Raw genomic sequence first — 111,651 nt, 5'->3', positions numbered from 1 at the left:
CCTGTACCGAGGTCTCCTCCGCACCGGCCGCGATCTGCTGGGAGTTCGCGGACAGCTCTTCCGCAGCGGCCGCGACCGCGTCGGCGGAGCCCGTCACGCTGGAGACGACCTCGTGGATCTGGTTCGCAGCACGGTTGTAGGCCTTCTGCAGGTCGCCCGTGCAGCCGCTGGCGGTCTCGGTCAGCCGCAGCGAGAGGTCGCCGTCGGCGAGACGCTCGACCGCGTCGATGGCCTGGCGCAGCGGCCGGACCAGGCTGCGCGAGATCAGGAACGAGATGCCTCCGAGCAGCGCGAGACCCACGAGGATGGCCAGCACCACCGTGGTCCTGCTGCTCGACTGGAGCGCGTCGAGCTGCTTGCTGGCGCGGTCGGCATCGGCCTGCAGGGAGGCGAACTCCCGGTCCAGGGCCTCATCGACGGCGTCGTTGGCCTTCTGGACCGCCGCGACGTTCGAGCGCGCTGACGTCGGGTCGGCGACGGCGGTGTCGATGTAGCCGTTGATGGTTGTCTCGTAGGTCGCGAACACGCCCTTCAGCTTGGTCACGTCGGCCTTGTCGGTGGCGTCGGGCACGGTGGCGCGCAGCTTGGAGAGCAGGGCGGTCGCGGTGGCGGTGTCGTCGGCGACGTCGTTCTTGTACTGCGCCGGGTTGTCGCCGGCCGCCGCCTTGAGCGCGTCGACCTTCAGCTCGCTGGAGCGGGTGTCGAGCTCGTGGGCGATCGAGACCGCGGCCAGGTGCTTGCGCACGCGGTCGGACTTCGCGGCCTGACTGGCCTGGGCGCTGAGCGCGACGACGCCGACAGCCAAGGTGATGACGGCGGCGATGGTGACGATGACCGCGATCCGGCGGCCCACGGTCCATCTGAAGTTCTTCAACATGGTGGTTTCCTTTGGGTGGGTGGGTGCCGGTCTAAGCGGCGACTGCCCGGTCGACGTCCAGCGCGAGCAGGAGTCGGTCGGGAAGCTTGTAGGCCCCGCGCACCAGGGCGCGGGAGGGTCCGGTCAGGGTGTCGGGCGGCGGCTCGAACTGGTCGTTGTCGACGTCGACGACGGCGCCGATGCTGTCGACGAGCAGGGCCATGGACTCCCCCGCCATCCGCAGCACGACGAGCATCGGGTCGACGTCGGTCGACCGCTGCTCCAGGCCGAGCTGCTCGCGCAGGTCGATCGCGACCAGCACCTGACCTCGCAGGTTGATGAGGCCGGCCAGCGTGTGGGGCGCCAGCGGGATACGGGTGGTCGGCAGCCCGCGCAGCACCTCCTGGACGGTGTCGACGTCGACGCCGTAGCAACGGTCGTCGAGGGTGAAGGTCACCAGCCGGGTGCTCACAAGGCCTCCTGGAGCGCAGTCGGGGCAGAGAGGGTCGCCACGGCCGGGTCGGCCGTCGGGTCGACGTCGAAGAAGTGCGGGTCGCCGGCGAGGATCGCCGAGCGGACGTCGAGCACCTCGACGATCCGGTCTCGGATCACCGCCGAGCCGAGCAGGCCGATGTCGTCGATGTCGCTGCTGACCTGCGTCTCGTCCTCGACGATGTCGACGATCTCGTCCACGACGATCGCGACGCTGCGGTCGTGGGCCGAGTAGACGATGACCACGAGGTCCTCGCTGTCTCGCTCGGCAATGCTGCCGAGGTGCTGGTCGAGGCGCAGCAACGGCAGGATCTGGCCGCGGTACTGGACCACCTCGCGGTGGCCGACGCGCTCGACGGTGCTGGCGGGGATGTGCTCGAGCCGGGTCACCGACGACATCGGGATGCCGACCCGGCGGCCCCCGCCGATGCCGGCGATGACCATGCGCGTCTGCTCGGTCGCCGTGCTGGCGTGCTCCTCGACGGCCGCGGCACGCTCGAGGGTGTCGGCGGACAGGACGCGACGGGCCAGGGCCTGCACGTCGAGGATCAGGGCCACGCGGCCGTCGCCCAGGATCGTGGCGCCGGAGTAGCTGCCCAACGCCTTCAGGCGGCTGCCCAGCGGCTTGACGACGATCTCCTCGGTGGAGAGCACCCGGTCGATGACCAGCCCGAAGCGCTTGCCGTCGGCGTGCAGCACGGCGATCAGGACGTGGCCGTCCTCCCGGTCGGAGGTCACGTCGAGCACCTCGGCCAGCCGCACCAGCGGCAGCAGGGCACCGCGCAGCCGGTAGACCGGCGCACCGTTGACCTCCTCCAGCGCGGTCTTCGCGCGGTCGGCGTCGAGGGCGACGAGCTCGAGCAGGCTGACCTGCGGGATGGCGTAGCGGTCGCCGGCGCACTCCACGGTCAGGGCGGGCACGATGGCCAGCGTCAGCGGGATCCGCAGCCGGCAGGTGGTGCCGACGCCGAGCCCGGACTCGACCTCGATGGTGCCGCCGATGCTCTCGATGTTGGTCTTGACCACGTCCATGCCGACGCCGCGGCCCGACACGTTGGTCACCGCCGCGGCGGTGGAGAACCCGGGGGCGAAGATGAGCTGCAGCAGGTCGCCCGCGGGCATCGCGGCCACCTGGTCGGCGGTGCGCAGGCCCTTCTCGACCGCCTTGGCGGCGATCTTGGCGGGATCGATGCCGGCGCCGTCGTCGCAGACCTCCACGACGACCTGGCCGGACTCGTGGTAGGCGCGCAACGTCAGGGTGCCGGTGGCAGGCTTGCCCGCCGCCACCCGCGCCTCGGGCGTCTCCAGACCGTGGTCGACGGCGTTGCGCACCAGGTGGGTCAGCGGGTCCTTGACCGACTCCAGCAGCGAGCGGTCCAGCTCGGTCTCGCGGCCGACCATGGCCAGGTCGACCTGCTTGCCGCACTGGGCACCGAGGTCGCGCACGACGCGGGGCAGCTTGGACCAGAGGTGGTCGATGGGCTGCATGCGCGTCTTCATGACGCCCTCCTGCAGCTCCGTGGCGATCAGGTTGAGGCGCTGCGAGGCGCGCACGAGGTCGGGCTCGACCAGGTCGGCCGTGGTCTGGCGGACGATCTGGTTGCGGGTGAGCACCAGCTCGCCGACCAGTCGCATCAAGGTGTCGAGCAGGTCGACGTCGACGCGGATGGAGGCGTCGGCCACCGAGCGACGCACGGTGGTCTCCTCCGGCTCGTGCTCGGCCACCGGGGCCGCTGCGGGAGCGGGCGCAGGAGTGGGAGCCGGGACGGGTGCCGGTGCGGCGACCTCCGCGACGGGCTCCGCGACGGGCTCCGCGACGGGCTCGGTCACGGGCTCGGTCACAGGCTCGGTCACGGGCTCGGCCACCTCGGCGACGGGCTCGGCCACCTCGGCGACGGGCTCAGCGACCGGTTCGGCCTCCGGCTCGGCCGGGGCGGCTTCGTCGGTGCCCTCGAGCACCGCGGTGATGGCCACGACGACGTCGTCGACCACCACGGTGCCCTCGGTGCCGTCGATCTCGATGGCGGCCAGCAGTGCACGGACGACGTCGACCATGCGGAGCAGGACGTCGGTGGTGCGCGGGGTCATCACCATGTGGCCGTCGCGCAATCGCGCCAGCAGGTTCTCCCCGACGTGGGTCACCGACTCCAGACGCCCGAAGGCCAAGAAGCCCGAGGTGCCCTTGATCGTGTGGATCGTGCGGAAGATGCTGGCGAGCAGGTCGCGCTCACCCGGGCGCTGCTCGAGCTCGACGAGGTCGCGGTCGAGCTGGTCGAGGTTCTCGTGGCTCTCCACGAGGAACTCCTGGACGATCTCGTCCACCTGCTGCTCCTTCTTCGACAATGGGCTTGATGTCGAAGAGGAAGTCGGCTTTGAGACGCCCGAGTTGAGCCGAACTCCGTAATTGTACGTACCAGCTGGCGGCCCAGGCGGGGCGGCGTAGGCGGCGGCGAAGGTTGCGGTGGAGCCGACGCCGGCGTCAGGAGGAGCGCAGCTGCGCGGCGATGAGCACGGCCTGTGTACGACGCTTGACGCCGAGCTTGGCCAGGATGCGGGTGACGTGGTTGCGCACGGTCTTCTCGGCGATGAACAGCTCGCGGGCGATCTCGCCGTTGCTGTGGCCCCGGCCGACCAGCTCGAGCACACGTCGCTCCTGGCTGGTCAGGTCGCTGACGCCCGGCGGCTCAGGCTCGTCGTCGACCAGGTGGCCGGCGCTGTCGCCGAAGACGGCCTCGCCCTCGGCGATCTGCTCGATCACCTCGTGGAGCTGGGCGACCTGGAGGTCCTTGCTCAAGTAGCCCTTGGCCCCGACCAGCTGCGCCGCCTCCATCTCCTCGGCCCGGGCGGCGCGGCTGAGCACCAAGACGTTCGTGGGCCGGCGCGCGAGGAGCCAGGCCAGCGCGTCGATGGTGGACCGCTCGTGCTCGCGGACGCCGACGATGACCGCGTCGGGGCGGGTCTGCATGACCTGCTCGAAGGCACCGGCCGGTTCCGCGGCCTCGCCCACCACCTCGATGCGGTGGTGCTCCTCTAGGGCCTGGCGCAGCCCCATGCGGAAGATGTCGTGGCTGTCGAGGATGACGACCCGACGATCGCGGGGACCGCCCATAGGTACATTTGTATCCCGAGGCGGTCCAAGCTCGCGTACCGGGGCAGCCGTCACGAATCGTCCCTAGCACCCGTGGTGTTCGTGCCGGTGGCCTCTCCGGTCGCCTCGCCGGTGGCCCTGAGCGGTTGCGGCGCACTCCCGGCATCGCCGGCCGGGGCCGAGAGCGCCAGCGGAGCAGACGCGGGCCCGGCGGACGCGGGCACCACCAGCGTGCGCACCAGGCCGATGGCGACCCAGCACACCGCCAGGCAGATCGCCCACCGGCGCAGCGCGTCGCCGGCCGTCATGGTGCCGTCGTGCAGCATCCACAGCACCGGCGAGGAGAGCACCAGGCTGGCCGGCAGGGCCAGCGACGCGGTTCCGTTCACGGCCTACTCACCTGGCCAGCGCGAGCGGTTCGGGGGTCACGACACCGACCGAGCGGACCTGACCGCCGCCGATGAGCTCGGTGTAGGAGAGCACCGGCAGGTCGGGCATGGTCGGCCGCAGGAAGCGGCGCACCGAGGCTCGGATCTGCGGAGCGCACACCAGCACCGGGTGCACGTTGCTCTCCTGGGCGTCGCGGACCAGCCCGTCGAGGCGGCTGAGCACCTGCTGCGCCGTCTCGGGGTCGAGGGCCAAGATGGCGCCGCCGTCGGTGGGACGCTGGGCCTCGAGCAGCTGGTGCTCCAAGATCGGCTCCAGGCTGATGACGCTCACCGCGCCGTCGCTCATGTGCCGCGCGACGATGGCCGGGCCCAGCGCCGCGCGGGCGGCCTCGACCAGGATGTCGACGTCCTTGGAGGTCTGGGCGCGCAGCGAGAGCGACTCGAAGATCCGGACCAGGTCGCGGATGGACACGCCCTCGTCGAGCAGCGCCTGCAGCACCCGTTGGATCTCACCCAGGCTGAGCTGCGTGGGCGTGAGCTCCTCGACCACGACGGGGTGAGTCTTCTTGACCACGTCGGTGAGCAGCCGCACGTCCTCGCGGCCCAGCAGCCGTGCGGCGTGCTGGCCGACGATCTCGGCCAGGTGCGTGGTGATGACCGAGGAGCGGTCCACGACGGTGGCACCGCTGATCTCGGCCTGGCTGCGCAGCTCCTGGGCGATCCACTTGGCGTCGAGCCCGAAGACCGGCTCGCGGGTCGGGGTGCCGGGCAGTGAGCCGAGGAAGTCCCCGATGGCCAGCACCTGGCCGCGGGGCGCCTCGCCACGTGCGACCTCGACGCCGAAGAGCTTGACCGCGTACGTCTGGCTCGGCAGGTCCAGGTTGTCGCGGGTGCGCAGCGGCGGGATGAGGATGCCGATCTCGCCGGCGATCTTGCGGCGCAGCGCCTTCACCCGGCTGAGCAGGTCCCCGCCGCTGGCGGTGTCGACCAGGTCGACGATGTCGGGCGAGAGGTCGAGGGCCAGCGGGTCGACCTGGATCTCGTGCACCAGGTCCTCCGGCGTCTCCTCCCGTGGCCGCAGCTCGGCGGCGGCCTCGGGCTCGGCGGCCTTCTCGCCGTCGTCGACCCGGGTGGAGGCCAGCAGCATCAATCCGCCGGCGAGGATGAACGGCAGCTTGGGCAGGCCCGGGATCACGCACAGCAGCAGCCCGGCGAACCCGGCCACCCGCAGCGGCATCCGCTGCGCGGTGATCTGCCGCATGATGTCGCTGCCCATGTCGTCCTCGCCGGTGCTGCGGGTGACGACCAGGCCGGTCGCGACAGAGAGCAGCAGGGCGGGGATCTGGGAGACCAGGCCGTCTCCCACGGAGAGCAGGCTGTAGGTCGAGATGGCGTCGCTGAGCGAGAGCCCCTTCTGGGCCATGCCCACCGCGAAGCCGCCGACCAGGTTGACCAGGGTGATGACGATGGCGGCGATCGCGTCGCCCTTGACGAACTTCGACGCACCGTCCATCGCGCCGTAGAAGTCGGCCTCGGCGTGCACTTCGCGGCGGCGCTTGCGGGCCTCGTCCTCATCGATCAGGCCGGAGTTAAGGTCGGCGTCGATGGCCATCTGCTTGCCGGGCATCGCGTCGAGGGTGAACCGGGCGCCGACCTCGGCCACGCGGCCCGCACCGTTGGTGATGACGACGAACTGGATGACCAGCAAGATCGCGAAGACGATGAGGCCGACCACCAGCGAGCCGCCGACCACGAAGTGGCCGAAGGTGTCGATCACGTGGCCGGCGAAGCCGTCGAGCAGCACCAGCCGGGTGGCGCTGACGTTGAGCGCGAGGCGGAACAGCGTCATCACCAGCAGCACGGCGGGGAACGCGGCGAAGTCCAGCGGCCGCCGCACGAACATCGCGGTGAGCAGGATCAGCAGCGCCCCGGTGATGTTGAGCGCGATGAGCAGGTCCAGCAGGAAGGCCGGCAGCGGCACGACCAGCATGACGACGATGAACACGACGCCGACCGGGACGGCGAGCTGGTTGACGCGCTTGAGGGGCACGGAGAGCCTTTCGGACCGAGACGACGAGCTGGTGCGCTGCGCCGTCCTGGCACGGGGTTCGCCCTCCTGGCGATACCCCTCCTATCGACCGGCGAGGACCGGACCTGAGACGTTTCGGCGGCGTCTTCCGGCGGGCAGCACGTCGGGCAGCTCGTGCTCGGGCCGCGGCGAGCGGTGCTCGCCGCCGCGGTGGCCGGCGGTGCGCCGGCTGATGACGAACGCCAGCACGGCCGCGACGGCAGCGAACAGCTCGGCGGGGATGGCCTGGCCGACCGTGGTCGAGGAGTACAGGGCACGCGCGAGGGGCACGTCGCGCACCAGCGGCACCCGCTCCTCCGCGGCCCGCTCGCGGATCCGGGCCGCGATGGCACCGGCCCCGCGGGCCACCACCCGAGGCGCGCCCTTCGCCGGGTCGTAGCGCAGTGCGACGGCCACGTGGGTCGGGTTGACCAGCACGACGTCGGCGTCGGCGATGTCGGCGATCATGCGGTTGCGGCTGGCGGCCAGCTGCCGGGAGCGGATGGCGCCCTTGAGGAGCGGGTCGCCCTCGCTCTGCTTGTGCTCCTGCTTGACCTCCTCCTTCGACATCCGGGTCTGCTTGCCGACCCGGCGGCGCTGCATCGCGTAGTCGCCGGCGGCCAGCGCGAGGCCGACGACCGCCACCGAGCGCATGACGCCGAACGCGCTGTGAGCGAGCTGCTGGATGGTCGCCGCGATCGGCAGCGTGCCGCCGACCAGCGGCATCAGGCCACGGATCGCACCCCACACGACGAAGCCCACCATCGCGCTCTTGATCAGCATCTTCGCGCCCTCCCAGGCCGCGTGCGGGCCGAAGACGCGCTTGGCGCCCTTGAGCAGGTTGAGCTTGCTCAGCGAGGGCTTGACCGATTTGGTGGCCAGGAAGAAGCCGCCCTGGGCCAGGGCCGACGCGACGCCGATCAGCATCACCGCGCTGCCCAGTCCCACGAGCACGACGAAGACGTGGCGCGCACCCAGGTTGAGGATCTGCAGCGCGACCGGGACCGAGGGGTGATCCGCCGCACGCAGCGAGCGCTGCAGCAGCGACCACAACGCCGCGAGCTCGTGCTTCATCAGCGTCGGGAGGACCATCCCGACCAGCAGCACCGTCGCCCAGCCGCCCAGCTCCTGGGTGCGGGGTACCTGGCCCTCCTTGCGGCTCTCCTTGCGCTTCTTGGCGGTGGGCTTCTCGGTCTTCTCCCCCGTCATCAGCCCGCCCCCGACATCACCGACATCGCCTGCGTGGCGAGGTCAGTGAGCTTCTCCATGGCCTCGGGCAGCACCGGGAACGACATGCCCACCAGCAGCAGCGTCAGCCCGATCTTCGCCGGGAACATGACGTTGATGGCGTTCAGCTGCGGCGCCACCTTCGTCAGCAGCGCCAGGCCGAGGTCGGCGAGGAACAGCACGGCGATCATCGGCAGCGCGATCTGCACCGCGGTCACGAAGAACACGCGGAACGCCGTGACGGCCACGGTCGTGCCGTTGCCCAGGTCGGGTGAGGCGCCCACCGGCAGGAAGCGGAAGGTGCTCAGCAGCCCGCCGATCACGATCAGGTGGGCGTTGGTGACGAAGAGCAGCACCATCCCGATCATCTGGTGGAACGTGCCGAAGACCGTGCTGCTGTTGAGGCCGAGCGGGTCGAAGCCCTGGGCCAGCGAGAACCCGCCGAAGACGTCGATGAGGCTGCCCGCCGCGGCGATGGCGGAGAAGAGCAGGAACGTCACCAGACCCATGGAGACCCCGATGGCCACCTGCAGCAGCGTCTCCATGATGAGGGCCGGGGTCGTCGCGGGCAGCGCGATGTGGCTCTTCAGCGCCGGAGCGGCGGCGAAGGCCAGGCCCAGCGAGAGCACGACCTTGGCCGTGTTCGGCACCGCCTTGGAGGAGAACGGCGGCACGACCACCAGCCACGAGACGATCCGCACCGAGGCCAGCAGGTAGCCCATCAGCGCGTCCGCGGGAAGCGCGAGCGTCATCGCAACGTCACCTCAGGGGTCATCTCTGGGTCACCGGATCAGCGAGGGGATGCGCTCGAACAGGTCGGTGGTGAACGTGATCATCGTGTGGAGCATCCAGTTGCCGCTGACCAGCAACGCGATGCCGACCCCGATCACCTTGGGCACGAAGGCCAGGGTGAACTCCTGGATCTGGGTCATCGACTGGAACAGCGAGATCGTGAAGCCGATGACTAGCGAGGTGACCAGGATCGGCGCCGACAGCTGCAGCGCGACCATCATGGTCTGCCGCGCGATCTCGATGAGGGTGACGTCGTCCATCGCTAGCCGCCGCCGTAACTGGCCACCAGGGCCTTGATGATGAGGGCCCAGCCGTCCACCATCACGAACAGCAACAGCTTGAACGGCAGCGACACCATCACCGGCGGCATCATCATCATGCCCAGCGCCATCAACGCACCGCTCACCACGAGGTCGATGACCAGGAACGGTATGAAGATGATGAACCCGATGATGAAGGCCTGCTTGAGCTCGCTGAGCACGAAGGCCGGCACCAGCGTGGCCATCGAGACGTCCTCGCGGTCCTTCGGCACGGGGCGCTTGGCGACGTTGCTCAGCAGCTCGATCTGGTCGTCCTGGGTGTTGTGGAGCATGAACTTCTTCAGCGGCTCCGAGCCGTCGTGCCAGGCCTGCGCCGAGGTCTTGGTGCCGTCCAGGTAGGGCTGCACGCCCTTCTCGTTGATGCCGTGCAGCACCGGGGCCATGATGAACAGGCTCAAGAACAGCGCCAACCCGGCGAGCACCTGGTTCGGCGGCGTCTGCTGCAGGCCCAGCGCGTTGCGGGTCAGGCCCAGCACCACCAGGATCTTGGTGAAGCTGGTGCAGGTCAGCACGATCGCCGGCAGCAGCGACAGCAGCGTCATCGCGACGATGACCGAGACCCCGGTGCTGGGCTTGCCGGTGATGCCCTTGAGGTTGACGTCGACGGAGTTGGCGTCGCTGCTGTCGGTCGAGTCAGCGCTGCTGGTGCCCGTGCTGTCGGTGCTGTCGGTGCTGCTGGTCGAGCCGCTGCTGCCCGAGGGGGCGGTCGGACCCGTAGGACCCACCGGGTCGCTGGGCGCGCGCACCAGCGACGGCGCACCGACGCCCGCGGCCGCGCCGGCCGACACGGAGCTGGTCGCGCTGGTCGCACTGGCCGCGCTGGCCGCACCCGCGAAGAGGCCGAAGCCGATCACGAGTCCCGAGAAGAGCAGCGCCACGAGGGTCGCCGCCCGGCGGACGTGGGTCATGAGGCTCGCCTCTGCGCGGCGGCGAGCGCCTGGCGCCAGGTCTGCGGGGAGAGGATCGAGCCCGCCAGGGCGCCCTGCGACTCCCCGGGCTGCTGAACCGGCTGCTGAACCGGCTGCTGACGGGCGACCTCCTCGGGGCCGACCGCCGGCATCTCGCGACGCCGCTTGCCGGCCACCGTCGCCGGCCGGGGAGCCGGCTCGGAAGCGGCCGGCTCGGCGGCCGGACGGATGCTGGCCAGCGTGTCCATCTCGATCACCTCGGCCTCCCCGTCCTGGTCCGCGTGCCGGTCGTCGTGCTGGTCGTGCTCGCTCAGCTCACCCAGCTCGCCGGGGGCGAGCTCGGTGAGGACGTTGATCTGGTGCTCGGTGGTGCCCAGCACCAGGACCCGCGACCCGATCTCGACGATCGAGACCGACGAGGTCCGGCTCAGGGCCTGGCGGTGCAGCACGCGCACGGCGGCGCCGTGGCGACCGGTGAACCGCCGGCTGCCGACCTTCACCACCAAGAGCAGCAGGCCGACGACGACCGCCAGGGAGAAGACCAGGCGGATGGCGAGCTCGGTCATCCTCAGCCGTTCGCGTCGAGGATCTGCGTGATGCGCAGACCGAAGTCCTCGTCCACCACGACGACCTCGCCGCGGGCGATGAGGCGGCCGTTGACCAGCAGGTCGGCCGGGCTGCCGGCCGCGCGGTCGAGCTCGAGGACGTCGCCGGGGGCGAGGGCGAGCAGGTCGCGCACGGCCATCCGGGTGCGGCCCAGCTCGACGGTGAGCTCCATGTCGACGCCGTGGAGCAGCTCGATGCCGCGGGAGGGACCGTCGTCGGTCACCCGGCGCCGGGGGGCGTCGGCGGGGGTCGGGGTGGGCTCGCGCATCGAGGCGGCGTCACCCGACGCAGAGCCGTGGTCCGCGGCCGGCTCCTCGGCCTGCGCGCCGGACTGACCGGCGGGCTCGAGGGCCACCAGCGACACGGCCGCGGCGGCGGCGAAGCCGGTGCCGATCATCGGCACCACCAGGTGGTCGCCGAGCACGTCGCTCACCGCGTCGGTGGCCACCTCGTCGGCGGCCTCGCAGGAGGCGCCGATGGCGGCGGCGGCGGCGTCCAGCGCGGGCTGCAGTGCTCCGGCGAGCGTGACGCCCGGCGTGGGGCTGGCGGCCAGCGCCTCGGTCAGCTCCTCCCCCACCAGCACCGCGACCCGGCCCGGCCGGCCGACGAGGCCGGCCACGACGGCGCCCTGGAACGCGGCGGCCACGTCGGGCGAGCCGGACTGCACGCCGGCGGCGGTCAGCGGGGTGGCCGAGGGCAGCACCGCCACGACCTGGGCGGCGACCTCGAGCATCGCGCTCTCGGTCTCGGTGGCCTGGACGGTCATCGTTCCTCCTCGGGAGTGCCCACGATCAGGGCGGCGAGCCGGAGACCCTTGGTCCCGGCGGTGGCGTGGGCGAAGGGCGTGTCGTCGGCCGAGATGGCCAGCGGGGCGGTGGCGGGGTGGCTGAGGCGGATGACGTCACCGGGGGCGAGGTCGCTCAGCGTGGTGGGCGTGACGTGGGTGGGGCGGAACCGCACGGCCACCTCGACCGGCACCTCCTCGAACTGCGCCCGCAGCAGCGCCTCGGACTGGCCGCGGATGGCGCGCTCGCGGTCGGAGACGGGGGCCGGGGCAGCGGCAGCGACGAGGTGCGGCAGCAGACCGTGGAAGGGCAGGCAGACCGAGAGCCGGCTGCGGACCTCCTCGACGACCAGGTCGAGGGTCACCACGACGACGACGTCGTTGGCGCCGGCCGCCTGCGCGAACTGGGGGCTGTACTCGACCGTGCGGACCTCGGGCTCCATCGGGATGACGCCGTCGAGCGACCCACGCATCTGGGTCAGCAGCCGGTCGACGAGGCCGGTCACGCCGACGCTCTCGATTTCGGTGAGCGGGCGCAGCGGCTGCTGCGTGCCGCCCGGGCCGCCGAGCATGTGGTCCACGCACACCATCGCGGTGCCCAACGGCATCTCGATGACGCACAGGCCGGCCATGGGCTCGGCGGAGAAGACGGTGAGGTAGCTGGTGGAGCCCAGCGACTCCACGTACTCGGCGTAGGTGTGCTGCTCGATCGAGCCGAGGCTGACCTGGCACACCCGGCGCAGCATCGAGGTGAAGACGGTCATCGCCTGGTGGGCGAAGCTGTCGAAGGCCACCTGCAGGATGCGCGCGTGCTCGCGCGAGAGCTGGATCGGCCGACGGAAGTCGTACGGCGTCACCACACGCTCCGCGGCGGGGCGGCTGGAGGGCGCGGTCAGGCTCACGGCGGTCTGATCGACCGCCGTGGGACCTACCTGAGGAAAAACGGAACGAAGATCCTCACTGAGTCACGAACTCGGTGAAGTACACCCCCATGACCTCTCCCTCGTAGAGCTCCTCCAACCGGTGGGCGAGCTCCTTCTTCAGCGCGCGGCGCTTGGCCGGGTCTGTGACCTCGGCCACCGTCAGGCCGCTGAACTCGTTGATCGTGGCGTCCAGGGCCTTGCTGCCGTCGGCCTCCTTGGTGCCGGCGGTCAGCTGCAGGGCGATGCCGACCCGCAGGTAGTGGTCGCCGGCCAGGTTGACCTGGATGGAGTCGAGCGCCGAGACCGTGCCGGGCTGGGGCTTGCTGGGCCCGGTGGGGCGCAGCACGAACCAGTAGGCGGCCCCACCCACGACGAGCAGCAGGACGAGCACGATGAGGATGAGCTTCTTCTTGCCCTTCTTCGGTGCCTCCTCGCCGGCGGCGGCGCCGGCGGCGGTCTCGGGCATGGCGGTGACGGTCATGGTGTCTCTCCAGAGGTGGCTTGCTGTTCCTTGATCACCTGGGCCATCGCGGCCCGGGTCTCGGGGTCGAGGGTGGAGTCGACGACGATGTCGACCCGCTTGTTGATGCGCTGCGAGCCCGGCTTGGTCGGGTCGACCAGCGGCTTCTCGTCGCCGTACGCCGTCGCCGACATCCGCCCGTTGGCGATGCCGAGCGTGTGCAGGTAGCGCAGGACGCCCACGGCTCGAGCCGCCGAGAGCTCCCAGTTGCTGGCGAAGTACTTGGGCTTGCCCTTGGCCTGGTTGGTGCTGCCGTCGATCGAGAGCGGGTCCTTGAGCGAGGCCAGGACCGGCGCCAGGGTGTCGACGACCTCACGTCCGCGCGGCGAGAGCGTCGCGATGTTGGGCTCGAAGACCACGTGCCGCGAGACCAGGCTGATGACCAGGCCCTGGTCGGTCAGCGTCGTCCGCACGTCGTCTTGCAGGCCCTTGGCCTTGAGCGCCTTGGTGACCTCGGCCTCGATGCCCTTCAGCCGCTTCACCTCGGTCTCGGCGGAGGCCGTACGGCGTCCGGCGGCACGCGCCTCGACCTGCTCGACCTGCTTGGAGACCTCCGCCGACACGGCGGTGGAGTTGCTGGTGCTGGAGTCGGTGGCGAGGTTCGTCGCCCCCACGGCCTCCATGTTCGAGGTGCCCGGCTCGTCGAGGATCGACTGGGCGCCCTGCAGGATCGACGTCGGCTGGCCGAAGCCGGCCGCGAGGCCCTCCTTGAGCATGTTGAACTTCTTCTGGTCCACCTGGCTCATGGCGAACATGACGATGAACAGCACCATGAGCAGGGTCATCATGTCCGCGTAGCTGACCAGCCACCGCTCGTGGTTCTCGTGCTCCTCCTCCTCGTGGCGCTTCTTGCTCATGTCAGGCCGCCTCCGCCTGCTGGCCCGGGAGCAACGAGCGCAGCTTCTGCGCCACGATCCGCGGGTTGGAGCCGGCCTGGATGGCGGCGATGCCCTCGATCGCGACCTCCATGCGCGAGCACTCCAGCTCGCTGAGGCGCTTGAGGCGGTTGCCCAGCGGCAGGAAGATCACGTTGGCCGAGGTGACGCCCCACAGCGTCGCCACGAAGGCGCCGGCGATGAGGTGGCCCAGCTCGGTGGGCTGGGCCAGGTTCTCCAGCACGTGCACCAGGCCCATGACGGTGCCGATGATGCCGATGGTCGGCGAGTAGCCGCCGGCGTCGGCCCAGAACTTGGCCGCCTGCTTGTCGGCGGCCTTCTTGGCGTAGACCTCGGACTCGAGGATCTCGCGGAGCTCCTCGGGGTCGGTGCCGTCGATGGCCATCGTCACCCCGCGTTTGAGGAAGTCGTCGTCGACGTTCTTCACCGAGTCCTCCAGCGCCAGCAGACCGTCGCGGCGGGCCTTCTCGGCCAGCTCGACGACCTGGGGCACCAGATCCTCCGCGGACGGGGCGTCGCCGGTGAAGGCACGCTTGGCCGAGCCCACGGCACCCTTGGCGTCGGCCATGGTGCCGCCGGCGATCGCGACCAGGATGGTCGTACCGAAGACGAGCAGCAGCGGCGCGGGCTCCAGCAGCGCCATGGGGTTGCCACCCTCCATGACGTTCGCGCCGATGATGACGGCGAAGCCGGCTCCGATGCCGATGACGGGTGCGGCGTCCATCAGCGCTCCTCGGAGACGATGGGCGCGACCGCCGTCAGGTGGGCGTGCTCGTGCGGCTCAGGGACGGGCAGCAGCGACTCGGGGCGCAGGTGGTTGCTGAGCGCGATGACCTCGCTGCGGAAGAGCCGCACGGCCGCCACGACATCGTCCAGCGACTCCGCGACGACGTACTTCTTGCCGTCGACGAGAGAGATCACGGTGTCGGGCGTGCTGTCGACACGCTCGATGAGGTCGCAGTTCAGCACAAACGGCTGACCGGCGATCCTGGTCAGGGAAATCACGACGCACCCTCCTAGTGCTCCGAGCGGGCCGTCCGTGGCCCTCGCACCACATCCATCGGCGGACCCGTCGCCCACCTGAGGGAACCGGCACCACCGATCCACCGGGTCGGCCTGGACCAGACCGCTGCGAGGTCCTCGCGCGGGGTCCTCAGGTTGTGCGGGCGCTGACCGATACGTGACGTGTAGCCATTCATTCGAGCGACGGGTAGCCAGATGCCGCACAGCAGCGTGGTCGTGGGCCGTCAGGCCATCGTCGACCGTGACGGTGCGACCCTGGGCTACGAGCTGCTCTTCCGTCAGCCCGCCGCAGCCCTCGTGCCCGTGGCCGGGGTGCCGGTGGGCCCGCTGACCGGCGACCAGATGACGGCCACGGTGATGGTCGGCGCGCTCTCGCTGGGCCTGGACCGGCTGGCCAACGGCCGGCTCCTGTTCTGCAACGCCGACCGCGGCGTGCTCGTCGGCGACACCCCCGTCTCGCTCCCCCCGGCCACCACCGTCATCGAGGTGCTGGAGAGCGTCGAGATCGACGACGAGGTCGTCGAGGGTTGCCGCCGGCTGATCTCGGACGGCTTCGTGCTCGCGCTGGACGACATGGTCTGGCGCGAGGGGATCGAGCGGCTGCTTCCGCTGGTCGACATCGTCAAGATCGACCTGCTCAACACCGACCGTGAGGCCGCGGCGGAGCTGGCCGCCCGGTGCCGGCCCTACGGCGTGCAGCTGCTGGCGGAGAAGGTCGAGACCGACGACGACGTGGCGTGGGCCTGCGCCCAGGGGTTCTCGCTGTTCCAGGGCTACGCCATCGAGCGGCCGCGGCTGATCGAGGGGCGCACCCTCGCCCCCACCGCCACCACCCGGCTGCGGCTGGCCGCGATGGTGCTCGCCGAGGACCTCGAGGTCGTCGAGCTCGAGCGGCTGGTGGCCTCCGAGCCCGGCCTGATGGTGCAGCTGCTGCACCTGGCCGCCGCGGGCGCCGACCACGGCGTACGCCGCACCGTGCGCACCATCCGCGAGGCGCTGGTGCTGGTGGGCAGCACCCGCATCCGCCAGTGGATCAGTCTGCTGCTGCTCACCGACCGCTCCTCGATCTCCCGGCCCTCCCTGGTCACCGTGCTCAGCCGCGCCAAGATGTGCGAGCTGCTAGCCCAGCAACGCGGCGTGACCGACGGTCCCCGGGCCTACGTGGTGGGCATGCTGTCCGGGCTCGACCTGCTGCTGGGCCGCCCCATGTCGGAGATCGAGGACGTGCTGGAGGTCGACCCCGCCCTCATGGCCGCCGTGCGCGGCGAGGGTCCGCTGGGCGAGCTGGTGAGCGAGGTGATCGCCTACCAGGGCGACGTCGCGGGCTCCGGCGACGGCGCCGTCGGCTCCGGCGGTGACCTCTCGCAGCTGCACACGGTGGCCGCCGAGGCGTTCGCCTGGGCCTCCGACCTCGACTCGCTCCTCCCCGAGAAAGTGAACTGACCCGCTCTTGGCTCCTCACGCGACGGGCGGCTTCGCGCTGTCCACCAAGCTCATCATCGCGGCCGCGGCCTGCACCACCGTCGGCATCGGCGGCACCTTCGTGGCCACCTCCCCCGACGTCGGCCCGGTCGACGCCAGCGCCTCGGTCGCCGCCTCGGCCACCCCGACGGCGGCCTCCTCGCTCTCCGGCGTCGGCAACGACACCCCGATCGTGACGGTGACCCCGACCGGGGACCCCAGCACCGGCCCGACCGCCGGACCCGGCACCCCGTCCGGCACCTCCCCCGGTGGGCCCGGGGGCGGGCCCACCGACGCCCCCGCCGGCGTCCCGGCCGCTCGCCAGCTCACCGTGCCGACGAGCCCGAGCACCTCGGCCACCCCGACGGCGACCGCCACCCCCTCGGCCACTGCCACCGCGACCCCCACCACCGCGGCGACCTCGTCGGCCTCCTCGTCGTTCACCTTCGCCACGTTCAACGTGCAGGGCGCCATCCACCGCGGCAAGGTCGCGCACCGGATGGCCCTGGCCGTGGGGCTGCTCAAGCGCTACAACGTCGGCGTCGCCTCGCTGCAGGAGTTCGAGACCCCGCAGCGCAAGCTGTTCGACAGCCTCGCCGGCAGCACGTACGCCCGCTACCCCACCGCGGGCCGGTCGCTGGACGCTGAGAACTCCGTGGTGTGGAACACCGCCCGGTTCAGCTTCGTCCAGGGCCAGACCCGCCCCTACCCGTACTTCCACGGCGCCACCCGCAACATGCCCAGGGTGCTGCTGCGCGACAAGCAGACCGGCGCCTCGTTCTGGGTCACCAGCTACCACAACCCCGCAGACGTGCACGGCAACGCCGCGAAGTTCCGCGCCACGGCCGTCAGCCGGCAGGTCGCCGACAACAACGCGCTGCACCAGACCGGCACGCCCGTGATCGTCGCCGGCGACATGAACGACCGGGCCACCTACTTCTGCGCCATGAGCCAGGGCACCGGCATGCACTCCGCCGACGGCAGCGTCTACTCCAGCGGCTGCCGCACCGCCAAGAGCCCGTGGATCGACTGGATCATGGGCACCCCGGACGTCACCTTCTCCGGCTACCTGCGCGACCGCGGCACGGACGACCGCGCAGCCTCCGACCACCCGATCGTGGTCAGCCAGGTCACGGTCACGGGGTAGGCGCAGGTTTCGAGACGGTCGCGGGCGACCTCCTCAACCAGCGACCCCCAGCGCCTCGGAGACGGTGGTTGAGGAGGTTGCGCAGCAACCGTCTCGAAACCCCCGTCCCTCGGCGCTACGCCAGCGACACCAGGTCGGCGTAGTCGGGGTTCCACAGGTCCTCGACGCCGTCGGGCAGGATCAGCACCCGGTCGGGCTCGAGGGCGTGCACCGCGCCCTCGTCGTGGGTGACCAGGACGATGGCGCCGGCGTAGCTGCGGATCGCGGCCAGCACCTCCTCACGAGAGGCCGGGTCGAGGTTGTTGGTGGGCTCGTCCAGCAGCAGCACGTTGGCCGAGGAGACGACCAGGATGGCCAGCGCCAGCCGGGTCTTCTCCCCGCCGGAGAGCACGCCGGCCGGCTTGTGGACGTCGTCGCCGGTGAACAGGAACGACCCGAGCACCGAGCGCGCCTCGGTGTCGGTGAGCTGCGGGGCGGAGGAGTGCATGTTCTCCAGCACCGACCGGGCCACGTCCAGCGTCTCGTGCTCCTGGGCGTAGTAGCCGATCTTGAGACCGTGGCCGGGGTTGACGGCGCCGGTGTCGGCGGCGGCGACGCCCGCCAGGATCCGCAGCAGGGTGGTCTTGCCGGCACCGTTGAGGCCGAGGATGACCACGCGGCTGCCCTTGTCGACGGCCAGGTCGACGTCGGTGAAGACCTCCAGCGAGCCGTAGGACTTCGACAGCTCCGAGGCGGTCAGCGGCGTCTTGCCGCACGGGGCCGGCGCCGGGAAGGCGATCTTGGCGACCCGGTCGGCCTGGCGCTCCTCCTCCAGTCCGCCGAGCATCTTCTCCGCGCGCTTGAGCATCGACTGCGCGGCCTTGGCCTTGGTGGCCTTGGCCCGCATCCGGTTGGCCTGGTCGAGCAGCACCTGGGCCGACTTCTCGGTGTTGGCGCGCTCGCGGCGGCGGCGCTTCTCGTCGGTCTCGCGCTGGTCGAGGTAGCGCTTCCAGCCCATGTTGTAGACGTCGACGACGCCCCGGTTGGCGTCGAGGTGGAGCACCTTGTTGACCACCACCTCCAGCAGCCCGACGTCGTGGCTGATCACCACCAGGCCACCGGAGAAGGTCTTGAGGAACTCGCGCAGCCACACCACGGAGTCGGCGTCGAGGTGGTTGGTGGGCTCGTCGAGCAGCAGCACCTCGGCGTCGGAGAACAGGATCCGGGCCAGCTCGACGCGGCGCCGCTGGCCGCCCGAGAGCGTCCGCAGCGGCTGGTGCAGCAGCCGCTCCTCGATGCCGAGCGACGCCGCAATCCGGGCGGCCTCGGACTCCGCGGCGTACCCGCCGTTGGCGTGCAGCTCGGCGTCGGCGTTCGTCCACCGCCGCATGGCCTCGTCGGCGACGGCGGGGTCGTCACTGCCCATCTTCGCCTCGGCGTCGCGCAGCCTGGCCACGACGGCGTCGAGACCGCGGGCGCCGAGGATCCGGTCGCGGGCGAGCACCTCGGGGTCGCCGATGCGCGGGTCCTGCGGCAGGTAGCCCACCGAGCCGGTCGAGCTCACCGCACCCGACGCGGGCAGGCCCTCACCGGCCAGGATCTTGGTCAGCGTGGTCTTGCCGGCGCCGTTGCGCCCGACCAGACCGACCCGGTCGCCCGGCCCGACCCGGAAGCTGACGTCCTCCATGAGCAGCCGGGCACCCGCGCGAACCTCGACCTGCTGGGCGGTGATCACCGGGTCACCAGGGCACGCGGGCCGGGTCGTGGACGCGACGCGGGCGCCTGCGGGCGTGCGACGGCCGGGCAGAGGGGCGAGGACATGGCGGAGCGGCTATCGGGCGACGACGGCGCAGCGGGCGTGCGCCTCGTGCGGCGCGCAGCAGCCCAGGTCCCGGTTCACGGGATCTAGTCTACGGACGTGCGATTCAATCCCCGCGCCCGCCTCGACTCCTCCCAGGTCAGCAGCGCGGGTGGTGGTGGCGGGGGCGGCGGCGGGATCGGGCTCCCGCTGGGCGGCGGCATCGGCGGCATCGTCGTGATGATCCTGCTCGTGGTGTTCTTCGGGCCGAGCGTGCTCGGCGGCCAGAGCGGCCCCAGCAGCAGCGGCGGCTCCCCCGGCGACGCCAGCACCTGCACCAGCGGGGAGCAGGCCAACGGGTCATCGGCGGGCGACCGGCTGTGCCGGCTGGTGGCGATCACCGACTCGGTGCAGGCGTTCTGGGCCACCGAGCTGCCGAAGGAGACCGGCAAGCAGTACACGCAGATCGTGACCAGGCCGTTCAGCGGCAGCGTCAGCACCGGCTGCGGCAGCGCGACCTCCGACGCGGGGCCGTTCTACTGCCCCACCGACCAGACCGTCTACCTCGACCTCAGCTTCTTCGACACCCTCTTCACGCAGCTCGGCGGCAAGGACACCGCGTTCACCGAGGCCTACGTCGTGGCGCACGAGTACGGCCACCACATCCAGAACCAGCTCGGCCTGATGGGCAAGGTACGCACCCAGCGCGGCCCCAACAGCGACTCGGTGAAGCTGGAGACCATGGCCGACTGCCTCGCCGGCGTGTGGACCAAGAACGCCACCACCACCCAGGACGCCGACGGCAACGTCCTCATCAGCGACCTCACCGACGCCGACATCGACGAGGGCATCGCCGCGGCCAAGGTCGTCGGCGACGACGCCATCGAGAAGCGCACCTCCGGCCAGGTCGACGAGGAGCAGTGGACGCACGGCTCGTCCGCCCAGCGGGTGGCCGCCTTCAAGGTCGGACTGCAGTACGGCACCATCGACGCGTGCAACTTCTTCGACGCGAGCAACCAGCACTACCCGGCCGCCGGCTGAGCGCGCGCGACCTGGCGCTGGTCGCGGTCTTCGCCGCCCTGGTCGCGGCGCTGGGCCTGTTCCCCGCCATCTCGGTCGGGTCGGCGGTGCCGATCACGTTGCAGTCGATGGGTCCGATGATCTGCGGCGCGGTGCTGGGCCGGCGGCTCGGCGCCGCCAGCCTGCTGCTCTTCTTGGCGCTGGTCGCCCTCGGGCTACCCCTGCTGGCCGGCGGCCACGGGGGTCTGGCGGTCTTCGCGGGGCCGACCGTCGGCTACCTGGTCGGGTGGCCGGTGGCGGCCTACGTCATCGGCTGGCTGACCGAGCGGGGCCCTCGTCCCTACCGGCTCTCGTGGGGTGTGGTCGCCCACGTGATCGGCGGCATCGTCGTGCTCTACGTCTTCGGCATCGCCGGTCTGGTCTGGCAGGCCGGGGTGACGGTCCCCCACGCCGTGGTGATCAACCTGCCCTTCGTACCCGGCGACCTGGCCAAGGCGGTCGTCGCCGCGCTCGTCGCGCGGGGCGTGTTCGCCGGGCTGCCCGATCGTCAGCCGTCGATCTCGCGCGTGCGGTAGCGCCACAGCTCATTGGCACGCACCGTTCCTCCTCGGACGGGATGACCATTGCGACGGGGCTTTGGGATGATCGGCCGGTGCCGCTCATCGAGCTCGACGGCGTCAGCCACGCCTACGGCGAGCGCGCCGTGCTGCGCGACCTCACGCTGCGCCTCGAGGAGCACCGCATCGGCGTCGTCGGCGGCAACGGGTCGGGGAAGTCCACCCTCGCGCGCCTGCTCAACGGCCTGGTGCTGCCGACGGCGGGACGGGTGCGCATCGACGGCCTCGACACCGCCCACGAGGGACACCAGGTGCGCCGCCGCGTGGGATTCGTCTTCACCGACCCCGACGCCCAGATCGTCATGCCCACGGTCGGCGAGGACGTCGCGTTCGGGCTGCGCCGGCTGCCGCGCGCCGAGGCCGACCGACGCAGCCGGGAGTGGCTGGAGCGGTTCGGGCTCGCCGACCTGTGCGACCACCCCGCCCACCTGCTCTCCGGCGGCCAGAAGCAGCTGCTGGCGCTCGCCTCGGTGCTGGTCACCGAGCCCGACCTGCTGGTGATGGACGAGCCGACCACCCTGCTCGACCTCGCCAACGCCCGCCACGTCGCCCACCTCGTGGCCGAGCTGCCGCAGCAGGTGGTGATGGTGACCCACCAGCTCCACCTGCTCGACGGCTTCGACCGCGTCCTGGTCGTCGACGACGGCCGGATCGTGCACGACGGCCCGCCCGCCGACTCGCTCGCCCACTACGAGGCGCTCGTGGGATGAGGTTCCTCTACCGACCGGGCTCCTCGCCGCTGCACCGCTGCCCCGCCGGGGCGAAGCTGCTGCTCCTGGTCGCGGCCGGCGTCGGGCTGGTGCTGCTGCGCGACCCGCTGCCCGCCTCGGCCGCGCTCCTGGCGGCGGTCCTGCTGTACCCGGTCGCGAGCTTCGGGCCGCGGGTGCTCTGGCAGCAGGCCCGGCCCGTGCTGCCGGTGCTGGTCGTCGTCGGTGTGTTGCACGGCCTGAGTGCGTCGTGGCCCGGTGCCTACGTCACCGTCGTCGGCCTGCTCGCTCTCGTGCTGCTGGCCGCCCTGGTCACCCTCACGACCCGCACGACCGCACTGGTCGACGTCGTGGTCCGGGTGCTGCGGCCGCTGCGCATCGTCGGCGTGGACCCCGAACGCGTCGGCCTGCTGCTGGCCCTCGGCGTCCGGTCGGTGCCGGTGGTGCTCGACCTGGCCGCCGAGGTCCGCGAGGCCCAGCACGCCCGCGGCCTGGCGGCCTCCCCCCGCGCCTTCGCCGTGCCCCTGGTCGTGCGGTCCATGCGTCACGCCGACGCGCTCGGCGAGGCGCTGGCGGCGCGGGGTGTGGACGACTGAGCGGCCTCCCGCAATTCACCGCGGGTGCGGGGAATTACAGCAACGACTCCAGCTGCGGGAACAGTCGCTGCAACGACCGGATGTACGGCGCGACGGCGGGGTGCCGGTACTTCCCGGCCAACGCACCGGGACCGGTCGCGACCCGGGCCAACGCCCACTCGGTGCGCGTCAGCGCGGTGTAGCAGGCCATCACGGTGGCGCCGAGACGGGCCTGGTCGGGGTCGCAGCCGGCCGCGTCCACGTAGGCGTCGAGCAGCACGTCGAGGTCCTCGCGCACCGAGAGCGAGAGGTAGCCGACGTCGGAGCCCAGCGGAGCGGCGCCGAAGGCGGCCCAGTCGACGGCGACCACGGACCCGTCGGCTCTGCCCGGGAGGTTGGCGGGGGTCGGGTCGCCGTGGGAGGGCACCTGCGGCAGGTCGGCCACCGCGCGCAGGTGGTGGCCGCGACGCGTCCAGAGACGGTCGCAGACGTCGGCCAGCGTGGTGCGGGCCAACGTCGGCCAGCCGTCGCGGGCCTCGAGCCGCGTACCCAGCACCGCGCGCGCCCACCACGGCTGCACAGTCAGCGGCTGGGCGGCGAGGGTGCCCAGCGCCCGGGCCAGGAACGGCCCCGCGGCCGGCTCGGTCGCGACGCGGCGGCTGAACAGCGTCACCCCGGACTCGTCCTCCTCCACCCGCACCGTCGGCGGGGGCCGCAGGCCGGCGCAGTCCGCCAGCTCGGAGGCAAGCGCGACATCGGCCTCGCGGCGCCAGTACGCCGGGTGGTCCGGGCGCGCGAGCGCGGCGGCATCACCCCGCGCGGGAGCGCTCAGCCGCTTCACCACGACGTCGTCGTCGACGGCCCACACCGAGCCCGCCGGGCCGGAGTGCACCGGCACCCAGCCGGGCTGCGGCTCCCACACCGATGTCACCAAGGGGCCCTCCTCAGGCGTTGGTGACGACAATTCTGACAGAGCAGGCGTCCCGGATGGCGCTTTCGAGCACCGACCGGCGTGGGTCGGGCACCGCCAGCCAGGGCGGCACCACCACCGGAGCGCCCAGCCGGGGGTCGGCGAGCACCTCCTCGACGGCGGCGCGGTCGCCCCCGGTCACCAGGCAGGTCAGCCGGCCCTGGGCGTTGTCGAGCACCGTCGCCGCGTGGTCGGCGGCCGCCTCGAACGCCTGCCGCGCCTGGTTCGCGCGACGCCGCGCGAAGCGTTGCTGGCTCTGGCCGCCCGCCTTCGTCCGCCCCTGCACGTGCCGCTGACCGACCTTGGAGGCCACCGCTTCGCTCCCCCGCAGCCGCGCCACCGCGAAGCCGCCGCGCCTGACCAGCAGCACCCCCCACCGGTCCGGCGGGAGGACACCCGAGAAGAAGCCGTCGACGTCGGGCGGACCTGCGTACCCGCGCCCGAACGGCAGCCGCAGCTCGAACCGGGACCCGTCGGGCGCCTCGCCGAGCAGGGCTCCGTCGTGGGTCGTCAGCCGCGGCTCGCCGTGGGAACCGGCGAAGTTCTCCAGCCACCGCGGCACGCGGGCGACCGACACCAGCACCTCGCCCGACCGCGTCGCCACGGGAGAACCGTAGGCGTGTCGAGGACCGCCGGCCGGCTCCGACGTACCGGTGAGCTGCCATTGGCGAACAGCCGAGCAGGGCAGACTCACCGACGAGAGGAGACCACCGTGAAGTACGTGCTGATGATCCATTCCAACCCCGAACCCTGGGGCCACCCCACCTCGGACTTCCTGCCCGCCTTCCAGTCCCTGCCGCAGGAGCAGCAGGACGAGCGCGGCGCCGCCTTCGACCAGGAGATGGCCGCGATGCAGGAGGCGGGCGAGCTGATCGGCGGCCACGCGCTCGGCGATCCGACGACCGCGCGGCTGCTGCGGTGGGAGGGCGAGCCGATCGCCACCGACGGGCCGTACTCGGAGACCAAGGAGCACCTGGCCGGGTTCTTCCTCATCGACGTCGAGACGCCCGAGCGGGCCGAGGAGATCGCCCGCTCGTTCAGCGGGCCGGGCGAGACCGTCGAGCTGCGACCCGTGATGCAGTGAGCCGGCTGGAGGACGTGTGGCGTCGCGAGGCGCCGCACGTCCTCGGCGCGCTGGTGCGCCGCTACGGGGACTTCGACGCCTGCGAGGACGCGGTGCAGGAGGCGCTGCTGCAGGCCGCCGTGCAGTGGCCGCGCGACGGCGAGCCCCGGCAGCCGCGCGGCTGGCTGCTGCGCACGGCCTCGCGACGCCTGGTCGACGCCCGGCGCAGCGAGGGCAGCCGCCGGCGACGCGAGGAGCGGGTGCAGGCCGAGCCCGAGCCGGGCGCCACGGCGGCCGACGACCAGCTGCAGCTCCTCGTGCTGTGCTGCCACCCCGCCCTCACACCCGCCTCGCAGGTGGCGCTGACGTTGCGGGCGGTGGCCGGACTCACCACGGCCCAGGTCGCGGCGGCGTTCCTGGTGCCCGAGCCCACGATGGCGCAGCGCATCAGCCGGGCGAAGGCGACGCTGCGCGAGGCCGGGGCCCGCTTCGAGCCACCCGCACCGGACGAGCTCGAGGCGCGCCTGCCGGCCGTCCGTCACGTGCTCTACCTGGTGTTCACCGAGGGCCACACCAGCAGCGGCGGCGCCGACCTGGTGCGGCACGACCTCGCCGGCGAGGCGCTCCGGCTGACCCGCGACCTGCACCGACGGCTGCCCGACGATCCCGAGACGGCCGGCCTGCTGGCGCTCATCCTGCTGCTCGTGGCGCGCTTGCCCGCCCGGACCGACGTGGCGGGCGACCTGGTGCCGCTGGCCCAGCAGGACCGCTCGCGCTGGGATACCGCCCTGACCGCTGAGGGCATCGCGCTGATCGAGCGGACGCTGCCCCGCGGTGCCGTCGGCCGCTTCCAGCTCGAGGCCGCGATCGCCGCCGTGCACGCCGAGGCCGCCGACGCCGGCTCCACCGACTGGCCCCAGGTCGTCGTCCTCTACGCGATGCTCGACCAGGTCGCCCCCGGCACCGCCGTGACCCTGGCCCGCGCGGTCGCCCTCGCCGAGGCCGACGGCCCGCAGGCGGGCCTGAGGCTGGTCGACCCCCTGCTGGCCGACCGCCGTACGGCACGGCTGCACCGCGTCCACGCCGTGCGCGCGCACCTGCTCGAGCGCGCCGGACGCCGCGAGGAGGCGGTGGCCGCCTACCGGGAGGCGGCCAGACTGACCACGAGCATCCCGGAGCAGCGGTACCTCAACCGGCGGGCGAAGGCCGCCGGCTGAGCGGCACCGGCGCCGGTGGAGGAGGTCGCCCCGCGACCGTCTCGACACCAAGCCCACCACCCGACGACCTCGCGGGTGTCGAGACGGTTGCTAGCGCAACCTCCTCAACCAGCGAGGTCCGACGTAGGTCTCGACCCGCCGTCGCGGCTTCGCGAGCTCAGACGTTGAAGCCCAGGGCCCGCAGCTGCTCGCGGCCGTCCTCGGTGATCTTGTCCGGGCCCCACGGGGGCATCCAGACCCAGTTGATGGCCACGTCGTTGACCAGGCCCTCCAGGGCCGTGTTGGTCTGGTCCTCGATGACGTCGGTGAGCGGGCAGGCGGCCGAGGTGAGCGTCATGTCGAGCACGCACCGGGTGTCGTCGTCGAGGTGGACGTCGTAGACCAGGCCGAGGTCGACGACGTTGATGCCCAGCTCGGGGTCGACGACGTCCTTCATCGCCTCGGTGACGTCGGCGACGGTGGTGGTCGTCGTGCCGGCGCCGGTGTCGACGTCGGGCAGGTCGCTGGTGTCGGTCATGAGGTCTCCTTCGGGGTTGCCCCTTGCGAGGTGATCCGCGCGGTCGCGTCCTTCCAGGCCATCCAGGACAGCAGCGCGCACTTCACGCGAGCGGGGAACTTGGCGACGCCGGCGAACGCGACGCCGTCCTCGAGCACGTCCTCGTCCGGCTCGACGGTGCCCTTGCCCTGCATCAGCTCCAGGAACGTCTCGTGCAGCTTCAGCGCGTCGGCGACCGACCGGCCGATGACCAGCTCGGTCATCACCGAGGCCGCGGCCTGGCTGATCGAGCAGCCCTCGGCGTCGTAGGAGACGTCCTCGACCACCGTGCCGTCGGCCGAGAGGTGCACGCGCAGGGTGACCTCGTCGCCGCAGGTCGGGTTCACGTGGTGCACCTCGGCCTCGTACGGCTCGCGGAGTCCCTTGTGCTGCGGGTTCTTGTAGTGGTCCAGGATGATCTCCTGGTACATCGCATCCAGGTCGGCCTGCTGCGTCATCGTTCCCTCACACCTTGAAGTAGCTCTTGGTGTACTGCAACGCCTCGATGAACGCCTCGATTTCCTCCGGCGTCGTGTAGAGGTACGACGAGGCCCGGGTGGAGCTCTGCACGCCGAACCGGCGGTGGGCCGGCTTGGCGCAGTGGTGCCCGGCGCGGACGGCCACGCCGCGGCTGTCGAGCAGCTGCGCGACGTCGTGCGGGTGCACCCCGGCCACCTCGAAGGACACCGCTCCCCCGCGCTCGGCGACCTCCGCCGGTCCCAGCACGGTGACGCCCTCGACGCCGGCCAGGCCGTCGAGCAGGTAGCGGGTGATCGCCTGCTCGTGGGCGTGGATGGCGTCCAGCCCGATCTCGGAGAGGTAGGTCAGCGCGGCACCGAGCCCGACCGCCTCGACGATCGGCGGGGTGCCGGCCTCGAACTTGTGCGGCGGGTGGGCGTAGGTCGAAGTCTCCATCGTGACCGTCTCGATCATCTCGCCGCCGCCGAGGAACGGCGGCAGCTGCTCGAGCAGCTCGAGCCGGCCCCAGAGCACGCCGATGCCGGTCGGGCCGACGGTCTTGTGGCCGGTGAAGGCCAGGAAGTCCGCGTCGATCGCCTGCACGTCGATCGGCAGCTGTGGCGCGGCCTGCGAGGCGTCGACGACGACCAGCGCACCCACCTCGTGGGCGCGGCGTGCGATCTCGGCCACCGGGTTGACGGTGCCCAGCATGTTCGAGACCCAGGTGAGCGCGACGACCTTGGTGTTCGGCGTGATCAGCTCGTCGATGCGCGAGAGGTCCAGGTGGCCGTCGTCGGTGAGGCCGAACCAGCGCAGCTCGGCGCCCTTGCGCTGCGTCAGCAGCTGCCACGGCACGATGTTGGAGTGGTGCTCCATCTCGGTGATCACCACGCGGTCGCCGGCGCCCACGCCCAGCGGCGCGTCGGCCCAGGCCAGCGTATTGGCCACCAGGTTGAGCGCCTCGGAGGCGTTCTTGGTGAAGACGACCTCGTCTCGCGAGCGCGCGTGGAGGAAGCCGGCGACGACGTCGCGGGAGTGCTCGAAAGCCTCGGTGGCCTCGGCGCCCAGCGTGTGCATCGCCCGGGCCACGTTGGCGTTGTGGTGCTCGAGGTGGTCGACCATCGCGTCGACCACGCACTGCGGCTTCTGCGAGGTGTTGGCCGAGTCGAGGTAGACCAACGGGCGCCCGTCGGCGACGGTGCGCTCGAGGATCGGGAAGTCCTTGCGGACGATCTCGAGGTCGGGCAGCAGGCCGTCCATGGTCAGGCCGACGCCTTCACGAAGCGGTCGTAGCCCGACGCCTCGAGCTCCTCGGCCAGCTCGGGACCACCCTGCTCGGCGACCTTGCCGTCGACGAAGACGTGGACGAAGTCCGGCGTGATGTAGCGCAGGATCCGGGTGTAGTGGGTGATGAGCAGGACGCCCTTGTCGCCCTCGGCCTTGAACCGGTTGACGCCCTCGCTGACGATCTTGAGCGCGTCGATGTCCAGGCCGGAGTCGGTCTCGTCGAGGATCGCGACCAGCGGGTCGAGCAGCTCGAGCTGCATGATCTCGTGGCGCTTCTTCTCCCCGCCCGAGAAACCCTCGTTGACCGAGCGCTGCGAGAACGCCGGGTCCATCTTGAGCTGCTCCATCGCGGAGTTGACGTCCTTGACCCAGGTGCGCAGCTTGGGGGCCTCGCCGTCGATAGCGGTCTTCGCCGTGCGCAGGAAGTTCGCCACGGACACCCCGGGCACCTCCACCGGGTACTGCATGGCCAAGAACAGCCCGGCGCGGGCGCGCTCGTCGACGCTCATCGCCAGCACGTCGGCCCGACCGTCGGGGCCGTCGAGGGTGACGCTGCCACCGGTGACGGTGTACTTCGGGTGGCCGGCGATGGAGTAGGCCAGCGTCGACTTGCCCGAGCCGTTGGGGCCCATGATCGCGTGGGTCTCGCCCTCGCGGATCGTCAGGTCGACGCCCTTGAGGATCTCCTTGTCGCCGTCCTCCGTGGTGACGGAGACGTGCAGGTCCTTGATGTCGAGCGTTGCCATGTCAGTTCTTCCTCCAGGGATCAAGCTAGGTCGATGAGGACGTCGTCGCCGTCGATGCGGACGGGGAAGACCGGAACGGGTTCGGTGGCCGGCGGGCCGGTGGGCTTGCCGGTGCGCAGGTCGAAGCGCGAGCCGTGCATCCAGCACTCGAGGGTGCATCCCTCGACGTCGCCCTCCGACAGCGCGACGGCGGCGTGGGAGCACTCGTCCTCGATGGCGAAGACCTCCTCGCCCACCATGACCAGGGCGACGTCGAGGCCGTCGACCTCGACGCCGAGCGCCTCGCCGTCGGTGAGCTCGGCCAGCCCGCAGGCGCGCTGGAACGCCACTCAGGTCTCCTTGAGCAGGTTGCGCGCCAGTTCGGCCTCGACGGTGGTGAGCAGCTGCTCCTCCACCGAGGGGATGCCGACGCGGCGGATCAGGTCGTTGAAGAAGCCGTGCACCACCAGCCGCTGCGCCTCGGCCTCGGAGATGCCGCGCGAGCGCAGGTAAAACAGCTGCTCGTCGTCGAAGCGGGCGGTGGCCGAGGCGTGGCCGGCCCCTTCGATCTCGCCGGTCTCGATCTCCAGGTTGGGCACGGAGTCGGCCTGGCAGCCGTCGGTGAGAACGAGGTTGCGGTTCTCCTCGTAGGTCTCGATGCCCTCGGCGACCTTGCGGATCAGCACGTTGCCGATCCACACCGTGTGCGCGCCCTGCCCCTGCAGCGCCCCCTTGTAGGTGACCTTGCTCTTGGTGCGCGGGGCGTTGTGGTCGGCGAAGAGCCTGTGCTCGAGGTGCTGGCCGGCGTCGGCGAAGTAGAGGCCGAGCAGCTCGGCCTCGCCGCCCGGACCGTCGTACTCGACGTTGGCGTGCATGCGCACTAGGTCGCCGCCGAAGCTGATCGAGGTGTGGCGCACCGACGCGTCGCGACCCACGCGGATCGAGTCGCGGCCCAGGTGCACGGCGTCGTCGTACCAGTCCTGCAGGCTCAGGATGCGCACCTGCGCACCGTCGCCGACCAGGAACGACGTCGAGGCGCAGTAGCGCGCGGAGCCGGTGTGGGTGAGGACGATGGTGACGTTGGCGTGCCGACCGACCCGGAACACCAGATGACCCCACACCAGGTCGTCGACCGAGGCGCCGGTGAGCCGGATGGCCAGCGGCTGCTCGCTGTCGAAGTCGTCGGGCACGTCGACCAGCGTCGCGCCGCCGGCGCGGCTGACGGCGAGCGCGGCCGGCAGCTCGTTGGGAGGCAGCTCCCCCAGCCCACGCGCCTCGTCAGCGGTGATGGTGCTCAGCGAGACACCCTCGGGCACCGAGGTGTCCCAGCCCAGCGTCGCGTCGGAGGCCTCGCCGTCGAGGATGCCGCGCAGGCGCTTGAGCGGGGTGAAGCGCCAGACCTCCTCGCGCCCGGTGGGGACCGGGTAGTCCGCGAGGTCGTAGGACGGGGGCGGGTTGAGGTGGGAGACGACCTGGGTGGTCTCGACCGCGTCGGCGACCGCCGTCATCCCACGGCCCCTTCCATCTGCAGCTCGATGAGGCGGTTCAGCTCGAGGGCGTACTCCATCGGCAGCTCCTTGGCGATGGGCTCGACGAAGCCGCGCACGATCATCGCCATCGCCTCGTCCTGCTCCATGCCGCGCGACATCAGGTAGAACAGCTGGTCCTCGGAGACCTTCGAGACGCTCGCCTCGTGGCCCATGGACACGTCGTCCTCGCGGATGTCGACGTAGGGGTAGGTGTCCGAGCGGCTCACCTGGTCGACCAGGAGGGCGTCGCACAGCACGTTGGACTTCGAGCCGTGGGCGCCCTCGTTGACCTGGATGAGGCCGCGGTAGGACGTCCGGCCGCCACCACGGGCCACTGACTTGCTCAGGATCGATGACGAGGTGTTCGGCGCGGCGTGCACCATCTTGGCGCCGGCGTCCTGGTGCTGGCCCTCGCCCGCGAAGGCGATCGAGAGCGTCTCGCCCTTGGCGTGCTCGCCCATCAGGTAGATGGCCGGGTACTTCATCGTCACCTTGGACCCGATGTTGCCGTCGACCCACTCCATCGTGGCGCCGGCCTCGCAGGTGGCGCGCTTGGTGACCAGGTTGTAGACGTTGTTCGACCAGTTCTGGATGGTCGTGTAGCGACAGCGGCCGCCCTTCTTCACGATGATCTCGACGACCGCGGAGTGCAGCGAGTCGGACTGGTAGATCGGTGCGGTGCAGCCCTCGACGTAGTGCACGTAGGCGTCCTCGTCGACGATGATCAGCGTCCGCTCGAACTGGCCCATGTTCTCGGTGTTGATGCGGAAGTAGGCCTGCAGCGGGATGTCGACGTGCACGCCCTTCGGCACGTAGATGAACGAGCCGCCCGACCAGACGCTGGTGTTGAGCGCGGCGAACTTGTTGTCGCCGACCGGGATGACGGTGCCGAAGTACTCCTTGAAGAGCTCCTCGTGCTCGCGCAGGCCGGTGTCGGTGTCGACGAAGATGACGCCCTGCTCCTCGAGGTCCTCGCGGATCGAGTGGTAGACGACCTCGGACTCGTACTGCGCGGCGACGCCGGCCACCAGGCGCTGCTTCTCCGCCTCGGGGATGCCGAGCTTGTCGTAGGTGTTCTTGATGTCCTCGGGCAGCTCCTCCCACGAGGTGGCCTGCTTCTCGCTCGAGCGCACGAAGTACTTGATGTTGTCGAAGTCGATCGCGGAGAGGTCCGAGCCCCAGGTGGGCATCGGCTTGCGGCCGAAGAGCTTGAGGCCCTTCAGGCGCAGGTCGAGCATCCAGTCGGGCTCGCTCTTCTTGCCGGAGATGTCGCGCACGACGGCCTCGTTGAGACCGCGCTGCGCCGAGGCGCCGGCCTCGTCGGAGTCGGCCCAACCGAACTGGTAGCGGCCCAGGCCCTCCAGCTCGGGGTTGCGCTCCTCGATGCTGGGGGTCTGCGACGGAGTCTGGGTGGTCATGACCTGACCTTTCTGTCGACGTCGGGGTGGGCGTTCTCGTGCGCGTTCGCGTGCGTCTGCTCGTGGGTCTTCTCGTGGACGGCGGTGGGGATGCAGGTGGTGCAGACCCCGTCGCCGTGGGCGATGGTGGCCAGCCGCTGCACGTGGCTGCCCAGGACCGCGGCGATGGCCTCGGTCTCGGCCTCGCACAGCTGGGGGAACGCAGTCGCGACGTGGGCCACCGGGCAGTGCTGCTGGCACAGCTGCTCGCCGACCGGACTGGTGCGCGCCGCGGCGGCGTAGCCCTCGTCGGTGAACACCTGGGCGACCGCGGCGACCGGGTCGCCGGTCTGGGCCAGCGCGGCGGGGAACCGCTCCTCGACGAAAGCCACCCGGCGGCGCGCGAACTCGCGGACCGCCTCCTCACCGCCCGTCTCGGCCAGGAACCGCAGCGCCTGGCCGGCCAGGTCGTCGTAGGCCTGGTCGAAGGCGTCGCGGCCGGCGTCGGTGAGCGCGAAGACCTTGGCCGGGCGACCGCGGCCCCGGATCTTCGAGGTGGGCTGGTCGCGGGCCTCGACCGCACCGTCGTCGAGCAGCTGGTCGAGGTGGCGGCGCACGGCCGCCGGGGTCAGGTCGAGCAGCTCGGCCAGCGCGACGGCGGTGGAGGGTCCGTTGACCAGGATGGAGCGGGCCACGCGGCCGCGAGTGCTCCCGTCCATTTCCACAACACCAGTGTGACGATATTGACCGGCGCGGTTCAAGGAAGGTCGCCCTAACCTCACCGTCTCGAGCCGGAGATAGTCTCCACAACATGGTGGGATCCCTGCTCGGCAACGCCGTCCCCCGCGTCGAGGACCCGGACCTGATCACGGGGGCGAGCACGTACGTCGACGACCTGCGCATCCCCGGCACGGTCCACGCGGTGTTCGTACGCAGCCCGTTCGCACACGCGCGCATCACCGGGCTCGACACCACCGAGGCCGCCGCCGCGCCCGGCGTGCTCGCGGTCTACACGACCGCCGAGCTCGGCTCGGACCGCGTGCCCGGGTTCGCCGACGTCCACGAGGGCGTCGGTCACCCGCCGCTGGCGCACGAGGTGGTGCGCTACGTCGGCGATCCCGTCGCACTGGTGGTGGCCGAGACCCGCGCGCAGGCGGTCGACGCCGCCGAGCTGGTCGATGTCGACTACGACGAGCTGCCGGTGGTCGCCGACATGGAGGCCGCCCTGGCCGACGACGCCCCGCTGCAGTTCCCCGACCTCGGCACCAACGTCGTGCAGTCGGTGCGCGCCGAGCACGGCGGCGAGGACCCCTTCGCCGGCGCCGAGGTGATCGTCCGCGCCCGGATCGAGAACCAGCGGCTGGCCACCTCGCCGATCGAGGGCAACGCGGTGCTGGCCGACCCGCGCCCCGAGGGCGACGCCCTCATCACCGTCTACGCCGCCACGCAGCACCCGCACATGTCGCGCGACCTCGTCGCCCGCTGGACCGGGCTGGAGAAGTCGCAGGTGCGCCTGGTGGCGCCGCACGTCGGCGGTGCCTTCGGCGGCAAGGCCGGCATCGCCTACGGCCACGCCGCGGTGATCGCCGCCGCCCGCCGCCTGGAGCGGCCGGTCACCTGGGCCGAGACCCGCAGCGAGGCGATGCTCTCCATGCACGGCCGCGGGCAGGTGCAGTTCGCCGAGATGGGCTTCCGCTCCGACGGCACCGTCACCGGGCTGCGCGCCCGGGTGATCGGCGACTGCGGCGCCTACGCGGGCTTCGGCGGCACGCTGGCCGTCGGACCGACGCACATCATGGCCCAGGGCCCCTATGAGATCCCGGTGGTGCACTACGCCGCCGTCGCGGTGATGACGAACACCGCGCCCAACGGCGCCTTCCGCGGTGCCGGGCGCCCGGAGGCGGCGGCCATGCTGGAGCGGCTGATGGACCTCGGGGCCGCGGAGCTCGGGCTCGCGCCCGAGGAGGTCCGGCGCCGCAACCTGATCGCCAAGGACGCCTTCCCCTACACCACCCGCACCGGCCAGCGCTACGACGTCGGCGACTACGACGTCGCGCTGGGCGAGGCGCTGCGGCTGGCCGACGTCGACGCGCTGCGGGCCGAGCAGCGGCAGCGACGCGACGACGGCGCCGTGCGCCAGCTCGGCGTGGGGGTGTCGACGTACGTCGAGATCACCGGCTTCGGCGGCAAGGAGCTCGGGAGCGTGCGGGTGGAGGCCGACGGCTCGGCCACCGTCATGTCCGGCACGTCGGCCCACGGCCAGGGCCACGCGACGTCGTTCGCGATGATCGTCTCGTCGCGGCTGGGCATCGCGATGGAGCGGATCCGCTACGTGCAGTCCGACACCTTCGCGGTGCGCTCGGGCGGCGGCACCGGCGGGTCGCGCTCCCTGCAGCTGGGCGGCAGCGCCGTCTCCGCGGCCGCCCGCGACGTCTACCACCAGGCCGCGGCGCTGGCCGCGCGCAAGCTCGAGGCCTCGGTCGACGACATCTCCGCGGTCGACGGCGGCCTGGGCGTGGCCGGCGTCCCGGGCTCCCTGGTGACCTGGGAGCAGCTGGTCGGCCTGGCCGACGGCACGCTGCGCGCCGACCTCGACGTCCCGCAGGAGGGCGCCACCTTCCCCTTCGGCGCCCACGTCTCCGTGGTCGAGGTCGACACCGAGACCGGCCTGGTGACGCCGCTGCGCCACGTCGCCGTCGACGACTGCGGCCGCATCCTCAACCCCACGATCGTCAAGGGCCAGCAGCACGGCGGCATCGTGCAGGGCATGTCGCAGGCGCTGTGGGAGGGCTTCGTCTACGACGCCCAGGGCACCCCGCTCACCTCGACCTTCACCGACTACTCGCTGCCCACGGCCGCCGACGCGATCACGATGGAGGCGACCAGCACCGAGACCCCGACCGACATGAACGAGCTCGGCGCCAAGGGCATCGGCGAGTCCGGCACGATCGGCTCCACCCCGGCCGTGCAGAGCGCGGTGGTCGACGCGCTGGCCCACCTCGGCGTCCGCCACGTCGACATCCCCTGCACCCCGGACAAGGTCTGGACCGCCATCGAGCAGGCCAGGGCCGGGACGCTCCCCGACCCCTGGCGCGACCCGCCCAGGGTGTTCGACACCCTCGAGCTCGCCTCCGGGCCTGCCGACGGGGGCGTCGAGGCGTAGGGGTCGGCTGGGGGGTGCGATCGCCAAAGTCGCGCACTTGCGCAGTTGTGGGGCCGACAAATCGGACGATCGAGCCCCAGGTCCACGCAAGTGTGGGGTTTCGGCGGTCGGGGCGCACCTCCCGCCCAGCCCGCACCCAGCCCGGCCACCCAGCCCCCACCCAGCCCGCCCCAGCCCCCACCCAGCCCGCCCCCGCTCCCGCCGACCCGCTACCTAGACTCGTCTGGTGCCCGAACCGGCAGTCGAGATCACCGGCCTGACCATGCGCTACGGCGCCACGGTCGCCGTCGACGATCTCTCGCTGCGGGTCGAGCGGGACAGCGTGACGGCGGTGCTGGGGCCCAACGGGGCCGGCAAGACGACGACGCTCGAGACCTGCGAGGGGTACCGTCGCCCGCAGGCGGGCGTGGTGCGCGTCCTCGGGCTCGACCCGGTGCGCCAGCGACGTGAGCTGCTGCCGCGTATCGGGGTGATGCTGCAGGCCGGCGGGGCCTGGTCGGGCGTGCGGGCCGCGGAGATGCTGGCCCACGTCGCCAGTCTCCACGCGCACCCGCTCGACGTCGGGATGCTGAGCGACCGGCTCGGCCTGGCCGAGTGCGGGCGCACGCCGTACCGGCGGCTGTCCGGCGGGCAGCAGCAGCGGCTGGGGCTGGCCATGGCGGTGGTGGGTCGCCCGGAGCTGGTGTTCGTCGACGAGCCCACCGCCGGCATGGACGTCGGCGCACGGCACGCGACCTGGGAGCTGCTGCGCGAGCTGCGGGAGGCGGGCGTCACCGTGGTGCTCACCACCCACTACCTCGAGGAGGCGGAGCGGCTGGCCGACCGGGTCCACATCATCGACCACGGCCGCCTCATCGCCTCCGGTTCACCGCTGGAGCTCACCCGCGGCGGCTCGCACGCCACGATCCGGCTGGTCGTCACCGAGCCGTTCCCGCCGAGCGCCCCGGAGTCGCTGCGCGCGGCGCTGGGCGCCGGCATCGAGGTGCTCCCGGTCGACGCCTACTCCCTGGTCATCAGCGGACCGGCCGACGCCACCACCCTGGGCAAGGTGTCGCGCTGGTGCGAGGAGAACGGTGTCCTCCCGGAGTCGCTCAACCTCGGGCAGCGCAACCTCGAGGACGTCTTCCTCGAGCTCACCGGCCGTCCGCTGGAGACCGCATGAGCACCCTCACCCTCACCCCCGCCCCGGGCGCCGCTCCCCTGCCGCGGATGGTCCTGGCCCAGGCCCGCATGGAGTCGCGGTTGCTGCTGCGCAACGGCGAGCAGCTGCTCATCGCGATCGTCATCCCCGTCATCGTGCTGATCGGCACCGTGGTGGGCGCCGACCACCTCCACCAGCTGCGCACCGAGCGCCCGATCGACGTCTTCGCCCCCGGCGTGCTCGGCCTCGCGGTGATGTCGACCAGCTTCACCTCGCTGGCCATCGCCACCGGCTTCGAGCGCCGCTACGGCGTCTTGAAGTGGCTCGGCTCGTCACCGCTGCCCCGCTCCGGACTGCTGCTGGGCAAGGTGGGCTCGCTGCTCATGGTCGAGGTGCTGCAGCTGGTGGTGCTCGGCGGTGTCGCGGCGGCCATGGGCTGGCACCCCTCCCTCGACCCGGTCGCGGTGCTCGGCGCGGTGGCGATGCTCGTCCTCGGCACCGCGGCGTTCGCCTCGCTCGGCCTGTTCGTCGCGGGCGCGCTGCGGGCCGAGGCCACCCTGGCCGTCGCCAACCTCGTCTACCTGCTGCTCCTGGCCGGCGGCGGCGTGGTGCTGCCGACGCGGTGGTACGGCGGCTTCGGCCACGTCGCGTGGCTGCTCCCCTCCGGCGCTCTCGGCGAGGGGCTGCGCTCCGCCCTCGACGGCGGCGGTTTCCCGGCGCTGGCGACGCTCGTGCTGGTGGCGTGGACCGCGCTCGGCACGTTCCTCACGGCTCGCACCTTCAGCTGGGAGTGACCGCGTGATCGGCGACCGCTGGGGAGTGAGCGAGGCCGACGTCGCGCGCCGCTACCCCTGCGACGACGTGGTCGCCTCCCCCGCCCTCGAGGCGTGGCGCGGCGTCACCGCTCAGGCCGCGCGCGAGCAGGTGTGGTCGCGGGTGGTGCAGGTGCGGCTGGCGCCCTACTCCTACGACTGGGTCGACAACCTCGGCCGGCGCTCGCCCGCCGCCCTGCAGGGGTTGGCCGACCCGGTGCCGGGCGACCCGTTCACCGCGTCGGCCGGCCGCCCGCTCGGCACGGTGCTCGCGGTCGAGCCGGGGATCGCGCTCACCGCCCGCGTCGTCGGCGCGGTCATGTCCTACGTGCTGGTCGGCGAGGAGCCCACCCGGCTGCTGCTCAAGCTGGTGGTGCCGCGCTCCCCGCTGGCCCGCGTGGTCGCGCCGGCGGTCTGCCTCGGCGACCTGGTGATGGCACGTCGGCAGCTCCTCAACCTGGCCCGGCTGGCGGAGTCCGACCGCCGATGACCGATGATGGTCGGGCCATGCAGACCGTCCTGGAGCGCCCCGGCGCCGACCTCCGCGACCGCTGGGTCCGGCCGCTGGGCTGGGCCTCGCTCGTCGCCAACGTCGTCATCGTCGTCACCGGCGGCGCCGTCCGCCTCACCGACTCCGGCCTGGGCTGCCCCACCTGGCCCCGTTGCACCGATTCCAGCCTGGTGCCGCACGGCGCGTACTCGGTGCACCAGGCCATCGAGTTCGGCAACCGCACGCTGACCTTCGTGCTCACCGCGGTGGCGCTGGCCACCCTGGTGGGCGTGTTCCGCTCCTCGCGGCGCGACCTGCGCGGGCTGAGCGTCGTGCTGGTGCTCGGCATCCCGCTGCAGGCGGTCATCGGCGGCATCAGCGTGCACACCGACCTCAACCCGTGGGTGGTCTCGCTGCACCTGCTGCTCTCGATGGCGCTGGTGGGCGTGGCCACGCTGCTGCTGTGGCGCGAGGCCGTCCCGGCTCCCTCCCATCCCACCGGCCGGGTCGCGACGCTGGCCGCGGCCGGCTTCGTCGTGGCCTGGGCGGTGCTGTACGTCGGCACGGTCGTCACCGGCGCCGGCCCGCACGCCGGCGACCTGCACGCGCCGCGCAACGGGCTGAGCGCGATGGAGATCTCCCGCGTTCACTCCGGCCTGGTCTGGCTGCTGGTGGCGCTCACCGTGGCGCTGCTGGTGCTGCTGCGCGGCACCGTCGCCCGCCGGGCGGTGACGACGCTGCTGTGCGTCGAGCTGGCCCAGGGCGTGGTCGGCTACGTGCAGTACGCGACCGACCTGCCGGTGCCGCTGGTGCTGGTGCACATGCTCGGCGCGGCGGTCACCTCCAGCGTCGTCACCTGGACGCTGCTGGCCGCCCGGCGGGCCGCGACCGATCCGACCCCGACCGGCTGAGCGGGTCTCAGCCGAAGGGGAACGCGCCCCGGTGCCGACCCACCGCCACCGGGACCTCCTCGTCGTGGCGGTGCGAGACGAACCGGTGCTGGGCGTCGTCGAGCGGGTTGGCCGGCGCGCGCAGCTCCAGCACCAGCAGCACCAGGGCCAGCACCCCCAGCAGCACGGCCACCACCACGACCGTCGGCCCGGGCCACCACAGCCCCAGGAAGGTGGCCACCGTGGCCAGCATGACCCAGCCGGCCGGGCCGACGACCATGCCCACGACCAGCGAGAGCAGCGCGTCGCCGAGCCGCAGCACGGTCACCACGAGCAGGCCGGGGGCGGCGACCATGAAGAGGCCGATCGACAGGGCACGGAACGCCGCCGACCCGCCGCCGACCACGGCCACGCACGCGAGGGCGCACAGCAGCAGGACACCGAGCAGCCGCAGCACCGAGACCGGGTTCCTCATGAGCCCACCACCTCCCAGACCGACCCGCCGGACGTGCGGTGGATGAGCTTGAACCGCGGGTCGTGGTCCAGCTCGTCGATGACCTTGGTGAAGGTCGAGGCCGGTGCGTTGCCCGAGAGCTGCGCCATCCGCGCCATCGAGGGCGTGTAGATGACGTAGGCGTGCTTGCGGTTGTGCCCGCGCTTGGCGATGTCGGCCAGCAGCCGGTCGGCGGTGGGGTCCTTCTCCCAGCGCGGGCCCGGCGCCGCCTCCTCGTAGTACATCCACACGTCGTAGGCGTAGCGGTGCCAGTTGCGCGGGGAGTTGGCGTCGATCAGCTCGACGGTCGACTCCTTCGGCGTGTGCTCGAAGAACCAGGAGTACAGGTTCACCTCCGCGGGCCGGAAGCTGTCGCCGCGCTCGTTGCCGTAGCGGGTCAGCACGGTCGTCGAGGCCAGCACGAGCAGCACCACCGCGAGGGCCACCCCGCGCCAGGGGCGCCGGTCGGTCGGACGCCGTCGCGTCGCCGCGTGCAGGAACACCGCGACCAGGAAGCCGACCAGCGGCAGGCTGAACAGGTAGGCGCGGATGAGCATCTCGCCGCCGTAGGTCTGCAGCGGCACCAGCAGGAACGGCATGCCCGCCAGCAGCAGCACCGCCCGCACACGGCGTCGCTCGGAGACCAGTAGCAGCGTGCCGAGCCCCGCCAGCAGCCAGACCGCCAGGGTCTCGACCATGATCGCGTTCACCACCAGGTGGTGCTGCGCGCTGCCGCTCGCCGTGCGACCGCCCAGGTTCTGCGAGGCACCGGAGCTGGTGTTGGTCAGCCCGCCGGTGATCTCCCCGATGTGCCCGGAGACGAACGGCCACGCGGGCACCAGCAGCCAGGCCAGCACCAGGACGCCGGCCCCGAACCACAGCTGCCAGTGCGGCGTGCGCCCCACCAGCCACAGCGCGAAGAGCACCAGGACGAGCATGAACGGCGTCAGCTGGTGACTGGCGATCAGGGCGCTGCCACCCAGCGCCACCACCAGGTGCACCGCACGCCACTGCGCCCGGGAGAGCCGGACGCGGCGACCGGCCTCGCCCACCCACAGCCGGTGGGCGCCGTCGACGCGGGCCGCGGCCTGCTGGGGACGCAGCCGTGCCCGCAACCGCTCGATCGGGCGCAGCCTCGCCGAGGGGCCCTCGTGGTCGGGGTCGTCCCAGCGGCGGATGACGGTCATGACGATGCCGGCGATGCACATCAGCAGCCAGAACGCGAAGGTCTGCGGCGACATGTAGTCCTGGCCGGTCCAGTCGACCACCACGAACACGCCTACCGCCAGCCACTGCACCCGCGACTTGGCGGTGAGCGAGCGCGCGATGAGCAGCGCCGGCGCGACGTAGCCGAGGATCGCCACCGGCGGCGCCCAGCGAGCGATCGCGATCAGGTCCGGCAGCCCCGCCGACTTCTGCAGCATCCCGAGGGCGGCGAAGAGGCCGGGCCAGTTGAAGTAGGCGTCCAGGTGGCGCTGTAGCGTGCCGTTGAGGGCGAAGGAATCGGCGATGCCGATGTGGCGGTAGACGGCCTCGACCCGCGGCGTGCCCTCGATCCACGACGGCGTCGCGTAGAGCACGGCGACGATCACCAGGAGCGAGACCAGCGCCACCGGCCAGCGGAAGCGGGTCGCGCGCAGCGCGCACGTGAAGGCGGCCACCGCGCAGGTGAGTGCGACCCAGAAGAAGCCGTCGGTGGCGCTGACCAGGCCGAGGTCGGTGTAGGAGGTCGGGTCCATGCGCAGGCACGCGAGGACCCAGCTCAGCGTCCCCAGCAGTGAGAGGCCCAGCGCCCAGCGGTTGCCCCGCGAGATGCGCTGGCGGGTCGGGCCCGCAGCCACGACGGAGGGCCGGGGCGTCGACCACGCCGTGGCCGACCGCCTCCGGTCCTCCGCTCCCCCCGCTCCGAACATCTCGCGCAGGCCGTAGCCCGGCTGTCCGGACGTCTCCTCGTCCAGCACCGTCCCCCGAGGCACTGGCTCAGCCCTTCCGGCGTCGACGGCGTGCAGCCACCCCGGCGGTGAGATAGCCGTACGACGTCAGCCCCAGGCCCGCGGCGATCGCCGCCGCCCGCTGCAGCCCGTCGGGACGTCCGCGCAGGCCCTCGCCCACGGCGCGCGCGAACGAGCGCGGCAGCACGCGAGTGGCGTAGGCACGCTCGGTGCCCAGCGGTCGCCGCGAGAGCTCGCGCACCGTGGCCTTCGAGCGGCCCTCGGCGACGCAGCGACGACGGAAGTAGGCCCAGGTGCCGCGGTCGCGGGTGACGCGGTGCTCGACCAGCGCCTCGGGCACGTACCAGACCCGGCCGCCGTCGGCGGTGACCCGCAGGCTGGCCTCGGTCTCCTCGCACCCGGCGCCGGCACCGCCGACGCGGCCCAGCTCCTCGCTGAACCCACCGGCGGCCCGGAGCTCGGCGGTGCGGAAGGACATGTTCGCACCGATCGGGTTGCGGATCTCACCCGCGTCGGGCACGCCGCTGTGGGTGCAGCCGATCACCCAGTCGAAGTCGGCGGGGAACCAGCCCGGCCGCTCGACGTCCCAGGCCGGCTCGAGGCGACCGCCCACCCCGACCACCTCGTGGTCCTCGTAGGCGGCCAGGTGCGCGGCCAGCCAGCCGGTGGTGGCCCGGGCGTCGTCGTCGAGGAACGCCACGACGTCGGAGCTCACCAGCTCCAGGCCGGTGTTGCGTGCGCCCGAGAGGCCCTGGGCATGCCGGTTGGCGACGACGACGACCTGGTCGCCGAGCTCGGCGTAGGCCGGCAGCAGCTCGTCGAGCATCCGCTCGAGGAGGTCGGGGTTGTGGTCGACGACGACCACCACCCGCTCGGGTGCCGGCTCCTGGGAGACCGCCGAGGCGATCGCCAGCCGCACGTCGGCCCACCGGGCGAAGGTGTAGCAGCAGATGACCACGCTCGCGGTCAGGGTCGCCGTGGCCTCGGTGGCCGACGGCGTGCGGGCACCACCCAGCCGCTGCGCCGGGATGCGCAGGACCCTCGCGTCGGTGACGTCGAGGCCCGCCTCGGCCCCGCTCATCGGGCCTTCTCCGACAGCGTGTTCCCGCTGCCCTTCGGGGCGACGTCGTAGCGCAGCGGCTCGGAACCGACGTGGCGCCACCACTCCCGCCCGGGGGCCACCCGCGAGCGGACGATGGTGCGCAGCACCCGGTGGCCGTCCTTGAAGGTGCGCAGGTGCGAGTCGCCGGTCAGCCGGTCGGTCTCGCGGCTGGGCAGCTCGGCGAACCGCAGGCCCGCCAGCTGCGCGTGGGCGACCATCTGCACCTCGATCTCGAAGCCTTCGGCATACAGGCCCAGCCGCGGCAGCACCTCGCGCCGGAAGCCGATGTAGCCGAAGGTGATGTCGGACAGGTTGGTGCCGAACATCAGGTTGTAGATCCCGACCAGGCCGCGGTTGCCCGCCCGCCGCAGCGGCGTGAAGTCCGTCGAGCCACCGCCGACCGCGCCGCGCGAGCCCTTGACCATGTCGTAGCCGTTGCTCAGCAGCGCCAGGAACGCCGGGATCTCGCGGGGGTCCATGCTGCCGTCGGCGTCCATGCAGATGATGTTCTCGGCGGTGGCCACCTCGAGGCCGGCGCGGGTCGCGTTGCCCTTGCCCGACGGCGCCTGCAGCAGCACGGTCGCGTCGGGACGGTAGCGACGGACCACGTCGAGGGTGCCGTCGTCGGAGTTGGCGTCGACGATGATCAGCTGCTCCACGGGCGGCAGCTGCTCGAGGACGTGCCCGATGTTCTTGCCCTCGTTCCAGGTCGGGATGACGACCGTGACCGGCAGCGCCACCGGGCGCCGTCGCTCACGCGCCTGCGGGTACGCCGGCACCGGCGCCGACCGCGCGTGGTGCCGGTCGGACTGGACCGGCAGGCTCATCGGCGCGCTCGGGGCGCTCTGCTCCAGCTCGGCGTGCAGCTCGTCGCTGGAGAGCTCCGCGCCCAGCTCGGCCCGCAGCTCCTGCGCGACCGTCCTGGTCGTGCCGGTGCCGATCTCGCTGTGGCTGCCGGTCTCGCCGCTGGTGCCGATGACTGAGTCCATGTGTGGCCCGTTCCCCCCGGGTCGCGGGTCCGCGTCCCCCCGCGGTCCCTCGTACGCCCACCAGTCTGGCCAGGGCCTCCGACACTCGGAAGACCACGGCACCAAACCTGACCGAACGTACGATTCGATTAGCGGCAAGTATCCGAATCTGTCCGAAAAGTTCTTCGGCGGCGCGCGCCGCTCGCCGGGTCCGTCTCCTCCCGAGCTCTACCGGGCGAGCGGGACCAGCGGCTCCAGCGCGACGGCCACGAAGAGCAGCGAGAGATACATGTTGGACCAGTGGAACAGCCGCATCGGCCGCACCACCGTCAGGTCGTCGCTGGCGCCGGCCCGGGCCAGCATCAGGTGCGCCTCGACCAGGAAGGCCGCACCCAGCACACCGGCCACCACGGGGTAGACGGGGCCGGTGTGCGCCACCGGCCAGTAGAGCAGCGAGACCGCCACCATCACCCACGCGTAGGCCACGATCTGGCGGGCCACGTCGCGCGCGGAGCGGATCACCGGGAGCATCGGCACGTCGACGCGGGCGTAGTCCTCGCGGTAGCGCATCGCCAGCGCCCAGGTGTGCGGCGGCGTCCAGAGGAACACCACGGCGAAGAGCACCACCGGCGCCCAGGCCAGCCGGTCGGTGACTGCCGTCCACCCGATCAGTGCCGGGAAGCAGCCCGCCAGGCCGCCCCACACGACGTTCTGGGCGGTGCGCCGCTTGAGCAGCATCGTGTAGCCGAAGAGGTAGAAGGCGCTGGCCGCCAGGGCCAGCCAGGCCGAGAGCCAGTTGACCAGCGTGCCGAGCACGACGGTGGAGACGACCACCAGCGCCAGCCCGAAGACCAGGGCGGCGCGGGGGGAGACGACGTGACGCGGCAGGGCCCGACGCCGGGTGCGTCGCATGTGCTCGTCGATGTCGCGGTCGTAGACGCAGTTGAGCGCGTTGGCGCTGCCGGCCGACAGCGTGCCGCCGACGACGGTGGCCACGACCAGGCCCAGCGGCGGCACGCCCCGCTGCGCGGCGAACATCACCGGCACCGTGGTGAGCAGCAGCAGCTCGATGACCCGCGGCTTGGTCAGCCCGACGTACGCACCCAGCACGTCCTTGAGAGAGGCCCGCCCCGAGGTCTCGCCCAGCCGTGCTGCCTCAGAGTCCACCAGGGTCACCGACTCACTGTATCGCCGCCCGACGGCTCCCGATCCGCGGGCGCCGGGTCCCGGCGAGCCGATGTCGGCGGTGCTGTCGTTCCGGGCGGTTCCGGGGCGCCGGCGGGCGTGAGTAGCCTGTCGATCAGACGTCGGGAATGCGCGGGACGATCTGTCGTTGTGCCTGACGAGACCACGGTTTGAACGATCAAGACGACGGGAAGGACGCAACGGTGAGCACACCGGCGCTGGAGTGGGACGAGCTGGACGAGAAGGCCGTGGACACGGTCCGCGTGCTGGCCATGGATGCCGTGCAGAAGGTGGGCAACGGCCACCCCGGCACCGCGATGAGCCTGGCACCGGCGGCCTACCTGCTGTTCCAGAAGGTGATGCGCCACAACCCGGCCGATCCGCACTGGCCCGGCCGTGACCGGTTCGTGCTCTCGTGCGGGCACTCCTCGCTCACCCTCTACATCCAGCTGTTCCTGGGTGGCTGGGGCCTGGAGCTGGAGGACCTCAAGACGCTGCGCACCTGGGGCAGCAAGACGCCCGGGCACCCCGAGTACGGCCACACCGCCGGCGTCGAGACCACCACCGGCCCGCTGGGCCAGGGCATCGGCAACGCGGTCGGCATGGCCATGGCCGCCCGCCGCGAGCACGGCCTGCTCGACCCGAACGTCGCGCAGGGCGAGTCGCTGTTCGACCACCAGGTCTACGCGCTGTGCTCCGACGGCGACATCGAGGAGGGCGTGAGCGCCGAGGCCTCGGCGATCGCCGGCGTGCAGGAGTTGGGCAACCTCACGGTCATCTACGACCACAACAAGATCTCGATCGAGGACGACACCGACATCGCGCTGGGCGAGGACGTCGGCGCCCGCTACGAGGCCTACGGCTGGCACGTGCAGCACGTCGACTGGACCAACGACGGCCGCGGCTACTCCGAGGACGTCCCGGCGCTCTACGCCGCCATCGAGGCCGCGAAGGCCGTCACCGACAAGCCGAGCTTCATCGTGCTCCACACGATCATCGCCTGGCCCGCGCCCGACGCGCAGAACACCGGCAAGGCGCACGGCTCGGCGCTCGGCGAGGCCGAGGTCGCCGCGACCAAGAAGGTGCTCGGCTTCGACCCCGACCAGACCTTCGAGGTGCCGCCGGGTGTGCTCGAGCACACCCGCAAGGCCGTCGAGCGCGGCAAGGCCGCGCAGGCCGCCTGGGACCAGGAGTTCCAGCACTGGACCACCAAGCCGTCCGCCGACACCGCGCTGTTCGAGCGGATGCAGACCCGCACCCTGCCCGACGACGCGTTCGCCGACCTTCCGACCTTCCCTGCCGACCCCAAGGGCGTCGCCACCCGCAAGGCCTCCGGCGCGGCGCTCAACGCGATCGCGGCGCAGATGCCGGAGCTGTGGGGCGGCTCGGCCGACCTCGCGGAGTCCAACAACTCCACCATCGAGGGCGTCCCGTCGTTCCTACCCGGCGATCGCGCCACCAAGATGTGGCGCGCCGACCCGCTGGCCGGCCGGGTGCTGCACTTCGGCATCCGCGAGCACGGCATGGGCGCGATCCTCAACGGCATCGCGGTCCACGGCGGCACGCGCGTCTTCGGCGCCACGTTCCTCACCTTCTCCGACTACATGCGCGGATCGGTGCGGCTGGCGGCGCTGATGGGCCTGCCCGTCACCTACATCTGGACCCACGACTCGATCGGCCTGGGCGAGGACGGACCCACCCACCAGCCCATCGAGCACCTGGCCGCGCTGCGCGCCATCCCCGGCCTCGACGTCGTCCGCCCGGCCGACGCCAACGAGACCGCCGAGGCGTGGAAGACGATCCTGCAGCACACCGACCGCCCGGCCGGGCTGATCCTCTCGCGGCAGAACCTGCCGGTCTTCCCGCGTGGCGAGGAGGGCTTCAGCGACACCAGCAACGTCCACCGCGGCGGCTACGTGCTGCTCGACGCCCCCGACCTCGACGGCCGCAACGGCGAGCCCGACGTCGTCCTCGTCGGCACCGGCTCGGAGGTGCAGCTGGCCGTCGAGGCCCGCGACCTCCTCGCCGCGCAGGGCGTGCGCGCCCGCGTGGTCTCCATGCCGTGCCGGGAGTGGTTCGACGCCCAGGACGCCGCCTACCGCGAGACCGTCGTCCCGCCGACGGTGAAGGCCCGCGTCAGCGTCGAGGCCGGCATCGCCCAGGGCTGGCGCGAGATCGTCGGCGACCACGGCCGGATCGTCTCCATCGAGCACTACGGCGCCTCCGCCGACTACCAGCGGATCTACGAGGAGTTCGGCGTCACCGCCCAAGCCGTCGCCGACGCCGCCCAGGACAGCATCCGGGTCTCTGCCTGAGGCCCTCAACCCACCAAGGAGTGCACCATGAGTGACCACCTGCAGGAGCTCTCCGAGTCCGGAGTCTCCATCTGGCTCGACGACCTGTCGCGCGAGCGGCTCGAGACCGGCAACCTGGCCGACCTGGTCAAGGACAGCCACGTCGTCGGCGTCACGACCAACCCCTCGATCTTCGCCGCGGCGCTGGCCGAGGGCGAGCGCTACGACGACCAGGTCCGCGAGCTGGCCGCCGACGGCGCCGACGTCGACCGCACCGTCTTCGAGCTCACCACCACCGACGTGCGCACCGCCTGCGACGTGCTCAAGCCGGTCTGGGACGACACCGACGGCGTCGACGGCCGAGTCTCGATCGAGGTCTCCCCGCTGCTGGCCCACGACGAGAAGGCCACCACCGAGTCGGCCCGCACGCTCTGGTCGACCGTGGACCGGGAGAACCTGCTGATCAAGATCCCGGCCACGACGGAGGGCGCCCCGGCGATCACCACCGTCATCGGCGAGGGCATCAGCGTCAACGTCACCTTGATCTTCGGTCTCGAGCGCTACCAGGGCGTCATGGACGCCTACGTCGCCGGGCTGGAGAAGGCCCAGGAGGCCGGCCACGACCTGTCGAAGATCCACTCGGTGGCCTCGTTCTTCGTCTCCCGCGTCGACACCGAGATCGACCAGCGTCTCGGTGACGGTTCGGACCTGGCCGGCAAGGCCGGCGTGGCCAACGCCCGGCTGGCCTACCGCGAGTACGAGCGGTTCTTCTCCGGCGAGCGCTGGGAGGCCCTCGCGGCCGCCGGCGCGAACAAGCAGCGACCGCTGTGGGCCTCCACCGGGGTCAAGAACCCCGACTACCGCGACACGATGTACGTCGACGACCTGGTCGTGACCAACACTGTCAACACCATGCCGGAGAAGACGCTGGACGCCGTGCGCGACCACTCCGACATCGAGGGCGACCAGGTGACCAACCACTACGCCGACGCCGACCAGGTCATGGCCGACCTGAAGGCGGCCGGCATCGACTACGACGACGTCATCGCCGTGCTCGAGCGTGAGGGCGTGGAGAAGTTCGAGAAGTCCTGGCACGAGCTGCTCGACACCGTGCAGGGCCAGCTCGACCAGGCCTCCGAGAAGTGAGCGGGCCGGTCGACCCGATGACCACGTCGGCGTGGGCCCGGCTCAACGATCTGGCCGAGGACTTCGAGCCGGACCTGCGGGCCTGGTTCGCCGAGGATCCCGATCGGGTCGCGTCGTCGACCCACGACGTCGCCGACCTGCACGTCGACCTCTCCAAGTCACTGCTCCACGGCGAGGTCCTCGACGTGCTGCTGGAGCTGGCCGAGCAGACCGGGCTGGTGGCCCGGCGCGACGCGATGTTCGCCGGTGAGCACATCAACGTCACCGAGGACCGGGCCGTGCTGCACACCGCGCTGCGACTGCCCGAGACGGCGTCGCTGAACGTCGACGGGCAAGACGTCGTGCACGACGTCCACGAGGTGCTGGGCCGGGTCTACGCGTTCGCCGACCAGGTCCGCTCCGGTGAGTGGACCGGCGTCACGGGTGAGCGCATCCGCACGGTGGTCAACATTGGCATCGGCGGCTCCGACCTCGGCCCGGTGATGGCCTACGAGGCGCTGGCGGCCTACCGGCAGGAGGGGCTGGAGTGCCGGTTCATCTCCAACATCGACCCCACCGACGCCGCCACCACCCTGGCCGGGCTCGACCCGGCGAGCACGCTGTTCATCGTCTCCAGCAAGACCTTCGGCACGCTGGAGACGATGACCAACGCCCGGCTCTGCCGCTCCTGGCTGCTGGAGCACCTGCCCGACGACGCCGACCGCGACCAGGCGGTCGCGAAGCACTTCGTGGCCGTCTCCACCGCGCTGGACAAGGTCGCCGACTTCGGCATCGACCCAGCCAACGCCTTCGGGTTCTGGGACTGGGTGGGCGGGCGCTACTCGATGGACTCGGCCATCGGCACCTCGCTGGTGGTGGCCATCGGGCCCGAGCGGTTCGCCGAGCTGCTCGCGGGCTTCCACGCCGTCGACGAGCACTTCCGCCGGGCGCCGCTCGAGCTGAACGTGCCGGTGCTGATGGGGCTGCTCAACGTCTGGTACACCAACTTCCTCGGCGCGCAGACCCACGCGGTGCTGCCCTACTCCCAGCTCCTCCACCGCTTCCCCGCCTACCTGCAGCAGCTGACGATGGAGTCCAACGGCAAGGGCGTGCGCTGGGACGGCGCCGAGGTCACCGCCGACACCGGCGAGGTGTTCTGGGGCGAGCCGGGCACCAACGGCCAGCACGCCTTCTACCAGCTGATCCACCAGGGCACCCGGCTGATCCCGGCCGACTTCATCGCCTTCGCCGAGCCCTCGTTCGAGCTCAAGGACGGCGACACCGACGTCCACGAGCTGTTCCTGGCCAACTTCTTCGCCCAGACCCGGGCGCTGGCGTTCGGCAAGACCGCCGAGGAGGTCCGCGCCGACGGCACCACCGACGAGGTGGTCGTCGCGGCCCGCACCTTCACCGGCAACCGGCCCACCGCCTCGATCATGGCGCCCGCGCTGACGCCGTCGGTGCTGGGCCAGCTGGTGGCGCTCTACGAGCACATCACCTTCGTCGAGGGTGCGGTGTGGGGCATCGACTCCTTCGACCAGTGGGGCGTGGAGCTGGGCAAGAAGCTGGCCCAGGAGGTCACCCCGGCGCTCTCCGGCGACGCCGAGGCGCTCGCCGCGCAGGACGCCTCCACCCAGTCGCTGATCTCCTACTACCGCGCGCACCGCACCTCATGAGCGCCCCCTGGACCAACCCGCTGCGTCAGGAGCAGGACCGCCGGCTCCCCCGCATCGCCGGCCCCTGCTCGATGGTGCTGTTCGGCGTCACCGGCGACCTGTCGCGCAAGAAGGTGATGCCGGCGATCTACGACCTGGCCAACCGCGGCTTCCTGCCGCCGGGGTTCTCGCTCGTCGGGTTCGCCCGCCGCGACTGGGCCGACCAGGACTTCGCCCAGATCGTCCACGACGCGGTCCGCGAGCACTCGCGCACGGAGTTCCGCGAGGAGGTGTGGAAGCAGCTGGCCGAGGGCTTCCGGTTCGTGCCGGGCGAGTTCGGCGACGAGCAGGCGTTCAAGACCCTGCGCCGCACCCTGGACGAGCTCGACGAGGCCCGCGGCACCGGCGGCAACCACGCCTTCTACCTCTCCATCCCGCCGAAGTTCTTCGGCAGCGTCGTGGAGTCGCTGCAGCAGGTGGGGCTGACCGCGCCGGAGAAGCAGGCCTCGGGCCTGCCCGCCTGGCGTCGGGTGGTGGTCGAGAAGCCGTTCGGGCACGACCTGGCCTCCGCTCGCGAGCTCAACGCGGTGCTCGACGGCGTCTTCGACCCCGAGTCGGTCTTCCGCATCGACCACTACCTGGGCAAGGAGACGGTGCAGAACATCTTGGCGATGCGGTTCGCCAACAACCTGTTCGAGCCCATCTGGAACGCCCACTACGTCGACCACGTGCAGATCACGATGGCCGAGGACATCGGCATCGGCAGCCGCGCCGGCTACTACGACGGCATCGGCGCCACGCGCGACGTCATCCAGAACCACCTGATGCAGCTGCTCGCGCTCACCGCGATGGAGGAGCCGGTCGCCTTCGACGCCGCGTCGCTGCGGGTGGAGAAGCAGAAGGTGCTCTCCTCGCTCAAGCTGCCCACCCGGCTCGACCTGCACACCAGCCGCGGCCAGTACGCGCCCGGCTGGGCGGGCGGGGAGAAGGTCGTCGGCTACCTCGACGAGGCCGACATCCCCCGCACCTCGGCCACCGACACCTTCGGCGCCATCAAGCTCGAGGTCGAGAACCGGCGCTGGGCCGGCGCCCCGTTCTACCTGCGGGCCGGCAAGCGGTTGGGCCGTCGCGTCACCGAGGTGGCCGTGGTGTTCAAGAAGCCGCCGCACCAGCCCTTCGACGCCGTGCAGACCGAGGACCTGACCAACAACGCCCTGGTGATCCGGGTGCAGCCCGACGAGGGCGTCACCATCCGGTTCGGCTCGAAGGTGCCGGGCACCGGCATGGAGATCCGCGACGTCAACATGGACTTCGCCTACGGCGGCACGTTCACCGAGGCCAGCCCGGAGGCGTACGAGAAGCTCATCCTCGACGTGCTGCTCGGCGACCCGCCGCTCTTCCCGCAGCACGAGGAGGTCGAGCTGTCCTGGAAGCTGCTCGACCCGGTGCTCGACTACTGGGCCGGGCACGGCAAGCCCGACCCGTACGAGTCCGGGAGCTGGGGCCCGCAGTCGGCCCACGACATGATGGCCCGCGACGGCCGGGTCTGGAGGCGTCCGTAACGATGATCGAGCTCAGCGAGACCACCAGCAGCGCCATCGCGGCGGAGTTCGTGGCCGAGCGCGCCCGGCACGGCAGCCCGGCCATGGGCATGGTGATGACGATGGTCATCCTGGTCGACGAGGACTCCGCCCACCAAGCGCTCGACGACGCCCGCCGCGCCTCGCACGAGCACCCGGCCCGGGTGCTCGGCGTCATCATCGGCGACGGTCGGGGCAAGGGGCGCGTCGACGCCCAGATCGGCATCGGCGACGCCTGGGGAGGCGAGGTCGCGCTGATCCGGCTCAGCGGCGAGGTCACCAAGCACGCCGACTCGGTCGTGATGCCGCTGCTGCTGCCCGACTCCCCCGTCGTCGTGTGGTGGCCCAACGACCATCCGGTCGACCCGGCCTCCGACCCCGTCGGACTCCTCGCGCAGCGGCGGATCACCGACGCCGCCTCGGTGCGCACCGGCAAGGCCAACGCGCTGCGGCGGCTCTGCGCGGCGTACGCGCCCGGCACCACGGACCTGGCCTGGACCCGGCTCACGCCGTGGCGCGCGCTGCTGGCCGCAGCCCTGGACCAGCAGCCGCTGAAGGTCCGCGGCGCGGTGGTGACCGCCGAGAAGGTCAGCCCCAGTGCCGACCTGCTGGCGGCGTGGCTGGCCGACCGGCTCAAGGTGAAGGTCACCCGGGAGACCTCGCCCGGGCCCGGCATCACCTCCGTGGTGCTGCAGAGCAAGGAGGGCCCGGTGGAGATCGAGCGCCTCGACGGCCGGCTGGCCACCTTCCGCTCCCCCGACAACCCCGACCGGCCGGTCGCCCTCAAACGGCGCGACGTGCCCGACCTGCTGGCCGAGGAGCTGCGCCGGCTCGACGAGGACGACGTCTACGCCGCCACCGCCAAGAAGCTGGTCGCCCAGTACGGACGCACCCAGCAGCGACGTACCCCCTCGAGGAAGGCCACCGCGTCGTGAACGAGCCCGAGATCCGGATCAGCGACTCCCCCGAGGCGCTGGCCACCGACGTCGCCGAGCACCTGCTGGTCGCGCTGGCCGACGCCCAGGCCGCCCGCCGGCTGCCGCACGTCGCCCTGACCGGCGGCACCATCGCCGAGACCATCCACGAGACGGTCGCCCGGCTCGCGGGCTCCTCCCAGGTGGACTGGCGCAAGGTGGCGTTCTGGTGGGGCGACGAGCGGTTCGTGGCCCCCGACAGTGACGACCGCAACGACCGCGCAGCCCGCATCGGCATGCTCGACCGGCTCGACGTCGACCCAGCGCTGGTCCACCCGGTGCCGAGCACCGAGGACGCCGGGTCCGTCGCGGAGGCCGCCACGATCTACGGCGACCTCCTACGTGCCTCCGGCGCGGGCGAGTTCGAGGTGGTGATGCTCGGCGTCGGCCCCGACGGGCACGTCGCCTCACTGTTCCCCGGCCGCCCCGAGATCGACGTCGAGGACGCCATCGCCGTCCCGGTGACCGACTCCCCCAAGCCCCCGCCCGAGCGGGTCAGCCTCACGCTGCCCGCCCTCAACCACACCCGCGCCACCTGGTTCGTGGTCTCCGGTGAGGGCAAGGCCGAGGCGGTCGCCACGGCACTGTCCGGCGGCGACGTCCCGGCCGCCCGCCCCCACGGGACGCAGGAGACCATCTGGTTCCTCGACGAGGCCGCCGCCAGCCAGCTGTAGCCGAGGCGTCGCATCCCCGCGCGTCCTGGGTGGTCAGACGTCGCATCCCCGCGCGTCTTCCCGCCTCATCCTCTGCGGTGAGCTCGCCGGAGGCGGCGTTTCAGAAGATGATCTCGCCAGACTTCCGCTTCTCGCGCAGCGTCTTGATCGCCTCGTCGAGGATCGACTCGGCCTCGGCGTCGGAGCGACGCTCCTTCACGTAGGCCAAGTGGGTCTTGTACGGCTCGATCTTCGGCGGCGGCGGTGGGTTGTCGGAGTCCAGCGACGCCGGGAGTCCGCAGCGTGGGCAGTCCCACTCCGCCGGCGGGTCGGCCTCCACGGCGAACGTGATCAGCGTCCGGTGCTCTTGGGAGCAGAAGTAGCTGACGTTCTGCCGGGGAGCGGCCTCGCCTCGCTCGGCCTCCCCCATCGGGCCGGCACCGACCCTGCTTCCGCGAATGGCGTTGCCGCCACCTACTGCCACGACGGTGACTCCTTCTCGTACTGGAACAGAGGGAGGTTGCTGGTCAGCTGCCCGACTTCAGCAGCAGGCCGAGACCGACGACCGAGGCGAACCAGACCAGGCCGATGCCGATCGTGATCCGGTCGAGGTTGCGCTCGGCGACCGAGGACCCGCCGAGGCCGGACGACATGCCACCGCCGAACATGTCGGACAGCCCTCCGCCGCGCCCCTTGTGGAGGAGGACGAGCAGCACCAGGAGCGCGCTCGCGACGCAGAGGACGATCTCGAAAACCAGCACCACGCCGAGGAGCCTAACCCACACCCGGAGGGGTGGGCTGGACTGGGCTGGACAAAGGTCTGGACTTCCCAGGATCTACCTCGGGCCAGCCCTGGGGGTGGGCAGCGCCGCGACCAGGAACGACCAGTCCGGATCAGATCATCGGCATCTCGTAGAAGCGGCAGATCCCGCCGAACTCGTCGGCCTCCAGGCTCGCTCCGCCCACCAGTGCGCCGTCGACGTCGGACTGGGCCATGATGCCGGCCACGTTGGCCGCCTTCACCGACCCGCCGTAGAGCACCCGGACTGCCTGCGAGGCCTCCTCGCCGTGGGTCTCGGCCACCCAGGAGCGGATCGCTCCGCACACCTCCTGCGCGTCCTCGGGCGTCGCCACCTCACCGGTGCCGATCGCCCAGACCGGCTCGTAGGCGATCACCAGCGCGCCGACCTGCTCGGGGGTGAACCCGGCCAGCGAGCCCGCCACCTGGGCCAGCGTGTACTCGACCTGACGGCCCTCGCGGCGCACCTCGAGTCCTTCGCCGACGCACACGATCGGCGTCATGTCGGCCGCGACGCTCACACGGGCCTTGGCGTTGACGACCGCGTCGTCCTCACCGTGGTCAGCCCGCCGCTCGGAGTGCCCGACGACCACGTAGGAGCAGCCGAGCTTGGCCAGCATCGCAGCCGAGATCTCGCCGGTGTGGGCGCCGGAGTCGTGCACCGAGACGTCCTGGGCGCCGTAGCGGATCCGCAGCCGGTCGCCGTCGACCAGCGTCTGCACGCTGCGCAGGTCGGTGAACGGCGGCACCACGACCACCTCGGCCTTGGCGAAGTCGTGGCGCTTGTCGTCCAGCGTCCAGGCCAGCTTCTGCACCAGGACCACAGCCTCCTGGTGGTTCAGGTTCATCTTCCAGTTGCCCGCCATCAGCGGCGTTCGTCCGGGCTTCTTCACCGCGGCCATGCTCAGGACTCCAGTACGTCGATGCCGGGGAGGTCCTTGCCCTCCAAGAACTCCAGGCTGGCGCCTCCGCCGGTGGAGATGTGCCCGAAGGCCGCCTCGTCGAAGCCCAGCGAGCGGACCGCCGCCGCGGAGTCGCCGCCACCCACGACCGACAGGCCCCCTGCCGCGGTGACCTTCGTCAGCGCTTCGGCCACCGCTCGAGTGCCGGCGCTGAACGCGTCGAACTCGAAGACGCCCATCGGACCGTTCCAGAACACGGTCCTGGCGCCGGTGAGCGCGGACGCGAAGGCCGTCGCGGTCTGCGGGCCGATGTCGAGGCCCATCTGGTCGTCGGGAATGGCCTCGACCGACACCACCGTCGCCGGGGCGTCGGCCTTGAACTCCGGCGCGACCACCGTGTCGGTGGGCAGCAGCAGCTCGACACCCTCGGCAGCGGCACGCTCGAGGTAGCCGCGGCAGGTCTCGACCTGGTCCTCCTCGAGCAGGCTGGTGCCCACGGCGTGGCCTTGGGCTGCGAGGAAGGTGAACATCATGCCGCCGCCGACCAGCAGCCGGTCGGCCTTGCCGAGCAGGTTGTCGATCACCGCCAGCTTGTCGGAGACCTTGGAGCCGCCGAGCACGACCGCGAACGGCCGCTGCGGGTCGTCGGTGAGCTGGCGCAGCACGTCGATCTCGCGGGCCACCAGACCACCCATCGCGTGGGGCAGCCGCTGGGCGACGTCGTAGACGCTGGCCTGCTTGCGGTGCACGACCCCGAAGCCGTCGCTGACGAACGCCGCATCGGGACCGACGAGCTCCACGAGCTGGTCGGCGAAGGCTCCGCGCTCGGCGTCGTCCTTGCTGGTCTCGCCCGGGTTGAAGCGGACGTTCTCCAGCAGCGCGACCTGCCCGTCGTGCAGGGCGCCGACGACCGCGTGCGCGCTCTCGCCCACCGTGTCGGTCGCGAACGCGACGTCGGTGCCCAGCAGCTCCCCGAGGCGTGTGGCGACGGGCCGCAGCGAGTACTTCGCCTCCGGCTCGCCCTTCGGCCGGCCCAGGTGCGCGGTCACGACGACCCGCGCGCCGGCGCCGGCCAGCTGCTCGATCGTCGGGACGCTGGCCCGGATCCGGCCGTCGTCGGTGATCCTGTCCCCGTCCAGCGGGACGTTCAGGTCGGAACGGACCAGCACCCGGCGACCGGCGAGGTCGCCGAGATCCTCGATGCCCGACACGTCAGAGCGAGGTGCCGATGTAGCTGATCAGGTCGACGAGGCGGTTGGAGTAGCCCCACTCGTTGTCGTACCAGCCGACGACCTTGACCTGGTTGCCGATGACCTTGGTCAGCGGCGCATCGAAGATGCACGACGCCGGGTCGGTGACGATGTCGGAGGAGACCAGCGGGTCGGTGGAGTAACGCAGGATCTTGCCGTCGGCGGCCTTCTCGACCGCGGCGTTGACCTCCTCCACGCTGGTCTCGCGCGAGGCCTCGAAGGTGAGGTCGGTGGCCGAGCCGGTGGGCACGGGCACCCGCAGCGCGTACCCGTCGAGCTTGCCCTTGAGCTCGGGCAGCACCAGGCCGATGGCCTTGGCCGCACCGGTCGAGGTGGGCACGACGTTGATCGCCGCCGCCCGGGCGCGACGCAGGTCCTTGTGGATGTTGTCCTGCAGGTTCTGGTCGGCGGTGTAGGCGTGGACCGTGGTCATCAGGCCGCGGACGATGCCGAACTCGTCGTTGAGCACCTTGGCCATGGGCGCCAGGCAGTTGGTGGTGCACGAGGCGTTGGAGATGACGGTGTGGGCCGCCGGGTCGTAGGCGCCCTCGTTGACCCCCATGACGATGGTGACGTCGTCGTTGGTCGCGGGCGCGGAGATGATGACCTTCTTGGCACCGCCGGAGTCGACGTGCGCGCGGGCCTTGGTGGCGTCGGTGAAGAAGCCGGTGGACTCCACGACGACGTCGACCCCGACGTCGCCCCAGGTCAGCGCGGCCGGGTCGCGCTCGGCGAAGGTCTTGACCACCTGGTCGCCCACGCGGATCTCGTCCTCGGAGGTGGTGACGTCGACGTCGAGCTTGCCGAGGATGGAGTCGAACTTCAGCAGCGGAGCCAGCTGTGCGTTGCTGGTCAGGTCGTTGACCGCGACGATCTCGATGTCCTGCCCCGAGGCCCTGACGGCCCGGAAGAAGTTGCGGCCGATGCGGCCGAATCCGTTGATGCCTACGCGAACGGTCACGGGAAGTGGCTCCTGGTGTGATGGCTGCTACGTCGTCTCGACCCTATCGCGGGTTGAACGATCCAATCAGGGCCGTGTCCGCGTTACGGATGAGTAACGTCGCGCGTGCCGCAAATCGCGGGTGCACCGGCGAATGACGGCAAGCCGATCGCCGGGTTGCGGCACGCTCGGCCACCTCGACGCGGCGTGCCCGGCGTGGGCGCCCGTCTCACCGGGTTTTGGCACGCTCGGTTGTCGCCTCGTTCCTCAGCGACACTGGCTGCTCAACCACCATCGAGGAAGCCTTCGCAAGCTCAGGCTTCCTCAGGCTTCCTCAGCCAGCATCTCCGGGGTGAGCGAGGCCTCGGTGTCGGGGACGCCGAGCTCGTGGGCGCGCTTGTCGGCCATGGCCAGCAGCCGGCGGATGCGGCCGGCGATGGCGTCCTTGGTGAGCACCGGGTCGTGCAGCTGACCGAGCTCCTCCAGCGAGGCCTGCTTGTGCTCCAGGCGCAGCTGGCCGGCCTGGCGGAGGTGGTCGGGGATCTCCTCGCCGAGGACCTCCAGGGCACGGTCCACGCGGGCGCCGGCGGCGACGGCGGCGCGGGCCGAACGGCGCAGGTTGGCGTCGTCGAAGTTGGCCAGCCGGTTGGCGGTGGCACGCACCTCGCGGCGCATCCGCCGCTCCTCCCAGGCCAGCAGCGACTCGTGGGCGCCGAGCCGGGTGAGCAGCTCGCCGATGGCGTCGCCGTCGCGGATGACGACGCGGTCGATGCCGCGCACCTCGCGGGCCTTGCTGGAGATCGCGAGCCGACGAGCCGACCCGACCAGGGCCAGCGCCGCCTCCGGACCGGGGCAGGTGACCTCCAGCGACGACGAGCGGCCGGGCTCGGTGAGCGAGCCGTGGGCGAGGAAGGCGCCCCGCCAGGCGGCGACGGCGTCGCAGCCCGAGCCGGACACCACTTGCGGCGGCAGGCCGCGCACGGGACGGCCGCGCTGGTCGATCAGGCCGGTCTGGCGGGCCAGCGACTCACCGTCGCGCACCACCCGGACGACGTACTGGCTGCCCTTGCGCAGCCCGTTGCCCTGGACCATGACCACGTCGGAGGTGTGGCCGAAGACCTCGGCGATGTCGCGCCGCAGCCGACGGGCCGCGGCCCCGGTGTCGAGCTCGGCCTCCACGACGATCCGGCCGCCGGCGATGTGCAGCCCACCGGCGAACCGCAGCATCGAGGACACCTCGGCCTTGCGGCAGCAGGTCTTCGTCACCCTCGTGCTGGCGAGCTCCGCCTTGACCTGCGCCGTCATTGCCATACGTCAGAACACCCAACCCACGTAGCCGATTCGTCGCGTCCCGGAGCGGTGCGACAACGCTTAACCCTAGTCCATCGCCCACGCTCACGTGGCCTCCTGGACGGGTCATTTCGGCGCCTTCGCGCGGTCAGCCCAGGATGCGCTCGTACGCCGCGCGCAACCGCTCGGGATCGTGCTGGTCAGGCGCCGAGGCCAGCGCCAGGTCGGTCAGCTCGAGCCGGCCGCCGTAGCGCGCGGCGGCCACCCGCAACCGGTCCACGGCCCATCCGGGCGCGACCGTGCCGCTGTCGCCCAGCACGACGTCGAGCCGCAGGCCGGGTGCATGGGCGACGAGGGCGTCGAGGTGGTCGACCGGGCTCAGCCCGTCGGTCTCCCCGGGTTGCGGCACCAGGTTCAGGTTCACCAGACGACGAGCCGAGGACTCGTGCAGCGCGCGGCAGAGATCGGGGACCAGCAGGTGCGGGATCACGCTGGAGTACCATGACCCCGGCCCAATCACGACCCAGTCGGCCTCGCGGATCGCGGTCACGGCCTCGGGGCAGGCGACCGCGTCGGGCGGCTCGAGCGCGACGTCGACGACCCGGCCGGGGGTCGTGGCCACCTCGACCTGGCCGCGCACGGACACCTCGGCCTCGGGGTGGTCGGGGTCGGCCCCGACGACGCGCGCGGTGATGTCGAGCGGGCTCAGCGCCATCGGCAGCACCCGGCCCTGCGCCCCCAGCAGCCGGCCGACCCACGCCAGCCCGGCAACCTGCTCGCCGCCGCCGTCCTCGCGCAGCAGCTCCCACAGCGCCACGATGAGCAGGTTGCCCACCGCGTGGCCGTGCATCTCGCCCTCGGAGTCGAAGCGGTGCTGCAGCACCCGCGCCCAGGTGCGGCCCCAGTCGTCGTCGCCGCACAGCGCGGCGAGCGCCATGCGCAGGTCGCCCGGCGGCAGCGTGCCGAACTCGCGCCGGATCCGGCCCGAGGAGCCGCCGTTGTCGGCCACGGTGACCACGGCGGTGAGGTCATCGGCGACGTGGCGCAGCGCGCTGAGCGAGGCGGCCAGGCCGTGGCCGCCGCCGAGCGCGACGACCTTCATGCGGCGGTGGTCATTCGCGTCCCAGGTCGCGGTGGGTGGCCCGGGCCTGGTACCCCAGCGCCCGCAGCCGAGCCGCGATCTCCTCGGTCATCGCCACGCTGCGGTGCTTGCCGCCGGTGCAGCCGATGGCCACGGTCATGAAGCGCTTGCCCTCGCGCAGGTAACCGGCGGTGACGGTCTGGACGACCGGCACGAAGCGGTCGAGGAACGCCTGCGCGTCGTCGCGCTCCTTGACGTACGCCGCCACCTCGGGGTCCTGGCCGGTCTGGTCGCGCAGCTCGGGCACCCAGTACGGGTTCGGTAGGAACCGCATGTCGGCCAATAGGTCGGAGTCGACCGGGATGCCGTACTTGAACCCGAAGCTGACCACCGTCACCAGCAGTCGCAGCGCGTCGGGGTGCCCGAAGGCGCGCGCGACCCGCTCCTTGAGCTGGTGGACGTTGAGCTCGGTGGTGTCGATGACCAGGTCGGCGTCACCACGCAGCGGCGCCATGACCTCCCGCTCCCGGTCGATGCCGTCGATCAGCCGGCCGCCGCCCTGCAGCGGGTGCGGCCGCCGGGCCGCCTCCTGCCGCCGCACGAGCGCGTCGACGGAGGCCTCGAGGAAGAGCACCGACGTACGCCGCGACCCCAGCCCGTTGGCCAGCCGCTCCTGCAGCGCACCGAAGAACTCCCCCGCCCGGACGTCGACGACCACGGCGATCGGCTGCCGCTGCCCTCGCCGCTCGTCGACCAGCCGCACGACGTCGCCGACCAGCTCCGGAGGCAGGTTGTCGACCACGAACCAGCCGAGGTCCTCCAGCTCCTTGGCCGCCGTGCTGCGACCCGCGCCCGTCATCCCGGTGATGACGACGAGCTCCCCCTGCTCGCTCATTCCTCGACGATCTCGCCGGTCGCGGTGTTCACGGAGACAGTCTTGCGGTTCTCCGCCTGCTGGGCGACGGCATCGGCGATGGCGGTGGCCGTGGCAGTGCCGATGCCGGGCACGGCGGCGATGTCGGCCACGGTGGCCTCGCGCAGCTTCTTCAGCGACCCGAAGTGGCGGATCAGGGTCTTGCGACGCACCTCCCCCAGCCCCGGGACGTCGTCGAGCAGGCTCTCCACCATCGACTTCGACCGCCGGCCGCGGTGGTGGGTGATGGCGAAGCGGTGCGCCTCGTCGCGCACCCGCTGCAGCAGGTAGAGGCCCTCGCTGGTCCGCGGCAGGATCACCGGGTCCTCCTGCGTGGGCAGCCAGACCTCCTCGAGCCGCTTGGCCAGCCCGCACACCGGCACGTCGTCGATGCCCAGCTCGTCGAGGGCCCGCTGTGCGGCGGCCACCTGTGGCGGGCCGCCGTCGACGACGACCAGGCCGGGCGCGTAGGCGAACTTGCGCGCGCGGCCGGTGTCGGGGTCGACCAGCATCGGACCCTGGGCTCCCTCCCCCGAGTCCGCACCGGCATCCGACGCCCCCAGCTCGCCGGTCTGGGACCGCTCGTCGAGCAGCCGGCGGAACCGCCGCGTGATCACCTCGTGCATCGAGGCGACGTCGTTCTGCCCGTCGACGCCGCGGATCACAAAGCGCCGGTACTCGCTGCGGCGCGAGAGGCCGTCCTCGAAGACGACCATGCTGGCCACCACCTCGGTGCCCTGCAGGTTGGAGATGTCGTAGCACTCGATGCGCAGCGGAGCGGTGTCGAGGTCGAGGGCGTCGCGAATCTCCTCCAGCGCCCGGTTGCGGGTGGTGAGGTCGCTGGCGCGCTTGGTCTTGTGCAGCGCCAGGCTCTCCTTGGCGTTGCGGGCCACCGTCTCCTGCAGCGCCCGCTTGTCGCCGCGCTGGGGCACCCGCAGGCTCACCGGGCCGCCACGGGACTCCCCCAGCAGCTGCTCGTAGACGGCCGCGTCCTCGGGCAGGGCCGGCACCAGGATCTCGCGGGGCACCACGTCGCCGGTCTCGCCCGCGTACAGCTGGAGCAGGAAGTCACCCACGAGCCCGGCGGTGTCGCCCTCCTCGACCCGGTCGGCCACCCAGCCGCGCTGACCCTTGATCCGGCCGTTGCGCACATAGAAGACCTGCACCGCCACCTCGAGCGGGTCCTCGCACAGCGCCAGGACGTCGGCGCTGGTGCCGTCGCCCAGCACCACCTGCTGCTTCTCCAACGCCTTGTTCAGCGCGCCGAGGTCGTCGCGCAGCCGCGCCGCCTTCTCGTAGTCCTCCCGCTGGGACGCCGCATACATCTCCCGCTCGACGCGCTTGACGAAGGCGTTGGAGCTGCCGGCCATGAAGGTGCAGAAGTCGTCGACGATCTGCCGGTGCTCCTCCTCGCTCACCCGGCCGACGCAGGGCGCCGAGCACTTGTCGATGTAGCCGAGCAGGCAGGGACGGCCGATCTGGCCCGAGCGCTTGAAGACGCCGTTGCTGCACGAGCGCATCGGGAACACCCGCAGCAGCAGGTCGACCGTCTCGCGGATGGCCCAGGCGTGGGAGTACGGGCCGAAGTAGCGCGTGCCGCGGCGCTTGCGGCCGCGCCCGACCATCACCCGGGGGAACTCCTCCGAGTAGGTCACCGCCAGCCACGGGTAGGACTTGTCGTCGCGGTACTTGACGTTGAACCGCGGGTCGAACTCCTTGATCCAGGAGTACTCCAGCTGCAGCGCCTCCACCTCGGTGTTGACCACGGTCCACTCCACCGACGCCGCGGTGGTGACCATCGTGGCCGTGCGCGGGTGCAGCGCGCCGATGTCTTGGAAGTAGGAGGAGAGCCGCGCCCGCAGGTTCTTGGCCTTGCCGACGTAGACCACGACGCCGTGGGGGTCGCGGAACCGGTAGACCCCCGGCTGGGTCGGGATCGACCCCGGCTTGGGCCGGTAGCTCCTCGGGTCGGTCACGCCCTCCACCCTACGGAGCCGCTCCGACACCGGCGTCGACGCCAGTACCGACCCCGTGTCGGACTCGACTCGGATTGTCGAGTGACATAGTGTACTTACATGGTCGCCGACCGCTACGGGCTCGAGCTCACCGCCTCGCACGAGGCCGGGCTCGCCTTCGACGACGGCCTGGACCGGCTGCTCCGGCTGGCCGACGGCGCCGTGCCCGCGTTCGCCCGCGCGATCGCGCTCGACCCGACCTTCGCCCTCGGCCACGCTGCCCTGGCGCTGCTGGGCCATGAGTTCTGCGCACCGGTCGACATCGCGGCCCGGCTGCGCGACGCCGCGCTCCACGCCCGGCGCAGCACCGAGCGCGAGCGCAGCCACGTGCACGCGGTCGTGAGCCACCTGGCGGGCGACCCCGCGCCACTGCTCCGCCACCTCGAGACCTACCCCCGCGACGCGCTGCTGCTCTCCGTGGCGGTGCCCACCATCGCGTTCTCGGGCGTCACACGCGTGCCGCAGCAGGCCTGGGACCTGGTCGAGCGATGTCGTCCGTCCTACGGCGACGACTGGTGGTTCACCGGTCTGCTGGCGTTCATGCGGCAGGAGCAGGGGCGGTTCGACGAGGCGATGAGCCTGTCGGTCCGCTCGCTCGCGCTGCAGCCCGACGCCGGCCACTCCGCCCACGCCCGGGCTCACGCGCACTACGAGACCGCCGACCACGGCGCCGGCCTGGCCTGGATCGACGACTGGATCGACGGGGCCGGCTCCGGCGCCGACAGCCTGCTCCACTTCTCCTGGCACGCCGCCCTCCACGAGCTGTCGGTCGGCGACCTCGACGCCGTTCGACGTCGCTACGAGACCCAGCTGCGCCCCGGCCCCGACACCGGCTGTCGCGCGCTCGTCGACTCCGGGTCGCTGCTGTGGCGCTGGGCCCTCACGCCGGGAGCCAGCGCCGTGCCGGGCGTCTGCGAGGTCCTGGCCGCGGTGGACGCCGAGCTGCTGCGCTGCCCGCCCACGCCGTTCATGGCGCTGCACGCCGCCGTCGCGCTCGCAGCGGCCGAGGACTGCACCGGGCTCGCGGTGCTGGAACGCTCCTGTGCGCTGAGCCCCGACCCCGACCAGTCCGAGGTGGCGGCCCCGGTCGCCCGGGCGATGCGACGGCTGGTCCGCGGCGAGGCCTCCGCGGCGGCCGACGACCTCGGCCGCCTGACGCCCCAGCTGTGGCGGCTGGGCGGCAGCGACGCCCAGCGCGAGGTGGTCGAGGAGACCCGCATCTGCGCCCTGGTGCGGGCCGGTCGCTACGCCGAGGCCGTCTCCCTCGTCGACCGCCGGATGGACCGGCGTCACTGCCGCCGCGACGAGTGGCTGCGCCGCGCAGCCGACCCGGTGCGCCCGCGCCGGGCCTAGCGGTCTCTACGCTGCGGGGGTGCCGTTCCGCCGCTACGTCGCCCTGGGCGACTCTTTCACCGAGGGGGTCGGCGACCCCGATCCCGCGCTGCCCAACGGGGTCCGCGGCTGGGCCGACCGCGCCGCCACCGTCCTGCTGGACACAGGCGACAGCGGCGACACAGGCGGCACAGGCGGCACAGGCGGCACAGGCGGCACAGGCCAGGTCGGCTACGCCAACCTGGCCATCCGCGGCCGCAAGCTCGACGCCGTGCTGGCCGAGCAGCTGGACCCGGCGCTCGCCCTGCGTCCGGACCTGGTGAGCATCTACGCCGGCGGCAACGACATCCTGCGGCCCCGCGTCGACGTCGACACCCTGGTGGCCCGCTACGCCGAGGGCCTGCAGCGGCTCGCGGCCACGGGCGCGAGGCTGGTCGTCTTCACCGCCCACGACCGCGGCCGCGTCGCCGGCTTCGGTGCGCTGCGCTCGCGCTTCGCCCTCTACAACGAGCTGCTGCGCGAGGTCGCCGACGACCTCGATGCCACCGTCGTGGACTTCTGGCGGCTCCACGAGTACCGCGACCTACGGCTGTGGAGCGAGGACCGGATCCACATGTCACCGGCGGGCCACCAACGCATGGCCGCCGCGTTCCTCGACGCTCTCGGAGTGGCACACCGGCTGCCGGCACCGTCGCTGGCCGCGGCGTCGCAGCCGACGCCGCGCGAGCGACGCGCCGAGACCCTGGCCTGGACGCGGACGCACGCCGTGCCGTGGCTGCGACGCGGGCTGACCGGACGGTCCTCGGGCGACGGACTCCGTCCGCGCTACCCCGAGTACGTCACCGCCCTGGCCTGAGACCAGACCGGTCAGGCCGCCAGGATCGAGTCGCCGGAGACGGTGATAGCGACCTTGGACAGCGCCGTCTGGGCCGGCCCGCGCGTGACCTTGCCGGTCTCGGCGGAGAACTCGCTGCCGTGGTGCTCGCACAAGATGACGTCGTCCTTGACCTGGCCGACCAGGAAGCCCTGGTGGGTGCAGGTGGCGCTGAACGCCTCGTAGGTGCCGGCCTTGGGCTGGGTCACCACGATCTTCTGGTCGGTGAGGATGACGCCGCCGCCGACGGGCACGTCGGCGGTCTTGGTCAGCTCCGTGCCGCTCGAGGACCCCGACGAGCTCGAGTCGGAGCTGCTGCCCGAGCTGCTGCTGGAACCGCTGGAGCCGCTCGCGCTGTCGTCGCCGGAGCTGCCGCAGCCGGCGAGCGCCACCGCGACGCCCAACGAGGCCAGCCCGCTGAAGACGATGCGGCGGGTGGGCCGACGGTCGACCTGGTGGTCGCCGCTCGGGCCGGCGAGGTGGTCTGGCTCGTGGGTCTGGGTCATGTTCGCCTCGGTCTCTCGGTGTGATCGCGTCAAACTGCTTGAACCATCAACCGTAGGAACCTCAGGTCACGAAGCGGTGCGACGTTTCCTGACAACTCCCTGTGTTTTCGAGGATGTCGTGCGTCGGGCCCCGGTGCCAGTGGACGACCGTCCGCCGCTCGCTCGGCCCTTGGTCGTAGTACCAGCGGTCCCCGCCTTCGTGCTGCGGGGCTTCGCCGCCGCCGCGGCCGTCACGGCACCGCGTCCGCCGTGGAGGATCGGCGCCAGGAACCGGCCGGTGTGGCTCTCGGGGACCTCGGCGACCTCCTCCGGCGTGCCCTGGGCCACCAGGGTGCCGCCGCCGCGACCGCCCTCCGGGCCCAGGTCCAAGATCCAGTCCGCGGTCTTGATGACGTCGAGGTTGTGCTCGATGACCAGCACGGTGTTGCCCTGGTCGACGAGCTTGCCCAGCACCAGCAGCAGCTTGCGGATGTCCTCGAAGTGCAGTCCCGTGGTGGGCTCGTCGAGCACGTAGACGGTGCGGCCGGTGGAGCGCTTCTGCAGCTCCGAGGACAGCTTGACCCGCTGCGCCTCGCCGCCGGAGAGCGTCGTGGCCGGCTGCCCGAGGCGCACGTAGCCCAGCCCGACCTCCACCAGCGTCGTCATGTGCCGGGCGATGGCCGGGATGGCGGCGAAGAAGTCCACCGCCTCCTCGATCGGCATGTCGAGGACCTCGGCGATCGTCTTGCCCTTGTAGTGGACCTCGAGCGTCTCCCGGTTGTAGCGGGCGCCGTGGCAGACCTCGCAGGGGACGTAGACGTCGGGCAGGAAGTTCATCTCGATCTTCAAGGTGCCGTCGCCCGAGCAGGCCTCGCAGCGACCACCCTTGACGTTGAAGGAGAACCGACCCGGCTGGTAGCCGCGCATCTTCGCCTCGGGCGTGGAGGCGAAGAGCTTGCGGACGTGGTCGAACACCCCGGTGTAGGTGGCCGGGTTCGACCGCGGCGTGCGCCCGATCGGCGACTGGTCGACGTGGATGACCTTGTCGACCTGGTCGACCCCTGTGATCCGCTTGTGGCGGCCCGGCACCGTGCGGGCGTTGTAGATCTGCTTGGCCAACGAGGTGTAGAGGATGTCGTTGACCAGCGTCGACTTGCCGGACCCGGACACGCCGGTGACGGCGACGAACAGCCCCAGCGGGAACGCGACGTCGATGTCCTTGAGGTTGTTCTCCCTCGCCCCCTGGACCACCAGCTGCCGGCCCTTCGTGCGCGGCCGGCGCACGTCGGGCACGGGGATCTCGCGGCGCCCGGAGAGGTAGAGGCCCGTGGGCGAGTCCGGGTGGTCCAGCAGCCCCTGCACCGAGCCGGAGTGCACCACCTGGCCGCCGTGCTCGCCGGCGCCGGGTCCGATGTCGACGACCCAGTCGGCGGTGCGGATGGTGTCCTCGTCGTGCTCGACCACGATGAGGGTGTTGCCCAGGTCCTTCAGGCGCACCAGCGTCTCGATGAGCCGCTGGTTGTCGCGCTGGTGCAGGCCGATGCTGGGCTCGTCGAGCACGTACAGCACGCCGACCAGGCCGGCGCCGATCTGCGTGGCCAGCCGGATCCGCTGGGCCTCGCCGCCCGACAGCGAGCCCGAGGGACGGTCGAGGGAGAGGTAGTCCAGGCCGACGTCGAGCAGGAAGCGCAGCCGCTCCTGGATCTCCTTGAGCACGCGCTCGCCGATCTGGCGCTCGCGGGCGCTCAGGTCGAGGTCGCCGAGGAAGGTCGCGGTCTCGTTGATCGGCATCGCGCAGACCTCGGCGATGCTGCGGCCGCCGATGGTGACCGCCACCGACACCGGCTTGAGCCGGGTGCCCTTGCACACTGGGCACGGCACCTCGCGCATGAAGCCCTCGAAGCGCTCGCGGCTGGTGTCGGACTCGGCGTCGCGGTGGCGCCGCTCGATGTAGGGCACCACCCCCTCGAAGGCGGTCCAGTACGACCGCTCGCGGCCGTAGCGGTTGCGGTGGCGCACGTGCACCTTCGTCGCGTGGCCCACCAAGATGGCCTCACGCGCCTTCGCGGGCAGCTTGCGCCAGGGGGTGTCGACGTCGAATCCCAGCTCGTCGCCCAGCGCGCCGAGCAGCCGGACGAAGTGGTCGGCCACGTGCGCACCGCTCCACGGCCCGATCGCCCCCTCGGCCAGGGTGGCGTCGGGGTCGGAGACCACCAGGTCGGGGTCGACCTCCATCCGGGTGCCGAGGCCGGTGCACTCCGGGCAGGCCCCGAACGGGGAGTTGAAGGAGAACGAGCGCGGCTCGAGCTCGTCGGTGTCGAGCGGGTGGTCGTTGGGGCACGACATCTTCTCGGAGAACTTCAGCTCGCGGCCGGGGTCCTTGGCGTCGAGATCCACCAGATCGAACACGACCAGGCCGCCGGCCAGGTTCAGCGCGGTCTCGACGGAGTCGGTGAGCCGCCGCTTGGCCGACTCCTTGGCCGCCAGCCGGTCGACGACCACCTCGATGGTGTGCTTGCGCTGCTTCTCCAGCTTCGGCGGCTCGCTGAGCTGGATGGTCTCGCCGTCGACCCGCGCCCGGCTGAACCCCTGCGTCTGCAGCTGCCGGAACAGCTCGACGTACTCGCCCTTGCGGCCGCGGATGACCGGCGCGAGCACCTGGAAGCGCGTGCCCTCGGGGGTCTCGAGCATCCGGTCGACGATCTGCTGCGGGGTCTGCCGCTCGATCGGCGAGCCGCACACCGGGCAGTGCGGGCGGCCGGCGCGGGCGTAGAGCAGCCGCAGGTAGTCGTAGACCTCGGTGATGGTGCCCACGGTGGACCGGGGGTTCTTCGACGTCGACTTCTGGTCGATCGAGACCGCGGGCGAGAGCCCCTCGATGAAGTCCACGTCGGGCTTGTCCATCTGCCCCAGGAACTGACGCGCGTAGGCCGAGAGCGACTCCACGTAGCGACGCTGGCCCTCGGCGAAGATGGTGTCGAAGGCCAGGGAGGACTTGCCCGATCCGGACAGGCCGGTGAACACGATGAGCGAGTCGCGGGGCAGGTCGAGGGAGACGTCCTTGAGGTTGTGCTCGCGGGCACCTCGGATGACGAGCTGGTCGGCCATGTGGTCCTTCGCGGGAGTCGGAGCCTGTCGAACAAGTGTTCGCCGTCGGGGCGGCGGGCGCAAGCGCACCACGCCGTGCAACGCCTCGGATCACGACCCTATGCCGCGCCACCGACAGCCGGCACGCCCCCAGGGACCACCGACAGGATCAGGTGAGCCGCTGCGCCAACCGGTACAGGTCGGCGTCGACCCGGTTGACGTCGTCGAGCAGCGACCGCTCGGCGGGCTGGAGCCGTCGCCCCGACCAGGGCGAGGCCCCCGACGGGGCCGCGTTGGCCCGCGACAGGTCGTCCGGCTCCGACCAGCCGAGCCGGGTGGCGAGCCGGTACGCGAGGTCGTCGATCCGATCGGTCACCCCGACGACGCCCATCCCCCCGAGCCGGCGCGCGGCACGCCGGCGCAGCCTGGCCCGACCGGGCACCGGTGCGAGCTCGTACTCGGCCTGCGCGAGCAGCTGCCCCGACACCGTCACCAACGGGCGCCGGGGACCGCGCCGCGGTGGCGTCCGGCCGAGGTAGCGCGCCTGGACGTCGCTCACCGCTCGGCGCAGCACCGGGTCGGCGAGCACGTCGGGCAGCCGCTCCCCCGCCGCGTGCAGCCGACGGTGGAGGTAGTGATCGGGCGTGCGCCAGATGTGGCCGAGGTGGGACACGGTGCGGGCGCGGGGCTCGCGGAGCACCGTCACCGTGGTCGGCGACACGGGCAGCCGGCGGGGCAGCTCGCTGCCGAAGTGCCCGCGGAACAGCCGCTTGGCGAGCAGGTCCTGGGCGGCGGTGCCGCGCAGGTCGGGCAGCAGATGCGGCCGGTACACCTCCTCGGGTCGGTACTGCGCCTCCAGCCACTGCGTCAGCGTGGTGCCGGCCGTCTTCGGGATGTGCCAGAAGTACAGCGTGCCCCCCGCGTCGCCCATGGTCCACGACGGTGCCCGGCGGGCCTGTGCGGACGGTATGGACCACCTGGCACCCAGGGATCAGCACCCAGGGATCAGCACCCAGGGATCAGCTCAGCGCCACCTCTCCTAGCGCGGCGGGTCTCACTCGACCGAGAGGTCCTGGACCTCTGCGACGCCGGCCGTCCGGCCGCTCGGACGGTGGTGCGCGCCGTGCAGGTTGAGCACCACCACGCCCACGATGATCAGCGTCAGCGCGACCACCTTGACCAGGTCGAGGCGCTCCCCCAGCACCAGCACCCCGACCACGGCGATGGCCGCGGTGCCTGCGCCGGACCAGATCGCGTAGACCACCGAGACGTCCATGTAGCGCACGATCACGGCCAGCAGCCAGATCGACACCGCGTAGCCGCCCAGCACGACGGCGGCCCAGAACGGGTCGGTGAAGCCCTTCGCGCGCGGCAGCACCGCCGTCGCGCCCACCTCGATGGCGATCGCGACGACGAGCAACGGTCCGGCGGTCCACACACCACGAATGTAGCACTCGCTACACTCATCGCGTGAGTCGTCGATCCGAGCTGGCCGAGGCCGCCACGGACTACGCCCTCGAGCACGGCCTGATCGGGCTCAGCCTGCGCCCGCTGGCCGCCGACCTGGGCACCAGCGACCGGATGCTGCTCTACCACTTCGCCGACAAGGACGACCTCGTCACGACGATCGTCCGCACGTCCACCCACCGGTCGTCCGAGGCGCTGCGCGGGCTCCCACCCTCCGCCGACCCGGAGCGGGCGGTGCTGGACCTCTGGGCCGTCGTCTCCTCCCCCGCCATCACCCGGTGCGCCCGGCTGTACTCCGAGGCGAGCGCGCTCGGCGTCCTCGGTGCGGGCCCCTACGACGCCCTGGTGCGGGAGTCGAACGAGGTCTGGATCTCGGCCATGGCCGGCCACCTGGCCGCGTCCGGGGTGCCGACGCGGTGGGCCGCGCGGCTCGCATGGCTCGTCGACGAGACGTTCATGGGGCTCAGCCTGGACCTGCCCCTGGAGCAGCCCGGCCACGTCGTCGAGGACCTGGCCCGCGCGGTACGGCTGCTCGCCGTAGATTCCTTGCCATGACCTACACCGGCGAGGTGTCGCCCGGCGGCGAGCCCGACGTCCGCGAGCTCGACCACCTGCAGATCACCAAGGTCGCCGTCGACGCGAAGATGTCCAACAACTGCTACCTACTGCGCTGCACCGAGACCGGCGACCAGCTGCTGATCGACGCGGCCGCCGACGCTCCGCGGCTGCTGCCGCTGGTCGGTGAGGCGGGGCTGGCCACCGTGGTCACCACCCACCAGCACTGGGACCACCACCGCGCCCTGGCCGAGGTCGTCGCCGCCACCGGCGCGGGCACCGTCGCCGGTGCCGAGGACGCCGACGCCATCACCGAGCAGACCGGCGTCGAGGTCGGCACCCGGCTGACCGACGGCGACACCGTCGCGGTCGGCACGTGCTCGCTGGAGGTCATCCACCTCGTCGGCCACACCCCCGGGTCGGTCGCGCTGCTCTACGACGAGCCCGGTGGCCACCCCCACCTCTGGACCGGCGACAGCCTCTTCCCCGGCGGCGTCGGCAACACCCGCGGCGACGCCGACGCCTTCGCCTCGCTGCTCCACGACGTCACGACCAAGGTCTTCGACCGGCTCCCCGACGACACCTGGTTCTACCCCGGCCACGGCAACGACTCGACCCTGGGCGAGCAGCGTCCGCACCTGGTGGAGTGGGGCGAGCGGGGCTGGTAGGCGGGCTCGGCTAGCGTTTCCCGACGTGGAGCGCACCTGTCCCCGGGGTCACGTCGTCGCCGAGGAGTACCTCAAGGCCTGCCCGGCGTGCGGGGCGCAGCTGGGTGGGGCGGTCGGGCGCAACCCGTCGCTGGCGCCGGCCCAACCGGCCGTGCGCGCCCCCCGGACCGTGCCGTTCATCGTCGGGGCGGTCGTGCTCGCGCTGTTCGGCGGACTGCTCAACTACGCCGCCGAGCAGGGGGCGGCCGAGGACTTCAGCTACGTGCTGATCCTGGCCGCGATCGCGCTGCTGGTCCTGGGCGTGGTCGACGGGTTCCGTCGGCGCTGACGGCACTGACGGCGCTGATCGAGGTGGCGGCTAGCGTGCTGCCATGCCGCTGTTCAGCTTCGAGGGCACCAGCCCGAGCGTCCACGAGACCGCCTTCATCGCCCCGACGGCCAGCATCGTCGGCGACGTGACCATCGAGGCCGGCGCCTCGGTCTGGTACGGCGCCGTGCTGCGGGCCGACTTCGGGCCCATCGTCGTCAAGGAGGGCGCGAACGTGCAGGACGGCTCCGTCCTGCACGCGGGTCCGTTCCCGTGCGTCGTCGGCCCCGGGGCCACGATCGGCCATTCCTGCGTCGTGCACGGCGCGACCATCGGCGCGGAGGCGCTCGTGGGCAACGGGGCCATCGTGCTCGACGGCGCCGTGGTCGGCGACGGGGCGATGGTGGCGGCCGGGTCGGTGCTGACCGGCCAGGTGCCCGACGACACCTTGGTGATGGGCGTCCCGGCGCGGGAGAAGGGCCCGGTCACCGGCTCCTCGGTGGAGGCCTGGGTGCGCGGCAACCCGGCCGCCTACCAGGAGCTGGCCCGGCGCCACCGCGACGGGATCCAGGAGCTCTGACGTCATACGATCCGGTCGCTGCAGCGACCACGTCGGATGACGCTAGAGCACGACCTCGGCGACGCGGCGCACCTCGTCGGCAGACGTCAGCCGCAGGAGCAGCGTGGTGACGCCGGCGGCCTCCCACTGCGCCACCCGGTCGCGCACCTTCGCGGCGTCGCCGACGATGTGGAGCTGGTCGACCAGCTCGTCGGGCACGAGCGCGACCGCCTCGTCGCGCCGCCCGGCCAGGTAGTGCTCCTGGACGCGGTCGGCGAGGTCGGCGTACCCCATGCGCTCGAAGACGCGCTTGTGAAAGTTGACCTCCTTGGCCCCCATCCCGCCCATGTAGAGCGCGACGTCGGGCTTCAACGCCGCGAGCACCGGCGCCGGGTCGTCGGTGACCGCCACGGTGCAGCTGGTGGCGATCTCGAAGTCGTCGCGGCTCCGCCGGGCGCCGGGCCGGGCGAACCCCTCGGCCAGCCACTCGGCGTACATCGGCGCCGACGCCGGCGAGTAGAACAGCGGGATCCAGCCGTCGGCGATCTCGGCGGTCTGGGCGACGTTCTTGGGACCCTCGGCACCCAGCCAGATCGGCAGGTCGGCGCGGAGCGGGTGGACGATCGAGCGCAGCGGCTTGCCGAGCCCGACCGAGCCGGGGCCGGTGTAGGGCAGCGGGTAGTGCGGACCGTCACTGGCCACGGGCGCCTCGCGGGCCAGCACCTGGCGCACGATGTCGACCACCTCGCGGGTGCGCGCCAGCGGCTTGGCGAACGGCTGGCCGTACCAGCCCTCGACGACCTGCGGGCCCGAGACGCCGAGGCCGAGCACGACGCGGCCGCCCGAGAGGTGGTCGAGGGTGAGCGCGTGCATCGCGATCGAGGCCGGGGTGCGGCCCGAGAGCTGCACGATGGAGGTGCCCAGCCGCAACCGGCTGGTCTCGCGTCCCCACCAGGCCAGCGGGGTGAAGGCGTCAGAGCCCCAGGCCTCCGCGGTGAAGAGCGCGTCGAAGCCGCTGTCCTCGGCCGCGGCCACCATCTCGGCCACACCGGAGGGCGGCTGCGCACCCCAGTACCCCAGCTGCAGTCCCAGCTTCACCGGGTCACCTTCTCAGGTGGGGACCTAGTCTCGGCAACATGAACGATCACCCCGATCACATCGTCGTCGTCGGTGGTGGGCTCGCCGCCGGCACCGCCGTCACCGAGCTCCGCAGCAACGGCTTCGACGGCGACCTCACGCTGTTCACCGACGAGCAGTGGACACCCTACGAGCGGCCCCCGCTGTCGAAGGACATCCTGCTCGGCGACGGCACCGAGGACGACGCGCTGATGCACCCGGCGTCGTGGTACGCCGACCACGACGTCGACCTGCGCCTGGGCACCAAGGTGACCTCGCTCGACACGGCCGCGAGGGTCGTGACAGCCGGCGACGAACAGGTCCGCTACGACCGGCTGCTGCTGGCCACCGGCTCGTGGCCGCGCGCCTTCGCCCCCGCGGCCGACGCCGGCCCCGCCGTCGCCTACCTGCGCACGCTGGAGGAGTCGCGCCGGATCAAGGACGCCCTCGAGGCGGGCGCCCGCGTCGGGATCGTCGGCGCCGGCTGGATCGGCCTCGAGGTGGCGGCCGCCGCCCGTGCCGCCGACGCCTCGGTCACCGTCTTCGAGAGCCTCGACCAGCCCCTGCTCAACGTGCTCGGCGCCGACGTCGGACGGATCTTCGCCGACGTCCACCGCGCCCACGACGTCGACCTGCGACTCGGCGCCCGCATCACCGACGTCGCCCGCTCCGGCGACGGCGTCACCGTCTCACTGGCCGACGGCGACCCGGTGCGCTGCGACCTGCTGGTGATCGGCACCGGCGTCGAGCCCGTCGTCGAGCCCGCCGGCGCCGCCGGCCTCACCATCGACGACGGCATCCGCACCGACGCCCACCTGCGCACCTCCGACCCGTACGTCTACGCCGCCGGCGACGTCGCCAACGCCGACCACCCGGTGCTCGGCCGGCCGCTGCGCGTGGCCCACTGGGACACCGCCGGCAAGCACGGCGCGGTGGCCGCGGCGAACCTGGTCGGCGGCAACGTCGAGCACCGCGAGCTGCCGTACTTCTTCACCGACCAGTACGACCTCGGCATGGAGTACGTCGGCCACGCCGGCCCCGACGACTACGACCGGGTGGTGCTGCGCGGCCAGACCTCCGGTGACGATCTGCTCTTCACGGCCTGGTGGCTCCAGGGCCGCCGGATCGTCGCCGGCATGCACGTCAACGACTGGGACGCGATCGACGAGGTCAAGCGGCTGGTCGGGACCGACGTCGACCCCGAGCGGTTGGCTGACGAGGGGACCGCGCTCGGGGAGGTGTGAGGAATGGGTGCGGGTGCCAAAACCCCGCACTTGCGGGCTTGTGGTGGGGACATATCGGGCAACCCCCGAGATTCGCTGCGCAAGTGTGGGGATGTGGTGGCGCCCGCGCCCCGGACGTGCGCCAACTGCACACTTGCGACGCGGGCACGGCAAGGCGGGCGGATCCGCCGCGCCGAGTGCGCAAGTGCGCAGTTGGCGCACGTTCTGCCGACAGCGAACACCAGCCGCACGGACCACGCACCGGTCGTAGGTTCGGGCCATGGGCGACCTTCTCCCGTTCCCGAGCCGCACTCCCGAGCCGGCGCCGAAGCCCGAGCCGCTGTGGCGCGAGGTGGTCGGCCGCGAGCTGCGCGGCGAGCGGCTGCGCCAGGAGCGCACGCTGGCCGACGTCGCCGAGCAGGCCGGGGTGTCGACCCAGTACCTCTCCGAGGTCGAGCGCGGCCTGAAGGAGCCCAGCTCGGAGGTGCTCGGTGCCGTGCACGGGGCGCTGGGGCTGCGCTTGTTCGACCTGACCGGCCGGGTCACGCGGCGGTTGGGGCCGATGTCCGGGCCGGTTTGCCTCGCTAGCTGAGCGCCGACCCGCTCACCAAAACCCCGCACTTGCGAGGTTTTGCGGGGGACATATCGGGCCGACCCGGTCTCAGCCTTCGCAAGTGTGGGGTTGTGGCGGCTCCCGGAGCGTCCCGGACCTACCCCTTCCGGCTGGCGAGCACCACGTCGACGGCCCCGTACGCCACGGCCTCCTCGGCGGTGAGGACCAGGTCGCGGGCGGTGTCGGTGCGCAGCTGCTCGGGGCTGCGGCCGGTGTGGCGGGCCAGGACGTCCTCCATCGAGGATCGCAGCCGGACGATCTCCTTGGCCTGCACCTCCAGGTCGGGCAGGGCGCCCTGGCCGCCGCCGGCCGGCTGGTGCAGCACCACCCGCGCGTGGGGCAGGATCGAGCGGCGCCCGGGATCGCCGCCGGCCAGCAGCACGGCCGCGGCCGAGGCCGCCTGGCCGACGCAGGTGGTCGCCACCGGGGAGGCGATGTACTGCATCGCGTCGTAGACGGCAAACATCGCGGTGGCCGAGCCGCCCGGTGAGTTCAGGTACAGGTCGATGGGCGCGCTGGGGCTCTCGGACTCCAGGTGCAGCAGCTGGGCGATGACGACGTTCGCGACGCCGTCGTCGAGCTCGGTGCCGATGTAGACGATGCGGTCGGTCAGCAGTCGGCTGTAGATGTCGACGGCACGCTCGCCGCGCACGGTCTTCTCGACCACGCTGGGGATCGTGTAGGAGCTCATGACGACAGTCCCGTCGGCAGCCGCACCGGGGTGATGTCGGCGACGTCGGTGAGCACCTGGTCGACGAAGCCGTACTCCAGCGCCTCGGTGGCGGTGAACCAGCGGTCGCGGTCGGCATCGGCGGTGACCTTGTCGACCGGCTGCCCGGTGTGCTCGGCGATCAGGCCCATCAGCACCCGGCGGGTGTGCTCGAGGTTCTGGGCCTGGATCTCGATGTCGGCGGCCACTCCCCCGATGCCGGCCGACCCCTGGTGCATCAGCACCCGCGCGTGCGGCAGTACGTAGCGCTTGCCCCGGGTGCCGCCCGAGAGCAGGAACTGGCCCATGGAGGCGGCCAGCCCCATCGCCAGGGTGCTGACGTCGTTGGGGATGAGCCGCATCGTGTCGAAGATGGCGAGGCCCGCCGAGACCGAGCCGCCGGGTGAGTTGATGTAGAGGGAGATATCGCGGTGCGGGTCCTCGGCCGAGAGCAGCAGCAGCTCGGCGCAGAGCCGGTTGGCGATCGGGTCGTCGACAGGCTCGCCGAGCACGATGATGCGCTGGTGCATCAGCCGGGCGGTGAGCTCGTCGTCCAGCGAGCTGGTGCGTGGTGGTGTGGTCATGCCCCGAGACTGACCGGCACGCCGGCCGCGGTTCCAGCGGTTCCGCCCGAGGCGGATCCGCCCACAGCGGATCCGTAAACTGCGAGCATGATCGAGCTACGCACCGCCGCCGAGATCGAGCAGATGCGGCCCGCCGGCCGCTTCGTCGGCGAGGTGCTCTCCGCGCTGCGCGACAAGGCCGACGTCGGGGTGAACCTTCTCGAGCTGGACGCGCTGGCCCACGAGATGATCCGGGCGCGCGGCGCGGAGTCCTGCTACATCGACTACCACCCCTCGTTCGGGGCGATGCCGTTCGGCAAGGTGCTGTGCACCTCGGTCAACGACGCCGTGCTGCACGGCCTGCCGCACGACTACGCCCTGGCCGACGGCGACCTGCTCAGCGTCGACTTCGCCTGCAGCGTCGACGGCTGGGTGGCCGACTCGGCGCTGAGCGTCGTGGTCGGCACGCCTCGCCAGGAGGACCTGGACCTGATCGACACCACCACCCGCGCCCTGACCGCGGGCATCGCGCAGGCGCGCGCGGGCAACCGGCTCGGCGACGTCTCCGCGGCGATCGCCGAGATCGCCCACGCCGAGGGGCTCAGCGTCAACACCCAGTTCGGCGGGCACGGCGTGGGGCGCACGATGCACGGCGACCCGCACGTGCCCAACGACGGCCGGGTCGGCCGCGGGCTGCGGCTGCGGCCCGGACTGGTGATCGCCATCGAGCCGTGGTTCCTGCACACCACCGACGAGATCTACACCGACCCCGACGGCTGGACGATCCGCTCGGCCGACGGCTCGCGCGGCGCCCACATGGAGCACACGATCGCCGTCACGATGGACGACGCCGTCGTGCTCACCGAACGGGTCGCCTAGGCCGCCGGCCTGCCGGGCCTCAGGTGACGTTGCACTTGGCGAGCTTGGTCGAGAGGCCCGCCAGCACCTTGTCGTTCGTGGTGTTCTGCTTGTAGGTGTGGTCGTCGACCATCGAGGTCAGCGTCGCGTCGCTGAGCTTGCTGGCCTCGAAGACCTTCGCCACGCAGTCGGCCTGCTTCTTCTTCAGCTTCAGCTCCGACTTCGAGCTCTTGCTGCTCTTCACGCCGTCCTGCAGCGCCTTGGACACATCCGAGGTCGAGGGACGGCTGTTGCCGCACCCCGCGCTGGTCAGGAGCAGGACAGCACCGATGATCGCACCCGTCTTCTTCACGCCCGGGAACCTACCGCCGCGCGGGCGGCGCCAAACCCGCTACTCGGCGCTGCTGCAGCTCGAGAGCTGGGTGGCCACCGCCTGCAGGGCGGTGTTGTCCGCGGCCGAGGCGGTGAAGTTCTGGTCGAGCGTGGCGATGGCCTTGAGCGCCACGTTGGAGACCTTCGAGGCCACCAGCGCCTTGGCCACGCAGGTGGCCTGGGCGGCGGTGTAGCCCGAACCGCTGGACTTCGAGCCCTTCACCAGCGACGCCGACAGCTTCGACACCGAGGGCCGGTCGGACTTGGCGGTGGAGGTCGAGTACGTCGGCAGCACGGTCGGGCTGCTCGAGGCCGAGGCGGACCCCGACGGCGAGCTCGACGCTGAGGTGGACGCGGACGCGGAGGCCGAGCTCTTGGCCGAGCTGGACTTGTCGTCGTCGCTGCTGCTGCCGCAGGCGGCCGTGGCGAGCAGCGTCAGGGTGGCTGCAGCGGTGGCCAGGGTCCGGACGGCCCGGAGCCGCGGGGACGGTCGCACGGTCGATCAACTCCACATCAACGTTGGGGTGCCGAACGTCTCGAACGGCTCCCCCGACCGTACAGAGGTCACCTGTGCGACCGAAATCGACCTAGGACAGCCGCCGCTGGAACTCCAGCTCGCGGCCCAGCGCCTCGAACCCGAGCGCCTCGTTGACCGCGATCATGTGGTCGTTGGCCTCGGCGTTCCAGGTGAGCACCTGCGCCACCTCGGGCTCCTCGCTCGCCAACCACAGCACCATCTCGGCCTTCAGCAACAGACCGAGCCGACGGCCGCGGTGCGCGGCCACCACGCTGGTGTCGTGCTGGCGGGCGGGTTCCTCACCACGGACGTCGACCAGGACGACGGTGTGCCCACCCAGCTCGCCGGTCCCCCGGTGCCGCGCGAGCAGCCGGTGGAGCCGCCAGCCGGCGGCGGTGCTGTGCTCCTCGTAGTCGCGGACTCGCTGGGGCGGGTAGACCTCGTCCTCGTACTCCAGGTCGCCCATCGGAGCGTCGTTGATGGCTCCGGTGATCGCGGCGAGGTCGTCGAGCAGCTCCTCGGGCGTACGCCCCACCACCCGCACCAGCTCGTACGCCGACGCCCGTTCGGCGGCCTCGTCGCGCAGCGTCCGGATGCGCGCGAGGTCGACGCCCGTCAGGTCGAGGCGCCGGGCGATCTCCTGCGATCCGAGCAGGTAGCCGGTGCGCTCGGCGAAAGCGCGCACCCCCGCGGAGTCCCAGCCGCTGACCCCCACGAGGTGCCGGTCGCCGGCGAGCGCGAGACGCTCCAGCTCGGCCAGCGCAGCCGTCCCGGCACCGCGGCGCCGGTGCTGCGGGTCGACCACCACCTCGACCCAGGCCAGGTCGAGGTTGTCCCACTCGCTGGTGTCGAGCCGCGCCGTGCCGAGCACCCGGTCGCCCTCGCGGAGGAGGAAGAAGCGACCGAGCTCGCCGTCCCAGCTGTGCCGCATCTCCATCTCGGTGCGCAGCGGCGACTGCTCCGGCAGGAAGGGCGCGTCGACCCGCTGCGCGGCGTTGGCGACGTCGGTGTACGCCGCCACCGAGCCGGCGTCGTCGGGACCGAACTCGACCAGGTTCACGCCCGGGCCCCGACGGGGTCGGCCAGCAGCGAGGCGAAGGCCGCCTCGGCCGCGCCGAGCAGGGCGGCGTCGTCGCCCAAGGCACCCGCCCGCAGGTCGGCCCGGCGGCCCAGCACGGCGAAGGTGGCATTCGCCAGCGCAGCCTCCAGCTCGGGTCGCGCGACGTCGAGCAGCCCGGTGAGACTGCCGCCCACCACCACGCGCTCGGGGTCGAGGGTGTTGACCAGGTCGCCGATGACGTGGCCCAGGTGCCCGGCCACGGTCCGGATGGCGCTCAGCGCCCGCTCGTCGCCGTCGCGCGCCTGGTCGAAGACCGAGGCCACCGCCGCGTCGGAGACCGGGCCCGGATGTCCGGCCAGCGCCAGCAGGGCGCCGTCGCCGATGAACGTCTCGGCGCAACCGCGCTTGCCGCAGTGGCAGGGCGGGCCTGCGGGATCGAGCTGGTTGTGGCCGATCTCGCCGCTGCTGCCGGAGTGGCCGCGCAGCGGCAGCCCCGCGGCGATGATGCCCGCGCCCAGCCCCACCCGCACCATCAGGTAGACCACGTCGGCGCTTCCTCGCGCGCTGCCGCGGGCGTGCTCGGCCAGTACCGCGAGGTCGGCGTCGTTGCCGACGGCCGCCGGGACGGCCGCCGGCAACCGGTCCGCCAGCAGTGCGCCGAGCGGCACGTCGTGCCAGTCCAGGTTCGGAGCGATGCCCACCCGTCCGCTGGTGGCGTCCACGGTGCCGGGCACGCTGATGCCCACCCCCGCCAGCCAGCCGTCGCCCCAGTCGCAGCCGTCGCCGCCGCTGCGCACGACCCAGTCGGCGACGGCGTCGACCACGGCGCCCGGCTCCTGGATCCGAGCCGTGGCCCGGGTCTGGCGCGCGTACACGTCGCCGCCCAGCCCGACGGCGGCGAAGGTCGTCTCCTCCACCCCGATGTCGACGGCCAGCACGAAGGGGCCGCCGCGGTGCGGTGCCACCACATGCGAGGGCCGCCCCACGCCGGTGCTGCCGCCCTGACCGGCGCTGGGCACGACGTCGGCCACCAGCCCGAGCTGAGTCAGGTCGTCGACCAGCGACTTCACCGTGGAGCGGCTCAGCCCCAGCCGCTGGGTCAGCTCGGCCCGCGACAGGGCGCCGTCGCGGTGCACGTGGGTGAGCATCAGGGCCAGGTTGTGGCGCCGGATCTCGTCCGGGCGTGCCGCTCCGGAGCTCGTCGCGACCATCGCAGCAGGCTCAGCGCCTTGCGGCGCGCTTCCGCGAGACGGCGTCGATCGCCGCCGCCAGCAGCAGCACGATGCCGGTGATGACCTGCTGCCACTGCGGCCCGATGCTGGCCCGCAGCCCCAGTCCGTTGGGGATGATGGTGATCACCAGGGCGCCGATGATGGCGTCGCGCGGCTTGCCGCGGCCGCCGAACAGCGACGTACCGCCGATGACCGCCGCGGCCACCGAGAACAGCAGCGCGTTGCCGGCACCGAGGTCCAGCGAAGCCGAGGACTGCGAGGAGGCCAGCATGATGCCGCCCAGTGCGCCGAAGGCCGAGCACAGCGTGAAGGCGTTGACCTTCATCCGCACCACGTCGATGCCCGCGCGCCGGGCCGCCTCGATGTTGCCGCCGGTGGCGTAGAGGTGACGACCCCAGGTGGTCTTGGTCAGAGCGATGGTGCAGCCGATCATCAGCACGATGGCGATGACCGCCGGCACCGGGACGCCTTCGATGACCCGGTAGATGTTGGTGTTGCGGTTGACGCTGGCGAACAGGCCGACCACCACCGCCACGAGCGCGATGATGCCGGCGCGGGCCAGCACCAGGTCGACGCCGTCGCGGGCCAGCCCGGCCCGCTTGGCCGAGAGCGAGGCCCACAGCGTGTACGCGGCGTAGCCGCCGACGACGACCACGATGAAGATCCAGCTCCACAGCACGCTGAGGTTGCCGTAGGTCAGGTTGTGCCACAGGTCGTAGCGCGTGGTGTTGACCGGCTGGCCCTTGAGGCCGAACTGCTCGACGCCCTGCCAGGCCAGGAACAGCGCCAGGGTCACCACGAAGCTGGGGATGCCGACCTTGGCCACGAGGTAGCCGTTGAAGACGCCGATCGCGGTGCCGATGCACACCGCGGCGATCAGGGCCAGGATCAGGTGCTGGGTGAGGTTGGTGACCACCAGCACCAGCCCGACCGCGATGACGACGGCGGCGGTGTAGGTCCGCAGCCACGCCGCCAGCCCGATGCAGATCAGCATGCCGCCCAAGAGGCACCAGTACATGAACGTGGGCAGTCCGGTGTGCAGGTTGCCGGCGGAGACGGCCACCGCGGCGACCACCGCGCAGGTGCCGCCGGCGGTGGCCGCCGACAGGTCGATCTCGCCGAGCAGCAGCACGAAGACCAGGCCCAGCGCGGTGACGGCGATGTAGGCGCCCTGGCCGGGGATGTTGCCCAGGTTGTACTTGGTCAGGAACTGGCTGGAGACCTGCATGAAGATCAGGCCCAGGACCACCAGTCCGAGCACCGAGGGCAGGGCGCCGGGGTTGCCGCTGCGCAGGTTAATGACCCAGCTGCGGACGCCGTCGGCGATCGAGCGCTCCTCGACGTCGAGGGAGAACTCGCTCGGCCGGTCGTCCTGCGGGAGGGTGCCGGCCTCGACGTTGGTCTTTGACATGTCCGACCCCTAGAGGATCTCGTTGGTCGTCGCGTGGGCCAGGCCGAGGTCGCCGCTGCGACCGGCCGTGATCAGCTCGACGATCTGGGTGGTGGTGGTGTCCTTGGTGTGCACCTCCGCGGCGACGCGGCCCAGGTACAGGGCCGCGACGCGGTCGGCGACCTCCATGACGTCGTTCATGTTGTGGGAGATCAGCACGACGCCGCGGCCCTGGTCGGCCAGCCGCCGCACCAGGTCGAGCACCTGGCGGGTCTGGGCGACGCCGAGCGCGGCGGTGGGCTCGTCGAGCACCACGATCTTGGAGTTCCACAGCACGGCCTTGGCGATGGCCACCGTCTGCCGCTGACCACCGGAGAGGCTGGCCACCAGCTGGCGCACGGAGGAGACGGTGCGCACGGAGAGCGACTTGAGCGTCTCGCGGGCCTGTCGCTCCATCTCGCCGTCGACGAGGAAGGTGCCGCCGCGCTTGATCTCGCGGCCCAGGAACATGTTCTGGGTGATGTCGAGGTTGTCGGCCAGCGCGAGGTCCTGGTAGACGAACTCGATGCCGAGCGCGGTGGCGTCGCGGGGGTCGTTCAGCGTCACCTCGCGACCTTCGAACTTCACGGTGCCGGAGTCGATGCCGTTGATGCCGGCGATGCACTTGACCAGCGTCGACTTGCCGGCGCCGTTGTCGCCGACCAGCGCGGTCACCTCACCGGGGTAGATGTTGAGGTCGACGTCGTGCAGCACGTGGACCGGTCCGAAGCTCTTGTTCAGCTTCGAGATCTCGAGCAGGGGTTCGGGCACGGGTTCACCGTCCGGGGTCGGGATTCACACGGGTGGGACGTGACGGTACGGCGGTCGGGCGCTGCGAGCAGGCCCGACCGCCGTACCGGTGGATCACTTGATGCCGAGCTTGCTGCAGTCGGAGGTGATGCCCTTGCAGACCTCGTCCTTGGTCAGCGCGCCGGAGTCGATGACGTCCTGCACGTTGGCCTGGGTGATGACCTGCGAGGGAAGCAGCAGCGCCTGGACGTTGTGGCTGGCGTCCTGCGGGTCGTCGAACTTGGTCAGCGTCAGGCCCGCGCTGGACGGGTCCTTGCCGCCGATGAGGGCGATCGCCAGGGTCGCGGCCGCGTTGGCCTCGTCCTTGACGTTCTTGAAGATCGTCATCGACTGCTTGCCGGTGATGATGTTCTGGATGCCCTCGACGCCGGAGTCCTGACCGGTGACGACGACGTGGCCGTCGAGGCCCTGGTTCTTCAGGACGCCGATGACGGCGTTGGCGATGTCGTCGTTGGCTGCGAGCACGCCGTCGACCTTGCCACCGGACGCGGTGAGCGCCTGGGTAAACGTCGGGGCCGCGTTCTCGACCTTCCAGCCCTTGACGACGGCCTCCTGCTCGATCTTGAGCTTGCCCGCCTTGACCAGCGGGTCGAGGACCTCGTGGGCGCCCTTCTTGAACAGGACGGCGTTGTTGTCCACGTCGGTGCCGCCGTCCATCATGATGATGGTCGGCTTCTTGACGTTCTGCTTGTCCAGGCAGTCCACCAGGGTCTGGGCCTGGAGCTTGCCGACGTCCTCGTTGTCGAAGGAGACGTAGTAGCCGGCGGTGCCGCCGAGGTTGATGCGGTCGTAGTCGATGACCTTTACGCCCGCCGAGTCCGCCTGCTTCTCCACGCCGGCGCCCGAGGCCGCGTCGATGGAGTCGATGATGAGGACCTTCGCACCGCCGCCGATCTGGCTCTGGGCGATGGAGGCGAACTTGTTCTTGTCGCCCTGCGCGTTCTGGATGTCGGGGGTGATCCCTGCGGCCGAGAGCGCCTTCTGCAGCAGCGGCTGGTCGTAGGTCGTGTACCGGGTCGAGGAGGTGGTGTCGGGCAGGATCACGCCCACCTTGCCCGAGACCTTCTCGGTGCTCGCGGCCGTGGGGGCCGGCGAGGCACCGCTCTTCGGCGGGCTGTCCAGCTTGCAGGCGGCGGTGATCTTCTGGGACGAGCCGGAGCTCGACCCGTCGTCACTGCTGCTGGACCCGCACCCGGTGAGCGCCATCGCGGACGCGACCCCGAGCGTCGCGAAGATGACTGTTGGCTTGCGCATGCGCCTCGCGCCTTTCGATGAGGTTCGACGAACGGCCCCTCTGCCATCCGTCGTTCTTATGTTGCGGGCGCGAACATATACACATCCCTGTGACCACCGCCATAACCCGACACCGTTTCGTTACGTGTCGTTGGTTTGGATCGCTCCAATACGTCTTCGAGGCCTCCCGGACGGCCGAGCGGGCCGACGTGGGCCGCCCGGCGGCGCTCATCGACCGGAGCCGGGACGGGGGTCACGAGTGGGTATCGAGTCGCCGTCCGGGCTGGTACCCGAGCCGGTGGAGGGCGCACGCTCCGGCCAGACGAAGGGGCTCTCGGGGTGTGGGACACGATCCGCTACCGGCGGCTGCAGGCGCTGACGATCGCCGTGCTGGCCGCCCTGGTGACGACCTGCGTGGTGGTCGCGCCGCTGTACGACCGCGCCACCCAGCAGGCGCTGACCCGGATCGAGCTCGAGCACGCCACCGTGGCCGTCCGCGGGCTCTCGGTGAGCGCCGGTGCCGAGAACGCCGAGGAAGCCCCTCCCGACCCCGGCGACGTCGCGGCCAGCGTGCCGCGTGCGCTCCGCGCCCGCTTCGAACCGCCGATCCGGCAGCAGACCGCCCAGCCCGACGCCACCGCGGCGCCCACGGGGATGACGCCGCTCGTGGGCGAGCTGCTCAGCCGCGATGCCGTGTGCCGCCACGTGCGGATGGTGCAGGGCAGCTGCCCGACCGGGGCGCGGCAGATCGCCGTGAGCACCTTCGACGCCAAGCTGCTGGGACTGGTGCCCGGCACGGCCGTGGTCGTCTCCGGCGCCACCGAGAGCGGCGGGGTCGCCCACCACGTCACGATGCACGTCGTCGGCGTCTACCGCCAGGTCCGGGGCGCCTACTGGTTCGGCCAGTCGCTCACGGGACGGTCGGGACTGCAGACCGGTGACTCCTCGTCGGGCCTGCTGCACGACGACTGGGTCACCGCCGCCGCCACCTACACCGACCCGCGCGTGCCCGTGCTGCCGCTCACGGTCAACCGGGCCGACCTGGGACTGCAGCCCCACACCATGGGCGTCGACGAGCTGCTCGCCAGCGGCTCCGCGATCAGTCGGCTCGTGCGCCGCTACCGCTCCGACCCCGGGTTCTCCGCCGCCGCGTTCCGGCTCTACTCCGGCCTGCCCGGCATCGCGGCCAACATGCGCCACCAGCGCGAGCAGTCGCAGGTGACCATCCCGCTGCTGACCGTGCAGCTCGGCGTGCTGGCCGTCGTCGTGCTCTGGCTGGTGCTCGGCGCCGCCACCGAGCAGCGGCGACCGGAGGTGGCCGTGGCCGTGCTGCGTGGCCGCGGACGCTCAGGGGCCCGGTCGCTGCTGCTGCGCGAGCTGCTGCCGGTGGCCCTGGCCGGGGTGCCGCTGGGGATCGTCGCCGCCCTCGTGCTCACCTGGCTCGCCCGCACCCGCCTGCTGCCCGGGTCGGCGCCGTTCGAGATCCGGCTGCCGGTCGTGCTGGCGGTGGCGGCGTCCGTGGTGGTGCTCTGCGTCGTGGTGGTGCTGGTGGTGCTCGGCGCCACCCGCCGCAGCGTCGAGCAGCTGCTGCGCCGGGTGCCCGCGCGCCGCTCGGGCTGGTCGGTCGGGGTCACCGAGGCGCTGCTCCTGGCTGCCGGCGGCACCGCGGTGGTGGCTTTCGTCACCGGCGGCCTCGACGGGCCGATCGCGCTGGCCGCGCCCGCACTGCTCGCGCTGGTCGTCGGCATGCTGCTGGCCCACGCCACCACCCCGGTGGCCACGGCCCTGGGTCGGCGACTGTTGCGGCGCGGTCGGGTGGCGGCCAGCGTGAGCGTGCTCGACGCCGCGCGCACGCCAGCCACCCGGCGCACGATCGCCATCGTCACCGTCGCCACCTCGCTGCTGGTGTTCGCCTCGGCGGCCGTGCTCGTCGGCGGCCGCAACCGCAGCCTGGCCGCGGAGCAGGAGGCCGGCGCGAGCCTGACCGCCGACGTCTACGGCGACGACCTGCGCGGCGTGCAGGCCGCCGTGCGGCAGGTCGACCCCACGCAGCGCCGGCTCACCACGGTCGTCTCGGTCACCCCGGCCGCGTCCGGTGCCCAGCAGACGATCGCCGTCGACCCCGCCGCGTTCGAGCGAGTCGGGCTCTTCGCGGGCCGCTCCTCTCCCCCGGACCTCTCCGGGCTCACGCCGCGGGCGGCCGTCCCGCTCACCCTGACCGGCGACGCGGTCTCGGTCACCGTGGCCACCGACGACCTCGCCAGCCGGGCCGCGGTGGAGCGGGCCGACGGCCGCCCGGCCACCGCCCCCGTCTCGCTCGCACTGGACCTGCTCACCGACGACAACGAACCGGTCAGCATCGACCTCGGCGCACTGGGCCTGGGCACCTCCAGCCGCGCGGCCTCCGCCCTGGTGCCGTGCTCGCGGACCTGCCACCTGGTGGGCGTGAGCCTGGGCACCAACCCCGGTGCCACCGTCTCGGGCACCGTGTCGCTCTCGGGCCTGACCAGCACCACAGGCGGCGGTGACCCGACGACCGTCGCGGTCGGACCGGCCGGCCGGTGGCGGCGGTTGGACGAGCGCAGCAAGGGCTCGATGACCCCGGTCTCGACCACCCCCACCAGCCTGTCGATCGTGGCCGAGACGAAGGGCTCCGACACCACGACGATGACCCAGCAGTGGCTGCCCACCTCGCTTCCCGCGCTGGTCACCCGCGGCCGAGGCTCGACGGTGGCCGGCCTCGACGGGCAGGACCGGGCCGCCCACGCGGTCGGCCGCATCGCCCGGATCCCGCAGGCCGGTCCGTACGCCGCGCTGGTCGACCTCGACCTGGCCGCTCGCGGGTCGACGGTGGACCCGACCGACCAGATCCAGGTGTGGTTCGCCCACGACGACCCGGCGCTGCTGACCCGGCTGAGCCGGGCGCTCGCCCAGCGCGAGATCCGGCTCTCGAGCCACACGAGCCTCGCCGAGGTCCGCCGCACCTACGACCAGTCCACCGCGGCGTGGAGCCTCGCCCTGGGCGTCGTGGTGGGCGTGGCCGCCCTGCTCCTCGGACTGCTCGTGGTCGTGGTGATGGCCGTGACCACCTGGCGCACCCGGTCGCGCGACCTCGCGGCGCTGCGACTGGCCGGCCTGGGTCGTCGCACCGTGCGCTCGGTCGCCACGCGTGCGCAGGTGCCGGCGCTCGTGCTGGCGGTGCTCGCCGGGACGCTGTGCGGCGCGGAGGGAGCTCGGCTGACGCTGCCGACAGTGCCGCTGTTCGCGCACGCCCCCGACGTCTCGACCCTCGACCTGCGGCTGCCCTGGTGGGCGATCGCGACCGTCGCCGTCGCCGCACTGGTGCTGCTGATCGCCGTCGGCTGGGCGGCCGGTGCCGCGATCGCCCGCCGGGCCGATCTTCAACGCGTGAGGGAGACCCTGTGAGAGGGACGCCGTGACAGACGCTGTGAGCGATCGCCAGCCCCGGGCCGGGCTGCCGGTCAGCACCCACGGGCTGGTGCACATCTACCACGCGGAGGGACACGACGTCGCCGCGCTCTCGGGCGTCGACCTGGAGGTGCGGGCCGGTGAGTTCATCGGCCTGCTGGGGCCGTCGGGCGCGGGCAAGTCGACGCTGCTCAGCCTGCTAGGCGGGCTCTTCCGCCCCAGCGCCGGCAAGATCCGGGTTGGTCCGCACGAGCTGTCGACGATCTCGCCGAAGGAGCTCGACGACCTGCGCTCGCGCGAGGTCGCGCTGATGCTGCAGGGCGCCACCCGCAACCTGCTCCCCTACTACTCGGCTCGCCAGAACGTCGCCTTCGCCCAGACCGTCGCCCGGCGCGGCGGCAAGGACCTCCCCGCGCCGACCGAGGTGCTCGAGCAGGTCGGGCTGGCCGACGCCGAGGTCGACCGGCCGCTGAGCACCCTCACGCCCGGCCACCTGCAGCTGGCCGCGATCGCCGCCACCGTCGCGACCCGGCCCGGCGTGCTGCTGGCCGACGAGCCGACCAGCCAGCTCGACCACGACGCGCGCGACCAGGTGCTGGAGCGGATCGGCTGGATCAACCGCACCTACGGCACCACCGTCATCCTGGTCACCCACGACCCCGAGGTGGCGGCCGCGCTGCCGCGCACGGTCACCATCCGCGACGGCCGCGTCGGCGGCGAGGGCCGCAGCGGTGAGGAGTACTCGGTGGTCACCGCCGACGGGTTCCTGCCGCTGCCCAGCCAGGTGCGCGACGAGCTGCCGCCGGGGACGCTGGTGCGGTTCCACCGCGACCCCGAGGACGACCACTACACCCTGCTCCCCGAGGACGACCGCCGATGACCGGTCTGCGTGCCACCTCGCTGTCGGTGAGCTACGGCGACCTCGTCGCGCTGCAGCCCGTGGACCTCGACGTACCCGCCGGCCGCTTCGTGGCCGTCACCGGTCCCTCCGGGGCCGGCAAGACCTCGCTGCTCTGGGCCCTGGCCGGCGCCCTGCGGCCCACGCAGGGCGAGGTCCGCGTCGACGACGTCGTGATCGGCGACCGTGAGCAGGCCGCCGCCCTCGGCGTCGTCCTGGTGCCGCAGGGCAACGGCCTGGCCACCGCGCTGACGGCGTACGAGAACGCACTGGTGCCGCTGCTCGCCGTCGGCGTGCGCCCTGCCGCCGCGCGCAAGCGGGCCGACGACGCGCTCGCAGTGGTCGGGCTCGAGGAGTCCGGCGGGCACCTGGTCGAGGAGCTCTCGGGCGGTCAGCAGCAGCGGGTGGCCCTGGCGCGGGCGTTCGCGGCCCACGCCCACGTACTGCTGGCCGACGAGCCGACCAGCGACCTCGACGCGACCAACCGCGAGCGGATGATCGCGGTCATGCGGGCCGAGGCCGACCGCGGCGCCGTCGTCGTCATGTCCACCCACGACCCCGAGGCGGCCGCGCGCGCCGACGCCGAGCTCGCGCTGGACCAGGGTGTGGCGAGGTGGGTACCGAAAGAGCGACAGCGAGATGGGTCACACCGCGCGGGGCCGACGCATTGCTAGGTTCCGCAGCATGCGTTCGGCCAAGGACTTCTTCCGCCCGCTCGCGGTGGGTGCTCCGGCACCGCTGACCGAGATCCCGGCACGCCCCTCGCGGGCGATCCACTTCTTCGACCCCTCCAACCCCAAGATGGCCGCGAAGGTGCCCGACATGGTCGGCACCGTCGACGTGCTGCTGGGCAACCTCGAGGACGCGGTGAAGGCCGACAACAAGGCGGCAGCGCGCGAGGGCCTGGTCCGCATCGCGAAGGAGACCGACTTCGGCGCCACGCAGCTGTGGACCCGCGTCAACTCCCTCGACTCCCCCTGGGGGCTGGACGACCTGACGACGCTGGTCACCGAGATCGGCGACGTCCTCGACGTCGTCATGGTGCCCAAGGTCGAGGGTGCCGAGGACATCCACTACGTCGACCGGCTGCTGGCCCAGCTGGAGGCCAAGGCCGGCCTCACGCGCCCGGTGCTGGTGCACGCGATCCTTGAGACCGCGCGCGGGGTGGCCAACGTCGAGGAGATCTGCGCCGCCTCGCCGCGCATGCAGGGCATCTCGCTGGGGCCCGCCGACCTGGCCGCCGACCGGCGGATGAAGACCACCCGCGTCGGCGGCGGCCACCCGGGCTACCTCGTGCGCCAGGACCCCGCCGACGGCTCGGCCGAGGCGATCGAGTCGCCGAGCCGCGCGGTCTACCAGCAGGACCTGTGGCACTACACGATCTCCCGCATGGTCGACGCCTGCGTGATGAACGGCATCTACCCCTACTACGGCCCCTTCGGCGACATCGCCGACGTCGTGGCCTGCGAGGACCAGTTCCGCAACGCCTTCCTGCTGGGCTGCGTCGGCGCATGGTCGCTGCACCCCAAGCAGGTCGCCATCGCCAGCCGGGTCTTCAGCCCCACCGCCGACGACGTCGCGCACGCCCGCCGCGTCGTGGCGGCCTTCGAGGAGATGGGCGGCGACGGCACCGGCGCCGTCATGCTCGACGGCAAGATGGAGGACGACGCCTCCCTCAAGCAGTGCCTGGTGATGGTGCGGCTGGCCGACCAGCTGGCCGAGGTCGACCCGACCCTGAAGGAGCTCTACGCGTCATGAGCGACTACTCACCGCGCCGGTCGGTGCTCTACATGCCCAGCTCCAACCCCAAGGCGCTGGAGAAGGCGAAGACGCTGCCCGTCGACGCGATCATCTTCGACCTCGAGGACGCCGTCGCGCCGGGCGCGAAGGACGAGGCCCGAGCGGCGGCGGCCGCCGCCGTCGGCAGCGGCGAGTACGGCGGCCGCGAGCTGGTCATCCGCGTCAACGGCGTGGGCACCGAGTGGCACGCGGCCGACCTCGTCGCGGCGGCTAAGGCCGGACCCGACGCGATCTTGGTGCCCAAGGTCGGCTCCGCCGACCAGGTGCGGGCCCTGGCCACGGCACTGGAGTGGGCCGGCGCCCCCGAGCGCACGCAGCTGTGGGCGATGATCGAGACGCCCGGGGCGATCTTCGACGTCCGCGAGATCGCGGCGGCCTCGCCCCGGCTCGCCGTCCTGGTGATGGGCACCAACGACCTGGTCAAGGAGCTCTACGCCCAGCACGTGCCGGGCCGTGCCCCGGTGCACGTCTCGCTGCAGCTGTCGGTGCTGGCCGCCCGCGCCGCCGGCATCGCGATCCTCGACGGCGTCTACAACGACGTCCGCGACACCGACGGCTTCCTCGCCGAGTGCCGCCAGGGCCGCGAGCTGGGCTTCGACGGCAAGACCCTCATCCACCCCGGCCAGGTCGAGGGCGCGAACACCGCCTTCGCGCCGTCGGCCGCGGAGGTCGAGGAGGCCGAGGGCATCCTGCAGGCCTGGGAGGACGGCGCCGGCACCGGAGTCGTCACCTACAACGGCCGCATGATCGAGAACCTCCACGTCGAGACCGCCCAGCGGGTGCTCGACATGCAGGCCGCAATACGGGGCCGCTGACTCACCGGGGACGCCTCAGAACCGCTGGCTCTCCGCGACGGCCAACCGGTCGACGAGGTCGTTCATCTTGTCCCCCGAGTGGCCCTTGACCCAGTCGAAGGTGACGTCACCGCGCTGGAGGACGAGCTCGATGAACGGCTCCCACAGGTCGCGGTTGGCCACGGGCTTCCTCGCCGAGTTCACCCAGCCGCGGCGGTGCCAGCCGACGTACCACCTGTTGCGGAAGCAGTTGACGACGTAGGTGGAGTCGCTGACCACCACCAGGTCGCCCGGAAGCGCCTGCACGGCCTCCCAGGCGGCCCGGATCTCCATGCGCTGGTTGGTGGTGGCCGGGTCGCCGCCGGCGGCCTGCGGACCGTCGTCGACGGCCCAGGCCCAGCCGCCCGGACCGGGGTTCCCGCGGCAGGCGCCGTCGGTGTAGACGCGAGTCGCCACGGCGCTACTTCTCGACGATCACGTTGGTGGCCTTGACGACGGCGGTGGCGGCACTGCCGACCTCCAGGCCGAGGTCGTCGGCGGCCTCACGGCTCATCAAGGACACGACGCGGAACTCCCCGCACGCCATCTCCACCTTGGCCATCACGGTGTCGCGGACGATGTCGGTGACGATGCCGTGGAAGCGGTTGCGGGCCGAGGACGTGCCCGGGGTGGCAGCCACCGAGGCCATCAGCGGACGCAGCGCGGCGGCCGGCAGCACCCGCTGGTTGCCCTGGCGCTCGAAAGTGACGCGGCCCTGGCTCTCCCACCGGCGCAGCGTGTCGACGCTGACCCCGACGGCCTGCGCCACCTCACCGATCCTCAGGAACTCCGCCATGGCCGAAGCGTATGACGCCCTCGCCCAGACCCACGCCCACGGTGTCGCCCACCGCCACCGGCCGCGGGAACCGGCACCGCACGGTGCCGTCGGGCAGCCGTACCTCGGCCAGCACGCCGTCCTCCTGGCCGATCACCCGGGTGACGGTGCCCTGCTCGGGACCGTCGGCGACGACGCCCGCCGGCCGGGTGAGCAGCACTCCCCCGTCGCGCTCGAGCCGGCCGTCGTAGCCGAGGAACCGCGCCACCTCCTCGCTCGGCGGCGCCGCCAGCAGCTCGCGCGGCGCGCCCTGCGCGGCGACGACGCCTCGCATCATCACCACCACCCGGTCGGCCAGCGCCCAGGCGTCGGCCCGGTCGTGGACGACCACGACCACCGCACCGGCCGCCTCGCGCAGCGCCGAGGAGGTGTCCTCGACCAGCGCCTGGTGGGTCTCGCCGTCGAGCCCGGCGAACGGCTCGTCGAGGAGCAGCACGTCGGGCTCCACCGCGATGCCGCGGGCCACGTGCACCCGGCGTCGCTCGCCGCCAGAGAGCGCGGCTGCGGGCCGCCGGGCCAGGTGCTCGGCCCGCATCCGCTCCAGCGCCTGCATGGCCCGGCGCCGTCGCTGCGCGCGGGGCACGCCCCACCAGGCCAGCGCCAGCTCGACGTTGGCGCGCACCGAGCGGCGGGCCAGCCCGGGGGTCTGCAGCACCGTGGCCGTACGCCCGGAGCGCTCGACGTCGCCACGCGCGACGGGCACGATCCCGCCCAACGCCTCCAGCAGCGTCGACTTGCCGGCGCCGTTGGGGCCCAGCAGCGCCACCACCTCGCCCCGCTCGACGGCCAGGTCGACGTCGCAGACCACCTCGCGCCGGCCCCGGCGCACCGCGACGGCGCGGGCCTCGACCAGGCTCACGACGCCTTCACCCGGGCCTCCTGCCGGTTGCCGAACTGCAGCCAGGTCAGCGCCGCGGTGATGACGAGGATGAGCGCGAGCAGCAGGATCCCGATCGCCAGCCCGCCGGCGAAGTCGCCGGCGTTCACGCGCTCGAGCGCTGCGCTGGCCAGCGTCTGGTCGACCCCCTCGATGTTGCCGCCGACGAGCACCACCGCGCCGACCTCGGAGAGCCCCGAACCGACCGCGGCGATCACCGCGGCGAGGATGCCGACGCGCGCCTCCCGTGTCGCCAGCGCGCCCAGTGCCCGTCGCGAGGCGCCGTAGGCCCGCGCCTGGTCGAGCAGCGAGCGCGGGACGTCGCGCACCGCCGAGCTGGTCAGCGCGATGATGATGGGCACGGCCAGCACCGTCTGGGCGACGTAGACGCCGCGGAGGGTGAAGATCAGGTGGAAGCGTCCCAGCGGCGCGGCCGGGAACATCAGCAGGGCGAGCGTCACGCCCACCACGACGGGCGGCAGGCCGAGCCCGACGTTGGCCAGGACGCGAAGCACCCCGACGCCGCGGAACCGGCCCAGGCCCAGCACCACGCCGGCCGGCACCCCGACCACCACCGCGATCGCCGTCGACAGCCCGGCCACCTTCAGCGTGACCACGAGCACCTGCAGCAGCGCCGCGTTGTTGTGCAGCAGGAGGTCCCACGCCTGCTGCAGGCCCTGCCCGAAGAAGGTCACGGGGTCGGGCTGGCCGACGGGCTGGACGACGGGCTGGATGACGGGCTGGGCGTGGTGACGTACACCAGCCGGCCGTCGCGCAGCCGGTACACCTCGCCGACCCGGGTGCCGCGGCCGATCACCTTGGTGCCGTCGGTGGGCACCGGGGAGACCTGGGCGTCCTGCGGCACCTGGATCGAGTCGCGGCTCAGCCCGTGATCGGTCACCGACGCCGACAGCTTCAGTGCCGAGAGCGCCGCCAGCAGGAAGCCCAGCGAGAGCACGATGCCGATGTCGAACATGTTGACCAGGCCGTCGAGGGGGTCGCCGGAGCGGTCCTCGGTGCGGTGGGCCCGCGGGCTGACCCGGATCACCGCTGGTCCCCGGTGAGCACCGCGGCGACGTACTCCAGGTCGGAGAAGTCCTGGCCGTAGAGCCGGTCGCGGAACAGGCTCAGCCCGAACGCCACCACGCCGACCAGCAGACCGAGCACGGTGACGCTGAAGGCGAGCTGGAGGTTGTCGGTCAGCGACGACACGTTGCCCCGGGCCAGCCCCTCCAGCGCCGGGGAGAGCGGGATCAGGGTGCCCATGAGCCCCAGGGCCGGCCCGGCGCGCACCAGCAACCGGGTACGGCCGAGCCGGCGCTGGCAGGCGAAGTCGAAGTCGGCGAGCTGCTTGGCCACCAGCGGCTCGGACGCGGGCTCGCCGGCCACCTCGGCGAACCGGCTCAGCACCCGGCTCATCCGCGGCGCCCACGCCACCTGCTGCAGCCGGCGTCCGGCCTCCTCGCGGCGACCCTCGTCCAGCAGCGTCCGGGCCTCGGCGGTCGCCGCCACCAGGGCGGGGAACCGCCGACGCGTGTGCTGGGCCAGCTCGAGGCCGAAGGCGCCGGCCTCGACCAGGACGACGGCCAGGCCCAGCACCGTGAGGACGACGACCGGCAGCTCGAGCACCGCCGCGATCTTGAAGACCACCCGGTAGAACTCGTGGCTCATGGGCGGATTACTTCCTCCAGGCGGGAACGGGCAGGCGTCGGGCGATCCAGCGGGACTGTCCTACCACGCCGACCAGCAGCAGCCCGGGCACCAGCAGCACCCACAGCAGCCGCCGGTCCCAGCCCTGGGCGCCGGCGGCCCGAGCCGCGGCGGCACGACGGGCCGAGACCTCGGCACGGGGGACCTGGGCCGCGGACTGCGGGGCGGCGTCGGCCACCAGCAGCACCCCCTGGACGCGCTCGCCCGCGACCGCACGCGGCCGGTGCGGCCGCGGGCTCGGGCTGGGTGTCGGTGTGGGCACTGGCGAGGCCGAGGGCGTCGGCGTGCCGGTGGCCCCGGTGCCCGACCCTGTGGCACTGCCCGGGCCGGTGCCCGCCCCCGAGCTCGGACCGGTCACGGGCTGGTGGCTACCGCCGGAGCCCGTGCCGGACTGGTGGTGGGTCGCCTTCGGCTTCGGCGCCTTGCCGACGCGGACCACCACCGGGTCGGCGCTGCCGGCCGCGTCGTCGGCACCGCGGACGGTGAGGTTCACCGAGTACGAGGAGCCGCCGCTCTTCCACGCGTGCCGGGGCGCGGCGGCCGCGCTGGACGTGCCGTCGCCGAAGGTCCAGGCGTAGCTGAGCCCGGCCGGGTGGTAGCCGACGAAGCCCACCGAGAACCCGACCTGCCGGCCGGCCTCGGTGCTGGTGGCGGACGCCTTCACCACGGGGTGCAGCACGCGGCCGGAGGTGTAGACGTCGAGGTAGACCGGAGCGTCGCTGTCGCCGGACCACACGTCGCGGTAGTTGGCGTCGGTGCCGTTGCGCATCGGCCGGGCGAAGCGGATGAACTGCGGGCTGTCGCTGAAGAACACCGGCGCCAGCCCGCCGGCGTAGGCACCGCCGCCGAGCTCGGTCTGGTCGAGCAGGGTCTGCCGGGCCGAGGGTCCCGCGCTGGCGGTGACGCGGGTCGCCGAGGCGTCGAGGTGGAACTGGCGCAGCACCGCCTCCACCGAGGCACCCTTGGCCACGTACGGGTCGTCACGTACCCCGCCCCGGCCGGTGTACGTCGTGTACTGCGCGTTGGTCACGTCGCCGATCTGGCCGAGCAGCGTGGGGTCGACCACGAAGGTCTGCTCGGTGATGCCGTGCGCCCGGACCACGATGCACGGCTCTGCGGCCGGGCACGGGCCGTCGGCACGCGCCGGACCGGCCACGGCCGCGAGAGCCACCCAGAGGATGGCTCCCGCGGCCGCGAGGATGCGCCTGCGTCTCAGCGCTTCACCTTGACCGGCATCACCTGGCTGGTGCCGGCCTGCAGCAGGTCGCCGAAGATCGGGCTCAGCGAACGGTTCTCCACCCGCGTGTGCGGGCCGACCCGGACGTAGTAGCGCGCGGTCTTCTTCGGCTTGTAGGAGATGGCGTAGAAGCCGTAGCGGGTGGTGTGCTTCCTGGCCACCACCTTCTGCTTCTTGTGCTTGCCGTACCCGGTCACCTGGATCAGCTTGACGTTGACCTTGGCCAGCGTCGGGTAGCCCGGGATCGCGTTGGTGACCCGGCCGGCGAACCGCAGCTTCGCGCCGCGGTGCACCTGGGTGCGCACCTGGCCGACGCTGACCTCGGGCGAGGCCGCCGGGATGAACGGCGAGTCGGTCGAGAGGTAGCCCTCGACCGCCTTCTGGCCGGCCGAGGAGGTCAGCCAGTTGAGGAACTTCAGGGCCCCGGCCCGGCTGACCGCGTTGCCGGCCGGCACCTTGCTGCCGTTGATGGCGTAGGCGTGGAAGGCGTTGACCAGGGCGGCCTGGTTGCCGCGGGAGGCGGCGGCGTTGTCACGCACCAGGATCTTCATGTTCTGCGCCTGCCCCGTGGACTGCAGGTACTGGAAGGTGCCGCGGTCGGTGAAGACGTAGCAGTCCTGGCCCCGGCCGTAGTTGCACGCGCTGGCGTTGGTGATGTTCGGACCCTGCGTCAGGCCGGTCTTGTGGTACCAGGCCGGCAGGCTGCCGCCGGTGCCCGAGGCGTTGCACGTGCCGCTGCCGGTCGAGGGCACCTGGCCGCCGCCGTTGGTGGCGCTGATGTCGCACTTGGTGCCGTTGGCCAGCGCCCACAGCTGGTGCTCCTGCACCGGCGTGCCGGCGGTGTTGCCGCGCGAGACGAAGTCCGCGGTGCCCGCGTTGCCGGCGGCGGCGACCTTCTCCAGCGCGCCGACGATGTCGTGGGAGTCGGCCGCGACGCCGGCCGGGTCGCTGGTGGGACCGGCCAGCACGTAGTCGCCCCAGAACACCGAGCGACCGAACTTCTCCAGGGAGTACCCCTGCGCCACGAACTGGTTCTCCAGGGACGCCGCGTGCACGAGCAGCACGCTCGCGGTGCCCGCCTCGGCGTAGGCGATGGCGTCGCCGGTGCCCTTGCTGACGTAGTTGTAGGTGGCGCCGGTGTCCTTCTCGTAGATCGGCTGCAGGTACTGCATGAGGCCGGAGTCGTAGACGTCGCTGGTGCCGACGATGGTGATCGACTTGCTGTAGTCGGCGTTGGCCGCCGGGACGGTGGCGGCGGCCGTCCCCAGGGCCACCGCGCTTGCGGAGAGGGCCGCGACAGCGCGGCGGGTGCGGAGGTTCACCCGCCGGATTCGATCACAGTGTCTGGACAATTTCTAGGTAGCGTCCGGAGAAGCGCACCAGCGGATCGGCCGGCTCCCCGGACACGTCCAGCGCCTGCACCCGGCCCACCACGATCTCGTGGTCGCCGGCGTCGTGCACGGCCTCCAGAGAGCAGTCGACGTACCCCAGTACGCCCGCCAGCAGCGGCGAGCCCGTCGCCGGTGCCGGCTGCCAGGTGAGTCCCGCGAACTTGTCCGCGCCCCGGACGGCCATCACCTCGGCCACCTCGGCCTGGTCGTGGGCGAGCAGGTTCACGCAGAACGTGCCGCCGGCTCGGATCAGCGGCCACGAGCGCGACGTCGTGGCCGCGCAGAACAGCACCAGCGGCGGGTCGAGGGAGACGCTCGCGAAGGCCTGGCAGGTCAGCCCCTGCGGCTCCCCCGCCTCGTCGAGCCCCGTGACGACGGTGACCCCGGAGGCGAAGTGGCCGAGCACGTGGCGGAACTGCCCAGGTGGAGGCGTCACCGGGCCATTGTCCCGGACACCTGGTGTTCACCCGGACGCGGCAGGCTGCCCGGTGTGATCGAGGACGTCCGCGAGTACATCGACCGGCTGCAGACCGACGGCTACAGCGTCGGTGAGGACCATGACGACGACCCGGTGCTGATCGACGCCACCGGCCAGGCCGTGGACACCTGGCGCGAGAACTACCCTTACGACGAGCGGCTGGAACGCTCGGCCTACGACCAGGAGAAGTACGCGCTGCAGGTGGAGCTGATCAAGTTCCAGAACTGGACCTCGGAGGTGGGCGGCAAGCACGTGCTGCTGTTCGAGGGCCGCGACGCGGCCGGCAAGGGCGGCACCATCAAGCGCTTCATGGAGCACCTCAACCCCCGCTACGCCCGCACGGTGGCGCTGGTGAAGCCCACCGAGCGCGAGCAGCACCAGTGGTACTACCAGCGCTACGTGCAGCACCTGCCGACCGGCGGCGAGATCGTGCTCTTCGACCGGTCCTGGTACAACCGCGCCGGCGTCGAGCGCGTGATGGGCTTTGCCGACGACGAGGAGTACGAGCGCTTCATGGAGCAGACACCGCTTTTCGAGCGCATGCTCGTCGACAGCGGCATCACGCTGACCAAGCTGTGGTTCTCGGTGACCCGCTCGGAGCAGCGCACCCGCTTCATCATCCGGCAGGTCGATCCCGTGCGGCAGTGGAAGCTCTCGCCCATGGACCTGGAGTCGCTGGGCAAGTGGGAGGCCTACACGGCGGCCAAGGAGGAGATGTTCCGCCGCACCGACACCGACTGGGCCCCCTGGACCACCGTGAAGTCCAACGACAAGAAGCGCGCCCGGCTCGAGGCGATGCGCGCCTTCCTCTCCCGCTTCGACTACCCCGGCAAGGACGCCGACGTCGTCGGCACGCCGGACCCGGCCCTGGTCAGGCGCGGCATTCACGCGGTAGGCGACTGAGCGGGCCCCGCGAGCGAAGGAGCCAGGGGTCGAGACGTCGGATCCTGCTGGAGAGCGTCGCGCGAAGCGCCGTCCTCCCCCGGCAGGATGCGACGCCTCGGCGAGACCACAGCCTGCCGCCAACGTCCACGCACACGGCGAGCACGGCGGGTCGGTCTGAGACCTGCGGCAGGAGCCCGTACCTTCGCGGGAACGCGACGCCTCGATGCCCGAGACCAGCAGGAACCCGACGCCTCAGCGGTCCTTTATGCCACCATCCCGTGGGGGTCGATGACGAACTTCTGCGCCGCCCCCTTGTCGAAGTCGGCGTAGCCCTGCGGGGCCTCGTCGAGGCTGATGGTGGTGGCGTTGACGGCCTTCGCGATCGGCGCCTTGTCGGCCAGGATCAGGTTCATCAGCTGCCGGTTGTACTTCTTCACCGGGCACTGGCCGGTCATGAAGAAGTGCGACTTGGCCCAGCCGAGGCCGAGCCGCATGCCGAGCGTGCCCTCCTGCGCCGACTCATCAGCCGCCCCGGGGTCGCCGGTGACGTAGAGACCGGGGATGCCGATGCCGGCCCCGGCGCGGGCGATGCTCATGGCGTCGTTGAGCACGGTCGCCGGCGCCTCGTCGGCGTCCTTGCCGTGGCCGCGGGCCTCGAAGCCCACCGCGTCGACGGCCGCGTCGACCTCCGGCTCGCCCAGCACCTCGGCGATCTTGTCGGCCAGCTCGCCGTCGGTGGTCAGGTCGATGCCCACGCAGCCGAAGCTCTCGGCCTGCTTGAGCCGGTCGGGGTTCATGTCGCCGACCAGGACGGCCGCGGCGCCGAGGGTCTGCGCGGCCAGCGCGGCCGCCAGCCCGACGGGGCCCGCACCGGCGACGTAGACGGTCGAGCCGGTGGTGACGCCGGCGGTGTAGGCGCCGTGGTAGCCGGTCGGGAAGATGTCGGAGAGCATCGTCAGGTCGAGGATCTTCTCCAGGGCCTGGTCGCGGTCGGGGAACGGCAGCAGGTTGAAGTCGGCGTACGGGACCATCACGTACTCGGCCTGTCCGCCGATCCAGCCGCCCATGTCGACGTAGCCGTACGCCGCGCCCGCGCGGGCCGGGTTCACGTTGAGGCAGATGCCGGTCTTGCCCTCGTTGCACATGCGGCACCGGCCGCAGGCGATGTTGAACGGCACCGAGCAGATGTCGCCCTCCTTGACGAACAGCACGTCCTCGCCGGCCTCGACCACCTCGCCGGTGATCTCGTGGCCCAGCGACTGGCCGATCGGTGCAGTCGTCCGGCCCCGGACCATGTGCTGGTCGGATCCGCAGATGTTCGTGGTCACCAGCTTGAGGATGGCCGCGTGCGGCGCCTTCCGCGCGATGCCGAAGTGGTCGGCCACCTCGGCCGGCACCTCCAGCTTCGGGTAGTCGATCGACTCGACCGCCACCTCGCCCGTGCCCTTGTAGACGACCACCCGGTTGGTCTGGCTCATCGCTCTCGCCCCTGATCCTGTGAAGTAGGCCACATCCGACGCCTCGATCCTGCGCCTGCCGGGGCTGCTTCTCAAGCCTCGTCCTCGGTCCGTGGACCCGGACGGCCCCAGGTGGACTCAGGCGTCGATGACCACGCGCTCCCACCGCGCCCCGAAGCGCCGCTTCTGCTTGCGGCGGAAGTGCTCGGCCACCGCGCCGGCGTAGCGACGCCCGACCAGCACCCGCCGCAGGGTCGAGCGTCGCTCCCCCGCCAGCACCACCTGCTCCTCCCCCTCGGCGTCGGGGTCGCCGACCAGCAGCCACTCGCCGTCGCCGGCGAGGAACTGCACGACCAGGTAGGGCTCGCCGCCGGTGATGCGCAACGTCGCCCGGTCGCCGACCAGCACCAGCAGCGTGTGCTGCCGGCCGTCGAGGGCGGCGATGGCGGCCACGACGTCCTCGGCGGAGGGATCGACGACCCGGCGGCCGTCGTCGGCGCGCAGCATCATCGGAGGTCTCGCCGCATAGGGCAGAGTGTGCGTCATGGCCGACGGCAGCCCCGACGCAGACATCCGCGCCCACATCAGTGAGCTCATCGCCACCGAGAAGGCGCTGCGCGAGAAGCTCGCCGCCCAGGAGATCGACGCGACCGACGAGCACGAGCAGCTGCGCCGGGCCGAGGCCGAGCTGGACCAGTACTGGGACCTGCTGCGCCAACGCCAGGCGCTGCGCGAGTTCGGCGAGGATGCCGACCAGGCCGCGGTCCGCCCGGAGGGCACCGTGGAGAACTACCGCCAATAGCCGCCGGCTGCGCCCCGCTCAGAGGTCGATGCTCACGGTGACCTCGACCGGCATCCCCAGCTCGAGCCCCTCGTCGCGGCGCACGAAGGCTTTGACCGGCACGACGTAGCCGCCGTCCTTGGGCCAGAGCGACGTGCTCCACGTGGTGCCGCCCACGGTCACGACGACCGGGATCATCCCCCAGCCGTAGGTCACCGCCTGCGCGACCACCGCGATCTCCTCGCAGCCGTCCTCGGGCACGCTGACGAAGTGGTACGGCGCCGGCCCGCGCCAGTGCCACAGCTTGCCCACGAACGCGAGGTCCATACCGGGCGAGGATAGGCGCAGGCGAGGATGGCCCGGTGCTCCCCGACCTCGTGCACGGTGCGTCCTTCCTCCGACGCGGCGCCGACCTGGTCCGCCGCGACCGGCGGCTGCTGCGGCTCGGCGTGCTGCCGGCGGTGGTGGTGCTGGTGCTCGTGCTCGCGCTGCTGGTGGCCCTGCTGCTGGTGGTGGGCGACCTCACCGGCTGGGTCACGCCCTTCGCCGACGAGTGGTCGCTGCGCACGCCGGTCCGGTTCCTGCTCGGGATCCTCGTGGTGGCCGCCGCGGTGTTCCTGGCCGTCACCACCTTCACCGGCCTCACCCTCATCGTCGGCGAGCCCTTCTACGACCGCATCTGGCGCGCGGTCGAGGCCGAGCTCGGCGGCCCGGTGCCCGACCACGACCTGGGGTTCTGGCGTTCGGCCGGCGACGCGGCACGCCTGATGGGCCTGGGCGTCCTCACCTCCGCCCTGGTCTTCGCCCTCGGCTTCCTGCCCGTGGTGGGGACCGTGGTCGGCCTGGTGCTCGGGGTGGTGCTGTCGGGTCGACTGCTCGCCGCCGAGCTGCTGGCCCGGCCGCTGGAGGCGCGCGGCCTGGACCGGGTCGCCTCGCGTGAGCTGATCCGCCGCCGCCGCTGGGTCGTGCTCGGCTTCGGCACCACCACGCAGGCCTGGTTCCTGTGGCCGGTCGGAGCGGTGACCGGGATGCCGGCCGCCGTCGCCGGGGCGACGGCCCTCGCTCGCGAGCTGCTGGAGGACCGGCCGTGATGCCCGACGACCTGCTGGCCCACGCCCGTGCGGCCAAGGGCTTCATGCCCGAGGACGAGGGAGACTTCCTGCACCGGCTGGCCCGCGAGCGGCTGCCGCACGGACCCGCGCTCGAGGTGGGCAGCTACTGCGGCAAGTCGGCGATCTACCTCGGTGCGGCGGCCCGCGAGGTGGGCGGCACCGTCTTCACCGTCGACCACCACCGCGGCTCGGAGGAGAACCAGGCCGGCTGGGAGCACCACGACGCGTCCCTGGTCGACGCCGAGTCGGGCCGGATGGACACCCTGCCCACCTTCCGCCGCACCATCGAGCGCGCCGGGCTCGAGGACGAGGTGGTGGCGGTGCTCGGCCGCTCCACGACCGTCAGCCGCCACTGGCGCACGCCGCTCTCGCTGCTGTTCATCGACGGCGGCCACGCCGAGGTGCACGCCCGGGCGGACTACGACGGCTTCGCACGCTGGCTCGAGCCGGGCGGGCTGCTGGTGATCCACGACGTCTTCGAGCACCCGGCCGACGGGGGCCAGGCGCCCTACCGCGTGTGGCTGCGCGCCGTCGCCGACGGCTTCGAGCCCCGGGAGACGGTGGGCTCGATGCGGGCGCTCACCGCGACCTGACGGCGTCGGCGGCCCCGTCCGGACGAGCCTCAGCGACCGAGGAGCTCGCGGTCGAGGACGTCGAACAGCTCCGGATCGCGGTCGAGGTCGAACTTGCGGGCGAAGAACTGCGACTGCGCTCGCAGTAGCTCGACATCGGCGGCCGAGAGCGTCGCCGGCGAGGCGGTGCCGAACTCGGGCCGGCTCCAGTCGGTGAACATGATCGCCGGGCGCAGCGGCGGCCCGTCGACCGCCTGCACCACCGTCTGGAAGAACATCTCGTCGCTGAACGGCGCCCAGCGGAAGAAGCGCACGAACCGGTGCTCCCGGGCGGCGAACCGGAGCACGTCCTGCGCGACCCCGTGCGGCAGCGCCCACCACACCGAGCCCCCGAACGGCCGGTGGCCACCCAGGCCCCGCCTCACGTTGCGCGTGGGCAGCCTGGGGAGCACGTGCCGGTTCAGGAGGTCGACCACCCGGCCCTGGTCGCCCCGGCCGGCGATGACGTACTTCTCCAGGCGCCACATCGGCTTGTTGTGCTCGACGCTGGGCATCGCCCAGCAATTCATGTAGGTCGCCCCGCTGCGCAGCTCCTCGCGCAGCTGCTCCTCGGGTCTGATCGGGTAGTCCACCCCGCTCAGCAGTACGTAGTAGTCCGCCGGGTGGTGCCGGGCGGCCGTCGCGAGCAGGCCCAGCTCGGCCAGCACCGAGGAGAACCCGGCCCAGCGGATGCGGTAGCGACGCTCGGCGAACGTCGTACTGGCCGGGTCGACCACGGCTCGGAACGGGGCCTCGTCGCTCTTGGCGTCGATGTGGGCCACCACCGAGGAGCCGGACCGCGTCAGCCGTCGGACCAGGGCCCCGAACTGCGCCGGCTTGTGGTGGGCCAGCACCAGGTAGGTGATCCGGGGCGGCGGCGCGGAGGACTCGCTCATCCGAGGATCTCCTCGGTGCGCGGACCCACCACCTCGGTGCAGCCCGAGCAGGGCAGGTCGGGCAGCAGCGGGAGCGTCTCGCCGCGCACGATGCCGGCTCCCGGGGTGGCCCCGCACAGCGCGTCGGCGGCCAGGAGCACGGCGGCGGTGGTGTAGGTGGTCCGCTGACGTGGCCAGACCACCTCGTCGTTGTACACGTAACCGGTCCAATAGGCGCCGTCGTCGCAGCGCAGCCGACGTAACGACGCGAACAGCTCGAGCGCCCGCCCGCGGTCGCCCAGCGCGTCGAGGGTGAGCACCAGCTCGGCCGACTCGGCCACCGTGACCCACGGGTTGGTGTCGACGCATCGCACGCCGAGCCCCGGCACCACGAGCTCCTCCCACCGGCCGGCCAGCAGCTCGAAGCCGGCCTCGCCCCGCACGGCGCCGCCGAGCACCGGGTAGTACCAGTCCATCGCGAAGGTGGACTTGTCCAGGAACCGGTCGCGGTGCTCGCGCAGCGCGTGGCCCAGCCGGCCCCCGGCCAGCTCCCACTCCGGCTGCGGGTCGCCGAGCAGGTCGGCGAGCGCGACGCCGGCCCGCAGCGCGTGGAAGATGCTCGAGGACCCGGCCAGCAGCGCCGCGGCCCGCACGGTCGAGGGCCCCTGCTCGTCCCACTCCTGCGACCAGGCGATGCCCCCGAAGTCCAGCTGCAGGCTGACCACCCAGTCCAGCGCCCGGCGCACCGCCGGCCACGCCCGGCTGGCGAACGCGTGGTCCGCGCGCACCAGCCAGTGATGCCAGACCCCGACGGCCAGGTAGGCCGACATGTTCGTCTCGCCACCGCCGTCCTCGACGTGCCCGGCCACGACCTTGATCGGCCAGGAGCCGTCGAAGCGCTGGGTGCGCAGGCACCAGTCGTAGGCGCGCTCGGCCGCCTCCACCTCGCCGGCCACCAGCAGTCCCATCGCGGACTCCACGTGGTTCCACACGTCGGTGTGCGCGCCGGGCTCCCACGGCAGCGCGCCGTCGGGCTCCTGCATCGCCGCGATCGCGCGGGCGCTCTGCCGGGCCTCCGCGGCGCTGAGGACACCCGGGACCTCGGGCAGCGCGGTCATCGGGCGGCGGGCTCGTCGGGAGCGGGCTTGCGCAGGTAGAGCACCATCGACTTGCCGATCACCGGGTTCAGCGCCCGCTCCGCCGCGCGGGTCAGGGTGCTCCAGCCGCGGGCGCGCATGATGTCCCACACCAGCACCTGGTGGTACGCCTTGACCAGCGGATGGTCGTCGCGGGTGACGCCGACCGCGCACTTGAGCCACCAGTAGGGCGCGTGCAGGCCGTGCGCGTAGGCCGTGCCGGTGTGCTCCAGCCCGGCGCTGCGGAGCTTGGTGACCAGCTCCTTGTCGGTGTAGATCCGGATGTGCCCACCGGGGGTGTCGTGGTAGGCCTCGGAGAGCTTCCAGCACACCACCTCGGGCAGCCAGCGCGGCACCGTGACGGCCATCGTGCCGCCCGGCCGCAGCACCCGCGCCAGCTCGGCGATGGCCGTGAGGTCGGCCGGCACGTGCTCGAGGATCTCCGCGGCCACCACCCGGTCGAACTCGGCGTCGGCGAAGGGCAGTGCCAGCGCGTCACCCTCCTTGATGTCGGCCTCGGCCCCGGCGGGCACCTCGCCCTGCTCCTTCATGGCGCCGAAGATCTCCAGGACGCCGGCCAGCTCGTCGGCGTCCTGGTCGAAGGCGACCACGTCCGCGCCGCGCCGGTACATCTCGAAGGCATGGCGGCCGGCGCCGCACCCCATGTCGAGCACCCGCTCCCCCGGGCGCAGGCCCAGCCGGTCGAAGTCGACGGTCAGCAACGCTGCTCCTCCACTGCTCGTTGGTAGGTCCGCGCGGTCGCGGCGGCCACGGCCCGCCAGCTGAACCGCTCCTGGGCGCGACGTCGGCCCGCCGCTCCCATGCGCGCGCGCCGCTCGGGGTCGTCGAGGAGCAGCGCGAGTGCGGCAACCAGCTCCCCGACGTCGCCGGGGGTGACCAGGTCGGCGCAGCCGTCGTCGCCCACCACCTCGGGGATGGCGCCCGCGCGGCTGACCACCAGCGGCGTGCCGCAGGCCATCAGCTCGGCGGTGGGCAGCGAGAAGCCCTCGTAGAGCGAGGGCACGCAGGCCACCTCGGCCGACCCCATCACCTCGACCAGCTCCTCGTCGCTGATGCCGTGCACGAAGGTGACGTGCTCGCGCAGCCCCAGCGCGTCGAGCAGCTGCTCGGTGCGACCGCCGCGCGCCGGCTTGGTCACCAGCACCAGCTCCACCTCGCGCTCGGTGCGCAGCTTGGCCACCGCCTCGAGCAGCGTGGCGATGCCCTTCATCGGGGCGTCGGCGCTGGCCATGGCCACGATGCGTCCGGGCACGCGGGGCCGGGTCGGCGGCACGAACACCTCGTCGACCCCCAGCGGCACGACCTCGATCAGCCGCGGGTCGACGCCGAAGTCGGCGGCGATGTCGCGGCGCGAGGACTCCGAGACCGTCAGCACGTGGCGCAGCCGCCGCGCGACCCTGACCTGCATGCGCAAGAAGCCGTACCAGCGGCGCAGCGACAGCCGCTTGCGCAGCGTGGGGGCCTGGGCGAGGTCGATGCGCCGGTCGAAGGTGATCGGGTGGTGGATCGTCCCCACCAGCGGCAGCCCCAGGGCCTCGAGGTCGAGGAGCCCGTAGCCCAGCGTCTGGTTGTCGTGCACGACGTCGAACTCCCCGGCCCGCTCGCGCAGCAGTCGGGTGACGCGGGTCGAGAACGTCCGCGGCTCGGGGAAGCCGGCCGTGCACATGGTGAGGAACTCGCGGACGTCGGTGAGGTCGCGGAACTCCGAGAGCCGCGGCACGCGGAAGGGGTCGGGCTCGCGGTAGAGGTCCAGGCTGGGCACCTCGGTCAGCCGCACGCCCTCATCGAGCTCGGGGTAGGGCTGGCCCGAGAAGACCTCGACCTCGTGGCCCAGGGCGACCAGCTCACGGCTCAGGTGCCGGACGTAGACGCCCTGACCGCCGCAGTGCGGCTTGGAGCGGTAGGACAGCAGCGCGACCCGCATCCCCGCTCCTCCCGCTGGTTACCGCCGAGTACAGGCCACCCTAACCGGACCGGTCAGGAGCCCTCGCTGGAGTGGCCCGGGAACACGTGCGCCTCCGGATCGATGACCACGGCCGCGTTGTTGATCGCGGTGGCCACCTCGCCGAACCCGACCGCGATCAGCCGCACCTTGCCCTCGTACTCGGTGATGTCGCCGGCGGCGAAGACCCGCGGCAGGTTGGTGCGCATCGCGGTGTCCACCCGGATGTGGCGGTGGTCGAGGTCCAGGCCCCACTCCTGCATCGCCCCCAGGTCGGCGACGAACCCGAGCGCGGCCACCACGGTCTGCGCGGGGAGGGTGGTCACCTCCCCGCCCTGGGTGGTGATCTCGACGTGCTCCACGACGCCGTCGCCGACCAGCCCGCTCACCTGGGCGTTGGTGATGATCTCGACGTCGGAGGCGAGCACGGAGTCGACCGTGGCCTGGTGGGCCCGGAACCGGTCGCGACGGTGCACCAGCGTCACCGAGCCGGCCACGTGACGCAGCCCCTCGGCCCAGTCGAAGGCCGAGTCGCCGCCGCCGACGATGACGACGTCGCGCCCGGCGTACTCGGCGAAGGAGGGGATGAAGAAGACCAACCCGCGGCCCTCCCAGCCGTCGCCGGCGGGCAGCGGCCGCGGCGTGAACTTGCCGATGCCGGCGGTGATGACCACGACCTTGGCGCGCACCGTCGTGCCGTCGTCGAGCTCCATCGTGACCCCGCCGGCCGCCGGGTCGGCGTCGTCGTGGTCGATGGTGAGGCCGGTGGCCGTCCGGTCCAGCAGGTAGGTCGGGTTCGCGCTGCCGGCCTGCTCGACCAGCTGCTCGACCAGCTCACGGCCCTTGACGGTCGGGAAGCCGGCGACGTCGAGGATCGCCTTCTCCGGGTACAGCGCCGAGACCTGGCCGCCGAGCTCGGGCAGTGAGTCGACCACGGCCACGCTCCAGCCGCGAAAGCCGGCGTAGTAGGCGCCGTACAGGCCGGCGGGCCCGGCGCCGACGATGAGCAGGTCGGCCTCGACGACGGAGTCGCTCACGAGAGCGAGAGTAGTGCGCGCGGGTGAGCTGTGGGCTGACACGGTACGCGCCTTAGGCTCGTCGCGGACGGCTTCGACGCCTCGACCCACGACGAGAGACGACCCATGACCGCCAGTAGCCCTTCACCACGCGTGATCATCGTCGCGACCAACGCCAGCACCGTGGCCGGCGGCGAGGCGATCATCCCCTGGCACTACTTCCGGCTGCTGCGCCGCCGCGGCGTCGACGTCCACCTGGTCACCCACGAGCGCAACCGTGAGGACCTGCGGGCCCAGCCCGAGATGGACGAGGAGCGGGTGCACTTCGTCCGCGACACTGCCGCCTCGCGCCGCATCCACCGCTGGGGGATGCGGCTGCCGGCGGCGGTCAAGCCGCTGACGGTGTGGCTGGTGATGGCCGCGCTGAGCACCGTGGGCCTGCGTCGCGAGGTCCGCCGGGTGGCAGACCAGGCGCCGGGGGCCGTGGTGGTGCACGAGCCGATCCCGGTCTCCCCGAAGTACCCCTCGCTGATGACCGCGGTCGGCGGGCCGCTGGTCGTCGGCCCCCTGAACGGCGGCATGGAGTACCCACCAGGGTTCCGCGCCGACGCCCGCCGCTCGGAGCGCTGGCTGCGAGCCGGGCTCCGCGTGGTCTCGGGCCTCGCCGCACGGCTCGCGCCCGGCCGCGCCCGGGCGGGCATGGTGCTGGTGGCCAACGAGCGCACCCGACGGGCGCTGCCGCGGGCCGTGCGCCGGGTCCCCAGCGAGATCCTGGTCGAGAACGGCGTGGACCTGGACCTGTTCGAGCCCCGTGGCCCCCGTAGCGAATACGCAGAGCCGGTCCGCTTCGCCTTCGTCGGCCGGCTGGTCGACTGGAAGCGGGTCGACCTGGCGCTGCAGGCGCTCGCCCGGCTCCCGCAGGCCTACTGCCTCGACGTCGTCGGCGACGGCCCGGAGGGGCCCGCTCTGCGCCGGTTGGGCCAGCAGCTGGGTCTGGCCGAGCGCGTGGTCTTCCACGGCCGGCTCACGCAGGCCGCCAGTGCCGATGTCCTCGCCGGCTGCGTGGCGCTGGTGCTGCCGTCGACCTACGAGTGCGGCGGGGCCGTCGTGCTCGAGGCGATGGCCGCCGCCCTGCCGGTCGTGGCCACCGACTGGGGTGGCCCGGCCGACTATCTCGACGACGGGCGCACCGGCGTGCTGGTGCCGCCGACCGACGCCGAGCACGTCGTCGCCGGCTTCGCCGCGGCGATGGCGCGGCTGGCGAGCGACCCCGACGCGGCCCGGGAGATGGGCCGCGCGGGGCGCCGCGAGATCGAGCGCAGCTACGACTGGGAGCGCAAGGTCGACCGGCTGCAGACGCTCTACGCCGAGGTGGCCGCGCGCGCCTGAGTCGGACCTGGGCCGATCGGGCCCAGCTCTGCGCTAGCTCTGCCCTAGCTCTGGGCCGCCGCCCGATCGCGGCGGCCGCTGGCCACCAGGCTGAGCACGGTGGTCACGGCCAGCGTGCCCACGATGACCAGCAGCGAGAGCCAGATCGGGATGTCGGGCGCCCAGGAGATGTGCTCGCCACCGTTGACGAACGGCAGCTCGTTCTCGTGCATCGCGTGCAGCACCAGCTTGACGCCGATGAAGGCCAGCAGGAACGCCAGTCCGTAGGAGAGGTAGACGAGCCGCTGGAGCAGCCCGCCGATCAGGAAGTAGAGCTGCCGCAGTCCCATGAGGGCGAAGATGTTGGCCGTGAGCACCAGGTAGGGCTCCTTGGTGAGCCCGTAGATCGCCGGGATCGAGTCCAGCGCGAAGAGCAGGTCGGTGGTGCCGAGCGCGAGGATGACGAAGAACATCGGCGTGACGACGCGCTTGCCGCCGACCTTGGCCACGATGTTGTTGGTGGTCCACTCCTCGGTGGCCGGCAGGTGGCGCGTGGCCAGCTTGACCAGCCGGTTCTCCTCGAAGTCGTCCTCGTCCTCGTCCTCGGCGCCCTCCTTGGCCAGCTTGAACGCCGTCCAGAGCAGGAACAGGCCGAAGAGGTAGAAGACCCAGGAGAACTCGTTGATCGCCGCGGCGCCGACGGCGATGAAGATGCCCCGCATCACCAGCGCCAGCACGATGCCGACCATCAGCGCCGTCTGCTGGTACTCCTTCGGCACCGCGAACTTGCCGAGCAGGATGATGAACACGAACAGGTTGTCGATCGAGAGCGAGTACTCGGTGAGCCAGCCCGCGAAGAACTCGGTGCCGAACCGGTGGCCGGCGATGGCCCACACACCCACCCCGAACGCGACGGCGAGCCCGACGTAGACGCCGAGCGCGATGCCGCACTCCTTCATCGACGGCTCGTGCGGACGCCGGCCGATGACGACGACGTCGAACAGCAAGATGGCCGAGGTGACCGCCAGCGTGGTCCACCAGACCCAGGAAGCAACATCCATGACACAGACCTCTCCGGAGACGACGATGCTCCGGAGGTCTCCTCCACCCGCTGGCGCGGGCCGGGGTGCCGGGTCCGGGACGGACCGTGGTGACGACACACCCGCGAGGGAGTACTCCCCTCCACCGGAGACCAGCCTCCCACGAGAACGAGCCCGGTGCCTCATCGGGGCCCTCGAACCGCGTCCTCGGCTGGCCCGCATAGCCCCAACGGACTAGACGTGCGGGCACGAACGGTCCGATGTACGCGCCTGGGACGCGTCGTTCGGTGAAGATGCTGGCAGAACGACCTGCCGAGTGTGAAGATCGGACATACCGACCATTTCTGGAGCATCGATGACCGTCGCCGCCACGACCCAGGGCCCCGTGCCCACCAGCGTCCGCCAGTTCTACGCGGACCTGTGGGCCGTGCGCCGCTTCTCCGGTGCGATGAGCCTCGACCGGCTGCGCGCCCTGGCCACCTCGGCCGGGCTCGAGCAGGCCTGGACCCACGACAGCGCCCACTGGGACGCCCTGGCGGCCCTGTGGCTGCGCGGCACCACGCCCGAGGACGCCGCGGCGACCTTCGACCGCTTCGCGTCTGCCCCAGCCGCCGGCTGACGCACGGACGCGGGCTGCCGGCAACCGATCAGCCCGCTCGCGGCTCCACCGCGCGCAGGAACGCCGCCTGGCTGCGCGCGGTCACCGGCAGTGAGAACTGCTCCAGCACCCGGCGACGGCCCGCGGCGCCCAGCCGCTCGCGCAACGCGGCGTCGCCGAGCAGCTCGGCCAATGCCTCGGCCAGCAGGTCGACGCGACCGGCCGGCACCACGCGCCCGCAGTCGGCGTCGACCAGCTCAGGGATGCCGGCGATGGCCGTGGTGACCACGGGCGTCGCGGTGGCCAGTGCCTCCATCAGGACCACCGGCAGACCCTCCTGGAACGAGGGCAGGCAGAAGACGTCGGCCCACACGTAGAGCTCGGGCAGCCGGTCCTGACCCAGCGCACCGGTCAGCTCGACGCAGTCGCCCAGGCCGCGCGAGTCGATGGTGGCGGCGAGCTCGTCGTGCAGTGGTCCGGCGCCGACCAGCCGCAGGCGCGGTCGCCAGCCCCGTTCGCGCAGCAGCTCGACGGCATCGACCAGCAACGGAGCACCCTTCTCGGGCACCAGCCGGCCCACCGAGAGGATCCGGAGCTCCTCATCGGCCGCTGACGGGGTCCGCACCGCCGACGGCTCGAACCGGTCGGCGTCGACGCTCATCCGCACCACCGCGAGCTTCTCCCAGTGCGAGGTCGGCACCAGCCGCATCAGCTGGCTGCGGGTGAAGTCGCTGATGCAGGCCACAGCGTCGGCGTCGACGACCTTGGCGGCCAGGTCGAAGTGCTCCACCGCCTCGAACTCGGTCGGGCCGTGGACCGTCATCGTCCAGCGCCAACCGGCGTCGGGCCCGTCGACGGCTCGGCCCAGCGCCACGACGAGCCGGGCCACGTCGGCCGCGTTGTTGGAGAAGTGCACGTGCAGGTGCCGCACCCCGGCCCGACTCATCTCCGCGTGCAGCCGCACGGCCTCGGTCAGGTAGAACAGCTGCCAGACCCGGCCGCGGGCGGTGCGCGGACCGGACCGGGCCGCCAACCGCAGCACCCGCGCGTAGGCCCGCGGGTCGTGGGCCAGGAGCGAGCCGGTCGCCGCCACCAGCGCCCGACGGTCGCCCAGCAGCGTGGTGGTGCGCACGGCGTCGGCACGCATCGACTCGCTGATCAGCTGCTCGGCCGGCGTGGGGCGCACGCTGAAGGTGCGCACGTCGAGGCCGAGGGCGCGCAGCCCGGCCACCTCCCGCTCGATGAACACGTGCGAGATCGCGGGGAACTGGCTGACCAGGTAGGCGACCTGCACGGCCGGCGACTCCTCGGGAGGGACGGGGGGGACGGTGCCGGTCACGACGCCGCGCGGGCGGCCGGCACCACGTCGGCGTAGGCCTCGAGGGTACGGCGGGCGATGTCGGGCCAGGCCAGCGCGGAGAGGTCCGGGCGCTCGTCCTCGCCGGGCAGCTCGCAGCCGGCGGCGACCGCGGCCGCCTCGTCCGCACCGCCGGCGAAGGTGTGCACCCACCGCTCCCCCACCACCTCGCGCAGCTCGCGCATCACCGCAGTGTCGCGGACCACCACTGCTCGGCCCAGCGAGAGAGCGAGCACCGCGGCGCCGGAGTTGAGCGCGCCGTCACGGTAGGGGAAGACCACCACGTCGGCCGCCGCGTGCAAGGTGGTGACCTCCGCGTCCTCGACCCGGCCGGGACGCAGCTGCACCCGGGTCTGTCCGGCCACCGCCGCGGTGAGCTCCCGGCCGAGGTCGGGCTCGACCACCGCGCCGGCCACCACCAGCTGTGGGCCGGTCTGCGGCAGGGCAACCACGGCGGCGACCAGGCCGTCGGCGTTCTTGTAGCGCCGGACCATGCCGAACTGCAGCAGCACGCGTCGCTGCGGGTCGAGGCCGAGCGCGCGACGGGCGGCGGCACGGTCGCCGACGGGCGGGTAGCAGGCGAGGTAGTGCCCGTGCGGCACCACCCGTGCCGGCACCCGACGCAGCCGTGGGTGCGCCTGGTGGACCTGCTCCACCCCGGCGCGGGTGAGCCCGATGACGAGGTCGACGCGGCGCCAGAACTGCCGCAGGAAGAGCCGGACCAGGGGCGACCCCGCCCGCTCGTGCGGTCGCAGGTTGTGCGCCGTCCACACCAGGCGGGCGCCACGCCGGCGGGCCACCGTCAGCCCGGTCAGCACCTTCACGACGTCGAGCAGCCGCACCCAGACCCGCTCGTCCCAGCGCACCAGGTGCTCGGGCCAGTGCACGTGCACGACGTCGAGGCGCTCGGTGAGCAGGGTCCGCCGCTCGAAGGGCCGCGGGGGGGCGCCAGCCGCGGCCAGGGCGTTGTAGAGCTGGGTCAGGTACGGGTTCAGGTGAGGCTCATCGGGTGAAGGTGAGACACACACGCGCAGCCCCTCGGCGGCGCGGCCCGTCATCGACGCGCTACATCGGTATCGGTGCCGGCGTGGGCGTCGGTCGCGACCGGGCGGGCCGGCGCGCCCGCGACGACGGTGAACGGCTCGACCGAGCGGGTCACCACCGATCCGGCGCCGACGACCGCTCCCTCGCCGATGCGGACGCCGGGCAGCACTATCGCGCCCGCGCCGATCCAGGCGCCGTCCTCGATGATCACCGGAGCCGCCACGTAGTCGTCGCCGGTGGAGCTGTGGTTCTCGTCGTGGATGCTGACCCGCTCCCCCAGCCGCACCCGGCTGCCGATGCGGATCGACTCGAACGCGCTGAGCAGGCACCACCGGCCGATGTAGACGTCGTCGCCGACGACCAGCTCACCTTGCACGTAGGCCTCGAAGTCGGAGGCGACCACGATCCGGCGGCCCAGGCGCACCATGCCGCCGGCGGTCACCGAGACGTGCGAGCGAGGTCCCAGCTCGCAGCGGCCGGTGACCTCTCCCGCGCTGCCGGTCACCGCCCACATCCAGCGCGCGCGGCGCCCGACGTGACGTCCGGCCCGCGACATCCGGCTCTCGCGGCCCTGCCAGTCGACCGAGCGCTTGTCCAACGGCGGCCGGGTGGCCACGCGTCCTGACCACCAGGTCCTACGGACGTCCGAGACCACGGTAGGTCCACCCCGCTTCGCGCCACTGCTGAGGATCGAGGCAGTTGCGACCGTCGATGATCCGAGGCGCTGCCACCAGGTCGGTCAGCGCGTGCGGGTCCAGCCCGACGTATTCGGGCCACTCGGTGAGCAGCAGCACGACCTCGGCACC

Annotated in this window: 117 protein-coding genes (1 of these 117 cut by a window edge); 39 read left to right on the top strand and 78 right to left on the bottom strand. The window is 72.1% G+C overall.

Translation table 11 applies throughout. The features are described from left to right. The 17 genes from D9V37_RS12760 to D9V37_RS12680 form a co-directional block, all read right to left on the bottom strand. Positions 1-877: MCP four helix bundle domain-containing protein (locus D9V37_RS12760; RefSeq protein WP_147455937.1), on the bottom strand; the 877-nt coding region annotated here is incomplete at its 3' end. Positions 878-908: 31 nt separating this feature from the next. Next, on the bottom strand, positions 909-1,328 hold the full coding sequence (locus tag D9V37_RS12755; RefSeq protein ID WP_121806497.1) for a chemotaxis protein CheW: 420 nt from the start codon (positions 1,326-1,328) through the stop codon (positions 909-911). Then, a complete protein-coding gene (locus tag D9V37_RS12750; protein WP_232524887.1) occupies positions 1,325-3,670 on the bottom strand; it encodes a chemotaxis protein CheW in 2,346 nt (781 codons plus the stop codon). The genes D9V37_RS12755 and D9V37_RS12750 overlap by 4 nt, the downstream gene beginning before the upstream one ends. A 157-nt stretch (positions 3,671-3,827) precedes the next feature. Then, the gene (locus D9V37_RS20485; RefSeq protein WP_121806495.1) at positions 3,828-4,457 is read right to left on the bottom strand and encodes a response regulator transcription factor; all 630 of its coding nucleotides are present in this window, start codon (positions 4,455-4,457) and stop codon (positions 3,828-3,830) included. Positions 4,458-4,507: 50 nt separating this feature from the next. Then, positions 4,508-4,825: a hypothetical protein gene (locus D9V37_RS12740; protein ID WP_121806494.1), complete on the bottom strand. Its 318-nt coding sequence runs from the start codon at positions 4,823-4,825 to the stop codon at positions 4,508-4,510. 7 nt (positions 4,826-4,832) lie between these two features. Then, positions 4,833-6,875, bottom strand: coding sequence for a flagellar biosynthesis protein FlhA (flhA, locus tag D9V37_RS12735; RefSeq protein ID WP_121806493.1), 2,043 nt, complete (start codon positions 6,873-6,875; stop codon positions 4,833-4,835). Positions 6,876-6,956: 81 nt separating this feature from the next. Further along, positions 6,957-8,102, bottom strand: a complete 1,146-nt coding sequence (locus D9V37_RS12730; protein ID WP_121806492.1) for an EscU/YscU/HrcU family type III secretion system export apparatus switch protein — start codon at positions 8,100-8,102, stop codon at positions 6,957-6,959. Continuing rightward, positions 8,102-8,872: a flagellar biosynthetic protein FliR gene (locus D9V37_RS12725; RefSeq protein WP_121806491.1), complete on the bottom strand. Its 771-nt coding sequence runs from the start codon at positions 8,870-8,872 to the stop codon at positions 8,102-8,104. The genes D9V37_RS12730 and D9V37_RS12725 overlap by 1 nt, the downstream gene beginning before the upstream one ends. A gap of 30 nt (positions 8,873-8,902) precedes the next feature. Further along, positions 8,903-9,172: a flagellar biosynthesis protein FliQ gene (gene fliQ / locus D9V37_RS12720; RefSeq protein WP_121806490.1), complete on the bottom strand. Its 270-nt coding sequence runs from the start codon at positions 9,170-9,172 to the stop codon at positions 8,903-8,905. A gap of 2 nt (positions 9,173-9,174) precedes the next feature. Next, positions 9,175-10,140 (bottom strand): flagellar type III secretion system pore protein FliP, encoded by a 966-nt coding sequence (fliP, locus tag D9V37_RS12715; RefSeq protein WP_121806489.1) that lies wholly within the window; start codon positions 10,138-10,140, stop codon positions 9,175-9,177. Next, entirely contained in the window at positions 10,137-10,706 is a 570-nt protein-coding gene (locus D9V37_RS12710) for a flagellar biosynthetic protein FliO (protein WP_121806488.1), read from the bottom strand. Before D9V37_RS12710 ends, fliP begins: the two co-directional genes overlap by 4 nt. Positions 10,707-10,708: 2 nt before the next feature. Further along, complete coding sequence (fliN, locus tag D9V37_RS12705; protein WP_121806487.1) at positions 10,709-11,512, bottom strand: flagellar motor switch protein FliN; 804 nt, start codon at positions 11,510-11,512, stop codon at positions 10,709-10,711. After that, positions 11,509-12,432, bottom strand: a complete 924-nt coding sequence (locus D9V37_RS12700) for a flagellar motor switch protein FliM (protein ID WP_232524886.1) — start codon at positions 12,430-12,432, stop codon at positions 11,509-11,511. The genes fliN and D9V37_RS12700 overlap by 4 nt, the downstream gene beginning before the upstream one ends. A gap of 55 nt (positions 12,433-12,487) precedes the next feature. Then, positions 12,488-12,934, bottom strand: a complete 447-nt coding sequence (locus D9V37_RS12695) for a flagellar basal body-associated FliL family protein (RefSeq protein ID WP_121806486.1) — start codon at positions 12,932-12,934, stop codon at positions 12,488-12,490. After that, positions 12,931-13,830 (bottom strand): OmpA/MotB family protein, encoded by a 900-nt coding sequence (locus D9V37_RS12690; RefSeq protein WP_121806485.1) that lies wholly within the window; start codon positions 13,828-13,830, stop codon positions 12,931-12,933. Before D9V37_RS12690 ends, D9V37_RS12695 begins: the two co-directional genes overlap by 4 nt. Position 13,831: 1 nt before the next feature. Beyond that, a complete protein-coding gene (locus D9V37_RS12685) occupies positions 13,832-14,593 on the bottom strand; it encodes a flagellar motor protein (protein ID WP_121806484.1) in 762 nt (253 codons plus the stop codon). Continuing rightward, the gene (locus tag D9V37_RS12680) at positions 14,593-14,874 is read right to left on the bottom strand and encodes a flagellar FlbD family protein (protein WP_121806483.1); all 282 of its coding nucleotides are present in this window, start codon (positions 14,872-14,874) and stop codon (positions 14,593-14,595) included. The genes D9V37_RS12685 and D9V37_RS12680 overlap by 1 nt, the downstream gene beginning before the upstream one ends. Before the next feature lie 213 nt (positions 14,875-15,087). On the opposite strand from D9V37_RS12680, the gene D9V37_RS12675 reads away from it, so the two are divergent. Together D9V37_RS12675 and D9V37_RS12670 are read left to right on the top strand one after the other, a co-directional pair. Continuing rightward, positions 15,088-16,335: an EAL and HDOD domain-containing protein gene (locus D9V37_RS12675; RefSeq protein ID WP_121806482.1), complete on the top strand. Its 1,248-nt coding sequence runs from the start codon at positions 15,088-15,090 to the stop codon at positions 16,333-16,335. A gap of 7 nt (positions 16,336-16,342) precedes the next feature. After that, positions 16,343-17,500, top strand: a complete 1,158-nt coding sequence (locus D9V37_RS12670; RefSeq protein ID WP_121806481.1) for an endonuclease/exonuclease/phosphatase family protein — start codon at positions 16,343-16,345, stop codon at positions 17,498-17,500. Between the two features lie 115 nt (positions 17,501-17,615). Here the strand turns inward: D9V37_RS12670 and D9V37_RS12665 are convergent, their stop codons facing one another. Then, positions 17,616-19,214, bottom strand: a complete 1,599-nt coding sequence (locus tag D9V37_RS12665; protein WP_121806480.1) for an ABC-F family ATP-binding cassette domain-containing protein — start codon at positions 19,212-19,214, stop codon at positions 17,616-17,618. A 183-nt stretch (positions 19,215-19,397) separates the two neighbouring features. On the opposite strand from D9V37_RS12665, the gene ypfJ reads away from it, so the two are divergent. The 4 genes from ypfJ to D9V37_RS12645 all read left to right on the top strand — a co-directional run bounded on the left by ypfJ (position 19,398) and on the right by D9V37_RS12645 (position 22,217). Then, the gene (gene ypfJ / locus D9V37_RS12660; RefSeq protein WP_121806479.1) at positions 19,398-20,318 is read left to right on the top strand and encodes a KPN_02809 family neutral zinc metallopeptidase; all 921 of its coding nucleotides are present in this window, start codon (positions 19,398-19,400) and stop codon (positions 20,316-20,318) included. Then, on the top strand, positions 20,270-20,872 hold the full coding sequence (locus D9V37_RS12655) for a biotin transporter BioY (protein ID WP_232524885.1): 603 nt from the start codon (positions 20,270-20,272) through the stop codon (positions 20,870-20,872). The genes ypfJ and D9V37_RS12655 overlap by 49 nt, the downstream gene beginning before the upstream one ends. 77 nt (positions 20,873-20,949) lie before the next feature. Further along, positions 20,950-21,624, top strand: a complete 675-nt coding sequence (locus tag D9V37_RS12650; RefSeq protein ID WP_232524884.1) for an energy-coupling factor ABC transporter ATP-binding protein — start codon at positions 20,950-20,952, stop codon at positions 21,622-21,624. Beyond that, the gene (locus D9V37_RS12645) at positions 21,621-22,217 is read left to right on the top strand and encodes an energy-coupling factor transporter transmembrane component T (protein WP_121806477.1); all 597 of its coding nucleotides are present in this window, start codon (positions 21,621-21,623) and stop codon (positions 22,215-22,217) included. The genes D9V37_RS12650 and D9V37_RS12645 overlap by 4 nt, the downstream gene beginning before the upstream one ends. Positions 22,218-22,251: 34 nt before the next feature. On the opposite strand, the gene D9V37_RS12640 is transcribed toward D9V37_RS12645, so the two are convergent. Both D9V37_RS12640 and D9V37_RS12635 read right to left on the bottom strand, forming a co-directional pair. Then, entirely contained in the window at positions 22,252-23,127 is an 876-nt protein-coding gene (locus D9V37_RS12640) for a phosphotransferase family protein (protein ID WP_232524900.1), read from the bottom strand. Positions 23,128-23,140: 13 nt separating this feature from the next. Continuing rightward, complete coding sequence (locus D9V37_RS12635; protein WP_121806475.1) at positions 23,141-23,770, bottom strand: acVLRF1 family peptidyl-tRNA hydrolase; 630 nt, start codon at positions 23,768-23,770, stop codon at positions 23,141-23,143. 108 nt (positions 23,771-23,878) lie between these two features. Between D9V37_RS12635 and D9V37_RS12630 the strand changes: the two genes are divergently transcribed. Both D9V37_RS12630 and D9V37_RS12625 read left to right on the top strand, forming a co-directional pair. After that, positions 23,879-24,250 carry a YciI family protein gene (locus D9V37_RS12630; protein WP_121806474.1) on the top strand — a complete coding sequence of 124 codons (372 nt, stop codon included), beginning with the start codon at positions 23,879-23,881 and terminating at the stop codon, positions 24,248-24,250. Then, a complete protein-coding gene (locus D9V37_RS12625; RefSeq protein ID WP_198412515.1) occupies positions 24,247-25,446 on the top strand; it encodes an RNA polymerase sigma factor in 1,200 nt (399 codons plus the stop codon). The genes D9V37_RS12630 and D9V37_RS12625 overlap by 4 nt, the downstream gene beginning before the upstream one ends. A gap of 157 nt (positions 25,447-25,603) precedes the next feature. On the opposite strand, the gene D9V37_RS12620 is transcribed toward D9V37_RS12625, so the two are convergent. The 8 genes from D9V37_RS12620 to D9V37_RS12585 are packed head-to-tail and all read right to left on the bottom strand — an operon-like array spanning position 25,604 to position 32,073. Beyond that, positions 25,604-25,963 carry a metal-sulfur cluster assembly factor gene (locus tag D9V37_RS12620; RefSeq protein ID WP_121806473.1) on the bottom strand — a complete coding sequence of 120 codons (360 nt, stop codon included), beginning with the start codon at positions 25,961-25,963 and terminating at the stop codon, positions 25,604-25,606. Further along, positions 25,960-26,439, bottom strand: coding sequence for a Fe-S cluster assembly sulfur transfer protein SufU (gene sufU / locus D9V37_RS12615; protein WP_121806472.1), 480 nt, complete (start codon positions 26,437-26,439; stop codon positions 25,960-25,962). Before sufU ends, D9V37_RS12620 begins: the two co-directional genes overlap by 4 nt. Before the next feature lie 7 nt (positions 26,440-26,446). Continuing rightward, positions 26,447-27,700 (bottom strand): cysteine desulfurase, encoded by a 1,254-nt coding sequence (locus D9V37_RS12610; RefSeq protein WP_121806471.1) that lies wholly within the window; start codon positions 27,698-27,700, stop codon positions 26,447-26,449. 2 nt (positions 27,701-27,702) lie between these two features. Further along, positions 27,703-28,473, bottom strand: coding sequence for a Fe-S cluster assembly ATPase SufC (sufC, locus tag D9V37_RS12605; protein ID WP_121806470.1), 771 nt, complete (start codon positions 28,471-28,473; stop codon positions 27,703-27,705). Positions 28,474-28,493: 20 nt separating this feature from the next. Further along, positions 28,494-28,802 (bottom strand): non-heme iron oxygenase ferredoxin subunit, encoded by a 309-nt coding sequence (locus D9V37_RS12600; protein WP_121806469.1) that lies wholly within the window; start codon positions 28,800-28,802, stop codon positions 28,494-28,496. Then, positions 28,803-29,960 (bottom strand): Fe-S cluster assembly protein SufD, encoded by a 1,158-nt coding sequence (sufD, locus tag D9V37_RS12595; RefSeq protein WP_121806468.1) that lies wholly within the window; start codon positions 29,958-29,960, stop codon positions 28,803-28,805. It abuts the gene before it with no gap. Next, positions 29,957-31,399, bottom strand: coding sequence for a Fe-S cluster assembly protein SufB (sufB, locus tag D9V37_RS12590; RefSeq protein ID WP_121806467.1), 1,443 nt, complete (start codon positions 31,397-31,399; stop codon positions 29,957-29,959). The genes sufD and sufB overlap by 4 nt, the downstream gene beginning before the upstream one ends. Further along, a complete protein-coding gene (locus D9V37_RS12585; protein WP_332835750.1) occupies positions 31,396-32,073 on the bottom strand; it encodes a helix-turn-helix transcriptional regulator in 678 nt (225 codons plus the stop codon). Before D9V37_RS12585 ends, sufB begins: the two co-directional genes overlap by 4 nt. 116 nt (positions 32,074-32,189) lie before the next feature. Between D9V37_RS12585 and D9V37_RS12580 the strand changes: the two genes are divergently transcribed. The 5 genes from D9V37_RS12580 to D9V37_RS12560 all read left to right on the top strand — a co-directional run bounded on the left by D9V37_RS12580 (position 32,190) and on the right by D9V37_RS12560 (position 37,895). Further along, a complete protein-coding gene (locus D9V37_RS12580; protein WP_121806465.1) occupies positions 32,190-34,541 on the top strand; it encodes a xanthine dehydrogenase family protein molybdopterin-binding subunit in 2,352 nt (783 codons plus the stop codon). 226 nt (positions 34,542-34,767) lie between these two features. Then, positions 34,768-35,703 (top strand): ABC transporter ATP-binding protein, encoded by a 936-nt coding sequence (locus tag D9V37_RS12575; RefSeq protein WP_232524883.1) that lies wholly within the window; start codon positions 34,768-34,770, stop codon positions 35,701-35,703. Then, positions 35,700-36,476 carry an ABC transporter permease gene (locus D9V37_RS12570; RefSeq protein ID WP_121806463.1) on the top strand — a complete coding sequence of 259 codons (777 nt, stop codon included), beginning with the start codon at positions 35,700-35,702 and terminating at the stop codon, positions 36,474-36,476. The genes D9V37_RS12575 and D9V37_RS12570 overlap by 4 nt, the downstream gene beginning before the upstream one ends. A 4-nt stretch (positions 36,477-36,480) precedes the next feature. Further along, a complete protein-coding gene (locus tag D9V37_RS12565; protein ID WP_121806462.1) occupies positions 36,481-36,984 on the top strand; it encodes a polyketide cyclase in 504 nt (167 codons plus the stop codon). Between the two features lie 17 nt (positions 36,985-37,001). After that, positions 37,002-37,895: a COX15/CtaA family protein gene (locus D9V37_RS12560; protein ID WP_121806461.1), complete on the top strand. Its 894-nt coding sequence runs from the start codon at positions 37,002-37,004 to the stop codon at positions 37,893-37,895. Between the two features lie 7 nt (positions 37,896-37,902). Here the strand turns inward: D9V37_RS12560 and D9V37_RS12555 are convergent, their stop codons facing one another. From D9V37_RS12555 to D9V37_RS12535, 5 genes are all read right to left on the bottom strand, one after another. Beyond that, positions 37,903-38,349 carry a hypothetical protein gene (locus tag D9V37_RS12555; RefSeq protein ID WP_121806460.1) on the bottom strand — a complete coding sequence of 149 codons (447 nt, stop codon included), beginning with the start codon at positions 38,347-38,349 and terminating at the stop codon, positions 37,903-37,905. Next, positions 38,346-40,343: a hypothetical protein gene (locus D9V37_RS12550; protein ID WP_147455936.1), complete on the bottom strand. Its 1,998-nt coding sequence runs from the start codon at positions 40,341-40,343 to the stop codon at positions 38,346-38,348. The genes D9V37_RS12555 and D9V37_RS12550 overlap by 4 nt, the downstream gene beginning before the upstream one ends. Positions 40,344-40,347: 4 nt before the next feature. Then, complete coding sequence (locus tag D9V37_RS12545; RefSeq protein ID WP_198412514.1) at positions 40,348-41,400, bottom strand: glycosyltransferase family 2 protein; 1,053 nt, start codon at positions 41,398-41,400, stop codon at positions 40,348-40,350. Then, entirely contained in the window at positions 41,397-42,410 is a 1,014-nt protein-coding gene (locus D9V37_RS12540; protein WP_121806458.1) for a glycosyltransferase family 2 protein, read from the bottom strand. The genes D9V37_RS12545 and D9V37_RS12540 overlap by 4 nt, the downstream gene beginning before the upstream one ends. Before the next feature lie 207 nt (positions 42,411-42,617). Continuing rightward, positions 42,618-43,565, bottom strand: a complete 948-nt coding sequence (locus tag D9V37_RS12535; protein WP_198412513.1) for a heme o synthase — start codon at positions 43,563-43,565, stop codon at positions 42,618-42,620. Positions 43,566-43,846: 281 nt separating this feature from the next. Between D9V37_RS12535 and tkt the strand changes: the two genes are divergently transcribed. The 6 genes from tkt to pgl are packed head-to-tail and all read left to right on the top strand — an operon-like array spanning position 43,847 to position 51,876. After that, positions 43,847-45,889, top strand: a complete 2,043-nt coding sequence (tkt, locus tag D9V37_RS12530; protein WP_232524899.1) for a transketolase — start codon at positions 43,847-43,849, stop codon at positions 45,887-45,889. Between the two features lie 27 nt (positions 45,890-45,916). Next, complete coding sequence (tal, locus tag D9V37_RS12525) at positions 45,917-47,014, top strand: transaldolase (RefSeq protein WP_121806456.1); 1,098 nt, start codon at positions 45,917-45,919, stop codon at positions 47,012-47,014. After that, complete coding sequence (pgi, locus tag D9V37_RS12520) at positions 47,011-48,669, top strand: glucose-6-phosphate isomerase (RefSeq protein ID WP_198412512.1); 1,659 nt, start codon at positions 47,011-47,013, stop codon at positions 48,667-48,669. The genes tal and pgi overlap by 4 nt, the downstream gene beginning before the upstream one ends. Beyond that, positions 48,666-50,210 (top strand): glucose-6-phosphate dehydrogenase, encoded by a 1,545-nt coding sequence (gene zwf, locus D9V37_RS12515; RefSeq protein WP_121806455.1) that lies wholly within the window; start codon positions 48,666-48,668, stop codon positions 50,208-50,210. Before pgi ends, zwf begins: the two co-directional genes overlap by 4 nt. 2 nt (positions 50,211-50,212) lie before the next feature. Beyond that, positions 50,213-51,163, top strand: coding sequence for a glucose-6-phosphate dehydrogenase assembly protein OpcA (locus tag D9V37_RS12510; protein ID WP_121806454.1), 951 nt, complete (start codon positions 50,213-50,215; stop codon positions 51,161-51,163). Beyond that, on the top strand, positions 51,160-51,876 hold the full coding sequence (pgl, locus tag D9V37_RS12505) for a 6-phosphogluconolactonase (protein WP_121806453.1): 717 nt from the start codon (positions 51,160-51,162) through the stop codon (positions 51,874-51,876). Before D9V37_RS12510 ends, pgl begins: the two co-directional genes overlap by 4 nt. Positions 51,877-51,976: 100 nt before the next feature. Here pgl and D9V37_RS12500 read toward each other — a convergent pair whose 3' ends face one another. The 9 genes from D9V37_RS12500 to uvrC all read right to left on the bottom strand — a co-directional run bounded on the left by D9V37_RS12500 (position 51,977) and on the right by uvrC (position 61,006). Then, positions 51,977-52,339, bottom strand: coding sequence for an RNA polymerase-binding protein RbpA (locus D9V37_RS12500; protein ID WP_198412511.1), 363 nt, complete (start codon positions 52,337-52,339; stop codon positions 51,977-51,979). Positions 52,340-52,382: 43 nt separating this feature from the next. Continuing rightward, on the bottom strand, positions 52,383-52,619 hold the full coding sequence (gene secG, locus D9V37_RS12495) for a preprotein translocase subunit SecG (RefSeq protein ID WP_121806451.1): 237 nt from the start codon (positions 52,617-52,619) through the stop codon (positions 52,383-52,385). Positions 52,620-52,749: 130 nt separating this feature from the next. Further along, the gene (gene tpiA, locus D9V37_RS12490; RefSeq protein WP_232524882.1) at positions 52,750-53,556 is read right to left on the bottom strand and encodes a triose-phosphate isomerase; all 807 of its coding nucleotides are present in this window, start codon (positions 53,554-53,556) and stop codon (positions 52,750-52,752) included. A gap of 2 nt (positions 53,557-53,558) precedes the next feature. Further along, positions 53,559-54,767, bottom strand: coding sequence for a phosphoglycerate kinase (locus D9V37_RS12485; RefSeq protein ID WP_121806450.1), 1,209 nt, complete (start codon positions 54,765-54,767; stop codon positions 53,559-53,561). A gap of 1 nt (position 54,768) precedes the next feature. Next, a complete protein-coding gene (gene gap, locus D9V37_RS12480) occupies positions 54,769-55,767 on the bottom strand; it encodes a type I glyceraldehyde-3-phosphate dehydrogenase (protein ID WP_121806449.1) in 999 nt (332 codons plus the stop codon). A 303-nt stretch (positions 55,768-56,070) separates the two neighbouring features. Further along, entirely contained in the window at positions 56,071-57,057 is a 987-nt protein-coding gene (whiA, locus tag D9V37_RS12475) for a DNA-binding protein WhiA (RefSeq protein ID WP_121806448.1), read from the bottom strand. Positions 57,058-57,184: 127 nt separating this feature from the next. Further along, positions 57,185-58,138 (bottom strand): gluconeogenesis factor YvcK family protein, encoded by a 954-nt coding sequence (locus D9V37_RS12470; RefSeq protein WP_121806447.1) that lies wholly within the window; start codon positions 58,136-58,138, stop codon positions 57,185-57,187. 10 nt (positions 58,139-58,148) lie between these two features. Continuing rightward, positions 58,149-59,012: an RNase adapter RapZ gene (gene rapZ, locus D9V37_RS12465; RefSeq protein ID WP_121806446.1), complete on the bottom strand. Its 864-nt coding sequence runs from the start codon at positions 59,010-59,012 to the stop codon at positions 58,149-58,151. Further along, on the bottom strand, positions 59,009-61,006 hold the full coding sequence (uvrC, locus tag D9V37_RS12460) for an excinuclease ABC subunit UvrC (protein ID WP_121806569.1): 1,998 nt from the start codon (positions 61,004-61,006) through the stop codon (positions 59,009-59,011). Before uvrC ends, rapZ begins: the two co-directional genes overlap by 4 nt. 99 nt (positions 61,007-61,105) lie before the next feature. Between uvrC and D9V37_RS20075 the strand changes: the two genes are divergently transcribed. Further along, positions 61,106-62,398 carry a pyridine nucleotide-disulfide oxidoreductase gene (locus D9V37_RS20075; RefSeq protein WP_147455935.1) on the top strand — a complete coding sequence of 431 codons (1,293 nt, stop codon included), beginning with the start codon at positions 61,106-61,108 and terminating at the stop codon, positions 62,396-62,398. A 19-nt stretch (positions 62,399-62,417) separates the two neighbouring features. Beyond that, positions 62,418-63,233, top strand: a complete 816-nt coding sequence (locus D9V37_RS12450; RefSeq protein ID WP_121806445.1) for an SGNH/GDSL hydrolase family protein — start codon at positions 62,418-62,420, stop codon at positions 63,231-63,233. An 11-nt stretch (positions 63,234-63,244) separates the two neighbouring features. On the opposite strand, the gene D9V37_RS12445 is transcribed toward D9V37_RS12450, so the two are convergent. The 4 genes from D9V37_RS12445 to D9V37_RS12430 all read right to left on the bottom strand — a co-directional run bounded on the left by D9V37_RS12445 (position 63,245) and on the right by D9V37_RS12430 (position 68,261). Continuing rightward, a complete protein-coding gene (locus tag D9V37_RS12445) occupies positions 63,245-63,757 on the bottom strand; it encodes a Rieske (2Fe-2S) protein (RefSeq protein ID WP_121806444.1) in 513 nt (170 codons plus the stop codon). Positions 63,758-63,823: 66 nt separating this feature from the next. Then, the gene (gene uvrA / locus D9V37_RS12440) at positions 63,824-66,844 is read right to left on the bottom strand and encodes an excinuclease ABC subunit UvrA (RefSeq protein WP_121806443.1); all 3,021 of its coding nucleotides are present in this window, start codon (positions 66,842-66,844) and stop codon (positions 63,824-63,826) included. A 148-nt stretch (positions 66,845-66,992) separates the two neighbouring features. Next, entirely contained in the window at positions 66,993-67,754 is a 762-nt protein-coding gene (locus D9V37_RS12435; RefSeq protein ID WP_121806442.1) for a hypothetical protein, read from the bottom strand. A 123-nt stretch (positions 67,755-67,877) separates the two neighbouring features. Continuing rightward, a complete protein-coding gene (locus D9V37_RS12430) occupies positions 67,878-68,261 on the bottom strand; it encodes a DMT family transporter (RefSeq protein ID WP_121806441.1) in 384 nt (127 codons plus the stop codon). Between the two features lie 32 nt (positions 68,262-68,293). Between D9V37_RS12430 and D9V37_RS12425 the strand changes: the two genes are divergently transcribed. From D9V37_RS12425 to D9V37_RS12410, 4 genes are read left to right on the top strand one after another with little or no spacing between them, the layout of a single operon-like run. Next, positions 68,294-68,845 (top strand): TetR/AcrR family transcriptional regulator, encoded by a 552-nt coding sequence (locus D9V37_RS12425; RefSeq protein WP_121806440.1) that lies wholly within the window; start codon positions 68,294-68,296, stop codon positions 68,843-68,845. Beyond that, entirely contained in the window at positions 68,842-69,513 is a 672-nt protein-coding gene (locus D9V37_RS12420; protein WP_121806439.1) for an MBL fold metallo-hydrolase, read from the top strand. Before D9V37_RS12425 ends, D9V37_RS12420 begins: the two co-directional genes overlap by 4 nt. A 25-nt stretch (positions 69,514-69,538) precedes the next feature. Then, a complete protein-coding gene (locus tag D9V37_RS12415) occupies positions 69,539-69,841 on the top strand; it encodes a hypothetical protein (protein WP_121806438.1) in 303 nt (100 codons plus the stop codon). Positions 69,842-69,884: 43 nt separating this feature from the next. After that, complete coding sequence (locus D9V37_RS12410; RefSeq protein ID WP_121806437.1) at positions 69,885-70,400, top strand: gamma carbonic anhydrase family protein; 516 nt, start codon at positions 69,885-69,887, stop codon at positions 70,398-70,400. A gap of 42 nt (positions 70,401-70,442) precedes the next feature. Here D9V37_RS12410 and D9V37_RS12405 read toward each other — a convergent pair whose 3' ends face one another. Then, complete coding sequence (locus D9V37_RS12405) at positions 70,443-71,477, bottom strand: LLM class F420-dependent oxidoreductase (RefSeq protein ID WP_121806436.1); 1,035 nt, start codon at positions 71,475-71,477, stop codon at positions 70,443-70,445. A gap of 38 nt (positions 71,478-71,515) precedes the next feature. Here D9V37_RS12405 and D9V37_RS12400 point away from each other — a divergent pair, with 38 nt between their 5' ends. Both D9V37_RS12400 and D9V37_RS12395 read left to right on the top strand, forming a co-directional pair. Continuing rightward, complete coding sequence (locus D9V37_RS12400; RefSeq protein ID WP_121806435.1) at positions 71,516-72,739, top strand: NAD(P)/FAD-dependent oxidoreductase; 1,224 nt, start codon at positions 71,516-71,518, stop codon at positions 72,737-72,739. 259 nt (positions 72,740-72,998) lie between these two features. Continuing rightward, positions 72,999-73,310: a helix-turn-helix domain-containing protein gene (locus tag D9V37_RS12395; RefSeq protein WP_121806434.1), complete on the top strand. Its 312-nt coding sequence runs from the start codon at positions 72,999-73,001 to the stop codon at positions 73,308-73,310. Between the two features lie 118 nt (positions 73,311-73,428). Here D9V37_RS12395 and D9V37_RS12390 read toward each other — a convergent pair whose 3' ends face one another. Both D9V37_RS12390 and D9V37_RS12385 read right to left on the bottom strand, forming a co-directional pair. Further along, positions 73,429-74,022: a ClpP family protease gene (locus D9V37_RS12390; protein WP_121806433.1), complete on the bottom strand. Its 594-nt coding sequence runs from the start codon at positions 74,020-74,022 to the stop codon at positions 73,429-73,431. After that, positions 74,019-74,624, bottom strand: a complete 606-nt coding sequence (locus D9V37_RS12385; RefSeq protein ID WP_121806432.1) for a ClpP family protease — start codon at positions 74,622-74,624, stop codon at positions 74,019-74,021. The genes D9V37_RS12390 and D9V37_RS12385 overlap by 4 nt, the downstream gene beginning before the upstream one ends. 87 nt (positions 74,625-74,711) lie before the next feature. Here D9V37_RS12385 and map point away from each other — a divergent pair, with 87 nt between their 5' ends. Continuing rightward, complete coding sequence (map, locus tag D9V37_RS12380; protein ID WP_121806431.1) at positions 74,712-75,482, top strand: type I methionyl aminopeptidase; 771 nt, start codon at positions 74,712-74,714, stop codon at positions 75,480-75,482. 19 nt (positions 75,483-75,501) lie between these two features. On the opposite strand, the gene D9V37_RS12375 is transcribed toward map, so the two are convergent. From D9V37_RS12375 to D9V37_RS12345, 7 genes are all read right to left on the bottom strand, one after another. Beyond that, positions 75,502-75,813: a hypothetical protein gene (locus D9V37_RS12375; protein WP_121806430.1), complete on the bottom strand. Its 312-nt coding sequence runs from the start codon at positions 75,811-75,813 to the stop codon at positions 75,502-75,504. Positions 75,814-75,852: 39 nt separating this feature from the next. Next, the gene (locus D9V37_RS12370) at positions 75,853-76,329 is read right to left on the bottom strand and encodes a hypothetical protein (RefSeq protein ID WP_121806429.1); all 477 of its coding nucleotides are present in this window, start codon (positions 76,327-76,329) and stop codon (positions 75,853-75,855) included. A gap of 91 nt (positions 76,330-76,420) precedes the next feature. Beyond that, on the bottom strand, positions 76,421-77,410 hold the full coding sequence (locus tag D9V37_RS12365; RefSeq protein ID WP_121806428.1) for a GNAT family N-acetyltransferase: 990 nt from the start codon (positions 77,408-77,410) through the stop codon (positions 76,421-76,423). Next, complete coding sequence (locus D9V37_RS12360; RefSeq protein WP_121806427.1) at positions 77,407-78,621, bottom strand: ROK family transcriptional regulator; 1,215 nt, start codon at positions 78,619-78,621, stop codon at positions 77,407-77,409. Before D9V37_RS12360 ends, D9V37_RS12365 begins: the two co-directional genes overlap by 4 nt. Positions 78,622-78,631: 10 nt before the next feature. Next, on the bottom strand, positions 78,632-80,053 hold the full coding sequence (locus tag D9V37_RS12355) for a sugar ABC transporter permease (protein ID WP_121806426.1): 1,422 nt from the start codon (positions 80,051-80,053) through the stop codon (positions 78,632-78,634). 9 nt (positions 80,054-80,062) lie between these two features. Further along, positions 80,063-80,842 (bottom strand): ATP-binding cassette domain-containing protein, encoded by a 780-nt coding sequence (locus D9V37_RS12350; protein WP_121806425.1) that lies wholly within the window; start codon positions 80,840-80,842, stop codon positions 80,063-80,065. A gap of 93 nt (positions 80,843-80,935) precedes the next feature. Continuing rightward, a complete protein-coding gene (locus D9V37_RS12345; protein ID WP_121806424.1) occupies positions 80,936-82,135 on the bottom strand; it encodes a sugar ABC transporter substrate-binding protein in 1,200 nt (399 codons plus the stop codon). Between the two features lie 318 nt (positions 82,136-82,453). Here D9V37_RS12345 and D9V37_RS12340 point away from each other — a divergent pair, with 318 nt between their 5' ends. The 5 genes from D9V37_RS12340 to D9V37_RS12320 are packed head-to-tail and all read left to right on the top strand — an operon-like array spanning position 82,454 to position 89,056. Further along, complete coding sequence (locus tag D9V37_RS12340) at positions 82,454-85,540, top strand: FtsX-like permease family protein (protein ID WP_121806423.1); 3,087 nt, start codon at positions 82,454-82,456, stop codon at positions 85,538-85,540. A gap of 22 nt (positions 85,541-85,562) precedes the next feature. Continuing rightward, positions 85,563-86,423: an ABC transporter ATP-binding protein gene (locus D9V37_RS12335; RefSeq protein WP_121806422.1), complete on the top strand. Its 861-nt coding sequence runs from the start codon at positions 85,563-85,565 to the stop codon at positions 86,421-86,423. Continuing rightward, complete coding sequence (locus D9V37_RS12330) at positions 86,420-87,115, top strand: ATP-binding cassette domain-containing protein (RefSeq protein ID WP_121806421.1); 696 nt, start codon at positions 86,420-86,422, stop codon at positions 87,113-87,115. The genes D9V37_RS12335 and D9V37_RS12330 overlap by 4 nt, the downstream gene beginning before the upstream one ends. Before the next feature lie 10 nt (positions 87,116-87,125). Further along, positions 87,126-88,199, top strand: coding sequence for an HpcH/HpaI aldolase/citrate lyase family protein (locus tag D9V37_RS12325; protein ID WP_121806420.1), 1,074 nt, complete (start codon positions 87,126-87,128; stop codon positions 88,197-88,199). After that, on the top strand, positions 88,196-89,056 hold the full coding sequence (locus D9V37_RS12320; RefSeq protein WP_121806419.1) for an HpcH/HpaI aldolase/citrate lyase family protein: 861 nt from the start codon (positions 88,196-88,198) through the stop codon (positions 89,054-89,056). The genes D9V37_RS12325 and D9V37_RS12320 overlap by 4 nt, the downstream gene beginning before the upstream one ends. A gap of 15 nt (positions 89,057-89,071) precedes the next feature. On the opposite strand, the gene D9V37_RS12315 is transcribed toward D9V37_RS12320, so the two are convergent. The 9 genes from D9V37_RS12315 to D9V37_RS12275 are packed head-to-tail and all read right to left on the bottom strand — an operon-like array spanning position 89,072 to position 95,560. After that, positions 89,072-89,491: a ribonuclease H family protein gene (locus D9V37_RS12315; RefSeq protein ID WP_121806418.1), complete on the bottom strand. Its 420-nt coding sequence runs from the start codon at positions 89,489-89,491 to the stop codon at positions 89,072-89,074. 4 nt (positions 89,492-89,495) lie between these two features. Further along, positions 89,496-89,870, bottom strand: a complete 375-nt coding sequence (locus tag D9V37_RS12310) for a TOBE domain-containing protein (RefSeq protein WP_121806417.1) — start codon at positions 89,868-89,870, stop codon at positions 89,496-89,498. After that, the gene (locus D9V37_RS12305) at positions 89,845-90,768 is read right to left on the bottom strand and encodes an ATP-binding cassette domain-containing protein (protein WP_158604462.1); all 924 of its coding nucleotides are present in this window, start codon (positions 90,766-90,768) and stop codon (positions 89,845-89,847) included. Before D9V37_RS12305 ends, D9V37_RS12310 begins: the two co-directional genes overlap by 26 nt. Next, the gene (locus D9V37_RS12300; protein WP_158604461.1) at positions 90,765-91,481 is read right to left on the bottom strand and encodes an ABC transporter permease; all 717 of its coding nucleotides are present in this window, start codon (positions 91,479-91,481) and stop codon (positions 90,765-90,767) included. Before D9V37_RS12300 ends, D9V37_RS12305 begins: the two co-directional genes overlap by 4 nt. After that, a complete protein-coding gene (locus D9V37_RS12295) occupies positions 91,478-91,834 on the bottom strand; it encodes a DUF2149 domain-containing protein (RefSeq protein ID WP_198412510.1) in 357 nt (118 codons plus the stop codon). The genes D9V37_RS12300 and D9V37_RS12295 overlap by 4 nt, the downstream gene beginning before the upstream one ends. Beyond that, positions 91,831-92,457: a MotA/TolQ/ExbB proton channel family protein gene (locus D9V37_RS12290; protein WP_121806415.1), complete on the bottom strand. Its 627-nt coding sequence runs from the start codon at positions 92,455-92,457 to the stop codon at positions 91,831-91,833. The genes D9V37_RS12295 and D9V37_RS12290 overlap by 4 nt, the downstream gene beginning before the upstream one ends. Positions 92,458-92,464: 7 nt before the next feature. Then, entirely contained in the window at positions 92,465-93,667 is a 1,203-nt protein-coding gene (locus tag D9V37_RS12285; protein WP_121806414.1) for a PKD domain-containing protein, read from the bottom strand. 41 nt (positions 93,668-93,708) lie between these two features. Continuing rightward, positions 93,709-95,055, bottom strand: a complete 1,347-nt coding sequence (locus D9V37_RS12280; RefSeq protein ID WP_158604460.1) for a substrate-binding domain-containing protein — start codon at positions 95,053-95,055, stop codon at positions 93,709-93,711. 13 nt (positions 95,056-95,068) lie between these two features. Continuing rightward, on the bottom strand, positions 95,069-95,560 hold the full coding sequence (locus D9V37_RS12275; RefSeq protein ID WP_121806412.1) for a flavin reductase family protein: 492 nt from the start codon (positions 95,558-95,560) through the stop codon (positions 95,069-95,071). A gap of 54 nt (positions 95,561-95,614) precedes the next feature. On the opposite strand from D9V37_RS12275, the gene ppk2 reads away from it, so the two are divergent. Further along, entirely contained in the window at positions 95,615-96,505 is an 891-nt protein-coding gene (gene ppk2 / locus D9V37_RS12270) for a polyphosphate kinase 2 (protein WP_121806411.1), read from the top strand. A 245-nt stretch (positions 96,506-96,750) separates the two neighbouring features. Here the strand turns inward: ppk2 and fdhA are convergent, their stop codons facing one another. Both fdhA and D9V37_RS12260 read right to left on the bottom strand, forming a co-directional pair. Then, entirely contained in the window at positions 96,751-97,965 is a 1,215-nt protein-coding gene (gene fdhA, locus D9V37_RS12265; RefSeq protein WP_121806410.1) for a formaldehyde dehydrogenase, glutathione-independent, read from the bottom strand. 117 nt (positions 97,966-98,082) lie between these two features. Beyond that, positions 98,083-98,454 carry a hypothetical protein gene (locus D9V37_RS12260; RefSeq protein ID WP_121806409.1) on the bottom strand — a complete coding sequence of 124 codons (372 nt, stop codon included), beginning with the start codon at positions 98,452-98,454 and terminating at the stop codon, positions 98,083-98,085. A gap of 34 nt (positions 98,455-98,488) precedes the next feature. On the opposite strand from D9V37_RS12260, the gene D9V37_RS12255 reads away from it, so the two are divergent. After that, positions 98,489-98,746, top strand: a complete 258-nt coding sequence (locus D9V37_RS12255) for a DUF2630 family protein (protein WP_121806408.1) — start codon at positions 98,489-98,491, stop codon at positions 98,744-98,746. Positions 98,747-98,764: 18 nt separating this feature from the next. On the opposite strand, the gene D9V37_RS12250 is transcribed toward D9V37_RS12255, so the two are convergent. Further along, positions 98,765-99,052 (bottom strand): DUF1905 domain-containing protein, encoded by a 288-nt coding sequence (locus tag D9V37_RS12250; RefSeq protein WP_121806407.1) that lies wholly within the window; start codon positions 99,050-99,052, stop codon positions 98,765-98,767. Between the two features lie 35 nt (positions 99,053-99,087). On the opposite strand from D9V37_RS12250, the gene D9V37_RS12245 reads away from it, so the two are divergent. Both D9V37_RS12245 and D9V37_RS12240 read left to right on the top strand, forming a co-directional pair. Next, positions 99,088-99,816, top strand: a complete 729-nt coding sequence (locus tag D9V37_RS12245) for an EI24 domain-containing protein (RefSeq protein ID WP_198412509.1) — start codon at positions 99,088-99,090, stop codon at positions 99,814-99,816. Then, positions 99,816-100,430, top strand: coding sequence for a class I SAM-dependent methyltransferase (locus D9V37_RS12240; protein ID WP_121806565.1), 615 nt, complete (start codon positions 99,816-99,818; stop codon positions 100,428-100,430). The genes D9V37_RS12245 and D9V37_RS12240 overlap by 1 nt, the downstream gene beginning before the upstream one ends. Before the next feature lie 29 nt (positions 100,431-100,459). Here the strand turns inward: D9V37_RS12240 and D9V37_RS12235 are convergent, their stop codons facing one another. The 5 genes from D9V37_RS12235 to D9V37_RS12215 are packed head-to-tail and all read right to left on the bottom strand — an operon-like array spanning position 100,460 to position 105,459. Beyond that, the gene (locus D9V37_RS12235; RefSeq protein WP_121806406.1) at positions 100,460-101,344 is read right to left on the bottom strand and encodes a beta-1,6-N-acetylglucosaminyltransferase; all 885 of its coding nucleotides are present in this window, start codon (positions 101,342-101,344) and stop codon (positions 100,460-100,462) included. Then, complete coding sequence (locus D9V37_RS12230) at positions 101,341-102,441, bottom strand: prenyltransferase/squalene oxidase repeat-containing protein (RefSeq protein ID WP_121806405.1); 1,101 nt, start codon at positions 102,439-102,441, stop codon at positions 101,341-101,343. The genes D9V37_RS12235 and D9V37_RS12230 overlap by 4 nt, the downstream gene beginning before the upstream one ends. Then, entirely contained in the window at positions 102,438-103,181 is a 744-nt protein-coding gene (locus D9V37_RS12225; protein WP_121806404.1) for a class I SAM-dependent methyltransferase, read from the bottom strand. Before D9V37_RS12225 ends, D9V37_RS12230 begins: the two co-directional genes overlap by 4 nt. After that, positions 103,175-104,404 (bottom strand): glycosyltransferase family 4 protein, encoded by a 1,230-nt coding sequence (locus tag D9V37_RS12220; RefSeq protein WP_121806403.1) that lies wholly within the window; start codon positions 104,402-104,404, stop codon positions 103,175-103,177. The genes D9V37_RS12225 and D9V37_RS12220 overlap by 7 nt, the downstream gene beginning before the upstream one ends. A 53-nt stretch (positions 104,405-104,457) precedes the next feature. After that, positions 104,458-105,459, bottom strand: coding sequence for an NAD(P)/FAD-dependent oxidoreductase (locus D9V37_RS12215; RefSeq protein WP_121806402.1), 1,002 nt, complete (start codon positions 105,457-105,459; stop codon positions 104,458-104,460). A 105-nt stretch (positions 105,460-105,564) separates the two neighbouring features. Here D9V37_RS12215 and D9V37_RS12210 point away from each other — a divergent pair, with 105 nt between their 5' ends. Continuing rightward, on the top strand, positions 105,565-106,827 hold the full coding sequence (locus D9V37_RS12210; RefSeq protein WP_121806401.1) for a glycosyltransferase family 4 protein: 1,263 nt from the start codon (positions 105,565-105,567) through the stop codon (positions 106,825-106,827). 44 nt (positions 106,828-106,871) lie between these two features. Here the strand turns inward: D9V37_RS12210 and D9V37_RS12205 are convergent, their stop codons facing one another. Next, positions 106,872-107,867, bottom strand: a complete 996-nt coding sequence (locus D9V37_RS12205; RefSeq protein WP_121806400.1) for a TerC family protein — start codon at positions 107,865-107,867, stop codon at positions 106,872-106,874. Positions 107,868-108,201: 334 nt separating this feature from the next. Here D9V37_RS12205 and D9V37_RS12200 point away from each other — a divergent pair, with 334 nt between their 5' ends. Beyond that, a complete protein-coding gene (locus tag D9V37_RS12200) occupies positions 108,202-108,465 on the top strand; it encodes a hypothetical protein (RefSeq protein WP_121806399.1) in 264 nt (87 codons plus the stop codon). 28 nt (positions 108,466-108,493) lie between these two features. On the opposite strand, the gene D9V37_RS12195 is transcribed toward D9V37_RS12200, so the two are convergent. The 4 genes in view from D9V37_RS12195 to D9V37_RS12180 are tightly spaced (at most 41 nt apart) and all read right to left on the bottom strand, a layout consistent with a single transcriptional unit that may run on beyond the window. Further along, positions 108,494-109,738, bottom strand: a complete 1,245-nt coding sequence (locus tag D9V37_RS12195) for a glycosyltransferase family 4 protein (protein ID WP_121806564.1) — start codon at positions 109,736-109,738, stop codon at positions 108,494-108,496. Positions 109,739-109,779: 41 nt separating this feature from the next. Further along, on the bottom strand, positions 109,780-110,829 hold the full coding sequence (locus tag D9V37_RS12190; protein ID WP_147455934.1) for a glycosyltransferase: 1,050 nt from the start codon (positions 110,827-110,829) through the stop codon (positions 109,780-109,782). A 26-nt stretch (positions 110,830-110,855) separates the two neighbouring features. Then, entirely contained in the window at positions 110,856-111,461 is a 606-nt protein-coding gene (locus D9V37_RS20900) for an acyltransferase (RefSeq protein ID WP_269778379.1), read from the bottom strand. A gap of 19 nt (positions 111,462-111,480) precedes the next feature. Next, positions 111,481-111,651 carry the final stretch of a UDP-glucose dehydrogenase family protein gene (locus D9V37_RS12180; RefSeq protein WP_121806397.1) on the bottom strand. Its footprint extends 1,143 nt past the window's final position, so 171 of the gene's 1,314 nt are visible here — the last part of the coding sequence; its start codon lies beyond the right edge, outside the window; it ends in the stop codon at positions 111,481-111,483.

It is taken from the genome of Nocardioides mangrovicus (assembly GCF_003674065.1).
Classification (GTDB): Bacteria; Actinomycetota; Actinomycetes; order Propionibacteriales; family Nocardioidaceae; genus Marmoricola; species Marmoricola mangrovicus.
This window is presented reverse-complemented; position numbering and strand designations above follow the sequence as displayed.

Bases quoted from the DNA above. Each gene is read 5' to 3' on its own strand.
- D9V37_RS12220 (WP_121806403.1), bottom strand. From the start codon at position 104,404: ATGCGGGTCGCGCTGCTGTCCTACCGCTCCAAGCCGCACTGCGGCGGT.
- D9V37_RS12260 (WP_121806409.1), bottom strand. From the start codon at position 98,454: ATGATGCTGCGCGCCGACGACGGCCGCCGGGTCGTCGATCCCTCCGCC.
- D9V37_RS12435 (WP_121806442.1), bottom strand. From the start codon at position 67,754: ATGGGCGACGCGGGGGGCACGCTGTACTTCTGGCACATCCCGAAGACG.
- D9V37_RS12240 (WP_121806565.1), top strand. From the start codon at position 99,816: ATGCCCGACGACCTGCTGGCCCACGCCCGTGCGGCCAAGGGCTTCATG.
- D9V37_RS12675 (WP_121806482.1), top strand. From the start codon at position 15,088: ATGCCGCACAGCAGCGTGGTCGTGGGCCGTCAGGCCATCGTCGACCGT.
- sufU (WP_121806472.1), bottom strand. From the start codon at position 26,439: ATGACGCAGCAGGCCGACCTGGATGCGATGTACCAGGAGATCATCCTG.
- D9V37_RS12510 (WP_121806454.1), top strand. From the start codon at position 50,213: ATGATCGAGCTCAGCGAGACCACCAGCAGCGCCATCGCGGCGGAGTTC.
- D9V37_RS20485 (WP_121806495.1), bottom strand. From the start codon at position 4,457: ATGGGCGGTCCCCGCGATCGTCGGGTCGTCATCCTCGACAGCCACGAC.
- D9V37_RS12345 (WP_121806424.1), bottom strand. From the start codon at position 82,135: ATGCGCAAGCCAACAGTCATCTTCGCGACGCTCGGGGTCGCGTCCGCG.
- D9V37_RS12645 (WP_121806477.1), top strand. From the start codon at position 21,621: ATGAGGTTCCTCTACCGACCGGGCTCCTCGCCGCTGCACCGCTGCCCC.
- D9V37_RS12580 (WP_121806465.1), top strand. From the start codon at position 32,190: ATGGTGGGATCCCTGCTCGGCAACGCCGTCCCCCGCGTCGAGGACCCG.
- uvrA (WP_121806443.1), bottom strand. From the start codon at position 66,844: ATGGCCGACCAGCTCGTCATCCGAGGTGCCCGCGAGCACAACCTCAAG.
- D9V37_RS12205 (WP_121806400.1), bottom strand. From the start codon at position 107,867: ATGGATGTTGCTTCCTGGGTCTGGTGGACCACGCTGGCGGTCACCTCG.
- D9V37_RS12235 (WP_121806406.1), bottom strand. From the start codon at position 101,344: ATGAGCGAGTCCTCCGCGCCGCCGCCCCGGATCACCTACCTGGTGCTG.
- D9V37_RS12310 (WP_121806417.1), bottom strand. From the start codon at position 89,870: ATGGCGGAGTTCCTGAGGATCGGTGAGGTGGCGCAGGCCGTCGGGGTC.
- D9V37_RS12395 (WP_121806434.1), top strand. From the start codon at position 72,999: ATGGGCGACCTTCTCCCGTTCCCGAGCCGCACTCCCGAGCCGGCGCCG.
- sufD (WP_121806468.1), bottom strand. From the start codon at position 29,960: ATGACGGCGGTCGCCGACGCGGTCGAGACCACCCAGGTCGTCTCCCAC.
- D9V37_RS12560 (WP_121806461.1), top strand. From the start codon at position 37,002: ATGCAGACCGTCCTGGAGCGCCCCGGCGCCGACCTCCGCGACCGCTGG.
- tal (WP_121806456.1), top strand. From the start codon at position 45,917: ATGAGTGACCACCTGCAGGAGCTCTCCGAGTCCGGAGTCTCCATCTGG.
- zwf (WP_121806455.1), top strand. From the start codon at position 48,666: ATGAGCGCCCCCTGGACCAACCCGCTGCGTCAGGAGCAGGACCGCCGG.
- sufB (WP_121806467.1), bottom strand. From the start codon at position 31,399: ATGACCACCCAGACTCCGTCGCAGACCCCCAGCATCGAGGAGCGCAAC.
- D9V37_RS12620 (WP_121806473.1), bottom strand. From the start codon at position 25,963: ATGACCGACACCAGCGACCTGCCCGACGTCGACACCGGCGCCGGCACG.
- D9V37_RS12320 (WP_121806419.1), top strand. From the start codon at position 88,196: ATGAGCGACTACTCACCGCGCCGGTCGGTGCTCTACATGCCCAGCTCC.
- D9V37_RS12400 (WP_121806435.1), top strand. From the start codon at position 71,516: ATGAACGATCACCCCGATCACATCGTCGTCGTCGGTGGTGGGCTCGCC.
- D9V37_RS12725 (WP_121806491.1), bottom strand. From the start codon at position 8,872: ATGACGCTCGCGCTTCCCGCGGACGCGCTGATGGGCTACCTGCTGGCC.
- D9V37_RS12360 (WP_121806427.1), bottom strand. From the start codon at position 78,621: ATGGTCGCGACGAGCTCCGGAGCGGCACGCCCGGACGAGATCCGGCGC.
- D9V37_RS12695 (WP_121806486.1), bottom strand. From the start codon at position 12,934: ATGACCGTCACCGCCATGCCCGAGACCGCCGCCGGCGCCGCCGCCGGC.
- D9V37_RS12470 (WP_121806447.1), bottom strand. From the start codon at position 58,138: ATGAAGGTCGTCGCGCTCGGCGGCGGCCACGGCCTGGCCGCCTCGCTC.
- D9V37_RS12685 (WP_121806484.1), bottom strand. From the start codon at position 14,593: ATGGACGCCGCACCCGTCATCGGCATCGGAGCCGGCTTCGCCGTCATC.
- D9V37_RS12355 (WP_121806426.1), bottom strand. From the start codon at position 80,053: ATGTCAAAGACCAACGTCGAGGCCGGCACCCTCCCGCAGGACGACCGG.
- D9V37_RS12710 (WP_121806488.1), bottom strand. From the start codon at position 10,706: ATGACCGAGCTCGCCATCCGCCTGGTCTTCTCCCTGGCGGTCGTCGTC.
- fliP (WP_121806489.1), bottom strand. From the start codon at position 10,140: ATGACCCACGTCCGCCGGGCGGCGACCCTCGTGGCGCTGCTCTTCTCG.
- D9V37_RS12410 (WP_121806437.1), top strand. From the start codon at position 69,885: ATGCCGCTGTTCAGCTTCGAGGGCACCAGCCCGAGCGTCCACGAGACC.
- fliN (WP_121806487.1), bottom strand. From the start codon at position 11,512: ATGACCGTCCAGGCCACCGAGACCGAGAGCGCGATGCTCGAGGTCGCC.
- D9V37_RS12420 (WP_121806439.1), top strand. From the start codon at position 68,842: ATGACCTACACCGGCGAGGTGTCGCCCGGCGGCGAGCCCGACGTCCGC.
- D9V37_RS12545 (WP_198412514.1), bottom strand. From the start codon at position 41,400: ATGAGCGGGGCCGAGGCGGGCCTCGACGTCACCGACGCGAGGGTCCTG.
- D9V37_RS12200 (WP_121806399.1), top strand. From the start codon at position 108,202: ATGACCGTCGCCGCCACGACCCAGGGCCCCGTGCCCACCAGCGTCCGC.
- D9V37_RS12385 (WP_121806432.1), bottom strand. From the start codon at position 74,624: ATGACCACACCACCACGCACCAGCTCGCTGGACGACGAGCTCACCGCC.
- D9V37_RS12555 (WP_121806460.1), bottom strand. From the start codon at position 38,349: ATGAGGAACCCGGTCTCGGTGCTGCGGCTGCTCGGTGTCCTGCTGCTG.
- whiA (WP_121806448.1), bottom strand. From the start codon at position 57,057: ATGGCAATGACGGCGCAGGTCAAGGCGGAGCTCGCCAGCACGAGGGTG.
- fliQ (WP_121806490.1), bottom strand. From the start codon at position 9,172: ATGGACGACGTCACCCTCATCGAGATCGCGCGGCAGACCATGATGGTC.
- D9V37_RS12290 (WP_121806415.1), bottom strand. From the start codon at position 92,457: ATGAGCCACGAGTTCTACCGGGTGGTCTTCAAGATCGCGGCGGTGCTC.
- D9V37_RS12255 (WP_121806408.1), top strand. From the start codon at position 98,489: ATGGCCGACGGCAGCCCCGACGCAGACATCCGCGCCCACATCAGTGAG.
- D9V37_RS12690 (WP_121806485.1), bottom strand. From the start codon at position 13,830: ATGAGCAAGAAGCGCCACGAGGAGGAGGAGCACGAGAACCACGAGCGG.
- D9V37_RS12210 (WP_121806401.1), top strand. From the start codon at position 105,565: ATGACCGCCAGTAGCCCTTCACCACGCGTGATCATCGTCGCGACCAAC.
- D9V37_RS12325 (WP_121806420.1), top strand. From the start codon at position 87,126: ATGCGTTCGGCCAAGGACTTCTTCCGCCCGCTCGCGGTGGGTGCTCCG.
- D9V37_RS12390 (WP_121806433.1), bottom strand. From the start codon at position 74,022: ATGAGCTCCTACACGATCCCCAGCGTGGTCGAGAAGACCGTGCGCGGC.
- D9V37_RS12250 (WP_121806407.1), bottom strand. From the start codon at position 99,052: ATGGACCTCGCGTTCGTGGGCAAGCTGTGGCACTGGCGCGGGCCGGCG.
- D9V37_RS12570 (WP_121806463.1), top strand. From the start codon at position 35,700: ATGAGCACCCTCACCCTCACCCCCGCCCCGGGCGCCGCTCCCCTGCCG.
- tpiA (WP_232524882.1), bottom strand. From the start codon at position 53,556: ATGGCCGCGGTGAAGAAGCCCGGACGAACGCCGCTGATGGCGGGCAAC.
- D9V37_RS12230 (WP_121806405.1), bottom strand. From the start codon at position 102,441: ATGACCGCGCTGCCCGAGGTCCCGGGTGTCCTCAGCGCCGCGGAGGCC.
- D9V37_RS12610 (WP_121806471.1), bottom strand. From the start codon at position 27,700: ATGGACGGCCTGCTGCCCGACCTCGAGATCGTCCGCAAGGACTTCCCG.
- D9V37_RS12730 (WP_121806492.1), bottom strand. From the start codon at position 8,102: ATGACGGGGGAGAAGACCGAGAAGCCCACCGCCAAGAAGCGCAAGGAG.
- sufC (WP_121806470.1), bottom strand. From the start codon at position 28,473: ATGGCAACGCTCGACATCAAGGACCTGCACGTCTCCGTCACCACGGAG.
- D9V37_RS20075 (WP_147455935.1), top strand. From the start codon at position 61,106: ATGGTCGCCGACCGCTACGGGCTCGAGCTCACCGCCTCGCACGAGGCC.
- D9V37_RS12330 (WP_121806421.1), top strand. From the start codon at position 86,420: ATGACCGGTCTGCGTGCCACCTCGCTGTCGGTGAGCTACGGCGACCTC.
- map (WP_121806431.1), top strand. From the start codon at position 74,712: ATGATCGAGCTACGCACCGCCGCCGAGATCGAGCAGATGCGGCCCGCC.
- D9V37_RS12540 (WP_121806458.1), bottom strand. From the start codon at position 42,410: ATGGACTCAGTCATCGGCACCAGCGGCGAGACCGGCAGCCACAGCGAG.
- tkt (WP_232524899.1), top strand. From the start codon at position 43,847: ATGGATGCCGTGCAGAAGGTGGGCAACGGCCACCCCGGCACCGCGATG.
- rapZ (WP_121806446.1), bottom strand. From the start codon at position 59,012: ATGAGCGAGCAGGGGGAGCTCGTCGTCATCACCGGGATGACGGGCGCG.
- D9V37_RS12445 (WP_121806444.1), bottom strand. From the start codon at position 63,757: ATGACCCAGACCCACGAGCCAGACCACCTCGCCGGCCCGAGCGGCGAC.
- fdhA (WP_121806410.1), bottom strand. From the start codon at position 97,965: ATGAGCCAGACCAACCGGGTGGTCGTCTACAAGGGCACGGGCGAGGTG.